The organism is Micromonospora sp. DT44 (assembly GCF_049841635.1).
Taxonomy (GTDB): Bacteria; Actinomycetota; Actinomycetes; order Mycobacteriales; family Micromonosporaceae; genus Micromonospora.
Genome location: NZ_JBNCKS010000002.1, coordinates 8,908 through 121,813, shown reverse-complemented (window position 1 = coordinate 121,813; position 112,906 = coordinate 8,908). Strand labels below are relative to the sequence as shown.

102 protein-coding genes and 4 pseudogenes (1 of these 106 cut by a window edge) are annotated in these 112,906 nt (G+C 71.7%); 60 read left to right on the top strand and 46 right to left on the bottom strand.

Going from position 1 to position 112,906, the window contains the following annotated elements; translation table 11 throughout:
• Positions 1-953: the 3' portion of a phosphomethylpyrimidine synthase ThiC gene (gene thiC / locus ACLQ25_RS01865; protein WP_425728472.1), read on the top strand. It extends 640 nt beyond the left edge of the window; the window shows 953 of its 1,593 coding nt (coding positions 641-1,593); its start codon lies off the left edge, out of view; it ends in the stop codon at positions 951-953.
• Positions 954-1,072: 119 nt separating this feature from the next.
• Here the strand turns inward: thiC and ACLQ25_RS01860 are convergent, their stop codons facing one another.
• The 4 genes from ACLQ25_RS01860 to ACLQ25_RS01845 form a co-directional block, all read right to left on the bottom strand.
• Positions 1,073-4,192, bottom strand: coding sequence for a hypothetical protein (locus ACLQ25_RS01860; RefSeq protein WP_425728470.1), 3,120 nt, complete (start codon positions 4,190-4,192; stop codon positions 1,073-1,075).
• Between the two features lie 77 nt (positions 4,193-4,269).
• Entirely contained in the window at positions 4,270-4,578 is a 309-nt protein-coding gene (locus ACLQ25_RS01855) for a cupin (RefSeq protein ID WP_355050737.1), read from the bottom strand.
• Entirely contained in the window at positions 4,575-5,525 is a 951-nt protein-coding gene (locus ACLQ25_RS01850) for an LLM class F420-dependent oxidoreductase (protein ID WP_425728637.1), read from the bottom strand. The genes ACLQ25_RS01855 and ACLQ25_RS01850 overlap by 4 nt, the downstream gene beginning before the upstream one ends.
• 2 nt (positions 5,526-5,527) lie before the next feature.
• Positions 5,528-6,313 (bottom strand): ABC transporter ATP-binding protein, encoded by a 786-nt coding sequence (locus ACLQ25_RS01845; RefSeq protein ID WP_357126451.1) that lies wholly within the window; start codon positions 6,311-6,313, stop codon positions 5,528-5,530.
• A gap of 269 nt (positions 6,314-6,582) precedes the next feature.
• Between ACLQ25_RS01845 and ACLQ25_RS01840 the strand changes: the two genes are divergently transcribed.
• On the top strand, positions 6,583-7,614 hold the full coding sequence (locus ACLQ25_RS01840; RefSeq protein WP_425728468.1) for an ABC transporter substrate-binding protein: 1,032 nt from the start codon (positions 6,583-6,585) through the stop codon (positions 7,612-7,614).
• A 249-nt stretch (positions 7,615-7,863) separates the two neighbouring features.
• A pseudogene (locus tag ACLQ25_RS01835) lies at positions 7,864-8,604 on the top strand (ABC transporter permease); the annotation flags it as partial.
• 130 nt (positions 8,605-8,734) lie between these two features.
• Here the strand turns inward: ACLQ25_RS01835 and ACLQ25_RS01830 are convergent.
• Positions 8,735-9,070 (bottom strand): hypothetical protein, encoded by a 336-nt coding sequence (locus tag ACLQ25_RS01830; RefSeq protein WP_425728466.1) that lies wholly within the window; start codon positions 9,068-9,070, stop codon positions 8,735-8,737.
• A complete protein-coding gene (locus ACLQ25_RS01825; RefSeq protein ID WP_425728464.1) occupies positions 9,067-9,228 on the bottom strand; it encodes a hypothetical protein in 162 nt (53 codons plus the stop codon). Before ACLQ25_RS01825 ends, ACLQ25_RS01830 begins: the two co-directional genes overlap by 4 nt.
• A 206-nt stretch (positions 9,229-9,434) precedes the next feature.
• Here ACLQ25_RS01825 and ACLQ25_RS01820 point away from each other — a divergent pair, with 206 nt between their 5' ends.
• Positions 9,435-10,202, top strand: coding sequence for a DUF5753 domain-containing protein (locus ACLQ25_RS01820; protein WP_425728462.1), 768 nt, complete (start codon positions 9,435-9,437; stop codon positions 10,200-10,202).
• The gene (locus tag ACLQ25_RS01815; RefSeq protein WP_425728460.1) at positions 10,199-10,393 is read left to right on the top strand and encodes a DUF397 domain-containing protein; all 195 of its coding nucleotides are present in this window, start codon (positions 10,199-10,201) and stop codon (positions 10,391-10,393) included. Before ACLQ25_RS01820 ends, ACLQ25_RS01815 begins: the two co-directional genes overlap by 4 nt.
• Before the next feature lie 283 nt (positions 10,394-10,676).
• On the opposite strand, the gene ACLQ25_RS01810 is transcribed toward ACLQ25_RS01815, so the two are convergent.
• Entirely contained in the window at positions 10,677-11,858 is a 1,182-nt protein-coding gene (locus tag ACLQ25_RS01810; protein ID WP_425728458.1) for an ABC transporter substrate-binding protein, read from the bottom strand.
• A 446-nt stretch (positions 11,859-12,304) separates the two neighbouring features.
• Here ACLQ25_RS01810 and ACLQ25_RS01805 point away from each other — a divergent pair, with 446 nt between their 5' ends.
• The 4 genes from ACLQ25_RS01805 to ACLQ25_RS01790 all read left to right on the top strand — a co-directional run bounded on the left by ACLQ25_RS01805 (position 12,305) and on the right by ACLQ25_RS01790 (position 16,956).
• Positions 12,305-15,490 carry a nitrate- and nitrite sensing domain-containing protein gene (locus tag ACLQ25_RS01805; protein WP_425728456.1) on the top strand — a complete coding sequence of 1,062 codons (3,186 nt, stop codon included), beginning with the start codon at positions 12,305-12,307 and terminating at the stop codon, positions 15,488-15,490.
• Positions 15,487-15,894, top strand: a complete 408-nt coding sequence (locus tag ACLQ25_RS01800) for a roadblock/LC7 domain-containing protein (protein WP_425728454.1) — start codon at positions 15,487-15,489, stop codon at positions 15,892-15,894. The genes ACLQ25_RS01805 and ACLQ25_RS01800 overlap by 4 nt, the downstream gene beginning before the upstream one ends.
• Before the next feature lie 89 nt (positions 15,895-15,983).
• Positions 15,984-16,349: a DUF742 domain-containing protein gene (locus ACLQ25_RS01795; RefSeq protein WP_425728452.1), complete on the top strand. Its 366-nt coding sequence runs from the start codon at positions 15,984-15,986 to the stop codon at positions 16,347-16,349.
• Positions 16,330-16,956, top strand: coding sequence for a GTP-binding protein (locus tag ACLQ25_RS01790; protein ID WP_396804657.1), 627 nt, complete (start codon positions 16,330-16,332; stop codon positions 16,954-16,956). Before ACLQ25_RS01795 ends, ACLQ25_RS01790 begins: the two co-directional genes overlap by 20 nt.
• 71 nt (positions 16,957-17,027) lie before the next feature.
• Here the strand turns inward: ACLQ25_RS01790 and ACLQ25_RS01785 are convergent, their stop codons facing one another.
• From ACLQ25_RS01785 to ACLQ25_RS01755, 7 genes are all read right to left on the bottom strand, one after another.
• Positions 17,028-18,116, bottom strand: coding sequence for a uroporphyrinogen-III synthase (locus ACLQ25_RS01785; RefSeq protein WP_425728450.1), 1,089 nt, complete (start codon positions 18,114-18,116; stop codon positions 17,028-17,030).
• A complete protein-coding gene (gene nirD, locus ACLQ25_RS01780; RefSeq protein WP_425728448.1) occupies positions 18,116-18,466 on the bottom strand; it encodes a nitrite reductase small subunit NirD in 351 nt (116 codons plus the stop codon). The genes ACLQ25_RS01785 and nirD overlap by 1 nt, the downstream gene beginning before the upstream one ends.
• The gene (nirB, locus tag ACLQ25_RS01775) at positions 18,463-20,985 is read right to left on the bottom strand and encodes a nitrite reductase large subunit NirB (RefSeq protein WP_425728446.1); all 2,523 of its coding nucleotides are present in this window, start codon (positions 20,983-20,985) and stop codon (positions 18,463-18,465) included. The genes nirD and nirB overlap by 4 nt, the downstream gene beginning before the upstream one ends.
• The gene (locus ACLQ25_RS01770; protein WP_425728445.1) at positions 20,982-22,421 is read right to left on the bottom strand and encodes an FAD-dependent oxidoreductase; all 1,440 of its coding nucleotides are present in this window, start codon (positions 22,419-22,421) and stop codon (positions 20,982-20,984) included. The genes nirB and ACLQ25_RS01770 overlap by 4 nt, the downstream gene beginning before the upstream one ends.
• On the bottom strand, positions 22,418-24,538 hold the full coding sequence (locus ACLQ25_RS01765; protein ID WP_425728444.1) for a molybdopterin oxidoreductase family protein: 2,121 nt from the start codon (positions 24,536-24,538) through the stop codon (positions 22,418-22,420). Before ACLQ25_RS01765 ends, ACLQ25_RS01770 begins: the two co-directional genes overlap by 4 nt.
• A gap of 124 nt (positions 24,539-24,662) precedes the next feature.
• Positions 24,663-24,911, bottom strand: a complete 249-nt coding sequence (locus ACLQ25_RS01760) for a hypothetical protein (RefSeq protein WP_425728442.1) — start codon at positions 24,909-24,911, stop codon at positions 24,663-24,665.
• Positions 24,912-24,937: 26 nt separating this feature from the next.
• A complete protein-coding gene (locus ACLQ25_RS01755; RefSeq protein WP_425728441.1) occupies positions 24,938-25,171 on the bottom strand; it encodes a hypothetical protein in 234 nt (77 codons plus the stop codon).
• A gap of 361 nt (positions 25,172-25,532) precedes the next feature.
• Here ACLQ25_RS01755 and ACLQ25_RS01750 point away from each other — a divergent pair, with 361 nt between their 5' ends.
• The 9 genes from ACLQ25_RS01750 to glmM all read left to right on the top strand — a co-directional run bounded on the left by ACLQ25_RS01750 (position 25,533) and on the right by glmM (position 32,084).
• Entirely contained in the window at positions 25,533-26,300 is a 768-nt protein-coding gene (locus tag ACLQ25_RS01750) for a helix-turn-helix domain-containing protein (RefSeq protein WP_425728440.1), read from the top strand.
• Complete coding sequence (locus ACLQ25_RS01745) at positions 26,291-26,488, top strand: DUF397 domain-containing protein (RefSeq protein WP_425728439.1); 198 nt, start codon at positions 26,291-26,293, stop codon at positions 26,486-26,488. Before ACLQ25_RS01750 ends, ACLQ25_RS01745 begins: the two co-directional genes overlap by 10 nt.
• A gap of 136 nt (positions 26,489-26,624) precedes the next feature.
• Complete coding sequence (locus ACLQ25_RS01740; RefSeq protein ID WP_425728438.1) at positions 26,625-27,320, top strand: class I SAM-dependent methyltransferase; 696 nt, start codon at positions 26,625-26,627, stop codon at positions 27,318-27,320.
• 83 nt (positions 27,321-27,403) lie between these two features.
• Positions 27,404-27,667 carry a DUF6364 family protein gene (locus ACLQ25_RS01735; RefSeq protein WP_357126411.1) on the top strand — a complete coding sequence of 88 codons (264 nt, stop codon included), beginning with the start codon at positions 27,404-27,406 and terminating at the stop codon, positions 27,665-27,667.
• Entirely contained in the window at positions 27,651-27,944 is a 294-nt protein-coding gene (locus tag ACLQ25_RS01730) for a hypothetical protein (protein ID WP_396832848.1), read from the top strand. Before ACLQ25_RS01735 ends, ACLQ25_RS01730 begins: the two co-directional genes overlap by 17 nt.
• 131 nt (positions 27,945-28,075) lie before the next feature.
• Positions 28,076-29,461, top strand: coding sequence for an MFS transporter (locus tag ACLQ25_RS01725; protein WP_425728437.1), 1,386 nt, complete (start codon positions 28,076-28,078; stop codon positions 29,459-29,461).
• A 209-nt stretch (positions 29,462-29,670) separates the two neighbouring features.
• Complete coding sequence (gene rplM, locus ACLQ25_RS01720; protein WP_088987625.1) at positions 29,671-30,114, top strand: 50S ribosomal protein L13; 444 nt, start codon at positions 29,671-29,673, stop codon at positions 30,112-30,114.
• Positions 30,115-30,134: 20 nt separating this feature from the next.
• A complete protein-coding gene (rpsI, locus tag ACLQ25_RS01715) occupies positions 30,135-30,608 on the top strand; it encodes a 30S ribosomal protein S9 (protein ID WP_112626216.1) in 474 nt (157 codons plus the stop codon).
• A gap of 117 nt (positions 30,609-30,725) precedes the next feature.
• Positions 30,726-32,084 (top strand): phosphoglucosamine mutase, encoded by a 1,359-nt coding sequence (gene glmM / locus ACLQ25_RS01710; protein WP_425728436.1) that lies wholly within the window; start codon positions 30,726-30,728, stop codon positions 32,082-32,084.
• Between the two features lie 48 nt (positions 32,085-32,132).
• On the opposite strand, the gene ACLQ25_RS01705 is transcribed toward glmM, so the two are convergent.
• The gene (locus ACLQ25_RS01705) at positions 32,133-33,329 is read right to left on the bottom strand and encodes a pyridoxal phosphate-dependent aminotransferase (protein WP_425728435.1); all 1,197 of its coding nucleotides are present in this window, start codon (positions 33,327-33,329) and stop codon (positions 32,133-32,135) included.
• A 40-nt stretch (positions 33,330-33,369) separates the two neighbouring features.
• On the bottom strand, positions 33,370-34,302 hold the full coding sequence (locus tag ACLQ25_RS01700; RefSeq protein ID WP_425728434.1) for an MmpS family transport accessory protein: 933 nt from the start codon (positions 34,300-34,302) through the stop codon (positions 33,370-33,372).
• Between the two features lie 239 nt (positions 34,303-34,541).
• Between ACLQ25_RS01700 and glmS the strand changes: the two genes are divergently transcribed.
• Entirely contained in the window at positions 34,542-36,455 is a 1,914-nt protein-coding gene (gene glmS, locus ACLQ25_RS01695; protein ID WP_425728433.1) for a glutamine--fructose-6-phosphate transaminase (isomerizing), read from the top strand.
• 105 nt (positions 36,456-36,560) lie between these two features.
• On the opposite strand, the gene ACLQ25_RS01690 is transcribed toward glmS, so the two are convergent.
• Together ACLQ25_RS01690 and ACLQ25_RS01685 are read right to left on the bottom strand one after the other, a co-directional pair.
• Complete coding sequence (locus tag ACLQ25_RS01690; RefSeq protein WP_425728432.1) at positions 36,561-38,144, bottom strand: alpha/beta hydrolase; 1,584 nt, start codon at positions 38,142-38,144, stop codon at positions 36,561-36,563.
• Entirely contained in the window at positions 38,141-38,437 is a 297-nt protein-coding gene (locus tag ACLQ25_RS01685) for a hypothetical protein (protein WP_425728431.1), read from the bottom strand. Before ACLQ25_RS01685 ends, ACLQ25_RS01690 begins: the two co-directional genes overlap by 4 nt.
• A gap of 174 nt (positions 38,438-38,611) precedes the next feature.
• On the opposite strand from ACLQ25_RS01685, the gene ACLQ25_RS01680 reads away from it, so the two are divergent.
• From ACLQ25_RS01680 to ung, 6 genes are all read left to right on the top strand, one after another.
• Positions 38,612-38,980, top strand: a complete 369-nt coding sequence (locus tag ACLQ25_RS01680; RefSeq protein WP_357126380.1) for a holo-ACP synthase — start codon at positions 38,612-38,614, stop codon at positions 38,978-38,980.
• A 54-nt stretch (positions 38,981-39,034) separates the two neighbouring features.
• The gene (locus ACLQ25_RS01675; protein ID WP_425728430.1) at positions 39,035-40,504 is read left to right on the top strand and encodes an NAD(P)H-hydrate dehydratase; all 1,470 of its coding nucleotides are present in this window, start codon (positions 39,035-39,037) and stop codon (positions 40,502-40,504) included.
• An 80-nt stretch (positions 40,505-40,584) separates the two neighbouring features.
• Positions 40,585-41,703 carry an alanine racemase gene (gene alr / locus ACLQ25_RS01670; protein ID WP_425728429.1) on the top strand — a complete coding sequence of 373 codons (1,119 nt, stop codon included), beginning with the start codon at positions 40,585-40,587 and terminating at the stop codon, positions 41,701-41,703.
• Entirely contained in the window at positions 41,703-42,806 is a 1,104-nt protein-coding gene (locus ACLQ25_RS01665; protein ID WP_425728428.1) for an alpha/beta fold hydrolase, read from the top strand. Before alr ends, ACLQ25_RS01665 begins: the two co-directional genes overlap by 1 nt.
• Complete coding sequence (gene tsaE, locus ACLQ25_RS01660; RefSeq protein ID WP_357126369.1) at positions 42,803-43,285, top strand: tRNA (adenosine(37)-N6)-threonylcarbamoyltransferase complex ATPase subunit type 1 TsaE; 483 nt, start codon at positions 42,803-42,805, stop codon at positions 43,283-43,285. The genes ACLQ25_RS01665 and tsaE overlap by 4 nt, the downstream gene beginning before the upstream one ends.
• Positions 43,286-43,351: 66 nt before the next feature.
• Entirely contained in the window at positions 43,352-44,053 is a 702-nt protein-coding gene (gene ung, locus ACLQ25_RS01655) for a uracil-DNA glycosylase (RefSeq protein WP_425728427.1), read from the top strand.
• A gap of 179 nt (positions 44,054-44,232) precedes the next feature.
• Here ung and ACLQ25_RS01650 read toward each other — a convergent pair whose 3' ends face one another.
• Positions 44,233-44,937, bottom strand: coding sequence for a helix-turn-helix domain-containing protein (locus tag ACLQ25_RS01650; RefSeq protein ID WP_425728425.1), 705 nt, complete (start codon positions 44,935-44,937; stop codon positions 44,233-44,235).
• A 590-nt stretch (positions 44,938-45,527) separates the two neighbouring features.
• Between ACLQ25_RS01650 and tsaB the strand changes: the two genes are divergently transcribed.
• Genes tsaB through ACLQ25_RS01630 form a run of 4 tightly spaced genes read left to right on the top strand, consistent with a single transcriptional unit; the run spans position 45,528 to position 47,992 of the window.
• Positions 45,528-46,205 carry a tRNA (adenosine(37)-N6)-threonylcarbamoyltransferase complex dimerization subunit type 1 TsaB gene (gene tsaB / locus ACLQ25_RS01645; protein WP_425728423.1) on the top strand — a complete coding sequence of 226 codons (678 nt, stop codon included), beginning with the start codon at positions 45,528-45,530 and terminating at the stop codon, positions 46,203-46,205.
• Complete coding sequence (rimI, locus tag ACLQ25_RS01640) at positions 46,202-46,684, top strand: ribosomal protein S18-alanine N-acetyltransferase (RefSeq protein ID WP_357126357.1); 483 nt, start codon at positions 46,202-46,204, stop codon at positions 46,682-46,684. The genes tsaB and rimI overlap by 4 nt, the downstream gene beginning before the upstream one ends.
• Positions 46,677-47,723 (top strand): tRNA (adenosine(37)-N6)-threonylcarbamoyltransferase complex transferase subunit TsaD, encoded by a 1,047-nt coding sequence (gene tsaD / locus ACLQ25_RS01635; RefSeq protein WP_425728421.1) that lies wholly within the window; start codon positions 46,677-46,679, stop codon positions 47,721-47,723. The genes rimI and tsaD overlap by 8 nt, the downstream gene beginning before the upstream one ends.
• Before the next feature lie 14 nt (positions 47,724-47,737).
• Positions 47,738-47,992, top strand: coding sequence for a hypothetical protein (locus ACLQ25_RS01630; protein ID WP_053660576.1), 255 nt, complete (start codon positions 47,738-47,740; stop codon positions 47,990-47,992).
• Between the two features lie 23 nt (positions 47,993-48,015).
• Here the strand turns inward: ACLQ25_RS01630 and ACLQ25_RS01625 are convergent, their stop codons facing one another.
• The 8 genes from ACLQ25_RS01625 to ACLQ25_RS01590 form a co-directional block, all read right to left on the bottom strand.
• The gene (locus ACLQ25_RS01625) at positions 48,016-48,699 is read right to left on the bottom strand and encodes a DUF4142 domain-containing protein (RefSeq protein ID WP_425728419.1); all 684 of its coding nucleotides are present in this window, start codon (positions 48,697-48,699) and stop codon (positions 48,016-48,018) included.
• A complete protein-coding gene (locus tag ACLQ25_RS01620) occupies positions 48,603-49,217 on the bottom strand; it encodes a DUF1707 SHOCT-like domain-containing protein (RefSeq protein ID WP_425728417.1) in 615 nt (204 codons plus the stop codon). The genes ACLQ25_RS01625 and ACLQ25_RS01620 overlap by 97 nt, the downstream gene beginning before the upstream one ends.
• Before the next feature lie 19 nt (positions 49,218-49,236).
• On the bottom strand, positions 49,237-50,418 hold the full coding sequence (locus ACLQ25_RS01615; RefSeq protein WP_425728415.1) for an ROK family protein: 1,182 nt from the start codon (positions 50,416-50,418) through the stop codon (positions 49,237-49,239).
• Positions 50,419-50,440: 22 nt separating this feature from the next.
• Positions 50,441-51,703 (bottom strand): sugar ABC transporter permease, encoded by a 1,263-nt coding sequence (locus ACLQ25_RS01610; protein ID WP_425728413.1) that lies wholly within the window; start codon positions 51,701-51,703, stop codon positions 50,441-50,443.
• Positions 51,700-52,518: an ATP-binding cassette domain-containing protein gene (locus ACLQ25_RS01605; protein ID WP_425728411.1), complete on the bottom strand. Its 819-nt coding sequence runs from the start codon at positions 52,516-52,518 to the stop codon at positions 51,700-51,702. Before ACLQ25_RS01605 ends, ACLQ25_RS01610 begins: the two co-directional genes overlap by 4 nt.
• 113 nt (positions 52,519-52,631) lie before the next feature.
• Positions 52,632-53,720, bottom strand: coding sequence for a substrate-binding domain-containing protein (locus ACLQ25_RS01600; protein WP_425728409.1), 1,089 nt, complete (start codon positions 53,718-53,720; stop codon positions 52,632-52,634).
• 178 nt (positions 53,721-53,898) lie between these two features.
• Positions 53,899-54,378, bottom strand: coding sequence for a Cys-tRNA(Pro) deacylase (gene ybaK / locus ACLQ25_RS01595; RefSeq protein ID WP_425728407.1), 480 nt, complete (start codon positions 54,376-54,378; stop codon positions 53,899-53,901).
• 9 nt (positions 54,379-54,387) lie between these two features.
• Entirely contained in the window at positions 54,388-55,569 is a 1,182-nt protein-coding gene (locus tag ACLQ25_RS01590) for a THUMP-like domain-containing protein (RefSeq protein WP_425728405.1), read from the bottom strand.
• Positions 55,570-55,827: 258 nt separating this feature from the next.
• On the opposite strand from ACLQ25_RS01590, the gene groES reads away from it, so the two are divergent.
• The 3 genes from groES (at position 55,828) to ACLQ25_RS01575 (ending at position 59,668) form a co-directional block, all read left to right on the top strand.
• Complete coding sequence (gene groES / locus ACLQ25_RS01585; RefSeq protein WP_030330046.1) at positions 55,828-56,142, top strand: co-chaperone GroES; 315 nt, start codon at positions 55,828-55,830, stop codon at positions 56,140-56,142.
• A gap of 70 nt (positions 56,143-56,212) precedes the next feature.
• Complete coding sequence (groL, locus tag ACLQ25_RS01580; RefSeq protein ID WP_425728403.1) at positions 56,213-57,856, top strand: chaperonin GroEL; 1,644 nt, start codon at positions 56,213-56,215, stop codon at positions 57,854-57,856.
• Positions 57,857-57,982: 126 nt separating this feature from the next.
• Positions 57,983-59,668 carry a molybdopterin-dependent oxidoreductase gene (locus tag ACLQ25_RS01575; RefSeq protein ID WP_425728401.1) on the top strand — a complete coding sequence of 562 codons (1,686 nt, stop codon included), beginning with the start codon at positions 57,983-57,985 and terminating at the stop codon, positions 59,666-59,668.
• A 234-nt stretch (positions 59,669-59,902) separates the two neighbouring features.
• Here the strand turns inward: ACLQ25_RS01575 and ACLQ25_RS01570 are convergent, their stop codons facing one another.
• On the bottom strand, positions 59,903-60,286 hold the full coding sequence (locus ACLQ25_RS01570) for a WhiB family transcriptional regulator (RefSeq protein WP_355050692.1): 384 nt from the start codon (positions 60,284-60,286) through the stop codon (positions 59,903-59,905).
• 256 nt (positions 60,287-60,542) lie between these two features.
• On the opposite strand from ACLQ25_RS01570, the pseudogene ACLQ25_RS01565 reads away from it, so the two are divergent.
• Both ACLQ25_RS01565 and ACLQ25_RS01560 read left to right on the top strand, forming a co-directional pair.
• A pseudogene (locus ACLQ25_RS01565) lies at positions 60,543-61,083 on the top strand (helix-turn-helix transcriptional regulator); the annotation flags it as partial.
• 80 nt (positions 61,084-61,163) lie between these two features.
• A pseudogene (locus ACLQ25_RS01560) lies at positions 61,164-61,361 on the top strand (response regulator transcription factor); the annotation flags it as partial.
• 140 nt (positions 61,362-61,501) lie between these two features.
• Here the strand turns inward: ACLQ25_RS01560 and ACLQ25_RS01555 are convergent.
• The gene (locus ACLQ25_RS01555) at positions 61,502-61,915 is read right to left on the bottom strand and encodes a DUF5319 domain-containing protein (RefSeq protein WP_425728399.1); all 414 of its coding nucleotides are present in this window, start codon (positions 61,913-61,915) and stop codon (positions 61,502-61,504) included.
• A gap of 186 nt (positions 61,916-62,101) precedes the next feature.
• On the opposite strand from ACLQ25_RS01555, the gene guaB reads away from it, so the two are divergent.
• The 4 genes from guaB (at position 62,102) to ACLQ25_RS01535 (ending at position 67,956) form a co-directional block, all read left to right on the top strand.
• A complete protein-coding gene (gene guaB, locus ACLQ25_RS01550) occupies positions 62,102-63,664 on the top strand; it encodes an IMP dehydrogenase (protein ID WP_425728397.1) in 1,563 nt (520 codons plus the stop codon).
• A 32-nt stretch (positions 63,665-63,696) separates the two neighbouring features.
• A complete protein-coding gene (locus ACLQ25_RS01545) occupies positions 63,697-64,815 on the top strand; it encodes a GuaB3 family IMP dehydrogenase-related protein (RefSeq protein WP_357126307.1) in 1,119 nt (372 codons plus the stop codon).
• A gap of 151 nt (positions 64,816-64,966) precedes the next feature.
• Positions 64,967-66,388 carry a M1 family metallopeptidase gene (locus tag ACLQ25_RS01540; protein WP_425728394.1) on the top strand — a complete coding sequence of 474 codons (1,422 nt, stop codon included), beginning with the start codon at positions 64,967-64,969 and terminating at the stop codon, positions 66,386-66,388.
• A 107-nt stretch (positions 66,389-66,495) separates the two neighbouring features.
• Positions 66,496-67,956, top strand: coding sequence for a M1 family metallopeptidase (locus ACLQ25_RS01535; RefSeq protein WP_425728392.1), 1,461 nt, complete (start codon positions 66,496-66,498; stop codon positions 67,954-67,956).
• A 49-nt stretch (positions 67,957-68,005) separates the two neighbouring features.
• Here the strand turns inward: ACLQ25_RS01535 and ACLQ25_RS01530 are convergent, their stop codons facing one another.
• Positions 68,006-69,124 carry an LCP family protein gene (locus ACLQ25_RS01530; protein ID WP_425728634.1) on the bottom strand — a complete coding sequence of 373 codons (1,119 nt, stop codon included), beginning with the start codon at positions 69,122-69,124 and terminating at the stop codon, positions 68,006-68,008.
• 146 nt (positions 69,125-69,270) lie between these two features.
• On the opposite strand from ACLQ25_RS01530, the gene ACLQ25_RS01525 reads away from it, so the two are divergent.
• Entirely contained in the window at positions 69,271-70,968 is a 1,698-nt protein-coding gene (locus tag ACLQ25_RS01525; protein WP_425728390.1) for an FAD-dependent oxidoreductase, read from the top strand.
• Here ACLQ25_RS01525 and ACLQ25_RS01520 read toward each other — a convergent pair.
• Positions 70,957-71,418 (bottom strand): GNAT family N-acetyltransferase, encoded by a 462-nt coding sequence (locus ACLQ25_RS01520; RefSeq protein WP_425728388.1) that lies wholly within the window; start codon positions 71,416-71,418, stop codon positions 70,957-70,959. The two genes, ACLQ25_RS01525 and ACLQ25_RS01520, sit on opposite strands and share 12 nt — an antisense overlap.
• Before the next feature lie 172 nt (positions 71,419-71,590).
• Between ACLQ25_RS01520 and guaA the strand changes: the two genes are divergently transcribed.
• Positions 71,591-73,147 carry a glutamine-hydrolyzing GMP synthase gene (guaA, locus tag ACLQ25_RS01515; protein ID WP_425728386.1) on the top strand — a complete coding sequence of 519 codons (1,557 nt, stop codon included), beginning with the start codon at positions 71,591-71,593 and terminating at the stop codon, positions 73,145-73,147.
• A gap of 7 nt (positions 73,148-73,154) precedes the next feature.
• Here guaA and ACLQ25_RS01510 read toward each other — a convergent pair whose 3' ends face one another.
• Positions 73,155-73,481 (bottom strand): PspC domain-containing protein, encoded by a 327-nt coding sequence (locus ACLQ25_RS01510; protein WP_425728384.1) that lies wholly within the window; start codon positions 73,479-73,481, stop codon positions 73,155-73,157.
• A gap of 144 nt (positions 73,482-73,625) precedes the next feature.
• Here ACLQ25_RS01510 and ACLQ25_RS01505 point away from each other — a divergent pair, with 144 nt between their 5' ends.
• From ACLQ25_RS01505 to ACLQ25_RS01495, 3 genes are all read left to right on the top strand, one after another.
• Entirely contained in the window at positions 73,626-74,576 is a 951-nt protein-coding gene (locus tag ACLQ25_RS01505; RefSeq protein WP_425728382.1) for an NUDIX hydrolase, read from the top strand.
• A 159-nt stretch (positions 74,577-74,735) separates the two neighbouring features.
• Positions 74,736-75,623, top strand: coding sequence for an NUDIX hydrolase (locus ACLQ25_RS01500; protein ID WP_425728632.1), 888 nt, complete (start codon positions 74,736-74,738; stop codon positions 75,621-75,623).
• 347 nt (positions 75,624-75,970) lie between these two features.
• The gene (locus ACLQ25_RS01495; RefSeq protein ID WP_425728630.1) at positions 75,971-76,903 is read left to right on the top strand and encodes a CDP-alcohol phosphatidyltransferase family protein; all 933 of its coding nucleotides are present in this window, start codon (positions 75,971-75,973) and stop codon (positions 76,901-76,903) included.
• A gap of 51 nt (positions 76,904-76,954) precedes the next feature.
• Here ACLQ25_RS01495 and ACLQ25_RS01490 read toward each other — a convergent pair whose 3' ends face one another.
• The 3 genes and pseudogenes from ACLQ25_RS01490 to ACLQ25_RS01480 form a co-directional block, all read right to left on the bottom strand.
• A complete protein-coding gene (locus tag ACLQ25_RS01490) occupies positions 76,955-78,208 on the bottom strand; it encodes a phosphatidylserine decarboxylase (RefSeq protein WP_425728380.1) in 1,254 nt (417 codons plus the stop codon).
• Positions 78,209-78,910: 702 nt separating this feature from the next.
• Positions 78,911-79,094 (bottom strand): annotated as a pseudogene (locus ACLQ25_RS01485) (hypothetical protein); the annotation flags it as partial.
• Positions 79,091-81,025, bottom strand: coding sequence for a PspC domain-containing protein (locus ACLQ25_RS01480; protein ID WP_425728378.1), 1,935 nt, complete (start codon positions 81,023-81,025; stop codon positions 79,091-79,093). The pseudogene ACLQ25_RS01485 and the gene ACLQ25_RS01480, both read right to left, overlap by 4 nt.
• Positions 81,026-81,184: 159 nt before the next feature.
• On the opposite strand from ACLQ25_RS01480, the gene ACLQ25_RS01475 reads away from it, so the two are divergent.
• From ACLQ25_RS01475 to ACLQ25_RS01440, 8 genes are all read left to right on the top strand, one after another.
• Positions 81,185-82,450 carry a PspC domain-containing protein gene (locus ACLQ25_RS01475; protein ID WP_396804705.1) on the top strand — a complete coding sequence of 422 codons (1,266 nt, stop codon included), beginning with the start codon at positions 81,185-81,187 and terminating at the stop codon, positions 82,448-82,450.
• A 2-nt stretch (positions 82,451-82,452) separates the two neighbouring features.
• Complete coding sequence (locus tag ACLQ25_RS01470) at positions 82,453-83,133, top strand: response regulator transcription factor (RefSeq protein ID WP_357126583.1); 681 nt, start codon at positions 82,453-82,455, stop codon at positions 83,131-83,133.
• A 191-nt stretch (positions 83,134-83,324) separates the two neighbouring features.
• Positions 83,325-84,488 (top strand): Cys-Gln thioester bond-forming surface protein, encoded by a 1,164-nt coding sequence (locus ACLQ25_RS01465; protein WP_425728376.1) that lies wholly within the window; start codon positions 83,325-83,327, stop codon positions 84,486-84,488.
• 649 nt (positions 84,489-85,137) lie between these two features.
• A complete protein-coding gene (locus ACLQ25_RS01460) occupies positions 85,138-86,778 on the top strand; it encodes a peptide ABC transporter substrate-binding protein (RefSeq protein WP_425728374.1) in 1,641 nt (546 codons plus the stop codon).
• Between the two features lie 149 nt (positions 86,779-86,927).
• Entirely contained in the window at positions 86,928-87,854 is a 927-nt protein-coding gene (locus ACLQ25_RS01455; RefSeq protein ID WP_425728372.1) for an ABC transporter permease, read from the top strand.
• Entirely contained in the window at positions 87,847-88,806 is a 960-nt protein-coding gene (locus ACLQ25_RS01450) for an ABC transporter permease (protein ID WP_425728370.1), read from the top strand. The genes ACLQ25_RS01455 and ACLQ25_RS01450 overlap by 8 nt, the downstream gene beginning before the upstream one ends.
• A gap of 25 nt (positions 88,807-88,831) precedes the next feature.
• Entirely contained in the window at positions 88,832-89,860 is a 1,029-nt protein-coding gene (locus ACLQ25_RS01445) for an ABC transporter ATP-binding protein (protein ID WP_425728628.1), read from the top strand.
• On the top strand, positions 89,853-90,866 hold the full coding sequence (locus tag ACLQ25_RS01440) for an ABC transporter ATP-binding protein (RefSeq protein ID WP_425728368.1): 1,014 nt from the start codon (positions 89,853-89,855) through the stop codon (positions 90,864-90,866). The genes ACLQ25_RS01445 and ACLQ25_RS01440 overlap by 8 nt, the downstream gene beginning before the upstream one ends.
• Positions 90,867-90,930: 64 nt before the next feature.
• Here the strand turns inward: ACLQ25_RS01440 and ACLQ25_RS01435 are convergent, their stop codons facing one another.
• The gene (locus ACLQ25_RS01435; RefSeq protein ID WP_425728366.1) at positions 90,931-91,320 is read right to left on the bottom strand and encodes a chorismate mutase; all 390 of its coding nucleotides are present in this window, start codon (positions 91,318-91,320) and stop codon (positions 90,931-90,933) included.
• Positions 91,321-91,612: 292 nt separating this feature from the next.
• Between ACLQ25_RS01435 and pcrA the strand changes: the two genes are divergently transcribed.
• On the top strand, positions 91,613-94,018 hold the full coding sequence (gene pcrA / locus ACLQ25_RS01430; protein ID WP_425728365.1) for a DNA helicase PcrA: 2,406 nt from the start codon (positions 91,613-91,615) through the stop codon (positions 94,016-94,018).
• Positions 94,019-94,115: 97 nt separating this feature from the next.
• Here pcrA and ACLQ25_RS01425 read toward each other — a convergent pair whose 3' ends face one another.
• Together ACLQ25_RS01425 and ACLQ25_RS01420 are read right to left on the bottom strand one after the other, a co-directional pair.
• Positions 94,116-94,883 (bottom strand): M23 family metallopeptidase, encoded by a 768-nt coding sequence (locus ACLQ25_RS01425; RefSeq protein ID WP_425728363.1) that lies wholly within the window; start codon positions 94,881-94,883, stop codon positions 94,116-94,118.
• A gap of 261 nt (positions 94,884-95,144) precedes the next feature.
• Positions 95,145-95,852, bottom strand: a complete 708-nt coding sequence (locus ACLQ25_RS01420) for a M23 family metallopeptidase (protein ID WP_425728361.1) — start codon at positions 95,850-95,852, stop codon at positions 95,145-95,147.
• Between the two features lie 428 nt (positions 95,853-96,280).
• Here ACLQ25_RS01420 and ACLQ25_RS01415 point away from each other — a divergent pair, with 428 nt between their 5' ends.
• The 3 genes from ACLQ25_RS01415 to sucD all read left to right on the top strand — a co-directional run bounded on the left by ACLQ25_RS01415 (position 96,281) and on the right by sucD (position 99,171).
• A complete protein-coding gene (locus ACLQ25_RS01415; protein WP_425728359.1) occupies positions 96,281-96,685 on the top strand; it encodes a cobalamin B12-binding domain-containing protein in 405 nt (134 codons plus the stop codon).
• Positions 96,686-97,102: 417 nt separating this feature from the next.
• The gene (gene sucC / locus ACLQ25_RS01410; protein ID WP_425728357.1) at positions 97,103-98,281 is read left to right on the top strand and encodes an ADP-forming succinate--CoA ligase subunit beta; all 1,179 of its coding nucleotides are present in this window, start codon (positions 97,103-97,105) and stop codon (positions 98,279-98,281) included.
• Between the two features lie 2 nt (positions 98,282-98,283).
• Positions 98,284-99,171 carry a succinate--CoA ligase subunit alpha gene (gene sucD / locus ACLQ25_RS01405; RefSeq protein ID WP_121654418.1) on the top strand — a complete coding sequence of 296 codons (888 nt, stop codon included), beginning with the start codon at positions 98,284-98,286 and terminating at the stop codon, positions 99,169-99,171.
• A 63-nt stretch (positions 99,172-99,234) separates the two neighbouring features.
• Here sucD and ACLQ25_RS01400 read toward each other — a convergent pair whose 3' ends face one another.
• Entirely contained in the window at positions 99,235-99,495 is a 261-nt protein-coding gene (locus ACLQ25_RS01400; protein WP_357174470.1) for a DUF4190 domain-containing protein, read from the bottom strand.
• Between the two features lie 201 nt (positions 99,496-99,696).
• Between ACLQ25_RS01400 and ACLQ25_RS01395 the strand changes: the two genes are divergently transcribed.
• A complete protein-coding gene (locus tag ACLQ25_RS01395) occupies positions 99,697-100,992 on the top strand; it encodes a DUF6350 family protein (protein ID WP_425728354.1) in 1,296 nt (431 codons plus the stop codon).
• Positions 100,993-101,148: 156 nt separating this feature from the next.
• On the opposite strand, the gene ACLQ25_RS01390 is transcribed toward ACLQ25_RS01395, so the two are convergent.
• Together ACLQ25_RS01390 and ACLQ25_RS01385 are read right to left on the bottom strand one after the other, a co-directional pair.
• Positions 101,149-101,709 (bottom strand): DUF4190 domain-containing protein, encoded by a 561-nt coding sequence (locus ACLQ25_RS01390; RefSeq protein ID WP_425728352.1) that lies wholly within the window; start codon positions 101,707-101,709, stop codon positions 101,149-101,151.
• Between the two features lie 26 nt (positions 101,710-101,735).
• Complete coding sequence (locus tag ACLQ25_RS01385) at positions 101,736-102,032, bottom strand: CD225/dispanin family protein (RefSeq protein ID WP_363661426.1); 297 nt, start codon at positions 102,030-102,032, stop codon at positions 101,736-101,738.
• Between the two features lie 182 nt (positions 102,033-102,214).
• Here ACLQ25_RS01385 and purN point away from each other — a divergent pair, with 182 nt between their 5' ends.
• Both purN and purH read left to right on the top strand, forming a co-directional pair.
• Positions 102,215-102,835 carry a phosphoribosylglycinamide formyltransferase gene (gene purN / locus ACLQ25_RS01380; RefSeq protein ID WP_425728350.1) on the top strand — a complete coding sequence of 207 codons (621 nt, stop codon included), beginning with the start codon at positions 102,215-102,217 and terminating at the stop codon, positions 102,833-102,835.
• Positions 102,832-104,403, top strand: coding sequence for a bifunctional phosphoribosylaminoimidazolecarboxamide formyltransferase/IMP cyclohydrolase (gene purH, locus ACLQ25_RS01375; RefSeq protein WP_425728348.1), 1,572 nt, complete (start codon positions 102,832-102,834; stop codon positions 104,401-104,403). Before purN ends, purH begins: the two co-directional genes overlap by 4 nt.
• A 118-nt stretch (positions 104,404-104,521) precedes the next feature.
• Here the strand turns inward: purH and ACLQ25_RS01370 are convergent, their stop codons facing one another.
• The 5 genes from ACLQ25_RS01370 to ACLQ25_RS01350 form a co-directional block, all read right to left on the bottom strand.
• On the bottom strand, positions 104,522-105,556 hold the full coding sequence (locus ACLQ25_RS01370) for an ABC transporter ATP-binding protein (protein ID WP_425728346.1): 1,035 nt from the start codon (positions 105,554-105,556) through the stop codon (positions 104,522-104,524).
• Positions 105,540-106,568, bottom strand: a complete 1,029-nt coding sequence (locus ACLQ25_RS01365; RefSeq protein WP_425728344.1) for an ABC transporter ATP-binding protein — start codon at positions 106,566-106,568, stop codon at positions 105,540-105,542. Before ACLQ25_RS01365 ends, ACLQ25_RS01370 begins: the two co-directional genes overlap by 17 nt.
• 7 nt (positions 106,569-106,575) lie before the next feature.
• The gene (locus ACLQ25_RS01360) at positions 106,576-107,532 is read right to left on the bottom strand and encodes an ABC transporter permease (protein WP_355050655.1); all 957 of its coding nucleotides are present in this window, start codon (positions 107,530-107,532) and stop codon (positions 106,576-106,578) included.
• Between the two features lie 18 nt (positions 107,533-107,550).
• On the bottom strand, positions 107,551-108,489 hold the full coding sequence (locus tag ACLQ25_RS01355) for an ABC transporter permease (RefSeq protein WP_425728341.1): 939 nt from the start codon (positions 108,487-108,489) through the stop codon (positions 107,551-107,553).
• Between the two features lie 197 nt (positions 108,490-108,686).
• Positions 108,687-110,288 (bottom strand): peptide ABC transporter substrate-binding protein, encoded by a 1,602-nt coding sequence (locus ACLQ25_RS01350; protein ID WP_425728339.1) that lies wholly within the window; start codon positions 110,286-110,288, stop codon positions 108,687-108,689.
• 448 nt (positions 110,289-110,736) lie between these two features.
• Between ACLQ25_RS01350 and ACLQ25_RS01345 the strand changes: the two genes are divergently transcribed.
• Positions 110,737-111,597 carry a bifunctional methylenetetrahydrofolate dehydrogenase/methenyltetrahydrofolate cyclohydrolase gene (locus ACLQ25_RS01345; protein ID WP_425728337.1) on the top strand — a complete coding sequence of 287 codons (861 nt, stop codon included), beginning with the start codon at positions 110,737-110,739 and terminating at the stop codon, positions 111,595-111,597.
• A gap of 127 nt (positions 111,598-111,724) precedes the next feature.
• Positions 111,725-112,675, top strand: coding sequence for a malate dehydrogenase (locus ACLQ25_RS01340; RefSeq protein ID WP_425728335.1), 951 nt, complete (start codon positions 111,725-111,727; stop codon positions 112,673-112,675).
• The last annotated feature ends 231 nt before the right edge of the window (positions 112,676-112,906 follow it).

The window sequence follows — 112,906 nt, the reverse complement described above, 5'->3', positions numbered from 1 at the left end:
TGAAGTTGAGCTGGGAGGTGTTCGCCGAGACCGTCATCGAGCAGGCCGAGCAGGGCGTGGACTACATGACGGTGCACGCCGGGGTGCTGCTGCCGTACGTGCCGCTGGCCGTGGACCGGGTGACCGGGATTGTGTCGCGCGGCGGTTCGATCATGGCGGCCTGGTGCCTGGCGCACCACGAGGAGAACTTCCTGTACACCAACTTCGCGGAGCTGTGCGCGATCCTCGCGCGCTACGACGTGACGTTCTCGCTCGGTGACGGGCTGCGGCCCGGTTCGATCGCGGACGCCAACGACGAGGCGCAGTTCGCCGAGCTGCGCACCCTCGGTGAGCTGACGAAGGTCGCCTGGGAGCATGACGTGCAGGTGATGATCGAGGGCCCGGGTCACGTGCCCATGCACAAGATCAAGGAGAACGTGGACCTCCAGCAGGAGTGGTGCCACGAAGCCCCGTTCTACACGCTCGGGCCGCTGACCACCGACATCGCCCCGGCGTACGACCACATCACCTCGGCGATCGGCGCGGCGATGATCGGCATGTTCGGGACCGCCATGCTCTGCTACGTCACCCCGAAGGAGCACCTGGGCCTGCCGGACCGCGACGACGTGAAGGCCGGCGTGATCGCGTACAAGATCGCCGCCCATGCTGCCGACCTCGCCAAGGGGCACCCCGGCGCGCAGGCGTGGGACGACGCGCTGTCGAAGGCGCGGTTCGAGTTCCGCTGGGAGGACCAGTTCAACCTCTCGCTGGACCCGGAGACCGCGCGCTCGTACCACGACGCGACGCTGCCGGCCGAGCCCGCGAAGACCGCCCACTTCTGCTCGATGTGCGGCCCGAAGTTCTGCTCCATGAAGATCACCCAGGAGCTGAAGGAGTACGCCGCCCGCGGCATGAAGGACAAGTCGGAGGAGTTCGTCTCCGGCGGCGGGAAGGTCTACCTGCCCCTGGCCTGACCGCCCGCCGCCGGCTCGGCCTGATCAACCCCTGGTTCCCTGAAGTCGGGGCGTCCGAGTGGCCGGAATGGCCCGGCTTCAAGGAACCCGGGGTCGATCATGCCGGCAACCCGGGTCGGTCATTCCCGGTGGTGGCGGCCGGTGGAACGCAGCGAGCGACGGCCGTTCTCCTGCTCGGGCTCGTTGTCGGTGACCGGCTTGCTGAGGCCGGCGACCCAGTCAACGAACTCCTCGTCCTGCGAGGGCAGCGGCTCCGCCGCATCGGGCGCGGGTCGGCTCTCCTCGTCGGCCCGCACCCGGTTACGCCGGAACAGGCCGCCGAGCCGCCCTCGCCGGGAGGACCGCCCGTCGTCCGTTGACGTCCGAGCGGGGTCGTTCGCCGGCTCGGCACTGCCGGCGGTGGTGGACGCGTCGCCCTGCTCCGGTACGACCGGAGTGATCGACGGCGGCACGATGGACCTCGCCAGGGCGGCCATCGCGCTGGCGTGGTCGGCCCGGCCGGTCGTACCGGGGGTCTGGTCCGGCGTGCTGGCGGCTGGTCCGGTGGTGCCGGCGGGCGATGCGCCCCCCTCGGCCGCGCCGGTGCTCAGGTCCGGCGTACCGGTGCTCTGATCCGATGCTCTGGCGCGGCGGGTGGTGTCGAAGGCGTCCCAGCTGGGCACCCGGCTCAGGTCGGGCAGGGGTGCCCGGTGCCGGAAGCGGGGCGTCCAGTCGGTCGACTCCTCGGCGCTCGCGGCCGCATCCGCGGTCGACGGTTCCGGGTCGGCCGACGCCGTGGTCCACGACGGGGTGGCCGACCAGGCCGGGGCTGCCGGCGTCCACCGGTCGGCCCCCGCGTCGCCGGCAGTGGGCTCGCCGAACAGCGAAGCGCCGGTGCCACCCTTGGGTTCGGTGCGGCGGCCCGCCCCGGGTTCCGTGACCGGCGTGGAGTCTCCGGCGGTTTCGGTGGGCAGGCCCGCACCCTCTGCGATGGCCCGGGGTTCCGCACCGGCAGTCCGTGCCGCTTCGCCGGGCTCGGCGCCTTCACCCTCCGGCGAGGGGCGCGACGCGTCCTGGCCGAGCGGCTGGTCGGCGCCTGCCACGTCGGCGCCCTTGCCGGCGCGGGTCGTCCGCTTGGCGCGTCCGCCGGTCGTCCCCTCGGTGCTCGCCTCGGTGGGCGCCGGTCCGGCGGTGGCCGTCGCGCTGGTGTTCGTCCCGGTGGCTGCTGCCGTGCCGTCCTCGGCCGCGGTCGTCGAGGTGGCGGCCGGGGTGGACTTCGGCTTGCGCGAGCGACGCGGCTTGGGAGCGGACGCGTCGGCGGCGCTGTCCGCGTCGGCCCCGCCGTCCGCGCTCGTCGTGCCGGCGGCCTCCACGATCTGCGGACCCGCGCTCGGCGTCGCGGTTACGTCCACGACCTTCGGACCCGCGCTGTGCGTGCCGGCCACGTCCACGACCTGCGGGCCGGTGCTCGGCGTGCCGGCGTTGGCCACGACCTGCGGATCCGTGCTCGGCGTGCCGGTCACGTCCACGACCTTTGGATCCGTGCTCTGCGTGCCGGCTTTGGCCGCGACCGGCTCGCCGGTGTCGCCCGCGCTCGCCGTGCCCGCGCTGCCCGTTGCCCGCGTGCCCGCCCTGCGGGCGGCCGGAGTCACGGTGGTGCCCGCGGCCGGAGTGACGGTGCTGCCCGCGACCGGAGTGACGCTCTCGCTGGAGCCGTCTGCGGCGAGCGGGGCCTCCGTGGTGAGCGGAGCACCGGTGGCGAGCGGGGCTCCGGCGATCGTGGTGCTGTCGCTGGCCAGCTCGTTGCGACCGGCCCGGTCGGTGCCCGGCTTGTCCCGGCCGGTCGTCGCGCTGTCGCCGCCCGCGTCGGGCGTCGGGCTGACGGGTGCCGTCGCGGGTGTGGGGGACGCCGCAGCGGTACGGGCCGGGTCGGCGGCACCGCCGGTCGTGTCCTCGTCGCGGCTCGACGGCTGCCGCCCGGCGGTGAACTCGCCGGTCGGGTCGGTCAGCCAGGAGGCGCGGGCCGGTGTGCGGTCGTGCCGTCCGCCGGTGGCGAACGGGTCCGGAGTCGCGCCGTCCGCTGCCGACCCGGCGGCGTCGGACCGCTGGCGGGGGCCGGCGGGTCGAGGGGTCTCGCCCGGGCGCGTCGCGTCGGCGGGGATCGGGCCGTACTGGCCGCTCGCCGTGGCCGACGGCCAGTCCCAGTGGGCGGGGACGGTGCGTACACCGGTGGTGTCGTCACCGGCACGCGGAGCCGGCGCCGTCTCGACCAGCTGTCCGCCGGCGTGCCCGGGGTGGTCCTCGGCCTGGTCCGTCGACGTCGCCGGCTCACTACCCGGCAGCGTCGGGCCGGTGGGCAGCGGACGCAGGATGTCGGTGGGCGCGATCGCCTCGGAACCGGCGGCGCGGACGCCGCCGGGCCAGCGCAGCAGGGCGGCCGCCGCGGCCCCGAGGGCACCGGCGAGGACGGCGATCAGCGCGCCGTAGTAGGGGGTCGTCTGGTAGCGGTCGACGGCGTCGCCGGGGCCGGCGGCCAGGTAGGCGAACGCCACCAGCACCGGACCCGCCACGCCGGTCGCCGCGCTGATCAGCGGGATCTGGCCGCGCCACCGGGCCAGTCCGGCCGTCGCCGCGCCCGCGAGCAGCGCTACCAGGGGCAGCACGAGCAGCGCCAGGCGCTGCGCGGCGGCGTCGTTGAGCCAGTTCGGTTCGAGTACGCCGAGTCGGACCGTGGGCAGCGGGCCGGCCGTGCCGAGCGACGGTAGAACGGAGACCAGCGCCAGCAGCCAGATCGTCCCGGCAACGGCCGCCATGTTCCAGCCCAGCTCCGGCCGGAGCAGTACGGCGATGGCCGCGCCCGCTCCGATGACCGCGCCGAGGATGGCGCAGATGCCGACCGCCCAGACCGGGTCCACCGAGATCAACTCGGCGGCTCGGGCGGGCTGCATGCAGAGCGGGGCGACGGCGGTGGCGCCGAGCGCGGCAGCGCCACCGATGGCCAGGTGCCGGCCGGTGCTGGCCGGCGGGGTGTCCCGGCGGGCCAGTCGTCCGGTCAGGACCGCGCCGGCCACGGCGGCGTTCGCGGCGAACCAGCCCACCCAGACGAGCTGGGCCGGCCACTGGTTGACCGTCGAGCCGGTGAAGGCGCCGGTGAGCCGGACGATGCCGAAGCCGTACGCGACGCCGAGTTGGCCGGCTCCGGCCAGCACACTCACCCCGAGCGCAGTGAGCAGCAGTCTGCCCCAGGTCCGATAGGCCATGTCGGGCACGTTACGCACCTGGTACACCCGATCGCCACCGGCGCGCCGCGCGACGCGCCGGGGCACGCCGGGCGGGTCTACTTGAGTTCGACCAGTCGGGCCAGGTATGTCGTGTCCCCGACATTGGTGAGCATGTGTACCGCGCCGGGGTCGCGGTACACGACACCGCCGGTGGGCTCGTCGGCGTCGATCCGGGTCCCGTCGATCGTCTGCACGACGTTCTTCGCGCCCTGGATCGCCACCACCAGGTAGGGGTGGTCGTGCCGGTGCAGGGGCTGGCGCTCACCCGGTTCGAGCCGGATGTGCCAGACCCGGACCCGGTCGTTCTCGTACACGACCTCCTGGCCCACGGGCCCGAGTTCGGTGCCGTCGATCACGTCGGTCATCGTCCACCGTCCAGTTGGGGAAGCACCTCGGCGGCGATCAGCTCGAGGTGGTCGAGGTCGTCGAGGTCGGTGAGGCGCAGGTGCACCCGGCTCGCGCCGATCTCGGCGAACTCGCCGATCCGCTGCACCAGCTGTGCCGGCGACCCGACCACCGGGTCCTCCGGTGGCAGCGCGCTCTTCTCGTGCAGGGGCGCGGCCCGTCGGGCGGCCTCCGCGTCGGTACGCCCGATGGCCACCACGATGCCGGCGGAGAGCACCAGCGGCGCTCGCCCGGTCTCGGCCCGACCGGTACGGTCGCACGCCTCCCGTACGCGGTCGTACGCCCCGGCGGTCTCGGCCACGGACTTGAACGGCATGTTGAACTCGTCGGCGTACCGGGCGGCCAGCTCGGGGGTCCGCTTGGGGCCGCGTCCGCCCACGATGATCGGTGGACCGGGTACCTGCGCCGGCTTGGGCAGCGCGGGCGCGTCCACCAGCCGGTAGTGGTCACCGGTGAAGCTGTACGTCTCGCCCACCGGGGTGGACCACAGCCCGGTGATCACCTCAAGCTGCTCGGCCAGCCGGTCGAAGCGCTCCCCGACGGCCGGGAAAGGGATGCCGTACGACGTGTGCTCGCGCTGGTACCAGCCGGCGCCGATGCCGAGGTCGACCCGGCCGCCGCTCATCTGGTCGACCTGCGCGACGAGCACGGCGAGGGGGCCGGGCAGGCGGAAGGTGGCCGACGTCACCAGGGTGCCGAGCCGGATCCGTTCGGTCTCCCGGGCCAGCGCGGCGAGGGTCAGCCAGGCGTCCGTCGGGCCGGGCAGGCCGGGGTCGTCGCCCATCGACTGGTAGTGGTCGGCCCGCAGGAATCCCTCGAAGCCACCGGCCTCGGCCAGTCGGGCGAACCGGAGCTGGATGTCGTAGTCGGCACCCCGGTGCGGCTCGGTGAACACCGACACCCGCATGGTCATCGTCCCTCCGCGCCGGCCGTGGCCGGCTGGTCGCGTTCCATCAACAGTTCGTGCAGGTCGGCGCTGACCCGGGCGACGTCGGCGAGGTGGGCGTTGCGGCCCAGGGTGCGCGGTCGGGGAATGGCCACCTCGACCACCTTGCGGATCCGGCCGGGGCGGGGGCTCAGCACGATCACCCGGTCGGCGAGCAGCACCGCCTCGTCGATCGAGTGGGTGACGAAGACGATGGTGGGCTTGTTCTCCATGTGCACGCGCTGGAGTTCGCCGGACAGCTCCTCGCGGGTGAGCGCGTCGAGCGCGGAGAACGGCTCGTCCATCAGCATCACCCGGGGTTCGCCGATGAGCGACCGGCACAGCGACACCCGCTGCTGCATGCCGCCGGAGAGTTCGTGCGGTAGCCGCTTCTCGAACCCGGCCAGGCCGGCCACGTCGAGTAGTTGCCGGGCCCGCTCGCGGTGCTTGGCGCGACTCCAGCCGAAGATCTCCACCGGCAGCAGGACGTTGTCCAGCACGCTGCGCCAGGGCAGCAGCGCCGGCTTCTGGAACAGCATGGCGATGTCGCGGCGGGGTCGGGTGATCGGCGTACCGGCCACGGTGATCTCGCCGGAGGTCAGCGGAAGCAGCCCGGCGATCAGCCGCAGCAGGGTGGACTTGCCGCAGCCCGAGCGCCCGAGGACGGCGACGAACTCGCCCTCGGCGACGTCGAGGTCGATGCCGCGTAGGGCTTCGACCTGGCCGGACCGGCCTTCGAAGGTACGCGACACCCCGGACAGTCGGATCATCTGCGGCGGACCTCCGCTGAGTGGACGGTCAGGAATCCGACAAAGGCTAGCCGCCCTGTTGACATGTCGCACCGTCCGGGGTCGTCGTCAGGTTGTTTCCGATCCGCAACCCGGTACGCCTGGCGTCGCAACTGTGGGTTTCTCGTACGCTGTGCCCGCGAAGAGTCCCCTCACGATGGCGGTGCCCGGCTTGCCCCTCCCGCCGGTACCGCCGCGACAACCCCCTCCGGTGGCCTGCGGCCCCGGTCGGAAAGGACATGGTGCTACTGATGAGAAGGCTGACCCGTACGGTCGTTACGGCCGCGCTGGCCACCGCCCTCGCCCTCGTCTCCGCCTGCAGCAGCGGGTCGGACTCGTCCGACGACGCCAAGGGTGGCAAAGACGGAGCACTGGAGAAGGTGACCTACCTCACCTCCTTCGGCAACTTCGGCCGTGACTCCTACGCCTGGGTGGCGAAGGACAAGGGCTTCTTCAAGGAGGCCGGCTTCGACGTCGAGATCAAGGCCGGCCAGGGCACCGGCGGCGTGATCCAGACGGTCGTCGGCGGCCAGGCGGACTTCGGGCCGATCGACCTCACCGGTGGTCTGCTCCAGCTCGGCAACGGTCAGGCGAAGGACTTCACCGCCGTGGCCGCGATCCAGCAGCGCACGATGGCGGGCATCGCCACCGTCGAGGGCAAGAACATCAACTCGCCCAAGGACCTGGAGGGCAAGAAGCTCGCCGACACCCCCGGTTCCGTGGTGCGCAACCTGTTCCCGACGTACGCCCGGCTCGCCGGTGTGGACGCCAGCAAGGTGACCTGGGTCAACGGTGAGGCGCAGGCGCTGATCGGCACGCTGGCCTCCGGCTCGGTGGACGGCATCGGCCAGTTCGTCGTCGGTCAGCCGACGATCGAGGCGGTCTCCAAGAAGAAGGCCGTCATGCTGCCGTACAGCAACGTGATGCAGGACCTCTACGGCAACGTGCTGATCACCTCCAGCAAGACCGCCAAGGAGAAGCCCGAGATGGTGAAGCGGTTCACCGCGGCGCTGCTCAAGGGCCTCGAGTACAGCCTGGCGAACTCCAAGGAGGCCGGCGAGATCCTGAAGAAGAACGTCGACGCCGCCAACCCGGTGGCCGCCGCCGCCGAGCTGGACCTGATGGCCGCGTACGTGCGCTCCGGCAACTCCGGCACCGCGATCGGCACGCTGGACAGCGGCCGGGTGGCGAAGAGCATCGCGATCCTGCAGGGCGCGGGCGCGCTCAAGCAGAACATCACCCCCGAGCAGATCATCGACTTCAGCCTCGCGCCGAAGGCCTGATCGTCCGGTCGTCACCAGGGGGTACGTTCCACCGGTCTCCGGTGGGGCGTACCCCCGTCGCTTGTCGGCCCTCGGGGCCGGTGAATCTTGTCGGCCCTTGCGGGGCTGGCGAACAACGAGGAGGTCAAGATGACCGACGTCCGCTCTGCCGAGCCGGCGGTGACGGTGCCCGCACCCTCGGGCGCCGACCGCCCGGCGCGTCGGGCGGGTCGGGGCGCCGGCCTGCGCGCGGGGACCGGGGCGGCGCTGCTGCCCGCGGCCGGTCTCGTGGTCGCCCTGGCCGTGTGGTGGCTGGTCGCCCGGCTGGAGCTGGTCCACCCGGCCGCCCTGCCGCCGCCGGGGGACGTGCTCAGCGCGTTCGTCGACAAGCCCGCCCAGATGCTGGAGCACACCTGGGCCACCCTGCTGGAGATCCTGATCGGGTTCGTCCTGTCGGCCGCCGCCGGTGTCCTGATCGGACTCTCCCTGGCCAGCTCCCACACGGTCGAGCGGATGTTCACGCCGCTGCTGGTCGCGGTCAACGCCGTGCCGAAGATCACTCTGGGCCCGCTGCTGGTGGTGGCGCTGGGCTGGGGGCAGAAGCCGATCCTGACCATGGTGTTCCTGCTCTGCTTCTTCCCCATCGTGCTGTCCACCGCGACGGGGTTGACCACCACGCCGGCCGACCTGGCCGAGCTGGTCCGGTCGTGGAACGCCTCCCGTTGGCAGGCGTTCCGCAAGGTGCGGTTCCCGGCGGCGCTGCCGCAGATCTTCGTCGGGCTCAAGGTGGCCATGCCGTTGGCGGCCATCGGCGCGGTGATCGGCGAGTTCCAGGCCGGGGAGAAGGGCCTGGGCTATGTGATCACCCAGTACGCGGGCGTCGGCGACACCGCCACCGCCTGGGCGGCGATCATGCTGGTGGCCCTGGTCAGCATCCTGCTCTACTCCGCGCTCGTGCTCGTCGAGCGGATCGCGCTGCCCTGGGTACGAGAAACCACCAGCAGCCGCTGACCCCGTCCGACACGCCAAAGGCAGGTGGCACGCGTAGATCTTGGACAGTTTTCGTTATCAGCTAACGGAAACTGTCCAAGATTGCCGGCAATGGCGGGTGCAGCGGCACGCCGCCGTGGTGGGAGGCGTGTCAACGCGGATCTTCGACGATCGGTCTGCGGAACGGTCCCCATCCCACGAACCGGTCGTACAGGGCGCGAGGGCTCGGCCCGTCGTGCGGGTTGAGGTGGTAGAAGTCGCGCATCGCCTCGTACAGCAGCCCGGCCAGGTAGATCGACAGGCTCGGCAGCTTGTTCTCGTACTCGGCTTTGAGCATGAGTCGCGCGGTCGCGCACGGCCACGGTTGACCGTCGGCGCGGCATGCCCAATGTGGGCGTAGCGGCGTGTGCGGTGGGGCCTGGCCGTGCCGGCGCGGGCGGTCCGCGACCGGACCGCGCTCGGGGACGGAAACCTGCGCGGAGATCATTCCTGACCCCCGTTCGCCCGGAACTCCTGGGCCAGGGTCAGGCGACCCACCCGACCGACCTCGTCAACCCGGAACGCTTCGGTGTGCGCCGTGACCCAGGCCGGAAGCCGCGGCGCAGCCTTCGGGACCGGTTTGCCGCGCCAGAACGTGAAGCGCACGATGCCTCCTTCGCGCTGTCGTCTTGGGAAGGGGCCGCCCCGTAAGTGCTCGCCGGACAGGGCGGCCCCGGTACGAACGCGTCCGCCGGGTTCGGGCCCTCCACCGGACGCGCCGTCTAGAAGGCACTTTGCCGACTGTTGCGCGACGAACACACTGCGTAGCACTATCTCCTTTAGACGTTCACGACGTTTCGGGGAGGTGGCGGATGAACCACGCCGTAATCGAGGCCATGTCTGCCACGGGCGAGACAGCAGACAGCCTCGCAGCTCAGATCGGCGTCGACCCCAAGACCGCCGCCAAGTGGGCGAACCCGGGGAGCATCCCGCAGACCCGCCACCGCGCGAAGGTTGCCGCGCTACTCGGTCGCGAAGAAACAGAGCTCTGGCCGGACGTTTTGAAACGTCGGGAACCTTCGTGGTTTCGGCCATGGGTCGACATCGAGCGGGAGGCGATCGCGCTGCGAAGCTTCGAGCTGGCATGGGTGCCCGGACTCCTGCAAACCGAGGCGTATGCGCGGGCAACGCTGGCGATGGAGTCGTTGACGGAGGAGGAGGTCGGCGAGCAGGCGGCGGCTCGGGTGCACCGGCAAACGATCCTCCATCGCTCTCGGCCGCCCCTGATCGTCGCGGTCATAGACGAGGCGGTCCTCCGGCGGCGGGTGGGGCGCGATGGTGCGCTGATGCGCGAACAGTGCGAGTACATCGCTAAGTGCGCTGAGCTGACGCATGTTCAGGTGCACGTCGTTCCGGCCGCGACACCGATGTACCTCGGGATGGGCGGCCCGTTCGTCATGGCCGAGATGCTCGACGGCACGCAGCTCGCCCACCAGGACGGTCAGGTGAGGGCACAGATAATCGAGGATACGGCGGAAATTGCTACCCTGGGCCGCAGGTGGGCGCGCATAGTTGGCTACGCCCTACCCCGGGCCCTTTCACTCGACCTGATCAGGAAAGCGGCAGCATCATGGACATGACCGGCGCGCAGTGGCGCAAGAGCACCAAGAGCGGCAGCAACGGCGGGAACTGCGTCGAGGTCGCCGACAATCTTCCCGGCGTCGTTCTCGTCCGTGACACCAAGGACCGCGACGGCGCAACTCTGACCTTCGGGCCCTCGCAGTGGCAGGGCTTCGTCGACCTGGCGAAGGCTATCGGCCCCGTCTCCTGACTCAGCACCACACGAAGGCCCTCGATTCGTGGGCTTTCGGCATGCCCTGGTCACGAATGCTCGTGCGGGAACGGGATCACCCTCGCCGTCGGCTACGCGGCGCTCGCCGACCCGGCCCAACTCGTACTCCTTTTGAATTGCGAGAGCCGGCCTCCCGAGGAGGCCGGCTCTTTCGCTGACGGTGACACGAAAGGGGTGGTGGCCTACCGTGCCCGGCGCAGGGATCAAGCCTGACCGCCCGGAGCCGGGCACGGTAGGCCACCACCCCCAACCTGGAGACGAGCTATCCCGCCAACCGCCAGCGGCCGTTGCGCGCGACGAGCGTGGTGAGCGCCTGCGGCATGAGCCCCGAGTGGTTGTCGGGCGTCATGCGGATCGGGCCGGAGAGGCCGTCGATCTGGGACGTCTCCAACACGTCCCGGATGCCGTCCCGGTCGACCTTCCCCGCCGGGCCGCCGGCCCGCAGTTCGGCGTCGGCGATCAACTGGATCGCGTCGGCGGCGAAGGAGGAGGAGCCGTTGTAGCCGCCGAAGCGGGCCGTGTAGTCCTGGAACCACTGCCGCCGGGCCGCCTTCGCCGGCGTGGTGGCGATCACGTCGTCGATGACCATGGTCTGGGTGAAGACCATCGTGGCCTTCTCGGTGGCCCGGGCCGCCGCGCCGAGGAAGAGGTCACCGGCCGCTCCCGCGTCGAAGAAGAGCGACCCACGGAACGAGGCCTGCTGGGCGCTGGTCGCGGCGAGCGCGGCCTGCTCCGGCGGGGTCCAGACGACCAGCGCGTCGGGCTTGAGCTTGACGAGCTTGCCGACCTGCTGGCCGACCTCGGTGTCGGTGTTCTTCACCGATTCCTCGCCGGCCACCTTGATGGTGGTCTTGCCCAGTTCGCGGCGCAGCGCGAGGACACCCTCGCGGCCGTAGTCGTCGTTACTGGCGAGCAGGGCGACCTTGCGGACGTTCTTGCGACGCAGTTCGGTGGTGAGCGCGGAGGCGCTGTCGGCCGCGTTCGGGCCCAGCTTGAACACGTAGCGCCGGTCGGCGACCGGGCTCGAGATCGCCCCCGAAGCGGCCAGCGCAATGGTGGGAATCCGCTTCTCGTTGATGACGCCGACCGCGCCGACCGCGCATTCGCTACAACCGCCCATGACGATCGCGCTGACCCGGGAATCGCTGCTGAAGTCCGCGATGTTCCGCAGTGACTCGGCAGCGTCGGAACGGTTGTCCTTGATCCTAAGGTCGATCTTCCGGCCGTTCAGTGCTCCGGAGGAGTTCACCTGGTCTCTCTTGAGTTCCAGTGCGCGCTGGTATGCCCGGCCCATTGGTGCCGCGGCACCGGAGAGCTCGAGGTCGGCGGCGATCACGATCGGACTCGTGTCCTGCTCCGCTTCGCCGAACTGGCAGCCGGTGAGCGTGGTGGCCACGAGGGCCGATGCGAGCGCCGCGATGGTCGCGGAGCGGATGGGGCTCAACTCAGTCCTCCAGGTGCGGGCGCGGGCGCTGCCCGGTCACCGCCGCTAATCCGTCCTCAGTGGAGGACGGGATCTCCTCTGCCGTACGGTGTGTGCGCGAAGCCTGCAAAACCTTGCCAATGGCCGGCGCTGTGGTCAAGCGCGGACCCCGGTTGCATTTTCGGGACGGTCATCCCACATGCTGGGGTAACGCAATGTTTGCAAAACCTCACTTTGCATGCACGCGTGACCACTCTGGAGTTACATGCCCTGATCAGGGGCTTGCGGAAATGAAGGTATCAGTTGACCGGATCAAGGGTTCCGCGCCGTCCGACCGTTTCCTACCTCACTGCGGCTTCCCAAACACGATCTTCTCTGATGAAATCGCGGCCGTGCCGCGCGTGGTCCCCTCCGCTCCCGGCACGGCTCGGCGGGTCAGGCGGGGAAGAAACGACGGAGGCGATGTCGTGAGCACCGGACCGACGACCCTGCCCGCGATTGGCGGCGATACCGGGCGTACGCGCCGGCGCATGCCGAGGCTGCGGGACGCCCGGATCCGGTCCAAACTGGCGCTGATCCTGGTCGTTCCGGTGGCTGCGGTGATCGCGCTCGCCACCGTCCGGCTCATCTCGATCGGCGAGGGCGCCTACGACGCCACCCGGGCCCGGTCGCTCACCGCGCTCGCTATCGACGTCAGCGCGCTGACCCAGGATCTGCAGGCCGAGCGGATGGCGGCGGCGGCCTACCTGGCCACTCCGCAGCAGCCGGCCGACGCGTACAACCTGCGGGTACGCCAGACGCAGCAGCGGGTGGACGAGTACCGCGCCGAGCGGAACCGGATCGGCGAGGTGCCGGCGGCGGTGCGGGACCGGCTGGCAGCGATCGACGACCACCTGGCCACCCTGGACGGCACCCGCCAGGAGGTGCTGGACCGCCGGCAGATGGCGGTCGCCGAGGCGGTTCTGCGCTACGGCGTCATCCTCACCGACCTGATCAGCTACGGCGACGGGCTGGCCCAGCTACCCGGCGACGAGAGCCTGGCGGACAGCCGCCGCGCGGTCGCCGCCTTCGCCCGCGCCAAGGCGTCCGTCGCCGAGGAGGAGGCGGTCGCCTTCACCGCGCTGACCGCCGGCCAGCTCGACCCGGAGCAGTTCTCGTCCTTCGTGGCCACGCTGACCAGCCAGCAGGAGGCGCTGGTCTCCTTCTCGCTCGCCGCCGACCCCGTGCAGCGGGCCCTGGTCGACAGCACCGTCTCCGGTGACGCCGTCGGCCTCTCCGACCGGGTCGCCACCGACATCACCCGCTCCGTCGGGCAGCGCGCCCTGGTGAGCGCGCAGGACGCCACCGCGGCCATCGGCGCGGTCAACGACCTGATGCGTTGGGCCGAGATCCAACTGCAGGACCGGCTGCTCGCCCAGGCCGACGAGGCACGCTCGGACGTCATCCGGCAGGCCGTGGTCGAGTCGATCCTGGTGCTGCTCACCCTGATCATCGCCGTGTCGCTGGCCGTGGTGCTGGCCCGGTCGCTGAACCACTCGCTGCGCCGCCTGCGCGAGGGCGCGCTCTCGGTGGCCAACCACGACCTGCCGGACGCCGTGCAGCGACTGCAGAACATGGGCAGCGTCGGCGACGGCGGTGTGGACGAGATCGTCCGGCAGGTCCGGGACCCGATCCAGCTCAACAGCCGCGACGAGGTCGGCCAGGTGGCGTCGGCCTTCAACGTCGTCCACCGGGAGGCGGTACGGGTCGCGGCCGAACAGGCCGCGCTGCGCACCAGCGTCTCGGCGATGTTCCTCAACCTGGCCCGCCGTAGTCAGACCCTGGTCGACCGGATGATCGGCGAGCTGGACGCGATCGAGCGTGGCGAGGAGGACCCGAAGCGGCTGGCCCAGCTCTTCGAGTTGGACCACCTGGCTACCCGAATGCGCCGCAACGACGAGAACCTGCTGGTCCTGGCCGGCGCGGACTCGGTCGTACCGCGCCGCGAGGACGCGCTCGTCGTCGACGTGCTGCGCGCCGCCCAGTCCGAGGTCGAGCTGTACAACCGCATCGAGTTCGGCACCGTCGACACCGACATCTCGGTGGCCGCGCACGCGGTCAACGACGTCGTACGCCTCGTCGCCGAACTGCTCGACAACGCCACCCGGTTCTCGCCGCCGAACACGACGGTCGTCGCCGACGGTCGCCGCATCCGCGACTATGTGCTGATCCAGATCGAGGATCGTGGGCTCGGCCTCACCGACGAGCAGCTCGACTCGCTCAACCGTCGGCTGGCCGCCCCGCCGAGCGTGGACGTCGCAGCCTTCCGGCTGATGGGTCTGGCCGTGGTGAGCCGCCTCGCGTCCCGCTACGGCATCCGGGTGGAGCTGCGCCGCAACGTCGAGGGCGGCACGGTCGCCCAGGTGACGCTGCCCGCCGCCACCGTGATCCTGCCCAGCAGCCGGGGACGCGAGCAGGCGCTCCCCCGTCCGCGTCAGCCGATGGCCGTCGAGCAGACGCCGCTCACCCCGGTCGGCCACGCCGAGTCGTACGCCGGCGCGACCACCTCGGCGGCCACGCTGCCGGACCAGTGGCGGAGCAACGCCCCGGCACCCGCGCAGTGGCAGTCCCCACTCGACACGCGGGACACCACCCCGGCCGTGCAGGCCGGCGGATACACCGGTGCGCGTCCGACGGTGCCGCCCGCCGCCGCGCCGGCCGCTCCGGCGCCGCCCGCGCGACCGTCGTACGGCAACGGCAACGGCACCTCGGCGGGCAGCCCCACCGTGGCGTACCCGACCATCGACGCGCTGCCCCGGCGGGGCTCGGCGGCCGACACCACGGACGCCCGGAGCGCGCCGGTGCTGCCGGTCGGTCCGGTCGCCGGGCCGGGCGCGGTCGCACCGCCGGCGCCGCCCGCGGTGCCGCTCCCGCCCGTGCAGCCCGCCGCTCCGGTCGCGCCGCCGACGCCGCCCGCGCCGGTCAGCACCCGGCCGGAGTTTCCCGCCGAAGCGCCGATCTTCCGGGAGATGGAGGCGGTCTGGTTCCGGTCGCACGGTGACGACGCCACCGCGATCTTCACCCGGCCGCAGTTCGACACGCCGCCTCCGCCCGCCGACACCGGCCAGCGGGTGACCAACCGTGGCCCGTCGAGCACCGCGACCGCGCCGGCCCGACCGCCGCTGCCCACCCGGACCCCGGGCAGTTCCGAGGGCACCGGAGCGCAGAGCATGGGAAGCATGGACGGATTCGGCACCGCGAAGACCAGCGGTCGTACCGCCTCGACGCCGACGCCACCGCCGTCCTACGCCCCGCCGCCGGCCGCCCCGGCCGCCCCGGCCGCCCCAGCGGCCCCCGTCGCGGCTCCCGCGCCCGCCGCCGCGCCGCCGGCTCCGGACCCGGACGCCTGGCGGACGGCTGCCGACGAGGGGTGGACGCTGGCCAGCCGGGCCGCCGAGCCGGCCCCTGCCGGCACCACCCGCTCGGGTCTGCCGAAGCGGGTGCCGCAGGCGCAGCTCGTGCCGGGCGGTATCGAACCGAAGGCTGGTCGGGACCGCAGCCGGCGGACGCCCGACGAAGTACGCGGCCTGTTGTCGGCCTACCACCGTGGCGTGCAGCGCGGTAGGACGGCTGGTACGGACCTGAACAGCACCTCGACCAAGGAGAGCCGATGAACAGGCCAGCTGCCATGCAGGACATGGGTTGGCTGCTCACCAACTTCGCCGACAGCGTGGCCGGTATCGCCCACGTGGTGGCGGTGTCCGCCGACGGGCGGCTGCTCGCGTCCTCCCGGGACCTGCCGGGGGACCGGGCCGACCAGCTCGCCGCGATCACCTCCGGCGTGGTGAGCCTGACCGAGGGCGCGGCCCGGATGTTCAGCGCGGGCGGTGTGTTGCAGACCGTCATCGAGATGGACAGCGGTTACCTGTTCCTCATGTCGATCAGCGACGGTTCGTCGATGGCCGTGCTGGCCGCGCGGAGCTGCGACGTGGGCCAGGTGGGCTACGAGATGGCGCTGCTGGTGGAACGGGTGGGCGCCGCTCTGGTGCCGCTGCCCCGCGACGCGGTGCGTTCGTAGCGCCACAGTCCGGCGCGCGGACCGCGCGCCGGAGCAGGGAGGGGAGGCGGTCTGTACCGGCTCCGCGGGAGACGAGGAGGTGATCGGGGATGGACCAACGACGCGTTGACCCGCGTGGCGCGTTGGTACGTCCGTACGCGGTCACCCGTGGTCGTACCGAGCCCCGGCAGGACATCGCCCTCGAGGCGGTCCTCACCTCCTCTCCCACCCAGGTTGCCGAGTCCCGTTTCGCGGGGCACGACAAGCACCGAATCGCCACGGTCTGCGAGGGCCGTGCACAGTCGCTGGCGGAGATCGCCGCGTACACCCGGATGCCGCTGGGCGTCGCCCGGGTGCTGGTCGCCGACATGGTGGCCGAGAGCCTGCTGACGTTACACGCTGCTGCTCCCGCCGAGGGGTTCGAGGAGCGGATGGAACTGCTTGGAAGGGTGCTAAGTGGACTTCGCAGGCTATGACCCCGCTGGGGGGCGGCAGCCGAGCCGGGGAATCGTCTCCGCGAAGATCGTCGTCGCGGGCGGTTTCGGCGTCGGTAAGACGACCCTGGTCGGCTCGATCTCCGAGATCACGCCGTTGACGACCGAGGCGGTGATGACCGCGGCCGGCGTCGGCATCGACGACCCGTCGAAGGTGCCCGGCAAGGAGACCACTACGGTCGCCATGGACTTCGGCCGTATCACCATGGCCCAGGACCTGATCCTGTACCTGTTCGGTACGCCGGGTCAGACCCGCTTCTGGTTCATGTGGGACGAGATCATCCGAGGGGCGGTGGGCGCCGCCGTCCTGGTGGACACCCGCCGGATCACGGACGCGTTCGCCCCGCTGGACTACTTCGAGAACCGGAACCTGCCGTACGTGGTGGCGCTGAACAACTTCGACGGTTCTCCCCAGTACGAGCTGGAGGAGATCCGCGAGGCGCTGGCCATCTCGCCGCAGGTGCCGCTGGTCATGACCGACGCCCGGCAGCGGGACTCGGTCAAGCAGGTGCTGGTGACGGTGGTCGAGCACGCCATGCTCCGCCTCCAGGCGGAGCACGGCCGGGGCTTCCCCACGCCGGTCGGCTGAACCGTACGGTCACGGCCGGCTGCACAACCGGCGGGTCACGGCCGGCTGGCGACAGCCGGCCGTGGCGCGTTTCAGTCGACCCGGAGCCGGTAGCCGCGCTTCACCACGGTCTGCACCACCCGGGGCGCGCGAAGACCGGCACGCAGCCGGGCCACCGCCATCTCCACGGCGTGCTCGTCCGCGCCCCGGGGCAGGGTCCGCAGCAGGGCGGTACGCGACAACACCCGGCCCGGGGACTGCGCCAGCGCCCGCAGCACCGCCATCGGCGCGGGGGCGAGGGGCCGCAGGTCGCCGTCGATCACCGCGGCGTGCCCGCGCAACGTGAGCAGGTGGCCGCCGGCCTTGAACGTCACGGTCCGGCGGGGCAGCTCGTCGACGATGGTGCGGACCAGGGCACCCAGCCGGGCGCGGCCGGGCGCGCTCACCGGCACACCGAGCCGGAGCAACGGCTCGGCGGTCACCGCGCCGACGCAACAGGCCAGCACATCGGCGCGGAACGCGGACACCACCGCGTCGGTACGGTCGCCGGCCGCCCGCAGCAGCGCCTCGACCGCCGGCGCGGAGGTGAACGTCACCGCGTCCACCAGCCGGCCGGCGATCAGGTCGATCAGCCGGTGCAGCGGAGCAGGATCCGTCGGTGGCGCCCAGCGGTAGACCGGCACCTCGATCACCGTGGCACCGGCCGCTTCTAGCGCGAGGGTGCACTCGGGCTGCCGCTCACCGTGTAGCTGCATGGCGATCACCTGCCCGGCCACCCCGCGCCGACGCAGGTGGTCGACCACCTCGTCGCAGCTCTCCGAAGCCGGTGACCACTGGTCGTGCAGGCCGGCCGCACGGATCGCGCCGCGCGCCTTGGGACCCCGGGCGACGACGTACGAGCTGGCGAGTACCGAACGCAGCGGCTCGGCCAGCCCCCAGCCCTCGGCCGCCTCCAGCCACCCGCGCATTCCGATGCCGGTGTTGGCCATCAGGATGTCGGGTGGCTGGTCGAGGCACGCGCGGGTCGCTTCGCGCAGTTCGCTGTCGTCGGACAGCGGCACGATCCGCAGCGCCGGGGCGAGCACCACGCGTGCGCCCCGGCGTTCGAGCAGCGCGGCCAATTCGTCGCGCCGCCGGTCGGCGGTCACCCCGATGGTGAAGCCGGCCAGTTCTTCCCGCATCAGTCCTCCTGTCGCAACCGCACTTCGACGATCCCGTCGTGGCAGCGCGTTTCGTGCCGGGCCACGGTCACCCCGGGCAGGTCGAGGCATTCGCCGGTGCGCAGGTCGTACACCTGCTTGTGCAGCGGCGACGCGACCGTCGGCACGCCGCCACGGCTGCCGACGATGCCCCGGGACAGCACGTACGCGCCGGTGACCGGGTCGCGGTTGTCGATCGCGAACAGCCCGTCCGCGGTGTGGAAGAGAGCCACCTGCACACCGTCGACCAGGGCGGCGACGCCGCGCTCCGGTTCCAGCCGGTCGAGGCGGCAGACCGCCGTCCAGGCGTGTGTGGTCATCGTGATGCTCATCGCCGTACCTCCGGAAGGCCGAGCGTGACGGGACGGCGGCCGTGGCCGTCGGATGGGGTGCCGCCGCGAGCCGGCACCGGCTGGCCACGCTCCACGGCGAAGGTGATCGACGGGTCGGGCACGTCGGGGGCGTTGACGAAGGAGGTGTAGCGGCGCAACCGCTCCGGATCGTCCAGCACGTCGCGCCACTCGTCCGAGTACGACGTCACGTGCCGTGCCATGGCCGCGTCGAGGTCGGCGCAGATGCCGAGCGAGTCGTCCACGATCACGGCCCGCAGGTGGTCCAGGCCGCCGTCCATGGCCTCGATCCAGCCGGCCGTGCGTTGCAGCCGGTCGGCGGTGCGGATGTAATAGATGAGGAAGCGGTCGATGAGCGTGACCAGTTCGTCTGTTGACAGATCAGTGGCGAACAGGTCGGCGTGCCGGGGCCGGAAGCCGCCGTTGCCGCCGACGTAGAGGTTCCAGCCGGTCTCGGTGGCAATGATGCCGAAGTCCTTGCTACGCGCCTCGGCGCACTCGCGGGCGCAGCCGGAGACCGCCGACTTGAGCTTGTGCGGGGCGCGCAGCCCGCGATAGCGCAGCTCCAGCGCCACGGCCAACCCCACCGAGTCCTGTACGCCGTACCGGCACCAGGTCTCGCCGACGCAGGACTTCACCGTGCGCAGCGCCTTGCCGTACGCGTGGCCGGACTCGAAGCCGGCGTCGACCAGGCGTCGCCAGATCTGCGGTAGCTGTTCCACCCGCGCCCCGAACAGGTCGATCCGCTGCCCACCGGTGATCTTCGTGTAGAGCTGGAAGTCCCGGGCCACCTCGCCGATCACGATCAGCTTCTCCGGGGTGATCTCGCCGCCGGGGATGCGGGGCACCACCGAGTAACTGCCGTCGCGCTGCAGGTTGGCCAGGAAGTGATCGTTGGTGTCCTGCAACGACGCCTGCTCGCCGTCGAGCACGTGCCCGTTGCCCAGCGAGGCGAGGATCGAGGCCACCACCGGCTTGCAGATGTCGCAGCCGCGTCCCCGGCCGTGCTCGGCGACCAGCCGGGAGAAGGTGCGGATGCCGCGTACGCGCACGATCTCGAACAGCTCGCGGCGGCTCACGTCGAAGTGCTCGCACAGCGCCGTGGACTGTGCCACCCCGGCCGCGTCGAGGAGCTGCTTGAGCATCGGCACGCAGGAGCCGCAGCTCGTGCCCGCCCTGGTGCACGCCTTCAGCGCCGGTACGTCCGAACAGCCACCGGCGATCGCGGCGTCCACGTCGCCCCGGGTCACCGCGTTGCAGGAGCAGACCTGCGCGGTGGCGGGCAGCGTCCCGGCGTCCGCGCCGCCGCCGTCGGGAGCGAGCAGGGCCAGCGGCGCGGCCGGCAGCGGGCCACCCACGCTGGCCCGCAGCGTCGGGTACGCGCTGGCGTCGCCCACCAGCACCCCACCGAGCAGGGTGTGCGCGTCGTCGGAGAGGACCAGCTTGGCGTACACGCGGGTGGCCGGGTCGGTGAACGTGACATCCAGGCAGCCCTCAGTGGTGCCGTGGGCGTCGCCGAACGACGCCACGTCCACCCCGAGCAGCTTCAGCTTCGTGGCGGTGTCCGCACCCGGGAACGTCGCCGCGCCGCCGACCAGCCGGTCGGCGACCACCTCGGCCGTCGCGTACCCCGGTGCCACCAGGCCGTGACAGGTGCCGTCGACCGCCGCGCACTCGCCGACGGCCCAGACCCGCTCGTCGGCCGTGCGGCAGGTCTCGTCGACCAGCACCCCACCGCGCGGACCCAACGGCAGGCCGGCGGCCCGCGCCAGCTCGTCGCGGGGCCGGATGCCGGCGGCCACCACGACCAGTTCGGCGTCGACCACCCGGCCGTCGGACAGCTCCAACGCGGCCACCGCGCCGTCGGCCCCCGCGCGGATCGCCGTGGTGGCGACCCCGAGGTGGGTACGCACACCCAGGTCCTGGACGTAGCGGCGCAGCATCGCGCCGCCGGCCTGGTCCACCTGCACCGGCATCAGCCGGGGCGCGAACTCGACCACGTCGGTGCTGAGGCCGAGCAGGCGCAGGGCGTTCGCCGCCTCCAGCCCGAGCAGCCCGCCGCCGATCACCGCGCCGACCCGCCGACCGGCGGCGTACGTCCGGATCGCCGCCAGGTCGTCGAGCGTCCGGTAGACGAAGACGCCGGGCAGGTCGGCCCCGGGCACCGGCGGCACGAACGGGTACGACCCGGTGGCCAGCACCAGCGCGTCGTAGTGGTAGTTGCCCTCAGCGGTGCTCACCACCTGCCGTTCCCGGTCGATGGCGGTGGCCGGCTCACCGAGGCGCAGCCGCACCCCGTCGTCCGGGGTGTGCACGTTCAGTTCCTCTTCGCTCACCCCGTCGAAGTACGCCGAGAGCCGCACCCGGTCGTACGCCGGACGCCTCTCCTCGGCCAGTACCGTGACCCGCCAGTGGCCCTGCGGGTCACGGGCGCGCAGTGCGTCGACGAAGCGTTGCCCCACCATGCCGTTGCCGACGACGACCAGGTCCGCGCCGCTCATCGCGTCACCTCCACCGATTCCGCTTCGGACAGCCAGTCGACGATGCCGCCGACCGCGTCGCGGCATCCGCCGCATCCCGTGCCGGCCCGGGTGCCCGCCACCACCGCGTCGACCGTCCGCGCGCCGGAGCGCCAGCAGCGCACCAGCGCGCCTTTGGTCACGGTGTTGCACTGGCAGACGACGGCCGCGTCCGGCATCAGCGCCGGTGACGCGCTCGGCGTCGAGACGGCCCCGCCGAGCGCCCGGCCGAGCAGGAGGGCCCGCCGGTCGGCCGGTACCGGGTGACCCCGGTCGAAGAGTTGGATCACCGTGCCGATCGCCGGGTTGTCGCCGAGCAGGATCGCGCCGATCAACCGCTCGTCACGGATGCGCAGCCGGGCGTACGTGCCCCGGGTCGGGTCGGTGAACGTCAGCTCCTCGCCCGGCGCGCCGCCGACCGCCTCGCCCATCGCGGCCAGGTCGATCCCGGCCGCCTTGAGCCGGGTCACCACCGGGCGGGGCCGGTACCGGGCGAGCGGGTCCGTGCCGGTCAACACGTCGGCGAGCACCCGTGCCTGGGCCCACGCGGGGGCGACCAGTCCGGTGAGCGTCCCGTCGTGTTGGGCGCAGTCGCCGAGCGCCGAGATGGACCGGTCGTTGGTGCGCAGCCGGTCGTCCACCACCACGCCGCGCCGCACGGTCAGCCCGGCGGCCTGCGCGAGGGCGGTGTCCGGGCGTACCCCGCAGGAGAGCACCAGCAGGTCGGCGGGCAGCGACCGGCCGTCGGCCAGGTCGAGTCGGACGCCGCTGTCGTCCGCCGCGACCCCGGTGGCGGGCACTCCGAGCTGGATGGTGACGCCGAGCCCGGCGAGCGTACCGGCCAGCACCGTGCCGGCCGCCGGATCGAGCTGCCGTTCCATGAGGTGGTTGGTCGGGTGCACCACGGTGGTGGCCAGCCCTCGCGTGGCCAGGCCCCGGGCGGCCTCCAACCCGAGCAGCCCGCCGCCGAGCACGATCGCGGAGCGTGCGTCGCGCGCCACGGCCAGGATGCGGCGGCAGTCGTCCAGGGTGCGGAAGGGGACGACCCGCCGGGGCAGGTCGGCCGGGTCGAGGCCGGGCAGGGGCGGCACCACCGCCCGCGCGCCGGTGGCCAGCACCAGGTGGTCGTAGGCGATCCGTTCGCCGTCAGCTGTGCGGACCTCACGGGCCGACCGGTCCACGGCGGCGACCGTCACGCCCGAGCGCAGGTCGATGCCGTGCCCGGCGGCCTCGGTCAGCTCCACGTCCGGTTCGTCGATGCGGCCAGCCAGCAGCGTGGACAGCATGATCCGGTTGTACGCGCGGTGCGGTTCCGCCCCGAGGACGGTGACCTTGCGCTCGTCCCCGCGGGCGTGCAGCTCGGTCGCGAGCCGGGCGCCGGCCATGCCGTTGCCGACGATCACCACCCGGGCGGTCATGCCTTCTCCACCCGGACCGCGCAGATCTTGAACTCGGGCATCCCGGAGATCGGGTCCACCGCGTCGTTGGTCACCGAGTTGGCCCGCCCGGCGCCCGGCCAGTGGAACGGCGCGAAGACCGTGTCCGGCCGGATACCCGGGCTGAGCCGGGCCGGGGCGCGCAGCTCGCCCCGGCGGGACGTGACCCGCACCGGGTCGCCGTCGTCGATGCCCAACCGGGCGGCCAGGTCGGGGTGCAGCTCGACGAACGCCTCGGCCGCGGCGCGACGCAGCGCCGGTACGCGGCGGGTCTGCGTGCCGGACTGGTACTGGGCCAGCACCCGGCCGGTGGTGAAGTGCAGCGGATACGTGGCGCACACCTCCTCGGCGGCCGGCCGGTGGTCGACGGGGTGGAACCGGGCCCGGCCGTCCGGGGTGGCGAACCTGTCGGCGAAGAGTCGTGGCGTGTCCCGCCCGTCCGCGCTGGGACACGGCCAGTGGACGCCGTCGGCTTCGTCGATGCGCTCCCAGGTGATGCCGGCGTAGTCGGCGATGCCGCCCGCGGAGGCGCGGCGCAGCTCGCCGAAGACGGTGGCCGGGTCGGTCGGGAACCGCGCCGCCGCCGTCTCGGCGTCGCCCAACCGTCCCGCCAGGTCGGCGAGGATGGCCAGGTCGGTGCGGACGTCCGGCGGCGGGGGGCGCAGCGCGCGCCGACGCAGCACCCGACCCTCCAGGTTGGTCATCGTGCCGTCCTCCTCGGCCCACTGCGCGGTGGGCAGCACCACGTCCGCCAGCGCCGCCGTCTCGGAGAGCAGCAGGTCGGCGACGACCAGCAGGTCGAGGTCGCGTAGCCGGCCCTCGATCCGGGCGGCCCGGGGAGCCGAGACCACCGGGTTGGAGCCGAACACCAGCAGCGCCCGGGGACCGTCGTCGGTGCCGAGCGAGTCGAGTAGTTGGTACGCCGGCACGCCGGGACCGGGCAGCTCGTCGGCCGGTACGCCCCAGACGCCCGCGACGTGTTCCCGGGCCGCCGGATCGTCGATCCTGCGGTAGCCGGGGAGCTGGTCGGCCTTCTGCCCGTGCTCCCGCCCGCCCTGACCGTTGCCCTGACCGGTGAGGCAGCCGTACCCGGAGCCCGGTCGGCCCGGCAGGCCCAGGGCGAGGGCCAGGTTGACGTACGCGGTGACGGTGTCGACGCCCTTGGCGTGCTGCTCGGCCCCGCGCGCGGTCAGAATGATCACCCGGCCGCCGGTGCCCAGCGCGCGGGCGGTCGCCTCGAGATCGGCCACCGGCACCCCGGAGAGCTGTTCCGCGCGGGCCGGCCACCAGGCGGCGACGCTGCGGCGGACCGCGTCGAAGCCGGTGGTGCGCTCGGCCACGTACGCATGGTCGACCCGGCCCTCGGTGAGCGCGATGTGCAGCAGCGCGTTGGCCACGGCGAGGTCGGTGCCGGGCAGCGGTTGCAGGTGCAGGTCGGCCTGGCGGGCGGTGGCGGTGACGCGCGGGTCGACGACGATGAGCTTCCCGCCGCGTTGGCGCTGCTCGGTGAGCCAGCGCACCAGCGGCGGCATGGTCTCCGCCGGATTGGCGCCGACCAGCAGCAGCGTGTCGGCCCGGCCCAGGTCGGACAGGGGGAACGGCAGTCCCCGGTCGATGCCGAAGGCGCGCATCCCGGCGGCGGCCGCCGAGGACATGCAGAACCGCCCGTTGTAGTCGATGTTGCGGGTACGCAGTGCGACCCGGGCGAACTTCCCCAGCGCGTACGCCTTCTCGTTGGTCAGCCCGCCGCCGCCGAAGACGGCGACCGCGTCCCGCCCGGAGCTGGCCTGGATGGCGCGTACGCCGGTGGCGACCCGGTCCAGCGCGACGTCCCAGGTCGTCGGGCGCAGCTCGCCGCTGACGGTGTCACGCACGAGCGGGCTGGTCAGCCGGTCCGGGTGGTCGAGCAGCTCGGCGGAGGTCCAGCCCTTCTGGCACAGCCCACCCCGGTTGGTCGGGAACTGGCGGGGGAGCACGCTCACCCCGGTGTCGTCCTCGCGCAGGGTCATGCCGCACTGGAGAGCGCAGTACGGGCAGTGCGTCGCCACCTCCCGGGGCGTACGCCCCGATCGAGTTGCCGGCCGCGCACCGTCTGTCATGTCGGCAAAGCGTGCCGCCGGGCAGTTTCCAGTCCGGGTCCCTTCTGTTTCGGTCCTGTCAAGTGGGCCTCACACCGCACGGGAGCAACGGGCGTGACGGGTAGGTGACGGCGGCGACCGACAGTCACCCCTCCAGGTCGGCGCGGTTCGGTCGGCGGGACAGCGACAGCCAGCCCAGGAACCGGGCGTGAAGTGCCCGCAGGTCAGGATCAAGGCCCAGGGCGTACAGGTCGTCAACCGCGTCCTGCATGTTCGCTGCCAGGTAGAACGCCAGGGCGATCGAGTGACCGTAGAACTCGGTCGCGAGGTGAAGCTGTGCCGGCGGGCACGGCCAGGCAGCGGCACAGTTGCGGCAGAGCCATGCCGGGCGCATCGGATGGTGCGGGCGAGGACGGCGGGTCATCGAACACGCACCGGACCGCGCCTGACGGGAGTGCGGGTGGTCGAGCGACGGGCCGCCGGGGCGGACGTGTCCGCCCAGATCAGGCCCACGGGCATCACGAACAGGGACCGGCGCGCGATCGCGTCGCCATTCGGGGCCAGCTCGTAGGCGTCAATCCACAGCCACCCGTCGTAGGTCGGCCAGTCGAGCACGCGAATCACGCGGACGAAGATCGGGCGCAGGAACTGCACACTCGCGGCACGCGTCAGGTGCAGGACGTCAGCCGCGTGTGGCTTCCGGGGCGTGGGCTTCGGTGCGGGTCTCCGATCCGGCGGCTTGTCCGGCACGGTGCTCTCCCCTTGGTCGTCACTCTGGAAAGGGGCCGCCCCGCGATGCCCACCCATGGAGATCTTGGAAAGTTTTCGTTAGCTCAGAACGGAAACTGTCCAAGATCTGCTGGACGGGCCAGGGGCGGCCCCGATACGAACGCGTCCGCCGGGTCCGGGTCCCTACCGGCCGCGCCGTCTGGTCTCACCTTGCGGTCAGTGATGGGACAAGAACAGCCCGTAACGATATGGTCGCGAGACATTCCGTGCATCCGATGGGGGAGTCGTGAACGATGCGCTACGCGCCGCGCTAGCAGAGACGGGGCATTCGATTGAGTCCCTGGCAGGGCTGGTTGGAGTCGATCGCAAGACGGTCGCGCGCTGGCTGAACCACGACCACATTCCCCATCCCCGCCACCGGGAGGCAGCGGCGAGTGCGCTCCGACGGCCCATAGGGGACATCTGGCCGGACACTTCAAGACGCCGCGAGCCAATTTGGTTCCGACCATGGCAAGAGATTGAGCGCGAGGCGATCTCGCTACGGTCGTTTCAGTCGACCGTCCTCCCCGGCCTCCTTCAGACCGAGGCATATGCCCGCGCCGTGCTCGCCGGAGCCGACGTCATCGCCCGTAGTGACGTCGAGCGACACCTGGCCTCACGGCTCGCCCGGCAAAGCATCCTGACCCGTGAAGACCCGCCACACTTCACCGCCGTTGTCGACGAAGCGGTTTTACGGCGGCCAGTCGGTGGACGCGCCACCATGCGTGAGCAGGTACAGGCCCTCGTCACCGCGTGCGGGGCCCCGCACGTCCGCGTGCACATCGTGCCCTCTACCGTCGGCGCGTACGCTGGCCTGAACGGTCCCTTCGTGATCGCCGTGGGGTCCGAGCAGCGGATTGCGGGCTACCTCGACAATCAGCTTCAGGGGCAGGTCGTTACCGGTGCCGAGGACATCGCGGCGATGCTGGCAACGTGGGAGAACGTGCGCGGTGAGGCGTTGTCCCACTGGCAATCCGTCGATCTACTTAAGGAGATGGCGAAGACATGGAACTGACCGGCGCGCAGTGGCGTAAGAGCACCCGCAGCAGCGGCAATGGCGGCGACTGCGTCGAGGTTGCGGACAACCTGCCTGGCATCGTCGGTGTCCGGGACTCGAAGGACCCGGCAGGCCCGGCATTGGTCTTCGGGCCAGCGGCTTGGCGGGCGTTCGTCGGAATGGCGAAGGCGCACGACCCGGCCTGAACAGTTTGACGCAGCAGGCCCCCGGCTCCTGAAACCCAAGGAGGGCGCCGGGGGCTTCTGCGTGTCCGGGGTCGGCGGCATTGACCCAACGACGCTTATAATGTGGGAAAGTTGTCTCGTATGATGGGAGAGCGTCATGGGTGTGGTGGACGTTTTCGACGCGGTGGCCGGCACCTACGACGAGGCACGACGGCGGCTGGTGCCCTGCTTCGACGCCTTCTACGGCACGGCCGTCGAGGTGGCCACGCCACCGCTGCGTGCCGCGCTGGCGGCTGGGCGTACCCCCGAGGTGTTGGACCTGGGTGCGGGCACCGGGCTGCTCTCGCTCCTGCTGGCCGCGGCGGTGCCCGGAGTCCGGCTGACCCTTGTGGACGCCGCGCCGGCGATGCTGGCCCGCGCCACCGACGAGCTGTCAGCGCGTTCGGTGCCGCACCGGACCGTCCGGGCGGACCTGTCCGACGAGCTGCCCCCCGGCCGGTACGACGCGGTGGTCAGCGCGCTCGCGATCCACCACCTGGACGACGACGGCAAGCGGGCGCTCTACCGGCGGGCCGCCGCCGCCCTGACACCCGGTGGGGTGTTCGTCAACGCCGAACAGGTCGCAGGCCCGACTCCCGCGCTCGACCAGCGCTACGACGAGGTGTGGATGGCGCGGATCACCGAGTTGGGGTCGTCGCCGGAGGAGATCGCCGCCTCCCGGGGCCGCATGCGCTACGACCTTCCGGCGACCGTCGCCGACCAGTGCCGGTGGCTCGACGAGGCCGGCCTGGTCGACGTCGACTGCTACTTCAAGGAGTGGCGTTTCGCGGTGTTCGGCGGACGTGCCCGCTGACGATATGCACGTTTCGACACCCGGGAGCGAGCCGGCCACCGCGTGGATGACTGGCAGTCATACCGATGGGTAGTCTCACCGGCATGACTGCCAAGGTGACGCTGTCGTTCACGGACGAGACGATCGAGGAGGCCCGGCGCTTCGCCAAGCGCGAAGGGCTGTCCCTCTCGGCGTGGATGGACCAGGCCGCCCGGGAGAAGGCGCTGCGCGAGGTCTTCACCGCGCACGCCGCCGCCGTGGGACGCGCCGGCCTCGACCTGGAGTCCGCCGCCCTCGCCGACGCCCGAGAGGTGGGCATGGTCAACGACCTCTTCTCCGGTGAACCGCCGCGTGCTGCGCAGGGGTGAGGTCTGGCGCATCGAGGGCGCCCGGGAACGCCTCGGTCTGGTGATCAGCTCAGACGTCTACAACTCCACCGACGTGCCCATCGTGATCGTCGTCGAGGTGGTCGAGGAGTCGCTGCTGCGCGACTCGCCCCTGGCCGTGCCGATGGGCGCCTACGTGGTGATGCCCGACCGGATCTCCTCGCCCATGAAGAAGTGGTTCACCGAGTGCGTGGACGTCGCCGACACCGACACGATGCTCCGGGTCGGCCGCGCGCTGCGCATCCTCCAACAGCTCTGACTCGAGGGACCTCACCAACGCCTCCGGCCCGTGGTGCGGCAGGCGTTTCCGGGCCGACCCACGACAGGCACTGCCAGGTAACTCCGCCTTCCTAGCGTTTTTCCTCGTCAGATCGACGAGGAGGAGCCGCCGTGAGCACGCTCACCAGCACCGCAGTCACCGCCGACCCACCTGCCGTCCGCGGGCGTCGACGCCCGTTGGACGACTGGCGGCCCGAGGACCCCGACTTCTGGCGTACGACGGGCGCGCCGATCGCCCGCCGCAACCTCTGGGTGTCGATCTTCGCCGAGCACGTCGGCTTCTCCGTGTGGAGTCTCTGGTCGGTGACCGTGCTCTTCCTCGGTCCCGCGTACGGCATCGACCCGGCCGGAAAGTTCCTGCTCACCGCCGTGCCGGCCGCGCTGGGCGCGGTGCTGCGGCTGCCGTACACCCTGGCGGTGGCCCGCTTCGGCGGGCGGCGCTGGACGATGATCAGCGCGCTTCTGCTGCTGCTCCCGACGGTGCCGATGACGATCCTGCTGGAACCGGGGGTGTCCTACTCCACCCTCATGGTGCTCGCCTGCCTCACCGGCGTCGGCGGGGGCAACTTCGCCTCCTCGATGGCGAACATCAACCTGTTCTACCCGCAGCACCTCAAGGGACGCGCCCTGGGGCTCAACGCCGGTGGCGGCAACCTGGGCGTACCGGCCGTGCAGCTTGTCGGGCTGGCGGTGCTGGCCACCGCCGGCGCCGCGTACCCCCGGCTCGTTCCTGCGGTCTACCTGCCGCTGATCGTGCTGGCCGCGCTGGCGGCGGCCCGCTGGCTGGACACCGTGCCCGGGGCGCGCAACGAGCCGGGAGCGCTGCGCGAGGCGGCCCGGGACCCGCACACCTGGGTCATGTCGTTGCTCTACATCGGCACCTTCGGGTCGTTCATCGGATTCGGCTTCGCCTTCGGCCAGGTGCTCCAGCTCCAGTTCGCCGACCGGTTCCCCACCCCCGTCGACGCCGCCTGGCTGACCTTCCTCGGCCCGCTGATCGGCTCGCTGATCCGGCCGGTGGGCGGGCACTTCGCCGACCGGCTCGGCGGGGCACGGGTGACCTTCTGGAACTTCGTGGCGATGGCGCTCGGCGCCGGCACGGTCCTGTACGCGGCCCGCGAACGCTCGTTCGGGCTCTACCTGGCCGGGTTCCTGGCCCTCTTCGTCTTCTCCGGGATCGGTAACGGCTCCACGTACAAGATGATCCCGGCGATCTTCCGGGCCCGGGCGGCGGAGGCGGTCGCCAACGGCACGCGCGACCCGGAGGCCGCCGCCCGGTGGGCGCGACGGATGACCGGCGCGTTGATCGGGATCGCCGGCGCGATCGGGGCATCCGGCGGGGTGTTGGTCAACATCGCCTTCCGCCAGTCGTTCCTCAGCTCCGGCAACGCGGACGCCGCCTACCTGGCGTTCATCGGCTGGTACGCGCTGTGCTTCGCGGTGACCTGGGTCGCCTACCGTCGTCCGGGGTCGTCCCAGCGGCTCGCCGGCGTGTGAGCCGGGTCACGGCCGCCGCGCCCGAGCGCGGCGGCCCACCCCCGTTTTGACCTGCCGATGGGACGCCGGGTATCGTTGCCTGCTGTTGTACGACATCCAGAGGCGTGCCCTATCAGGTACGCTTGGTCGTTCGTGCGCGCTGGTCCGGCCTGCTAGCTCTGGTCACCTCGGCGCGCGACCCCAGACCGACGACGAGACAAGGTAGACCTGTGCGTACGTACAGCCCGAAGCCGGGTGAGATCGAGCGTCAGTGGCACGTCATCGACGCCTCTGATGTCGTGCTGGGCCGCCTGGCCACCCACGCCGCCACGTTGCTGCGTGGTAAGCACAAGCCGACTTTCGCGCCGCACGTCGACACGGGCGACTTTGTCGTCATCGTGAACGCGGGCAAGGTCGCGCTGACCGGCAACAAGCGCCACACCAAGGTCGCTTACCGCCACTCGGGTTACCCGGGTGGTCTGAAGCAGGTTGGCTACGACGAGCTGCTGACCAAGCGCCCCGAGCGGGCCATCGAGCTGGCGGTGAAGGGGATGCTCCCGCACAACAAGCTCGGCCGTCAGCTGATCAAGAAGCTGAAGGTCTACGCCGGTGCTGAGCACCCGCACCTCGCGCAGCAGCCGGTGCCGTTCGAGATCAAGCAGATCGCGCAGTGAGCGCGGGCGAAGGAAGCAGCATGACCGACATCATCGAGACCGAGGTCGCCCCGGAAGCCCCCGAGGCCACCGAGGCGCCGGCGCCCGTCGCCCGCGCGCCCCGTGGTGACCGGCCGATCCAGACCGTAGGCCGCCGCAAGGAGGCCATCGTCCGGGTCCGCATCGTCCCGGGCACCGGCAAGATCACCTGTAACGGCCAGGACCTCGAGGCCTACTTCCCGAGCAAGGTGCACCAGCAGCTCATCAAGGACCCGCTGGTCACCGCCGAGAAGCTCGAGCAGTTCGACGTGATCGCCAACCTGCGTGGCGGCGGCACCACCGGCCAGGCCGGTGCGCTCCGGCTGGGCATCGCCCGCGCGTTGATCATCAACGAGCCGGACGACCGCCCGGCCCTCAAGAAGGCCGGCTTCCTCACCCGTGACGCCCGCGTCAAGGAGAGCAAGAAGTACGGCCTCAAGAAGGCCCGTAAGGCTCCCCAGTACTCGAAGCGCTGATCTTCTCCAGCGCGTTGTACTTCTGACGGACGGCCGGTCCGCCTCCCCCGACCGGGGAGGTGGGCCGGCCGTTCCGCTTTCTCCTCATCGGCAGTTGCTCATCGGAGGTTGGCCGGTATGGGTCGGTTGTTCGGCACGGACGGCGTACGCGGGCGCGCGAACGCGGATCTCACGCCCGAGTTGGCGCTGGCGCTGGCCGTGGCCGCGGCGCACACACTCGCCGAGACGGACCGCAGTCACCCGCCGCTCGCCGTGGTCGGCCGGGACACCCGGGCCAGCGGCGAGATGCTGGAGGCCGCCGTCGTGGCCGGGCTGACCAGTGCCGGGGCGAACGTCGTACGCGTCGGTGTGCTGCCGACCCCGGCCGTGGCCTTCCTCACCGCCGAGGCCAAGGCCGACCTCGGCGTGGTGCTCTCCGCGTCACACAACCCCATGCCGGACAACGGCATCAAGCTCTTCGCCGCCGGTGGTCACAAGCTGCCCGACGAGATCGAGATGAAGATCGAGGCCGCGGTGGAGGCGAACGCCACCACCGCCTGGGACCGCCCGATCGGTGCCGGCGTCGGCCGGGTGCACGACCTGCTCGACGGCGCGGACCACTACGTGCAGCACCTGGTCGGCGCACTGCCGCACCGGCTCGAAGGGATCAGGGTCGTTGTCGACTGCGCCAACGGCGCGGCGAGTGAGGTGGCTCCGGTCGCCTACCGGGAGGCCGGCGCCGAGGTCGTCGCGATCCACGCCGAGCCCGACGGCCTGAACATCAACGACGACTGCGGCTCCAACCACATCGAGGCCCTGCGTGAGGCCGTGGTGCAGCACGGCGCCCACCTGGGCATCGCCCACGACGGCGACGCCGACCGGATCGTGGCGGTCAGCGCCGACGGCGACGAGGTCGACGGCGACCAGGTCATGGCGATCCTGGCGCTGGCCATGCGGGAGGCCGGGACCCTCACCCAGGACACCCTGGTGGCGACCGTGATGAGCAACCTCGGTCTGCGGCTGGCGATGTCCGCGCAGGGCATCCGGCTGATCGAGACCAAGGTCGGAGACCGGTACGTCCTGGAGGAGCTGCGCGCGTCCGGCCTCGCGCTCGGCGGCGAGCAGAGCGGTCACATCGTCATGCCGGCCCACGCGACCACCGGCGACGGGGTCCTCACCGGTCTGCACCTGATGGCCCGGATGGCCGCCACCGGCCGGTCAATCGCCGAGCTGGCCTCGGTGGTCACCAAGCTGCCACAGGTGCTGATCAACGTGCCGGTCGGCGACCGTACCGTCGGTGCCAACGCGCCGGCCGTCCGCGCCGAGGTCGAGCGGGCCGAGGCGGAACTGGGGGAGACCGGTCGGGTGCTGCTGCGCCCATCGGGCACCGAGCCCCTGGTCCGGGTGATGGTCGAGGCCGCCACCGAGGCGATCGCCCGCGACGTCGCCGAGCGGATCGCCGCCCTGGTGCGTACGGCCAGCCCGGCCGCCGCGTAACCGGCCGCACACCGGGCCGTTGGGCTTCCGCCCGGCGACCCGGCCCGGTCAGTGGCTCGGGGTCAGAGCGCGCAGCCGGGTGACCGCCTCGGCCAGCACCTCCGGGCGCTTGCAGAACGCGAACCGGACCAGCCGCCGTCCGGCCTCGACGTCGTCGTAGAAGACCTGGGTGGGCACCGCCACGACGCCGCAGCGCTCCGGCAGCGACCGGCAGAACTCCATCCCGTCGGTGCCGCCGAGCGCGGTGACGTCGGCGGTCACGAAGTACGTGCCCTCGGGCGTCAGCACGTCGAACCCGGCGTCGGTGAGGCCGCCGATGAGCTGGTCGCGCTGCTGCTGGAGCCCGTCGCGGAAGCCCGTGTAGTAGTCGTCGGGCAGGGCCAGCGCCACGGCGACCGCCGGTTGCAGCGGCGCGGCGTTGACATAGGTGAGGAACTGCTTCACCCGCAGCACCGCCGAGACCAGCGCCGCCGGGCCGCTCACCCAGCCGATCTTCCAGCCCGTGCAGGAGAACGTCTTGCCGGCCGACGAGATCCGCAGCGTCCGCTCCCACATCCCGGGCAGCGACGCCAGTGGCACGTGCGCGCTGGACGCGTCCGTGAACACCAGGTGCTCGTACACCTCGTCGGTGACCGCGTACGCGTCGAACTCCTGGCACAACTCGGCCACCAGCGCCAGCTCGGCCGGCGTGAACACCTTGCCGGTCGGGTTGTGCGGGGAGTTGAGCAGCACCAGCCGGGTGCGCGGCCCGAACGCCGCCCGCAGCGCCGCCGGATCGAAGGCGTACCGGCCGTCCGCACCGGGACGCAGCGTGACCGGCCGCCGGACCGCGCCGGCCAGGGCGATCGAAGCGGCGTACGAGTCGTAGTACGGCTCGAAGCAGACCACCTCGTCGCCCGGTTCGCAGAGAGCGAGGATGCTGGCCGCCACCGCCTCGGTCGCGCCCGCCGTGATCACGATCTCGCCGTCCGGGTCGTACGCCAGGTCGTAGAACCGGCGCTGGTGCTCCGCGACGGCCGCGCGCAGGGCGGGGATCCCCGGACCGGGCGGGTACTGGTTCTGCCCGCCGCGCAGCGCCTCGGCGGCGGCGGCCAGCATCTCCGGCGGGCCGTCCGTGTCCGGGAAGCCCTGGCCGAGGTTGACGGCCCCGGTCCGTACGGCGAGGGCGGACATCTCGGCGAAGATCGTCGTGCCGAACGGCCGCATCCGGGCCACCAGCGGGTCGACATCGGTGCTCGTCGTCACCTGCGCCAGCCTACGGTTACCCGCCGACCCGACTCCAGCCTCACTCGGGCTCACAACTGGTGGCCCAGGTCCCCTGGGTCTTGTTCGTCACGGGCTTTCCGGCGCCGGTGACCGTGACGGTGCAGTCGATCGGCCTTTCCTCGTAGTCGGACCACCTGGCCTCCACCATGACCCGACTCTGGCCGTTGGTACGGATGGTCGTGCGCCAGGGCAGTTTCGCCCCGTCGACGTGGATGAGATCGCTCTCAGCGTCGAAGTACGCGATGTCCGCCGTGCCCACTCCGGTGACCTCGTAGACCACCGTCACGGGGGCCGGCCCCGAGGTCGGGCGGGTGATCGGCTTCTTGGTGGGCCCCGCCGTGGGGGTGTCGGGCACGGTGGGCGGCTCGGGCGCGATGCTCGGCGGCCAGGTGTCGTCGCCGAAGGGGTCGCCGTCGTACGGGTCCTCGGCGACCGTGTCCGGAGCAAGCCGGCTGAGCAGTGACCCGGACACGCAGAAGCATCCGCACCCGAGGAGGGCGAGCGCCGCGACGACCGCGACGACGATCCCGATCACCCGACCGGCGCTGGCGGCCGGGCGGGCGGGCGGCGGATAGCCGGGATAGAGGTACGGCGGTGGGTAGCCGGGCGGTGGGTAGCCGGGTGCCGGGTAACCCGGCGGGTAGCCGGCCGACGGATGTCCCGGTGGTGGTGGGGGTGGCGGCCAGGCGCCCGTTCCGGCGGGGTCCGGCATAACCGGTACGCCGCCGGTGGGATCGGGCGTCCACGGCGCGGACGGGGGCGGCGGGGTCCAGGCCGGTGGGGGTGCCCAGGGCTGGCCCGGCGCCAACGGATCCGCCGTCGGGAAGGCGTCCGGCGCGGACCAACCGGACGGAGGGTTCGTCGGCGGCGGCGCAGCCGTCGGGTCCGGCGACGGGGCGGCGGGGTCCGGAGGTGGCGTCGGGGAGGACTCGGGGGGCGGCGCGTCGGACATGGCTGCTCCGGGCGGGAGTGGGTAAGGGGTCGAGGAGTCAGCGGAGCGTGCGCCGAACCCGCCGGAAGACTGTCGTACGCGTCGGCCGTCCCGCAACCCCGTCCGGTCCCGCGCACGCCGGCCCGGCTCGTGACGCTCGTCCCATTGCGGCCCACCAACGACCGATCGCTCAAATTCGGTGCTTGTTTAGCCGTCTTTCGAGCACCCATGATGAGCGAAACTGGGTTAGGCTGCGGGCCATGTGTGGAATCGTGGGATACGCCGGCGCGCGTCCGGCGCTGAGCATCGTGCTCGACGGGCTGCGGCGGCTGGAATATCGGGGCTACGACTCGGCGGGCGTCGCCATCGTCTGCGACGACCAGCTCCTGACCGAGAAGAAGGCCGGCAAGCTCGCCAACCTCGAGAAGGTGCTCTCCGAGCGTGCCGCCGACGACCCGACCTCCTGCGCGGCCAGTCCGATCGGCATCGGTGACGGCACCACCGGCATCGGGCACACCCGGTGGGCCACCCACGGCGGGCCGACCGACCGCAACGCCCACCCGCACGTCGCGCCCGACGGCCGCGTCGCGGTGATCCACAACGGCATCATCGAGAACTTCGCCCGGCTCCGCGCCGAGCTGGAGGCCGACGGCGTCCAGTTCACCAGCGACACCGACACCGAGTGCGCCGCGCACCTGCTCTCCGCCGCGCTGGCCGACCTGCGCGCCGCCGGCCAGCCCGACGGCCCGCAGCTGCTCGCCGCCGGCATGCGTGTCGTGTGCCAGCGGCTGGAGGGCGCGTTCACCCTGCTCGCGGTCGACGCCTCCGTGCCCGGTGCCGTCGTCGGCGCCCGGCGCAACTCGCCGCTGGTCGTCGGGCGCGGCAACGGCGAGAACTACCTGGCCAGCGATGTGGCCGCGTTCATCGAGCACACCCGCGAGGCGGTGGAGCTGGGTCAGGACCAGATCGTCCTGATCACCGGCGACAGCATCGAGATCACCGACTTCGACGGTCAGCCCGCCAGCGGCAAGGACTTCCACATCGACTGGGACTCGTCGGCCGCCGAGAAGGGCGGTTACGACTGGTTCATGCTCAAGGAGATCGAGGAGCAGCCGCAGGCCATCGCCGACACCCTGCTCGGCCGACTCACCGAGAGCGGCGAGATCGCCCTGGACGAGGTCCGCCTCAGCGACCAGGATCTGCGCGACGTCGACAAGATCTTCATCGTGGCCTGCGGCACCGCGTACCACGCCGGCCTGGTCGCCAAGTACGCCATCGAGCACTGGACCCGGATCCCGTGCGAGGTGGAGCTTGCCAGCGAGTTCCGCTACCGCGACCCGGTGCTCGACCGGTCCACGCTCATCGTGGTGATCTCGCAGTCCGGCGAGACGATGGACACCCTGATGGCCCTGCGCCACGCCAAGGAGCAGAAGGCCCGGGTTCTGGCCATCTGCAACACCAACGGCTCCACCATCCCCCGCGAGTCCGACGCCGTGCTCTACACCCACGGTGGGCCGGAGATCGCCGTCGCCTCCACCAAGGCGTTCCTCACCCAGGTCGTCGCCTGTTACCTGATCGGCCTGCACCTGGCCCAGGTACGCGGCATCAAGTTCGCCGACGAGGTCGGCGCGGTCGTCGCCCAGCTCCAGGAGATGCCGGGCAAGCTGCGCGAGCTGCTGGACCGCATCGAGCCGGTCCGCGAGCTGGCCCGCGAGCTGAAGTCCGAGCCGACGGTGCTGTTCATCGGCCGGCACGTCGGCTACCCGGTGGCCCTCGAAGGCGCGCTCAAGCTCAAGGAGCTGGCGTACATGCACGCCGAGGGCTTCGCGGCCGGCGAGCTGAAGCACGGCCCCATCGCCCTGATCGACAAGGGCACCCCGGTGATCTGCGTGGTGCCCTCCCCGGTGGGGCGCGGCATGCTGCACGACAAGGTCGTCTCCAACATCCAGGAGGTCCGGGCGCGTGGCGCGCGGACCATCGTGATCGCGGAGGAGGGCGACGAGGCCGTCGTCCGGTACGCCGACCACCTGATCTACGTGCCGCGTACGCCCACCCTGCTGGCCCCGCTCGTCACCACCGTGCCGCTCCAGGTGTTCGCCGCCGAGATCGCCAACGCCCGGGGGCACGACGTGGACCAGCCCCGCAACCTGGCCAAGTCGGTCACCGTCGAGTAGTCGCCAGCCACGCCCCGGAGCCCCGGCCGCGCCGCACCCGCGGTGGCCGGGGCTCCGTCGTCGTCCGCGCGGACAGCAGGGCTCAGCGTCCCGTGGCCGGTCCCGCTACCGGCCCAGTACGACGCGGGCCATCCCGTCCAGAGCCGGGTTGTCCGGCTCCCAGTAGCCGGCGTGCCCACCGCGGCCGCTGCGGAACACCCGGCCGCCGAAGCCTGCGTCCGCCGGGTCGTGACCGAACCACAGCTCGTGGCCGGTGCGATCCGGCCAGCCCAGCACCGCGGCGAGCGGAGCGGCGCCCAACAGCGCCGGCCGGGCCAGCTCGTCCACCGGCCGGGCCAGGCGGATCACGTCGTCGGGTGCCCTGCTGGCCCACACCTGCCCGGCCGGGACGCCCAGTTCGTCGGCGTGCGCCACGCCCACCCCGGGCGAACCGACGAACATCAGCGCGTCGGCCGCCAGCCCGTGCTCCCGGGCGGCCACCCCCACCACCAGCGACCCGTAGCTGTGCCCGAGCACCGTCTGCCGGGCCGGCGGCCCCTCGTGGGTGGCGCGCAGCCCCTCCTGGAAACGGTGCAGCGCCGGCGCGGCGTCCCGGGCCTGGCCGGCGGACGCCGCCTCGGTCAGGAAGTCCGGAGCGTCGTAGTCCAGCCACAGCACGGCCGCGCTGCGCTCACCCGGCGCGAGCGCCGCGCAGCGCTCCAGCACCCGGGCGGCCCGACCCAGCTCACCGGGGGCGTCGTCCAGCCCGGCGGTCATCCCCGGCACGTACGTCAGCACCCGATCGGCGTGGTCCGGGTCGTCGAGCGCCACCACCACCCGTCCCTCACCGGTCGGGTCCAGCCCCAGCAGGTACGCCCGCGGCGCCCCGCCGGCCAGCCGCTCGGTGAGCGCGTCCAGGCCGGCAAACCGCGCCGCCAGCGCGCGCAGTCGCACCGACGCTAGCGGCCCCGGCGGCACTCGGGCCAACAACCGCCGCCGCTCGGCCAGCAACTCGTCGCGCCGCCCGCCGAGCAGCAGGCGGTTGGCCTGGTCGCGGGCCGCCACCGGCACCCCGTCCAGGGCGCCGACCAGCGCCGGTTCGTGCCCGACCAGCCAGCGCCGCTGGGCCGGCGTCAATCCGGACCACCAGGCGCGTACGACCGTTGGCGACGCCCCGGTGGCCGGCCGGCCGGGCGGTGCCGGGGACGCCCAGCCGGTGCCGGCCGCACGGGCCAGCTCGGCCAACCGGTCGGCGGCGGCCCGATCCGCCGCGTCGGCGCGCCCCATCGCCGCGCGCAGGGCCACCGCCGCTCCCGCCACCGCGATCGCGGCTGTTGAGGCGGGTTGCGCCGGGCCGGCCCGTACACCGCCGGCCCGGTCCACGGTCAGGCCGGCCGCCTCGGCCCGGGCGACCGCCTCGGCGAGCTGGGCCTTCGCCACGGCGATCTGCCGGGCCAACTCGGCCAGCGTCTGGTCGGCCTCGATCAGCGCCGGCGCCATCGACGTCAGCTCGTCGCGGAGACCGGCGAGCCGGGCGTCGGCTGCCGTGGCCGCCGCACCGGACCAGCCGCTGCGCAGCCGTCCGGCCGTCCCGGCCAGCTCGTCGGCGTGCCGGTGGACCGGGCCGGTCAACCCGGCCCAGGCCGATCCGGCCGACCGCCAGCCGGCCGGATCGGCGGCCCAGAGCTGCCGGTAGCCGACCCCGCTCACCGGGGCACGGAGGCGAACCGGCCGGCGGCCCGGTCGTCCACCGTCTCGTACGCCTCGGCCGCCCCACGGATGTCATCGGCGGTCGCCGCCACGGCCGTGCCCAGCCGGCAGAACCAGGCGTGCCCGGCCGCCTCCAGCCCCGCCAACGCCGTGGCCGTCCGCCAGCCCGGGGCCGGCACCAGCAGCCCCGGCACCCGCGCCAGACCCCACGCCAACCGGTACGCCTCGTCGTCGAGCGCGCCGGCCTCCGTGCGCAGCTCCTGCGGCCGGACGGCGAACGGCTCCTCGGTCATGACCCCACCCCCGTGTTGGATCGGCATCGACGCGCTGAACGCTAGGCAGAGCCGGGCCGCGCCGAGGTGCCCTGTGGACGCCGGGCTGCGGTCGTACCCCGGTCTGTCCACAGGCGTTGCCCACCGCGGGCCCGACGGCTAATCTGCCGCCCCCGCCGCCGGTAGGGTGGTCTGGTGATCGTCGCTGTCGGCCTCGACGTCGTCCTGGTGGACCGGTTCACCCGGTCCCTGGCGCGGACGCCGCTGCTCGCCGACCGGCTCTTCACCGGGCCGGAACGGGTCACCCGATCCGGCGGTCCCCGCTCGCCGGAGTCGTTGGCCGCCCGCTTCGCCGCGAAGGAGGCCGTCGCCAAGGCCCTCGGGGCCCCCGCCGGCCTGCGGTGGCACGACTGCGAGATCGTGCCCGACACCGATGGCCGGCCGTGGCTGAGCGTCTCGGGAACCGTCGCGGCGGTGGCCGCCGAGCGTGGAATCAACCACTGGCATCTGTCGCTCTCGCACGACGGTGGGATCGCATCGGCGATGGTGGTCGCGGAACGGTGACGTCGGCCGGGTGGGCCATGCCGGCCAGCCCGCGAACGGATGGGACACGGTGACATGAGACCGGTGTGGCGGGTGGCCGACGTACGGGCCGCCGAGGCGGGGTTGTTGGGCACGCTGCCGGAGGGCACGCTGATGCAGCGCGCCGCCGCCGGGCTGGCCCGCCGGGCGGCCCTGCTGCTCGCCGAGCGTGGCGGCGTGTACGGCGGCCGGGTGCTGCTGCTCGTGGGCTCGGGCGACAACGGCGGCGACGCGCTCTACGCCGGTGAGCGGCTGGCCCGCCGGGGCGTCGAGGTCTCCGCCCTGCTGCTCACTCCGGGCCGGGCGCACGTCGCCGGGTTGGCCGCGCTGCGGGCCGCCGGTGGCCGGATGGTCGATCGCCCCGCCGGCCCCGTCGACCTGGTCCTGGACGGCATCGTCGGGATCGGCGGCACGGGTGGGTTGCGGGCGAACGCGGACGAGGTCGTCCAGGGGCTGGGCGATCTGCGTGGGCGCGACGGCCAGCGGGCCACCGTCCTGGCCGTGGACGTGCCGAGCGGGGTCGCCGTGGACACCGGGCACGTGCCGCTGTCCGCGTCCGGCCGGCCCACCGCCGTCCGCGCCGACGTGACCGTCGCCTTCGGCGCGCTCAAGCCCGCCCTGGTGGTCGGGCCGGCCGCCGCCCTGGCCGGGCAGGTCGAGCTGGTCGACATCGGGTTGGAGCCCTGGCTGCGGGGGAGCCCCGCGCTGAACGTCACCGACTGGTCCGACCTTCAGCGGTGGTGGCCGGGGCTAAGCGCCGGCTCGGAGAAGTACACCCGGGGTGTGGTGGGGGTGGCGACCGGATCGGCGACGTACCCGGGCGCGGCGGTGCTCTCCGTCGGCGGTGCGCTCGCCGGGCCGACCGGCCTGGTCCGGTACGCCGGTGGGGCCCGCGACGAGGTGCTGCGCCAGCATCCCTCGGTGATCGCCACTCCCCGGGTGGCCGATGCCGGCCGCGTGCAGGCGTGGGTGTGCGGCTCGGGGTTGGGCACCGGAGACGAGGCGGCGGCCGAGCTGCGGGCCGTCCTGGCGACACCGGTGCCGGTGGTGCTCGACGCGGACGCGTTGACCCTGCTGGTCGACGGTTCACTCGCCGACCGGCTGCGCGGCCGGGACGCGCCGATCGTCGTCACCCCGCACGACCGGGAGTTCACCCGGCTGTGCGGGGAGGAGCCGGGCGCCGACCGCGTCGGGTCCGCGCTGCGACTGGCCGCCTGGATGAACGCGGTGGTGCTGCTCAAGGGGGACCGCACGGTGATCGGCACGCCGGACGGCCGGGCGTACGTCAACCCGACCGGCACCCCGGCGCTGGCCACCGGCGGCACCGGCGACGTGCTGGCCGGGCTGCTCGGCTCGCTGCTGGCGGCCGGGGTGCCGGCGGACCGGGCGGCGGCCGGGGCCGCGTACCTGCACGGGCTGGCCGGCCGGGAGGCGGCCCGCGGCGGCCCGGTGACCGCGCCCGACGTGGTGACCGCGCTGCGTCCGGTCGTCGCCCGGCTGGGCTGATCGTCCCGTCCCGACCCGACCGGCGCGTTGGGCCGAGCGTCGCCGCCCACGGTGATCAGGCTGGAAAGTAGGCTGGGCGCATGTGGCAGGCCGAGGTACGTGTCGATCTTGACGCGATCCGCGAGAACGTGAGCCGGCTCCGCTCCGGCACCACCGCCGAGATGATGGCGGTGGTGAAGGCCGACGGGTACGGCCACGGCATGCTTCCGGCCGCCCGCGCGGCACTGGACGGGGGAGCGGACTGGCTCGGCGTCTGCACCCTCGACGAGGCGCTCACGCTGCGCCGGAACGGGATCACCGCGCCCGTGCTGGCGTGGCTGCTCGCGCCCGGGCTGCCGCTGCACGAGGGCGTCAGCGCCGGGGTCGATCTCGGTGCCGCCAGCCTGCCGCAGCTCGACGAGATGATCGAGGCGAGTCGGCGTGCCGAGCGCCCCGCCCGCCTGCACCTGAAGATCGACACCGGGTTGTCGCGGGGCGGCGCCACCGTCGCCGACTGGCCGGCCCTGCTCGACGCCGCCGCGAAGGCCCAGGCCGACGGCCTGGTCGAGGTGGTCGGTGTGTGGAGCCACTTCGTGTACGCCGACATGCCCGGTCACCCGACCACCGACCGGCAGCTCGCCGTCTTCCACGAGGGACTGGCCATGGTCGAGCGGGCCGGGCTGCGCCCCCGGTGGCGGCACCTGGCCAACTCGGCGGCCACCCTGACCCGTCCCGACACGCACTTCGACCTGGTCCGTCCCGGGCTGGCCATCTACGGACTGTCCCCGGTGGCCGGCGAGACGTACGGGCTGCGACCGGCGATGACCGCCCGGGCCCGGGTGATGCTCACCAAACGGGTACCCGCCGGCACCGGCGTCTCCTACGGGCACACCTACACCACACAGTCCGACGCCAATCTCGCCGTGGTGCCGCTCGGGTACGCCGACGGTGTGCCCCGACACGCCTCCAACACCGGCCCGGTGCAGCTCGCCGGCGCGCGGCGCACGATCGCCGGACGCGTCTGCATGGACCAGTTCGTGCTCGACTGCGGCGACGACCCGGTGGCCGACGGCGACGTGGCGACCCTGTTCGGCAGCGGCGCCGACGGCGAGCCGACGGCCGACGACTGGGCCGAGGCGGTCGGCACGATCAACTACGAGATCGTCACCCGGTTCGGTGGCACGCGGGTGCCGCGCGTCTACGACGGTGAGCGCCCCTGATGGCGTACCGCATCCCGCGCCCGCGGACCGCGGCCGGCCGCGTCGCCGGCCTGGTCGGTGCCGCGGTCGGGGTGGCGGCGGCCGGTCTGGCCGCCGGCGTCGCGACCGAACGCACCCTGGTCCGCCGGCTCAAGACCGACCCCACCGACCGCTACGCCCAGGAGACGTTCGGCGAACAGAGGTACGACGAGGCGTTCCGGCTGGAGCTGCCGGACGGCACCGACATCCACGTCGAGGTGGTCGAGCCGACCCGTCCGGTGCCGGGTCACCCGACGGTGGTGCTGGTGCACGGGTTCTGCCTGGACATGGGCACCTTCCACTTCCAGCGCGAGATGCTCGCCGCGCGTGGCGACTACCGGATCGTGGCGTACGACCAGCCCGGTCACGGTCGCTCCGGCCGGTTGGAGACCGGCGAGTACGACCTGGCCGTGCTCGGCCGGACCCTGCGCCGGGTGATCGACCGGGTCGCCCCGGAAGGGCCACTGGTGCTGGTCGGCCACTCGATGGGCGGCATGACCATCATGGCGTTCGCCGAGCTGTTCCCGGAACTGTTCGGTGACCGGGTGGTGGGCACGGTGCTGATGGCCACGTCGGGCGGTCTCGTCGCGGAGACCAAGCTGGTCGCCCCGGCGCTGCTGGGCCGGGTCGGTGGCCCGGTGCTCTACATGGTCAGCAACGCCACGCGGTACGGCGGCCCGGTCATCGACAGGGCCCGTAAGTCGACGTCGAACGTGGCCTGGCTGCTGACCCGCAAGTACGGCTTCGGCACCCGCAAGCCCAGCCCTCGGCTGGTGTCCTACGTGGAGACCATGAACTCCCGGACCTCGGCCGACACGGTGACCCGCTACCTGCGGACCCTCGCCACGCACTCGCGCTTCCCGGCGCTGGCGGCGTTGGCGAACGCGCCGGTGCTGGTGGTCGTCGGCGACAAGGACATGATCACGCCGGTGACCCACTCCGAGGAGATCGTCCGGCGGCTGCCGCACGCCGAGTTCATCAAGATCAAAGACAGTGGTCACGTGGTGATGCTGGAGCACGCCGACGAGGTCAACGCCGCGCTGGAGCGGTTCCTCGAATCACTGGAGAGCATGGAGGACCGGTGAGTTTCGTCGTCAAACTGCCGACCGTCGAGGACACTCGGGAGTTCGGCCGCCGGCTGGCCGGGCTGCTGCGAGCCGGTGACCTGGTGCTGTTGACCGGCCCGCTGGGCGCCGGCAAGACCGCGCTCACCCAGGGCATCGGCGCCGGGCTCAACGTCCTCGGGGACGTGACCTCGCCGACGTTCGTGATCGCCCGGGTCCACCGGCCCGATCCGGCCCGCGGCGGTCGGGTGGCCCTCGTCCACGCCGACGCGTACCGGCTGGGCGCCGCCAGCGACCCGCGCGCCGAGATCGACGACCTGGACCTGGACGCCTCGGTGGACGCGTCGGTGACCGTCGTGGAGTGGGGCGAGGGCCTGGTGGAGCAGTTGGTCGACGCGCACCTGCGGGTCCGTATCGACCGCCGCGACGATGACACCCGGGTTGTCGAGCTGGATCCGGTCGGTGGTGACTGGGCTCGGCGGTTGGCCGAGCTGGGTTAGGGCGCGGCGTTGTCGGACGTGATGCCTAGAGTGCGGGGGACCGACCCGCGCTGGAAGAGGTTTCTGATGCCCGACGATGCCCCCGCCCTGGACCTGCTGGCGCTGCTGCCGGAGCAGTGGCGTGCCGTGCTCACCCCGCACCTCGACCCGGCCCGCACGGCCGCGCTGGCCGAGTTCGTCGCCCGGGAGTACGCGACGCAGACCGTCTTCCCGCCGCTGGAGGACCTCTTCTCGGCGTACCGGCTCTGCCCGCCGGAGGCCACCCGGGTGCTGATCCTCGGGCAGGACCCCTACCACCGGGTCGGGCAGGCGCACGGGCTGAGCTTCAGCGTCCGCGAGGGCGTGTCGGTGCCGCCCTCGCTGCGCAACGTCTTCAAGGAGCTGGGCGAGGACGTGGGCGTTCCCAAGCCGCGCAGCGGCAACCTCGACGGTTGGGCGGCGCAGGGCGTGCTGCTGCTCAACGCGGTGCTGACCGTCCGTCAGGCCACCCCCGGCTCGCATGCGAACGCCGGCTGGGAGGAGTTCACCGACGCCACGATCCGGGCGCTGGACGCGTTGCCGGACCGGGTGGTCTTCCTGCTCTGGGGCGGCTACGCCCGCAAGAAGGCCGGCCTGGTCACCAACTCTCGGCACGTCGTGCTGGAGGCCGGCCACCCGAGCCCGATGAACCCGCGCGGCTTCCTGGGCAGCCGCCCGTTCAGCGCCGCCAACAAGGCCCTCGCCGACGCCGGCCGTCCCACCATCGACTGGGAGCGCACCGCCGACTAACCTCAGCCGTGTGGCTGGCCGGGTCCGCCTCCGGCGCCGGCTGGCCTGGCCCGCGTCGCGAGCTGACCCGGCGCGTCCGCTCCGTCGGGTCGGCCTCACGCGCCGGGCCTGCCACCGGTCGGCCATCGGGGGCGCGGTGCCTGGTTCTGGCCCAGGTCCGGGTCCGGGTCCGGGTCCGGTCAGCTTTCCGGGGCGCGGCGCCGGGCCCGGTAGCGGCGCAGCAGGTCGGCGGCCTGCGGCTCGGTCAACTCCAGCTCGACCAGCGGCACCACCTGATAATCGCGGCCATCGTGGCGTACCTCGATCGTCTCGGGCAACTCGTCGCACATGGTCGCCCTGATCTCGCCATACCGGGTCGACCAACGGTGTTCGCCCGGCTCCTCCGGCTCCAACCACAGCCCGCCGAACTCGCCCCACCGGGCGTTCCACCGCTGGCCGTAGTTTGCCTCCAGCCAGCCGGTGAACCGTTTCGAGTCCTGCCAGCGGAGGGCGATCTCGACGGCGTCCACCGGCACCGGCGCGCCCTGCAACAGCGCCGCCGTGCTGCCGGTGAGCACCTGCGGAAAGTCGGTCAGTCGGTCCAGCGTCTCGTTGAGGCCCAGCTCGTCGATGCGTTCGCCGATCGGGCGGGCAGCCAGTTCGTCGATGCGAGCGTCGAGGTGCGCGTCCAGCGGCTCGACCCCGACCACCAACTGCACGTCCATCGCGGTGAACAACCGCTCCAACACGGGGACGCTCGGCGCTCGTTCGCCGCGTTCGATCCGGGCCACGGCCGCTTGGCTGACCTCGGCGAGCCCGGCGAGCTGGCGCTGGCTCAGCTCGCGTCGCTGGCGTTGCTGCCGCAGCACGGCGCCGAGGAGGGTGACGAGGCGAGTCGATGGCATCCCGGCATGCTGGCCCAGCATCAGACGCTCGCGGTAGCTCTGCGGCGGATTCACGACTCGCGGTCTTGCAGGCCGCGATCAGCACGGTCGGGGCCGCGTCGCAGAGCGGCGGCAATGATGCTGATGAGCGTGATGCCTGTGAGTCATCTTGATGACTCACAGGCATCACGCTCATCAGGGTCTTGTCGCCGTCGCCGTCGCCGTCGCCGTCGCCGTCGCCGTCGCCGTCGCCGCGCGGCGACGGGTGGCGTGGCGTGGCGGTCGCGAAGACGCACGATGTGGCGTGGCGTGGCGTGGCGTCGCGTGGCGTCGCGTCGCCTGGCACGGCGTGGCGGTCGCGAAGACGCACGATGTGGCGTGGCGTGGCGTGGCGTCGCCTGGCACGGCCTGGCGGTCGCGAAGACGCACGGCATTGCGTGGCGTGGCGTCGCGTCGCCTGGCACGGCGTGGCGGTCGGGAAGACGCACGGCGTCGGGTGGCGTGGCGACGGGCGGAGTCGCGGCGCTGCTCGTCCACCGGTAGGCCCGGGTGGTGGCCGAGGGGCGGGGCGTCACGGGCGGGCGGTGGCGGGGCCGCTAGGCTGGCTAACCGTGCTCGTACTCGTGGTGGACAGCTCGACCCCCGCGGTGACCGCAGCGTTGGTGGAGATCTCGGCGGACGGCGTCACGTCCCGGGCGCACCGGTGCACGGTCGATGCCCGCGCGCACGGTGAACTGCTCGCGCCTCAGGTCGACGGGGTCCTCGCCGACGCCGGCGCGCGCCCGCGTGACCTGGGCGCGATAGTCGCCGGGCTCGGCCCCGGGCCGTTCACCGGGCTGCGGGTCGGCCTGGTCACCGCCGCCACGATGGGGCAGGTGCTCGGCGTTCCGACGTACGGCGTCTGTTCCCTGGACGCCATCGGCCACCCGGCGGCTGCCGGCGAGCCGGTGCTGGCCGCCAGCGACGCCCGCCGCAAGGAGCTGTACTGGGCGGTCTACGACGGGGCCGGCCAGCGGGTCGTCGGGCCCGAGGTGTCCTCGCCGGAGGTGGCCGCCGCCCGCGCCCGTGAGCTGGGCGCGACGGTCGCGGTCGGCGATGGGGCACACCGGTACGCCGAGGCTCTGGACCTGCCGGTCCGGGTCGAACCGCGCTACCCGGAGGCCACCGTGCTGGCGCTGCTCGCCGCCGAGCGGATCCGGGCCGGCGCGCCCGGCGAGCGACTCACTCCGCTCTACCTGCGCCGTCCCGACGCGGTGGCGGCCACCGGCCGCAAACCGGTCCTCCCGTGACGTCGGTACGGCTGGAACGGTTCCGCTGGTGGCACGTCGACGAGGCGATGCCGATCGAGGCGGACCTGTTCGGCGCCGGGCAGTGGTCGCCCTCCATGTTCTGGAACGAGCTGGCCAACGGGCACCACTACCGGGTCGCGACCGACAGCGACGGGGCGGTGCTCGGCTACGCCGGGCTCGCCGGCGCCCCACCGGACGAGGTGTGGGTGCAGGTCATCGCGGTCCGGCGGGACGTCCAGCGGCGTGGCGTCGGCCGTGTCCTGTTGGAGGAACTGCTCGCCGAGGCGAACCGTCGGGGCGCCCGCAGCACCCTGCTGGAGGTGGCCGTGGACAACGCCCCCGCCCAGCGCCTCTACGCGACGTACGGGTTCGAGCCGATCGGGGTGCGTCGCGGCTACTACCAACCGAGCAACACCGACGCGCTGGTCATGCGGCGCGACGCCGAGCCGACCGGGGACGGACCACACGACCATGGCTGACGAACCGCTGATCCTGGGCATCGAGACCTCGTGCGACGAGACCGGCGTCGGCATCGTACGCGGGCACACCCTGCTGGCTGACGCGCTCGCGTCCAGCGTCGAGGAGCACGCCCGTTTCGGGGGCGTGGTGCCGGAGGTGGCCAGCCGGGCCCACCTCGAAGCCATCGTGCCGACCATGCAGCGGGCGCTCACCGACGCCGGCGTCACCCTCGCCGACATCGACGCCATCGCGGTCACCTCCGGACCGGGTCTGGCCGGCGCGCTGCTCGTCGGCGTCGCCGCCGCCAAGGGGTACGCCCTCGCCGCCGAGAAGCCGGTGTACGGCGTCAACCACCTCGCCGCGCACGTGGCGGTGGACACCCTGGAACACGGCCCACTGCCCGAACCGGCCATCGCCCTGCTGGTCTCCGGCGGGCACTCGTCCCTGTTGCTGGTCGACGACCTGGCCCGGGGCGTCACCCCGCTCGGCGCCACCATCGACGACGCGGCCGGTGAGGCGTTCGACAAGGTGGCCCGGCTGCTCGGGTTGCCGTTCCCGGGCGGTCCGCCCATCGACCGCGAGGCCCGGTCGGGTGACGCCGCCTCCATCGCCTTCCCGCGTGGCCTGACCGCCGCGAAGGACCTGGCGGCCCACCGGTACGACTTCTCGTTCTCCGGTCTGAAGACGGCCGTGGCCCGCTGGGTGGAGGCACGGCAACGCGCCGGTGAGCCGGTGCCGGTCGCCGACGTGGCCGCGTCCTTTCAGGAAGCGGTCTGTGACGTGCTGACCAACAAGGCGATCGCCGCCTGCCGTGCGCAGGGCATCGACACGTTGGTGATCGGCGGGGGAGTGGCGGCGAACTCCCGACTGCGGGCGTTGGCCGAGGAGCGCGCCGAGAAGCACGGCATCCGGGTCCGGGTGCCGAGGCCGAAGCTGTGCACCGACAACGGGGCGATGGTGGCGGCGCTCGGATCGCACCTGGTCGCCGCCGGGGTCGCGCCGAGCCGGCTGGATCTGCCGGCCGACTCGGCGCTGCCGCTGACCACGGTCAGCGTGTGACGGGGACGCCGGAGATGATCGTGCGGATGTGGGAGGCGCGCGCCGAGGCGTACGGCGTCGCCGACCTGATCACCTGGGTGTGCGACACCGCCCTGCCCGAGCTGGAACACGACCCGCTGCACGTGTCCAGCGAGGTCTTCTCGTCCACCGACCACCGTGTCGTGGTCATCTCCAAGTGGCGCAGCAACCCGCGTCCGCTGCCCGATCCGCCCGCCCTGCTGGTGGCCCGCGCCCCGCACTCCTGGGACTTCACCCAGGTCGACCGCTGACTCCGGGCCACCTCGACCGTCGGTCAGCTACGGCGCAGCATCCGGTAGGTGGCGATCCCGCCGGTACCGAGCGCGGCGAGGAAGACCAACCAGACGACGGTGCTGCTCACCCCGACCTGTGGGCCGGCGTTCGCGCCGGCGGCGGCGAGCAGGCCGTCCTTGCCGGGCGCGGGCAGCGCGGCCGGCGGCAGTTCGGGCCACCGGACCAGTCCGGTGGACTCCAGCATCTGCATGTGGTGCTGCACGAAGGCGTTGGCGTCCTCGCAGAGCTTGCGGACGGTGGCGTCGCGGGTGCTGGCCCGTACCGCGCCGATCACCGGGAAGATCTTGCCGTGGGCCACGCGGAGGCGGGTCACGAAGATCTGGTCGAACCGGGCGCCGGAGGCGTTCTGCATCTCCGACAGCCAGCCCTTCTGTTCGGCCGTCGGCTCGGTGGGGATGGACGCGCCGAGCTTGTTGGCGGCGTCCACGACGAGCTGGTCGAGCTTCTGGTGCTCGCCGGCGATGTTCGCGCCGATCTCGCGTACCTTCGGCGACTGTCCCTTCTCGGCGGCCATCTGACCGGCGGGCATCTCCCACAGCCCGGCCAGGCGCACACCGTTGAGCAGTGTCATGTCGGCGGCGTTGAGCTGCTGCCCACCAGCGGGGGCGGCGATGGCCACGCCCGGCAGGACACCGACCCCCGCGATGATCGCGATGAGCAACATCGCCGCGCGGTGCATCCGGGTTCCCGGCCGACGACGGGCGGTTCTGAGCGGTGCCATCTCTGTGGTGCCTCCTCGGTCCGGACCGAAACGCGTCTGGACCGGGCAGTCGCACCCTGCCGACCGCCCGTCCGCCCACTGGTACGGACTGATCGTCCGATCAGTTCATCCGCTCGTGCCGTCGAAATGCGGAGTCCGTCGGCGTGCGACGCGGATCGGCGGGTGACGGCCAGGAAGCCACCGAGCAGCAGCAGGGTGAGCGCGGCGACGGCGAAGAGCACCAGCAGCTCCCGGCGCCCGTGCCCGATCCCGCCGTCGCTCGTCGCTGCGGCTGCGGGATCGGGCAGGGCCGGCAGGTCCCGGGTCAGCGCGGCGAGGTCGCCGAGGGTGCGGGAGGTCCACACCGCGCCGACCCGTTCGGAGAACTCGTCCAGCGTGAGTCGGCCCACCGTGGTGTGCCGGTGCAGCTCGGCGACCACCCGGTGACGGTCGTCGTCGGAGGCGCGCAGCTCGACGTCCACGCCGGACAGCGTACGCGGATCAGCCCACGTCGAGGGGGTCGGCGAGCAGTCGTTCGAAGGCCAGCTCGGCGGCCCCGATCAGGGGTGCGTCCTCGCCCAGCGTCGGCGTACGCAGCCGGACGTGTTCCAGGCACGCGCCGAGTGCGTTCGAGTTGAGCCGGCTGCGGATCTGGGCCGCCGCCGCGAGGTAGAGGTCGCGCATGGTGCCACCGAAGATGACCATCTCGGGGTTGAAGACGTTGACCAGGTTGGCGACCCCGAAGCCGAGCCAGTCACCCGCCTGGCGTACCGCCGTCTGGGCGCGGGCGTCCCCCCGGTCGGCGGCGTCGAAGACGGCCAGCAGGGCGTCGCGTCCCCGCGCGTCGGAGCGTCCGGCCGCGCGTAGCAGGCCGTGCTCGCCGATCTCGGTCTCCCAGCAGCCGCGGGCGCCACACTCGCAGGGCCTGCCGTCGCGGACCACCTTCATGTGGCCGACCTCGCCGCCGTACCCGCCGTGTCCGGTGAGCCGACGCCCGCCCGCGATGATCCCGGCGCCGACACCGACGTCGCCGTACAGATAGATGACGTTGTCACAGTCGGCCGCGACGCCCCTGATGTGCTCGGCGAACGCCGCCACGTCCGCCACGTTGCCGACCGTGACCGGTACGTCGAGGCCCATCTCGGCGACGAGGGCCGCGCCGATCGGCTCGTCCACCCAGCCGGTGGTGGGGCCGAGCCGGACCAGGCCGTCCTCCCGACGGACCATGCCGCAGACGGCGACGCCGGTGCCGACGCAGATCGCGTCGCCGGGCACCGTCTGCTGCATCTCCTTGACCGCGCCGGCCAGCAGCGGCGCGGCCTCCGCGGCGACCAGACCGCGAGGTCGGTCCAGTTCGCGGCGGTCGAGCACCGCGCCGCCCAGGCCGACGCGGGCGGCGCGTAGCCGGTCCACCTCGACGGAGTACGCGTACGCGTACACCCGGGTCGATTCGGGCCGGACGACAAGTGACGGCCGTCCGGCCCGGCCGGTCTCCTTCGGTGTTCCCTCGCTTACCAGTCCGACGCCGGCCAGGTCGGCGGTGAGCGCGCCGATGGTGCTCCGGTTCAACCCCAGGGTGGTGGTGAGTTCAGCGCGGGTGGTCGCGCCGTGGACGTGCACGTGCCGCAGCAGGGCCCCGAGGTTCTGCCGCCGGACCTCCTCCTGGCTGGGTGCCGGGCGCATGCTCGTGCTACCTCCCGCGCGGTCAGCGGGTGCCGGTGGCTGCCGCGCGGCGGCGGGAGAGGGCGTCGACGCTGGCGGCGAGCAGCAGCACGACGCCGGTCACCACGTACTTGACTCCCGCGCTGTACCCCATCAGGCCCATTCCGTTTTCGATGACCGCGACCACCGCGCCTCCCAGCACGGCATCGAAGACCCGGCCCTTGCCGCCGAAGAGGCTGGTGCCGCCGATCACCGCCGCGCCGACCGCGTATAGCAGTACGTTACTGCCCCCCGTGTTCGGGTCGACCGAGTTGGCCCGGCTGGCGGCCACGATGCCACCGACGGCGGCCATGGACGAGCAGATCACGAAGACGGAGATCCGGATCCGGTCGACTCCGATGCCGGCCCGGCGGGCCGCTTCCCGGTTGCCGCCCACGGCGTAGATGTGCCGGCCGTAGCTGGTGCGTTGGAGTACGAAGGTCCAGATGACAAGCAGCACCGCGATGATCGGCACCACGATCGGCACACCCTTGAGCGAGACGATCAGGACGTTGCGGCTGCGCTCCAGGTTGAGCACGTACACGGCGGTACCGAGGATGACGGCGAGCCCGCCGATCCGCAGCGCCACCACCGCGATCGGGTCGGTGATCAGACCACGGGCCGCCCGGTTGCGGTGGCGTAGCAGTTGCACCGCCGCGTAGCCGACGACGGCGACGGCGGTCAGCGCCCAGCCCAGCGCGGGGGCGAGGTTGCGGTTGGCGATGGCGACCAGCACCTCGTCGCGGACGGAGATGTTGGTGCCCTCCTGCACGAGCAGCAACACGACGCCCTGGAAGGCGAGGAAGCCGGCGAGAGTGACCACGAAGGACGGAATGCCGATCTTCGCGACCAGCATCCCGAGCGTGGTGCCGATGACCACGCCGGTGGCGACCGCGGCGAGGACGGCGACCCACCAGGGGTAGCCGAGCACGGTGACCACGTTGGCCAGTACCGCCGCGCAGACGCCGCTGGCGAAGCCGGCGGAGAGGTCGATCTCGCCGAGCAGCAGCACGAAGACCAGGCCCATCGCGATCAGCGTGACCGCCGCGCCCTGGGTGAAGAGGTTCGCGAAGTTGCCTGCCGACAGGAACGACGACGGCCGCATGATCGCGAAGACGGTGCAGAGCACGATCAGGCCGAGCACGGCCGGTAGCGCGCCGACGTCGCCACCGCGTACCCGGCTCACGTAGTTGCGGACGTGGCTCCCGACGGTCGGCGGCGGTGTGACGGCCGCGGGGCCGTCCTTCCGCACGGCGGTGGTGGTCATCGGACGCCTCCTGAGATCGAGTCGGCCGACTGCGGGCCGTCGCCGTTGCTGCCCGGGTCGGTGGCGAGACCGAGCCCGCCCGAGCGCCCGGCGGTGATCAGCTCAACCAACTGGGCGTGGGTGATGTCGGTGGTCTTCACCTGGGCGACCATCTGGCCGAGGTACAGCGCGGCGATCCGGTCGGAGACGGCGAAGACGTCGTTCATGTTGTGCGAGATGAGCACCACGGCCAGGCCGTTGTCGGCGAGGCGGCGGACGAGTTCGAGAACCTGGGCGGTCTGTGCCACGCCCAGGGCGGCGGTCGGCTCGTCCAGGATGACGAGCTTGCTGTTCCAGAGCACGGCCTTGGCGATGGCCACGGTCTGGCGCTGACCGCCGGAGAGGCTGGAGACGTGCTGGCGAAGCGAGGTGACGGTGCGGATGGAGAGCCCCGCCAGGGTCTCGGCGGCGAGCTGTTCCATTGTCGGCTCGTCCAGGACGATGCCGCTGTGCTTCTCCCGGCCCAGGAACATGTTCTGCACGATGTCCAGGTTGTCGCAGAGCGCGAGGTCCTGATAGACGACCTCGATGCCGAGCGTCGCGGCGTCGCGGGGACTGCCGATGTGCACCTGTTCGCCGTTGAACAGGACCTCACCGGCGTCGGTGGGGTAGATGCCGCTGATGCACTTCACCAGGGTCGACTTGCCGGCGCCGTTGTCGCCGACAAGTGCGGTCACTTCGCCCGGGTGGACGCTCAGGGCGACGTCGCGGAGCACCTGGACGGGACCGAAGCTCTTGTCGATCCCGCGGAGTTCCAGCAGGGGAGTCGCGGACACGGGGTCTCCTTCTCAAGGGAGGGTCGGGGCCCGTCCGGCGGGCGCCGCCCGGCACGGGAGGGTGCTCCCGTGCCGGGCGGCGGTGGTCGTTCCGGCGGGTACTGCGGCGTCGGTCAGCTGATGCCGGCTTCGGCGCAGAACTTGGCGTACGCCGCGGTGCAGACCTGCTCCTTGGTCGCGTAGCCGTCGGCGATGACGTCCTTGACGTTGTCCTTGTAGATGGCCTTCGGGGTGAGCAGCACCGAGGGGACGTCGCGGTCACCGTCCTTCACCGACTGGCCGGTTTCCTTCTTCTCGCCCTTGGCCACCGCGATGGCCAGGTCGGACGCGGCCTTGGCCTCTTCCCGGACGGCCTTGTAGACGGTCATGCACTGGTCACCGGCGAGGATGTTCTGCAGGCCCTCCACGCTGGCGTCCTGCCCGGTCACCGGCACCTTGCCGTTGATCTTGTTCTTCTTCAGGATCGAGATGGCGGCGTTGCCGAGAGTGTCGTTGGCGGCCAGCACGCCGTCGATCTTGCCCTTGGTCGCGGTGAGCTGCTGCTCGAAGATGGTCGCGGCGGTGGGGCCGTCCCAGCCGGGCACGGCGTCGTCCGGGCCCTTGGTGTACTCCTTGGAGTCGAACTTCGGCTTGAGCACCGAGTCGTAGCCAGCCTTGAACAGGGTGGCGTTGTTGTCGGTGGGGGAGCCGTTCAGGTACGCCACGACGGGGTTCTTGGCGCCCTTGTCAGTCAGGCACTTCGACAGACCCTCGCCCTGGAGCTTGCCGACGACCTCGTTGTCGAAGCTCACGTAGTACTGGGCCGAGCCGCCGAGGGTGAGCCGGTCGTAGTCGATGGTGGCGACGCCCTGCGACTTGGCCTTGTCGAGCACGGCCTTGCCGGTGCCGGAGTCCAGGTTGACGATCATGAGGGCGGTGACGCCGCCGGTGATCATCTGGTCGGCGATGGTCTGGAAGGCGGCCTTGTCGTTCTGGGCGTTCTGGATGTCGTACTTGACGCCGGCGGCCTTGAACGCCTCCTCCAGGAAGCGACGGTCCGCCGTCTCCCAGCGGGGGGAGGACTTGCTGTCCGGAAGGATCACGCCGATCTTGGGAGTCTTTTTGGAGTCGGTCGAGCCGGTGCCGGAGTCGTCGCCGCAGGCGGTCAAGCCGCCGGTCGCGAGCAGGCCCACGGCGGCGATGGTGAGGATCCCCTTACGCATGTGCAGGGTCCTTTCGGAGGTGGGTGAGGTGTTGTTTTGTTGTGTCCGGCAACGTATTTCGCGTCACACTGGTCCCACAAGACCGCGCAGGTGCCTAGTTTGTTGGAAGCGATAACAATTCAGCAACGCGACTGTTACTCCCCGGGTATCCCATGGGGGAGTAGACGTAACGAGGGCGTCAGCGGGCCTGCAACGGCGCCGTACGGGCCTCGGTGAGCGCCACCAGATCCGCCGCTGCCAGCTCCAGTTGCAGCCCGCGCCGACCAGCGGAGACATAGATCGTCGGCAGGTCCAGTGCGGACTCGTCCAGCACTGTGGGCAGCCGTCGACGCTGCCCGAGTGGGCTGATCCCGCCCCGCACGTAGCCGGTGGCCCGCTCGGCGACCGTCCGCTCGGCGAGCGCCGCCCGCTTGCCGCCGACCGCCGCCGCGAGCGCCTTGAGGTCCAGCTCGCCGGTCACCGGTACGACCGCCACCGTGAGAGCGCCGTCCACTTCGGTCACCAGCGACTTGAACACCCGCTCCGGGGCCACGCCGAGCGCGGCCGCGACCAGGGCGCCGTAGTTCGGGGCGTCGGGTGCCACCCGGTACGGGTGGGTGCGGTGCGCGATCCCGCGCTTGGCCAGCAGTGCCGTTGCCGGAGTGCCCTGTCCCGCCACGCACCGAACCTAAACGACAGGCCGGCCGATCAGCACGGTCGGCGCTCCGGCGACCCGGGTCAGCACCAGGCTCGCCGCCTGGTCGCCGGCCAGGCGCAGGTCCCGCCGCAACTGCTCCGGTGTCAGCGCCGAACCCCGCTTGAGAATCTCCACGCGGCCCACCCGACGCTCGCGCAGCAATGCCCGCAGGCGCTTGAGCGAGAACGGCAGCACGTCGGTGATCTCCAGGCAGCGCGCGTACGGGGTGCGGGTCGGCTGGTCGGCGTAGAGGTACGCGATGCTCGGGTCGGCCAGGGTGGCGTCCAGCTCGGCGGCCAGTTCGGCGACGAGGTGCGCGCGGACCACCGCCGGGTCCGGGTCGTACAGGTAGCGGCGCGGGGGTCCGACCGGCGCCTCCGTGTCGCCCGAGCCGGTGAGCTGGTGGATCTCCCTCCGGTACACGCTGGCGCGGCGGGGCACCTCGGCCAGCTCGCCGCACCAGAGCGCCGCCTCGACCAGGTCGCCGTTCACGCCGACCCACTCCGCCTCCGCGCCGGCCGGGATGAGCGCGTGATCCAGGCCCGGCGCCACCTTCACCACCGTGCGCGGCACCCGGTCGGCCAGGCCGGTGACGAAGTCCCAGGGCGGCGAGTAGGCACGTGGGTCGAAGATCCGTCGTCCGGTGCCGGTGGCCCGTCGGGCCGGGTCGCAGAAGACGCCGTCCACCCGCGACACGTCGAACGCGGTCGCGTCGCCGCACTCGACCGTGAACAGGTCGGCCAGCCCGGCCGCGGCGGCGTTGGCGGCGGCCATCGCCGCGGTCACCGGGTCGGCCTCCACCCCGTACACCCGGATGCCGGCACGGGCGGCGGCCAGCGCGTCCGCGCCGAGGCCGCACCCGAGATCGGCGAGAGTGCGCACGCCGGCCGCGTGCAGCCGGGCGGCCCGCCGGTCGGCGACCACCCGGCGGGTGGCCTGTTCCAGGCCGGGGCGGGTGAGGAACATCCCGGCGGCGGCGGGGCCGAACTTGCCCACCGCCCGGTGGCGCAGTTCGGCCTGGGTGAGGGCCGCCGCCGCCAGCGTGGGGGGCACCCCGGTCGCGCGGAGCGCCGACGCCGCGGTCAGTGGATCGCCGCCGGCCAGCTCGGCCGCCGCCGTGAGGGCGGCCGACCCCTCGGGGGTACGCAGTGCCGCCAACTGATCGAGATCCACCTGCCCATTGTCCCGACCGAGGGGAAAATACCGCTGGCGGGGCGCGACGCGCTGGCACTCTCCTTGACGGAGTGCTAGCCACGGAATAACCTGCGATTAGCACTCTCACCCTGAGGGTGCCAGCTTCCGGGTCTCGCGACCCGGGTGCGCACGCCAGGCGGACCGGCACCCGCGACGACGGCCCCGCCCGGTGGCATGAGGCAGATTGACGCTGGTCAGCCCCGCTGGCCGGCAACGAAACCAGTACCCCAGGAGGGTATGCCCGTGACTACCGCGACCAAGGTTGCGATCAAGCCGCTCGAGGACCGCATCGTGGTCCAGGCGAACGAGGCTGAGACCACCACGGCGTCGGGCATCGTGATCCCCGACACCGCCAAGGAGAAGCCGCAGGAGGGCACCGTCCTCGCTGTCGGTCCGGGGCGCGTCGACGACAACGGCAACCGGGTTCCGGTTGACGTGCAGGTCGGCGACACCGTCCTCTACTCGAAGTACGGCGGCACCGAGGTCAAGTACGCCGGCGAGGAGTACCTGGTGCTCTCCGCCCGCGACGTCCTCGCGGTCATCGAGAAGTAAGCAACCGATCAGTGTCGCTGCCCCGGTCCGGCTCGCCGGGCCGGGGCAGCGGCGCTTCGAAGGGACATTCATGGCGAAGATCCTCAGCTTCTCGGACGACGCCCGACACCTGCTGGAGCACGGTGTCAACGCCCTCGCTGACGCGGTCAAGGTCACCCTCGGCCCGCGCGGGCGCAACGTCGTCCTGGACAAGAAGTTCGGTGCGCCGACGATCACCAACGATGGCGTGACCATCGCGAAGGAGATCGAGCTCACCAACCCCTACGAGAACCTCGGCGCGCAGCTGGTCAAGGAGGTGGCGACCAAGACCAACGACGTCGCCGGCGACGGGACCACCACCGCGACCGTGCTGGCGCAGGCGATGGTCCGTGAGGGCCTGCGCAACGTGACCGCCGGAACCAACCCGGCCGGCCTCAAGCGGGGCATCGACGCGGCGGCCGCCAAGGTCTCCGAGGCGCTGCTCGGCAGGGCCGTCGAGGTCTCCGGCAAGGAGTCGATCGCGAACGTGGCGACGATCTCCGCGCAGGACGCCACCATCGGCGAGCTGATCGCCGAGGCGATGGAGCGGGTCGGCCGCGACGGTGTCATCACCGTCGAGGAGGGCTCGATGCTCACCACCGAACTGGACGTGACCGAGGGTCTCCAGTTCGACAAGGGCTTCATCTCGCCGAACTTCGTCACCGACCTGGAGGGTCAGGAGTCCGTCCTCGAGGACGCGTACATCCTGGTCACCACCCAGAAGATCTCGGCGATCGAGGAGCTGCTGCCGCTGCTGGAGAAGGTCCTGCAGAACAGCAAGCCCCTGCTGATCATCGCCGAGGACGTGGACGGCCAGGCGCTCTCCACCCTGGTGGTCAACTCGCTGCGTAAGACCCTCAAGGTCTGCGCGGTCAAGGCCCCGGGCTTCGGCGACCGGCGCAAGGCCATGCTCCAGGACATCGCGATCTCCACGGGCGCCGAGCTGGTCGCTCCGGAGCTGGGCTACAAGCTCGACCAGGTCGGCCTGGAGGTGCTCGGCACCGCCCGGCGCGTCGTGGTCGACAAGGAGAACACCACGATCGTCGACGGCGGCGGCCAGAAGACCGAGGTCGACGACCGGGTGGCCCAGATCCGCAAGGAGATCGAGGCCTCCGACTCCGACTGGGACCGGGAGAAGCTGGCCGAGCGGCTGGCGAAGCTCTCCGGTGGCATCGCCGTGATCAAGGTGGGTGCGGCGACCGAGGTCGAGATGAAGGAGCGCAAGCACCGCATCGAGGACGCCATCGCGGCGACCAAGGCCGCGGTCGAGGAGGGCACCGTGCCCGGCGGCGGCGCCGCCCTGGTGCAGATCCTCCCCGTGCTCGACGACGACCTGGGCTTCACCGGCGAGGAGAAGGTCGGCGTCTCGATCGTGCGCAAGGCGCTGGTCGAGCCGCTGCGCTGGATCGCGCAGAACGCCGGTCACGACGGCTACGTCGTGACCCAGAAGGTCGCCGGCATGCAGTGGGGCAACGGCCTCGACGCCGCCACCGGCGAGTACGGCGACCTGGTCAAGGCCGGCATCATCGACCCGGTGAAGGTGACCCGTAACGCCGTCACCAACGCCGCGTCGATCGCCGGCCTGCTGCTCACCACGGAGAGCCTCGTGGTGGAGAAGCCGGAGCAGTCCGAGCCGGCCGCCGCCGGTGGTGGGCACGGCCACGGCCACGGCCACCAGCACGGTCCGGGCTTCTGACCCGTAGCGACACCCGTTCCGGGGCACACCGCCGTACGGCGGTGTGCCCCGGTTTCGTCCGCGCGACCCATTACCAAGCGATGACGTCGTTGGCGATCGGCCGAGATGATCGCGCACACTGGGCCGATGAGCACGACGTCACGGCGGTACGCCGCGCTGGCCGGAGTCACCGCCGCCGCCGTCGCGATCGGCATCGCGGAGCCGGTGGCGGTGCTGACCGGCCCCCGGTCGGCGCCACTGGTCGCGGTCGGCGGGGTGGTCGTCGACGCCGTTCCCGAGCCGCTCAAGCAGTTCGCCATCGACGTCTTCGGCACCGCCGACAAGATCGCCCTGCTGACCGGAACGGCCCTGCTGCTGGGTGGGTTCGCGGCCCTGTTCGGAATGCTGGCGATCCGGCGGCTGGCCCTGGGCCTGGCCGGTATCGCGGCGTTCGGCGCCGTCGGTGTGGCCGCCGCGCTGACCCGCCCCGGCGCGGACGTCTTCGACGCGCTGCCATCGCTGGTCGGCGGCGGGCTCGGCGCACTGGTGCTCTGGCTGTTCATCGCCGGCCCGTTCGAGCTGGACCCCTGGCCGTGGGCCTCACCCGCGCCGCTGTCCCCGGCTGGGTCTGGTGGCTCGTCGGCCGGGCTCGGTGGCTTGTCGGCTGGGCCTGGTGGTCCGTCGACCGGTGTTGTCGACTCGCCGGTGTCGCCGGCTGGACCGCCGCTGCCGGTGACGCCGGCCGCGCCGGTCGAGGGTGTCGACCCGGAGTCGCGCCGACGGTTCCTCACCGGCACCGGAGTGCTGCTCGGTACGGCGGCCGTGGCCGGTCTCGGCGGGCGTTGGCTGGCCGGACGGCGGGGCGTCTCGGCCGCCCGGGACGCGATCCGGCTGCCCGCCCCGGCCGTCCCCGCACCGGCCGTGCCGGCAGGAGCCGACCTGTCCCTGGCTCAGCTCGCGCCGTACGTCACCCCGAACTCCGGGTTCTACCGGATCGACACCGCCCTGGTGGTGCCCCAGGTGAACCCGGACACCTGGCGGCTGCGTATTCACGGCCGGGTGGGTACCGAACGCACCTACACCTACGCGGACCTGCTGGCCCGGCCGCTGGTCGAGCGGTACGTCACGCTGGCCTGCGTATCCAACGAGGTCGGCGGGGACCTGATCGGCAACGCGCGCTGGCTCGGCGTACCGCTGCGGGAACTGCTGGACGAGGCGCAGCCGGACGAGGACGCCGATCAGGTCGTCGGCCGGTCGGTCGACGGCTGGACCTGCGGCACCCCCACCGCCGCCCTGCGCGACGGGCGGGACGCGCTGCTGGCGATCGGCATGAACGGCGAGCCGCTACCGGTCCAGCACGGCTTCCCGGTGCGGATGGTGGTGCCCGGCCTCTACGGCTACGTGTCGGCCTGCAAGTGGGTGACCGAGCTGGAGCTGACACGCTTCGCGGACTTCGACGCGTACTGGGTGCCGCGTGGCTGGTCCGCCCAGGGGCCGATCAAGACCCAGTCGCGGATCGACGCGCCACGACGGCGCAACCGGCTGACCGCCGGCCCGGTGACGGTGGCCGGTGTGGCCTGGGCGCAGCACCGGGGCATCAGCCGGGTCGAGGTACGCGTCGACGACGGCCCCTGGCAGGAGGCGGCGCTGGCCCCGACGGTGTCGGTGGACACCTGGGTCCAGTGGTCCTGGCGCTGGGACGCCACGCCGGGCGAACACCGTCTCCAGGTCCGGGCAACGGACACGACCGGCGAGACCCAGACCGAGCGCACCCAGAGCGTCGCCCCCGACGGCGCCACCGGCTGGCACACGGTCCCGGTAAACGTCCACTAACCGCCCACCCACCACCCCCGGGCCTCCACCCCTTCAACCCCGTGATCATGAAGTTATTGCCACGCCGACGGCGTGTCGCGGGCAATAACTTCATGATCACCGGGGCCGGGGCCGGGGCCGGGGCCGGGGCCGGGGCCGGTGTTGGGGTTGGGGTTGGGGTTGGGTACGCGGGAACCGCGCTCCCGCTGGGCGGGGGCGCGGTTCGCGGTGTCGCGGTGTCGGGGTGCTGTCGGGTCAGGCGACGTTGCGCTGGGCGGGGACCGTCGACTTGTGCGGGCGACCCAGGCGGGCCTCCAGGCGGGCCACGTCGACCCGGATCTGCCGGCGGTCCGCCAGGTCCTCCCAGCCGACGGCGAGCAGGCGCAGCCGCTCCGACTCGCTGAAGCCGCCCCACACGCCGTACGGCTCGCGGACCGACAGCGCGTGTGCGGCGCACTCGGCGCGGACCGGGCAGGCGCGGCAGACCGACTTGGCCTGGGACTCCCGCCGCAGCCGCGAGGATCCGCGCTCCCCGTCCGGGTGGAAGAACTGCGCGCTGTCCCGGCCTCGGCAGGCACCGAGCCGCTGCCAGTCCCAGAGGTCGACGATGGGTCCGGGCAGTCTACGTACGTTCGACATCAGCACCCCTCCTCCCGCGCGGCACCGCGAGAATGCTTGTGGCCGGCTTCCGGGCGGCGGGCCGCGCAGGCGCACCGTTCCCGGCCTGGACCCCCCGGTACCCGGGTCGTTGCCGGCTCACACTTCTGTGATCCAGAACGCCTGGCAACTTGCGGCTTTTGCCCCATCTGTCGGAAAAGTTCAGATGATTGCCGGGAACCTCCTCCCCAGCCGACGCCGTCATGGTCTGCTCGTGTGCGGAGAGGAGACCATCACAGTGCGTACCGTTCTTGTGTGCGTCCGGACACCGCTCGCGGCTCAGCACCTCACTTCTGCTGCCGCGCGGCTGGGTTTGTCCGCGATCGTTCGTACCGCCGTCTCCGATCCCGAGGTGATGCTGCGACTGGCCGAACGACCGGCCGACGTGGTTCTGGCCGACACGGCCCTCACCCGGCCGGACAGCGCGGGCTTCGTCCGCCGGGTGCTGGCCCGCGCGCCGCAGGCCGCCGTCGTGCTGCTCGGCGCCGAGGAATCCGAGGCCGCGGCCGCCACCATCAGCGCCGGCGCCCGTGGGTTGATCCAGAACGCCGACCACGACCTCACCAGCGCGGTGGCGAAGGCCCTGCTCCTGCTGACCGCGCCCGGCCGGGCCTCCCGGCAGCGGGTCACCGACCCGGCGCGGGATGCGGCGGCGGTCGGTGGCTCGGCCCGCTCCACTCCGTCGGTACGCGGCGCCGCGGAGCCCGGCTGGACCGCCGCGACCGGCGACGGGCCGGCGGGCGTCGCCTCGGTACCCGTGCAGCGGGGCGACGACGAGGTCGAGTCGGGGACCGACGGGACCGCCGCCGGGCAGTCCGACGCCATCCGGCCCGGCGCGGGCGTTCGTGGCGGCCGGTCGTCGATCGGGCTCACCGAACGGGAACTCCAGGTGCTGCTGGGCATGGCCGAGGGTAAGAGCAACGCGGAGATCGGCCGGGAGTTGTTCGTCTCGGAGGACACCGTCAAGACACACGCGCGACGGCTGTTCCGCAAGCTCGGCGCCCGGGACCGCGCCCACGCGGTCGCCGCCGGCTTCCGGGCCGGCCTGGTCTCCTGACGCCGCACCGCACCGCGCCGCGACCCAACCTGATCGTGCTCGAACCGGAAAGTAGTGGCCTCCCGACGCAGCGGGGCCACTACTTCCTTGTTCCAGCACGATCTTGAACGGTCCGGGAGCGGCCCAGGGCCGGCGGAACCTCAGTCGGTGGTGGCGCCCGGTTCGTCCTCGGTGCCCTCGGTCAGGGTGTCGTGCACCCCGTCGGCGTATCCACGCGCGTAGTCCCAGGTCACGTAGTGGTCCGGATCCGGGTCGTACGCCGGCTCGTGCACCCGGGGCCGCCCCGAGTTCAGCAGGTGCCGCAGGTTGCCGCGGAGCAGGTCCCAGTCGAAGTAGTGCGGTTCCCGGCAGTCCTCGCATTCGATGACCAGCCCGCGCACCCCGATGGGCGCCAGCAGGGCCTGGTAGATCTCCAGGTCGGCGAGGTCCTCCAGCACATCCTGCCGCTCGACGTCGGTCAGCGGATCCGGCGTCGTGTCGTCGCCCGGATCGTCCAGCCCCGCGGTCGGGTCGGCCGGGTCGCCGTTGAACGGGTCGATGGGCTCGTCGTGCACCCCCTCACCGTAGACCCAACGCGGCGGGAACGTCCGCCCCCAGGCACCGCGCCCAGACAACCGCCGCCGATCCAGGTCGCCCAGGTCACTGGGTACGATGAGACGACGTGCCGGCACCGTGGCGTGTTCCGGTGCCCGCCCGCGCCACCTCGCTGAAGCCCATCCGAGCAGCTCAGGGGAGCAATCGTGGAAAATTCGCCCAGCACCGATCTTCCGGCCGGCGTCGAGCACGCCGACCTGGGCGGCCACCTGCCCGAGCTGCCCGCCGGCTCGGCCCGGGTCGTTCCGCTCGGGCTCACCTTCGACGACGTGCTGCTCCAGCCGGGCGAGTCGGACGTGGTGCCCAGCCGGGTCAACACCCGGACGAAGCTCACCCGCAACGTCGAACTGACCGTCCCGCTGCTGTCCAGCGCCATGGACACGGTCACCGAGGCGCGGATGGCGATCGCCATGGCCCGCCAGGGTGGCATCGGCGTGCTGCACCGCAACCTGTCCCTGGAGGGCCAGGCGCTCCAGGTCGACCTGGTGAAGCGCTCCGAGTCCGGCATGATCACCAACCCGGTGACCGCCAGCCCGGACGACACGCTGCGCGAGGTCGACGAGCTGTGCGGGCGGTACCGCATCTCCGGCGTTCCGGTGGTGGACGGCAACGGCCAGTTGGTCGGCATCGTCACCAACCGCGACATGCGCTTCGTCACCGAGCCGGACACCCCGGTCCGCGAGATCATGACCCGGACTCCGCTGGTCACCGCCCCGGTCGGGGTGAGCAAGGACGACGCGCTCGCGCTGCTGCGCGAGCACAAGGTCGAGAAGCTGCCGATCGTGGACGACTCCGGCCGGCTGCGCGGGCTGATCACGGTGAAGGACTTCACCAAGAGCGAGCAGTACCCGAACGCCACCAAGGACGACGCCGGCCGGCTGCGGGTGGCCGCCGCCGTGGGTGTGGGCGAGGACGCGTACAAGCGGGCGCGCACGCTGGTCGACGCCGGTGTCGACGTGCTGATCGTGGACACGGCGCACGGGCACCAGCGGGCCGTGCTGGACATGGTCCGCCGGCTCAAGAAGGACGTGACGATCGAGATCGTGGGCGGCAACGTGGCCACGTACGCCGGCGCGAGGGCGCTGGTCGAGGCCGGCGCCGACGGCATCAAGGTGGGTGTGGGCCCGGGCGCGATCTGCACCACCCGGATCGTCGCCGGTGTGGGCGTCCCGCAGATCACCGCGATCATGGAGGCGGCCCGTGCCGCCCGCCCGGCCGGCGTGCCGGTGATCGGTGACGGTGGCATCCAGTACTCGGGCGACATCGCCAAGGCCCTGGTCGCCGGCGCGGACACCGTGATGCTCGGCAGCCTGCTGGCCGGCTGCGAGGAGAGCCCCGGCGAGCTGATCTTCATCAACGGCAAGCAGTACAAGGCGTACCGCGGGATGGGCTCGCTCGGCGCGATGCAGTCCCGGGGGCAGGCCAAGTCGTACTCCAAGGACCGGTACTTCCAGCAGGACGTTCTCGCCGAGGACAAGCTGGTCCCCGAGGGCGTCGAGGGCCAGGTGCCCTACCGGGGCCCGCTGTCCGCGGTCGCCCACCAGCTCATCGGCGGGCTGCGGGCCGCCATGGGGTACGTCGGCGCGGAGAGCATCCCCGAGCTGCACCGGCGTGGTCAGCTGATCCGGATCACCGCGGCCGGGCTCAAGGAGAGCCACCCGCACGACATCCAGATGACCGTCGAGGCGCCCAACTACCACTCCCGCTGACCCCACCACCCCCAAACCACCTGGAGTCCCCCATGCGTGACGTGGTCGAGATCGGGCTGGGCAAGACCGCGCAGCGCGGCTACCACCTGGACGACATCGCCATCGTGCCGAGCCGCCGGACCCGGGACGTCGACGACGTCTCGACCGCGTGGCAGCTCGACGCGTACCCGTTCGGTATCCCCTGTGTCGGGCACCCCTCGGACGCCACGATGAGTCCGTCGTCGGCGGTCCGGTTGGGCCAGCTCGGCGGTCTCGGTGTGCTCAACGTCGAGGGTCTGTGGACCCGCTACGAGAACCCGACGAAGGTGCTGGACGAGCTGGCCGGCCTCGATGAGGACGCCCGTGCCACCAAGCGACTCCAGGAGGTCTACGCGGAGCCGATCCGTCCCGACCTGATCGCCGAGCGGGTGCGCGAGCTGCGTGCCGGCGGCGGCACGGTGGCGGTGCGGGTTTCCCCGCAGCACACCCTCGCGCTGGCGCCGGTGATCCTGGACGCCGGGGTGGACATCCTGGTCATCCAGGGCACCATCGTCTCGGCCGAGCACGTGTCGACGACCGACGAGCCGCTGAACCTCAAGGAGTTCATCGCCGACCTCGACCTGCCGGTGATCGTCGGTGGCTGCACGGACTACAAGACGGCGCTGCACCTGATGCGGACCGGCGCGGCCGGCGTGATCGTGGGTATCGGCGGCGACGAGTGGTCGACGACCGAGTCGGTGCTGGGCATCCGGGTGCCGATGGCCACCGCCATCGCGGACGCCGCGGCGGCCCGCCGTGACTACCTGGACGAGACCGGTGGCCGGTACGTGCACCTGATCGCCGATGGTGACATCCAGACCTCCGGTGACATCGCCAAGGCGCTCGGCTGCGGCGCGGACGCGGTGATGCTCGGTGAGCCGCTGTCGCTCTGCGACGAGGCCCCCGCCGGTGGCGCCTGGTGGCACTCGGCGGCGAGCCACCCGTCGCTGCCCCGGGGCGCCTTCGAGGTGTCCGGTGACCCGATCGGCTCGATGGAGCAGTTGCTCTTCGGGCCGGCGGACGAGGCGGACGGCCAGCTCAACCTGTTCGGTGGGCTGCGTCGGGCCATGGCCAAGTGCGGCTACCGCGACCTCAAGGAGTTCCAGAAGGTCGGCCTGGTCCTCGACCGCTGATCGCTCGCGTCGCCGAAGGGCCGGCTCCGCCACCGTGCGGGGTCGGCCCTTCGCCGTCACCGTCGACGCCCTCGCCGTCGATTCGGGCATCCGCCGGGGTGTCGGTGGCTACGCTCGGTCCTGACCCCGGGTGGCGCGGAAGGAGTGGTGCATGGTCCTGCGCGGACTGACGCCGCCGCGCCGTCGGCTGGTCGCCACTCTCACGGCTCTGAGCTGCGCCGTCGTGCTGACCACGGCCGGCTGCACGGGCGACGACGACGGCTTCCGGCCCGGTGCGGCGGACGCCGGTGACCCGTACGTGCCGGGCCGGGGCAACGGGGGCTACGACGTCACGCACTATGGGCTGGACGTCCGCTACGACCCGGGGACGGACCGGCTCACCGGTCGGGCCACCATCACGGCGACCGCCACCCAGGAGCTGTCCCGGTTCAACCTGGACCTGGTCGGCCTGAACGTCGACCGGGTCACCGTCGCGGGCAAGCGCGCCCAGCACCGACGCGACGACGGCGAGCTGGTGGTGACCCCACGCGCCGGGCTCGCGCGCGGTCGGGCGTTCACGGTGACCGTCGACTACGCGGGCGTGCCCACCCCCCTCGACGACGGCGTGCTGGGCAGCGGCGGTTTCCTGCACACCGACGACGGGGCCGTCGCTCTCGGCCAGCCCGAATCGGCGGCCACCTGGTTCCCGGTCAACGACCACCCGTCGGACAAGGCCAGCTACGACATCGCGGTGACCGTCCCGGACGGACTGTCCGCGTTGAGCAACGGGGTGCCCGGCCCCCGGAGCAGCGCCGACGGGTGGACGACCTGGCGCTGGTCGGAGCGCACCCCGATGGCCAGCTACCTGAGCACCCTCGTGATCGGGAACTACCGGGTGGTCACCGGCACCCACGCCGGAAGGCCGATGGTCACCGCGGTCGCGGCGAGCCTGCCGGCGAACGGTGGCGCGGCCGGCTCGGTGGCCCGCACCGGGGAGATCGTCGACCTCCTGGCGAGCCGCTTCGGTCCGTACCCCTTCGACTCGTACGGCGGGATCGTGGTCGCCGACGAGCGGATCGGGTACGCGTTGGAGACGCAGTCCCGGCCGGTCTACGGGCCTGCCTTCTTCACCGGAGACCGCCCGAACCCCGGGGTGGTGGCGCACGAGCTGGCCCACCAGTGGTTCGGCGACAGCGTGTCCCTGAGCAGGTGGAGCGACATCTGGCTCAACGAGGGCTTCGCCAGTTACGCCGAGTGGCTGTGGGAGGAGCACGACGGCGGCCGGACCGCGCAGCGCAACTTCGAGCTGCAGTACGCGTCGACCGACTGGTCCGAGCCGTCGGTCGAGCCGGGCCGGGAGCGGATGTTCGGCACCGCCGTCTACAAGCGCGGCGCGCTCGCCGTGCACGCGCTGCGCCGGACGGTCGGTGACGACACCTTCTTCCGCATCCTGCGCACCTGGACGTCGGAGCGGGCGTCCGGCACCGCCACCACCTCGGACTTCGTGGCGCTGGCCGAGCGGGTGGCCGACCGGCCGCTCCGGCCGCTCTTCGACGCCTGGCTGGTGGGCGGCGCGGCACCGACCCTGCCGTGACGACCTCGTGATCATCTATCGATAGGCTGCCGCCTGCGATCGGGCAGGAGCGCCGGTCGCGCGGGGTGGCGCCGCCCTCCCGCACCGGGTGTGCGGGGAGGTTCGTGATGCGGGGTACGCGGCACAGGCTGCGGGCGGGGGTCGGTCTGCTGGTGACCGGGGCGCTCGTGTTGTCCGGTTGCGACTCGTCTACTCCGGAGGCGGCACCGCCGTCGCCGAGCGCGTCCCCGACGCCGTCGCGGACCTTCACCCCCGGTGCGGACGGAGTCGGCGACGCGTACTTCCCCAGCTACGGCAACGGCGGGTACGACGTCGGGAAGTACACCGTCAAGGTGCGCTACGACCCGGCGAAGGACCTGTTGACGGGTACGACCACCGTGCAGGCCACGGCGACCGCGGACCTGTCGACCTTCAACCTCGACCTGGCGGGCCTGACCGTCAAGACGGTCACCGTGGACGCCGCGCCGGCCACCCACACCCGGAACAAGAACGAACTGGTCATCACGCCGGCGGTCGGCCTCATCACGGGCAACGGATTCGTGGTGGAGATCGCGTACGAGGGTGTGCCGAAGCCGCTGAAGAACGAACTGCTCGGCGAGGGCGGTTTCCTGCACACCACCGACGGCGCCATCGCCCTGGGCCAGCCCGAGTCGGCGAGCACCTGGTTCCCGGTCAACGACCACCCGTCGGACAAGGCGGCGTACGAGTTCGAGATCACCGTCCCGAAGGGCATCACCGCGGTCAGCAACGGCGTGCCGGGCGGTAGCACCACCACGGGCGGCTGGACCACCTGGAAGTGGTCGGAGAAGTCGCCGATGGCCAGCTACCTGAGCAACGTGGTGATCGGTAAGTTCCGGATCACCACGGGCCAGCACAAGGGCAAGCCGGTGTACAGCGCGGTCACCACCAAGGTGGCCAAGGGCGCCTCCGACGCGTCGATCGCGAAGACCGTCAAGGTGGCCGACTACCTGGAGACCGTCTTCGGGCCGTACCCGTTCGACGCGTACGGCGGTGTGGTGGTCTCGGACAGCCGGATCGGGTACGCGCTGGAGACGCAGAGCCGCCCGGTCTACTCGGCCGGCTTCTTCCGGCGGGGCGAGAACACCGAGGTGGTCGCCCACGAGCTGGCCCACCAGTGGTTCGGCGACAGCGTGGCGCTGGCCAAGTGGGAGGACATCTGGCTCAACGAGGGCTTCGCGACGTACGCGGAGTGGCTGTGGGCGGAGCACACCAAGGAGTACACCGCCAAGCAGGCCTTCGACATCCGGTACCAGCGGGTGCCCGCCACGGTGTGGAAGACCCCGCCGGGCAAGCCGGGCGTGAAGAACCTGTTCAGCGAGTCGGTCTACCAGCGCGGCGGAATGACCCTGCACGCGCTGCGGGTGGCCGTCGGTGACAAGGCGTTCTTCGAGATCGTCAAGACCTGGGCGGCGGAGAAGCGCAACGGTGTCGCCACCACCGCCGAGTTCGTGGCCCTCGCCGAGCGGATCTCCGGCAAGCAGCTCGACGCGCTCTTCGACGCGTGGTTGTACGGCGCCAAGAAGCCCGCCCAGCCCAAGAAGCTCTGACCCCACCCACGCCCCCGCCCGCCCGACCGAAAAGGGCGGGGGCCGGGGCTCAGTTCTTGACCACCAGTTTCGGGTGGGCCTTCAGGTACGCGTCGGCGCGACCGGCCCGGAGTTCGGTGATGAACGTCCGCCCCTCACTGGTGAGCTGTTCGCCCCGGTAGGCGCTGCCCTTGCCGACGCCGGAACCGGGCAGCCCGACCAGGGTGAACTGGTTCTCCGGCACCCCGCTGAGCGCGTACGCCAGGTCGACGATGCGGTCGCCGCCCACGTACACCAGGGTGTCGCCCAGGGCGGCGACCACCTGGTCGACCCGCTCGGGCTGCCGGGCCAGGCCCTCGTTGAGGATCTTGCGGGTCAGGGCTTTGACGAGTTGCTGCTGGTGACGCTGGCGGGCGTAGTCGCCGCCGGTGATGTAGCGCTGCCGGGCGTAGTCCAGCGCCTGCCAGCCGTTGAGGTGCTGTTCGCCCTTTTCGTAGACCTTCTGCGGGCCGGTGTAGCCGCCGGGCGCGCTGTCCCGGTACTTGCCGTCCGGCTTGCGGTGCAGGGACGCGACCCGCTGGTCGATGTAGATGTCGACCCCGCCGAGGGCGTTCACCAGCTTGTCGAACCCGCCGAAGGTGAGCACGGCGCCCGCGTCGATCCGCAGCCCGGTGTAGCCGCTCACCGTGCTGCGCAGCAGCTCGTACCCCTGGGCCGTGCTCGGCTGCTTGGGCTTGCCCGGCACCCGGCTGCCGAAGCTCATCGAGTGGGTGAGCTTGGTCTTGCCACCCTTGTAGCCGGCCTTGGGGAACGGCGGGATGTCCACCAGCAGGTCGCGGGGGAGCGAGAAGAGGTACGCCCGGTTGAGGCCCTTGGGCACGTGCAGCACCAGGACGGCGTCGGAGTGCGGCTCCCAGCCCGGCACGCTGACCCGGGTGTCCACGCCGACCAGCAGCAGCGTCAACGGACCGCTGATGTTCGCGCCCGGCGGCGGGCCGGCCGGGCTCGGGGTGGGTGGGGCGGCCGGCGACGGGCTCGGCGAGCCGGCCAGCGGGGTGCCGGCGGGCTTGTCGTCGCCGTTCAGCCGCTTGATCACCGTCGCTCCGCCGACAACCAACGCGACGACGGCGAGCGCCGCCAGCCCGAGCAGCAGCCAGCGTCGGCGCGGCTCCATCGACCCCAGGATCATCATGTACTTCCTTCCACCCGTATCCGGAACAACGCTCCGACGGGTGCTCCGGGTTGCGGCCGGGAGGCGACGGGTCGGTCGGCCGGTGCATGATCGCGCGAAAACGGGCGCTGGCGCGAGCGCTACTCGCGAGTAATGATGCGTCCATGGGGTACGACGTGGTCGTCATCGGGTCCGGCTTCGGCGGCGGCGTCACCGCCCTGCGGCTGGCCGAGAAGGGCTATTCGGTCGGTGTCGTCGAGGCGGGGCGCCGCTTCGCCGACGACGAGTTCCCGCAGACGTCGTGGCGCCTGCGTCGGTTCCTCTGGGCGCCGAAGCTGGGCTGCTACGGCATCCAGCGGCTCACCCTGCTCCGCTCGGTCGCCGGCCGGTCCGGCGGCGGCGTGCTGGTGCTCTCCGGAGCGGGCGTGGGCGGCGGGTCACTGGTCTACGCGAACACCCTCTACGAGCCGCTGGACGCCTTCTACAGCGATCCACAGTGGCGCGACGTCACGGACTGGCGTGACGAGCTGGCCCGCCACTACGACCAGGCGAAGCGGATGCTCGGCGTCACCACGTACCCCGTCCACACGGGCGCGGACCGCGCCATGCGGGCGGTGGCCGACCGGATGGGGGTGGGGCACACCTTCCACGCCACCCCGGTCGGCGTGCACATCGGCCGTCCGGGTGAGCGCGTCGCCGACCCCTACTTCGGTGGCGTCGGCCCGGAGCGCACCGGCTGCCTGCACTGCGGCTCGTGCATGACCGGCTGCCGGCACGGCGCCAAGAACACGCTGGCCAAGAACTACCTCTGGCTCGCCGAGCGGCTGGGTGCCACCGTGCACCCGCTGACCACGGTGACGGCCGTCCGGCCGGCGGCCGGCGGCGGGTACGACGTGCACACCGAGCGCACCGGGGCGTGGTTGCGCCGACGGCGCCAGGTCATCCACGCCGACCAGGTGGTCTTCGCGGCCGGGGCGCTCGGCACGCAGCGGCTGCTGCACGAGATGAAGGCCACCGGGGCGTTGCCGCGCCTGTCGGACCGGCTGGGCGCGTTGACCCGTACCAACTCCGAGGCGATCCTCGGCGCGTCGATCCCCCGGCGACGGGCCCGGCAGGAGCGGACCGACTTCACCGAGGGGGTGGCGATCACCAGTTCGTTCCACCCCGATCCGCAGACCCACATCGAGCCGGTCCGCTACGGCCGCGGATCGAATGCCATGGGCCTGCTCCAGTCGCTGCTGGTCGACGGCGGGCCGCACCGGGTCCGGCGCTGGCTGGGCAGCATCGTCCGGCAGCCGGGCCTGGCCGCGCGGATGCTGACCGTGCGCGGCTGGTCGGAGCGGACGGTGATCGCCCTGGTGATGCAGTCGGTGGACAACTCGTTGACCACCCGCTGGCGGCGCGGTCCGTGGGGCCGCCGCCTGGTCGCGGGGCCGGGTCACGGCACCCCGAGCCCGACGTGGATCCCGGCCGGCAACACCGCCACCCGACTGCTCGCCGAGGAGATCGGCGGTACGCCGGGCGGCTCGCTCACCGAGCCGTTCGACATCCCGGTCACCGCGCACATCCTGGGCGGGGCGGTGATCGGCGCCACCCCGGACGACGGCGTGGTCGACCCCTGGCACCGGGTGTACGGCCATCCGGGCCTGCACGTGGTCGACGGCGCGGCGGTCTCCGCCAACCTCGGGGTCAACCCGTCGCTGACGATCACCGCGCAGGCGGAACGGGCGATGTCCTTCTGGCCGAACAGGGGCGACGAGGACCCCCGGCCTCCGCTCGGAGAGCCGTACCGACGGCTGCCGGCCGTACCCCCGCGCACGCCGGCGGTGCCCGCGGACGCCCCGGCCGCCCTACGCCCCTGACAGGGGCCGGCGCAGGATGTGGTTGACGCCGAACACGGTGTCGCTGACGCGGACGTCGGTGTAGCCGATCCGCTGGTAGAAGCCGTGCCCGGTGAGGCTGGCGCCGGTCTCCATGAACGTGTGCCCCTCGGCCCGGGCCAGCTCCTCGATGTGCCGCATCAACCGGCGGCCGATGCCGCGGCCGTGCGCGTCCGGATCGACGAACATGGTGTAGACCTTGTTGCCGTCGCGGGACACCGTGCCGACCGGGCGTCCGTCCTGCTCGGCGACGTAGATCCGCCGCTCGGCGCTGAGTTCGCGGAACCGGTCGGCGGTGAAGTGGTCGCACATCCGGTCGATCAGCTCGGCCGGGTAGTCGCGGCTGTTCACCTCCCGCAGGCAGCGGGCGACCAGGACCGCCAGCGCGTCGCCGTCCTCGGGGCGGAACGCTCGGATGGTCAGCTCGGTCATCGGCACGCCTCCGTCCGATCCGCGTGGGGATCGTCGCGCACCGTATCGGGATGCGAAACGCCGTCGCCGCCCGGCCGGACATCCCAGGACATACTGCCAGCAGTGCGGCCGCCGCGCCGAGTGCGTGGGGCGCGGGTCGGGCCGGGGGTGACTGTCGGTAGGCTTTGTGCACATGAGCCTGCCTCGCCCCGTCCTCGTGGTGGACTTCGGAGCCCAGTACGCCCAGCTCATCGCGCGCCGGGTCCGCGAGGCGAAGGTCTACTCCGAGATCGTGCCGCACTCCATGCCGGTCGCCGAGATGCTGGCGAAGAACCCGGCCGCGATCATCCTCTCCGGCGGTCCGGCCAGCGTGTACGCGCCGGACGCCCCGCAGATCGACGCCGGCCTGTTCACGGCCGACGTGCCGGTCTTCGGCATCTGCTACGGCTTCCAGGCGATGGCCCAGGCGCTCGGCGGCACCGTCGCGCACACGGGCAGCCGTGAGTACGGCGGTACCCCGCTGCGTCCCCGCCTCACCGAGCCGGGCGTGCTGCTGCGTGACCTGCCGGCTGATCTGCCGGTCTGGATGAGCCACGGCGACTGCGTCACGGAGGCCCCCGAGGGCTTCACGGTGACGGCCGAGTCGGCGGGCGCGCCCGTGGCGGCCTTCGAGGACATCGTCGGCCGCCGGGCCGGCGTGCAGTTCCACCCGGAGGTCGGGCACACCGCGCACGGCCAGGAGATGCTGACCCGCTTCCTGTACGACATCGCCGGCATCGAGCCGACCTGGACGCCCGAGAACATCATCGACGAGCAGGTCGCCCGCATCCGGGAGCAGGTCGGCGACAAGGAGGTCATCTGCGGCCTCTCCGGCGGGGTGGACTCGGCGGTCGCCGCCGCGCTGGTGCACCGGGCGGTCGGTGACCAGCTCACCTGCGTCTTCGTCGACCACGGCCTGCTGCGCGCCGGCGAGGCCGAGCAGGTCGAGAAGGACTACGTCGCCGCCACCGGCATCAAGCTGAAGGTGGTCGACGCGGCGGAGAGGTTCCTCGGCGCGCTGGCCGGGGTGACCGACCCCGAGCAGAAGCGCAAGATCATCGGCCGGGAGTTCATCCGGGTCTTCGAGGCCGCCGCCCGGGAGATCGCCTCGCGCGGTGACGTGGAGTTCCTCGTCCAGGGCACCCTCTACCCGGACGTGGTCGAGTCCGGCGGCGGCACCGGCACCGCCAACATCAAGAGTCACCACAACGTCGGCGGCCTGCCGGAGGACCTGAAGTTCGCGCTCGTCGAGCCGCTGCGCACGCTCTTCAAGGACGAGGTACGGGCGCTCGGCCTCCAGCTCGGCCTGCCCGAGGCGATGGTCTGGCGGCACCCGTTCCCCGGCCCGGGTCTGGCCATCCGGATCATCGGCGCCGTCGATCGGGAGCGCCTCGACCTGCTTCGTCAGGCCGACCTGATCGCCCGCGAGGAGCTGACCGCCGCCGGCCTGGACCGGGGCGTCTGGCAGTTCCCCGTGGTGCTGCTCGCCGACGTGCGCAGCGTCGGGGTGCAGGGTGACGGGCGCAGCTACGGGCATCCCGTGGTGCTGCGCCCGGTCTCCAGCGAGGACGCGATGACCGCCGACTGGTCCCGGCTGCCCTACGAGGTCGTCGCCCGGATCTCCACCCGGATCACCAACGAGGTCGCCGAGGTCAACCGGGTGGTGCTGGACGTGACCAGCAAGCCGCCGGGCACCATCGAGTGGGAGTGAGCGGGCCTCACGCGGCCGGCGGGTAGGGCGGCGTCGGGGCGTACCCCGGCGGTGGACCGCCCGGCGCGGACCCGGCGGTCGGCGCGACGCCCGCCGGGTGCGGCCAGGCGGGCGCGCCGGTGGGCTCCTCGGGCATCAGGAACCACATGATCGGGTACGCGAGCAGTGCGACCCCGCCGGTGAGCAGGCCGGTGACCGCGAAGGCCACGCGGATCAGGGTGGGGTCGACGTCGAAGTAGCGGCCGAGGCCACTGGCGACCCCCGCCACCATGCGGTCGGTGGTGGGTCGCCGGAGCTGCTTGTACGGGGCCTGGGGAGCGACGGTAGGTGTCATGTCTCCACGGTCCGCGCCGACGCGAGGTCTGCCCTCGGTGACCGCCCGGATGCCTACCCTGATCGATCCCTGAGCGGGAAGCCAGGAGTCAGGAATCCGACTCTTTTCCGTCCCGGTAACGCGGCCCGGGGAGAATTTGGACCCGTGACCACCATGCTGGAGCCGCTCCGCAGGATCGCGGCATACGCAGTTTGTGCTGATTCAGACGGCCGAGTGTTGCTGGTCCGCGCATCGGAGCGCTCCGGCACACCCGGCACCTGGTCCCTGCCCGGTGGGGCGGTCGACCACGGCGAGGACCCCCACCACACGGTGGTCCGCGAGACCGCCGCCGAGACGGGCCTCTCGGTCGCCGTCTCCGGCCTGGCCGACGTGCTCGCCGACATGCGGGCGCTGCCCGAGCGCGGCATCACTATCCACACCGATCGCCTGATCTACCGGGTGGCGGTGCGCGGCGGCACGCTGGCCGACCGGGCCGGCGAGCGCCCCACCGACCTGGCCCGGTGGTACACGCTGGACGAGGCGCGTCAGTTGCCGCTGCGCTCCTTCACCGCCCGCACTCTCGGCCTCCCCGCCTCCTCGGCCGACGTGGTGCCCGAGGAAGCCCCCGAGTTCCCCTCCTTCTACGCGGTCCCCGGCCCGGACGGGCTGCACCGTGCGCAGCGCTTCGCCGCGTACGCGGTGTGCACCGACCCGGCCGGACGGGTGCTGCTCACCCGCATCTCCGACGGGTACCCGGGCGCCGGCTGCTGGCACCTGCCCGGCGGCGGCACCGACTACGGCGAGCAGCCCGGCGCGGCGCTCATCCGGGAACTGGTCGAGGAGACCGGCCAGGCCGGCCGCCTCGTCGAGCTGCTCGGTGTGGCGAGCCACCGCGACGCCGCCTCGCTCGGTCCGGAGGGTTACCCCATCGACTGGCACGGCGTACGCGCCTTCTACCGCGTGGTGGTCGACCAGCCCAACCCGCTGATCATCGGCGACGTCGGTGGCTCCACCTGCGAGGCCCGTTGGTTCGCCCGCGAGGAACTGGGCGCCCTAGGAGCCGACCGCCTAACCGAGGTAACAGCCGAAGCAGTCCAAGCAGCCCAACTAACCTGACCCCCCCCGGACCCCCCTCCCCCGGACCCCCCGGCCCCCCACCCACCCGCCTCGCGGTGATCATGAAGTTATTGTCAGGACACGCCGAGATGGACGGCGATAACTTCATGATCACCGGGTGCTGCGGGGGACGGGGGCAGGGGAGTGGGCGTGGGTCGGGTGGAACTGGTGCGGCGGGTTGGTTCCTATGGTCTGTTGGGGGATCTGGGGCGGTTTCTGGTTGTCTGGGATCGTGGGGCGCGGGCCTGGTCGCTGCCGGGAGGGCTTGTCGCGCACGCTGAGCACCCGGAGCGGGCCGTGCTGCGCGCGTTCACCGAGCAGACCGGTTCGACCGCGTCGGTGGGTCGGTTGCGGGCCGTCGTCGCGGACGTGAACGACGGCGCGGGTGGCGGTACGTCGGTGCACACCGACCGCCTGCTGTTCGACATCGCCGTACGCGACGGTGTGTCGGAGGTCACCGGCGGTGGTGTGGAGACCCGTTGGGTCGACCCCGAGGCGGTGGCCGAGCTGCCGTTGACGCCGTTCAGCGCCGAACTGCTCGGCCTGCCCGCCGTTCCGCTTCCGGCCGATGCGTACCCGTCCGCCGAGCCGTCCGCGCCGTCGCATCCGGATCGCCGGCTGCGCTTCGGGGCGTACGGGCTGGTCACCGACCCGGCGGGGCGGATCCTGCTGACCCAGATCGCCGACGGCTACCCCGGGGCCGGCAAGTGGCACCTGCCCGGTGGCGGCACCGATCACGGCGAGCAGCCGACCACCGGGCTGCTCCGGGAACTGGTGGAAGAGGGCGGCCAGGTGGGCCGCGTGGTGGAGCTGCTCGGCGTGGACAACCTGCACAACCCGGCCGCGCTCGGCCCGGAGGGCCGTCCGTTGGACTGGCACGGCGTCCGGGTGGTCTACCGGGTGCTGGTGGACGCGCCCACCGACGCCGTGGTGACCGAGTCCGCCGGTGGCTCGACCGCGCGAGCGGGCTGGTTCACCGTCGCGCAGACCGCTGAGCTGCCGCTGACTGGTATCGCTGCCTCGGCAATCGGACAGCTGGGCGCATAGCACTCGGCTCAGCGAGCCGAGTTGGCTACCCTCCGGTAGAGTCAGAGGCGGGAATGGTGGAGGAAACGGGCGATGAAGCCCGGGATGGGGAATAACAAGCGGTTCGCGTGGTTTGTACCAGATGAGTACCGCCGGCAGCTATCGCCAAGCCCCGTTCCCCTGTGCGATGGTGTACTCCGCCAAAACGGCTGCCGGGCCACGCAAGGTCCGGCACGAGACAGCCGGACACCCGCCCCCCGAGGGCGGCCAGCAGATCCGGTGATGGAGGAAACGTGCCGAGAGCCCTTTGGCGCCGGCGTCGTACGACTGACAGTCCGCGCCCCGCAGGGCGTCGCTGGGCGGGCCAGTTGCGCCGCAGCAGCACGTTCGCCCGCCAGGTGTTGCTGGTCCGGGTGGGCCGCCGTGACGGTCACCTGCGGACCACCGACCTGACACTCCCCGAGCACCGGTACGCCGACCGCCAGCGCCGTCGCTACGGCCTGGACCGGCTCAGCCGGCCGGCCGGGGTCAGCCGCGCCGGCATCGAAGCGGTCATGCCGGTCAGCCCGGCGCTGCCGATGGCGCCCACCGACGAGGCCACCGCCGGATCGATCCCCCTGCTCCCCGGCGAGCGCACGATGGCCCGCCGGATGAAGTTCGCCCTGGTCAACGCCTGCACCCTGGCCAGCCTGATGCTCGGCATGCTGGCGATCTTCCTGGCCATGCAGGGTCAGGTGCGCATCGCCGCCCTCTGCCTGATCGCCTGCGTCATCTTCGACGGCCTGGACGGTGCGTTGGCGCGTCGGCTCGGCGTCGCCAGCCCGTTCGGCGCTCAGATGGACTCGCTCGCCGACATGTGCTCGTTCGGCCTCGCCGCGCCCGTGGTGGTCTACGCCTCGCTCGCCGGCTCCGTGTCGACGGCCGCGGCTGCGGTCGCCTGTGCGCTGGTCGCGGCGTGCGCGGCGATCCGGCTGGCCCGCTTCAACGTCTCACCGAAGGACGGCCGCTTCTTCTGCGGTGTCCCCACCACCATGGCCGCCGCCGTGCTCGCCGTGACCGTGGCGATCGGTCTGCCGGTGCCCGGCTTCGTGCTCGTGGCCGGCGTGGCGCTGCTCGCCTTCGCGATGGTGTCCAGCTTCCCGTACGCCAAGCTCGCGCGCCTGGTGAAGCTGCCGCCATGGCTCTGGCTCGCCCCGGTGCTCGGCGCGCTCGTCGACATCCGGCTCACGTTCGCCCTGATCGTGGTCGGCTACCTGATCAGCGGGCCGGTGCTCTGGCTGCGCCAGCGTCGTACCGCCTGACCCGACGTACGAGAACGGGGCGCCGCGAACAGCGGCGCCCCGTTCTTCGTCTCAGCGCCAGCGGGCGATGACCGTGGCGCCGCCGATTACCTTGTCGCCCGGCCCCACCAGCGGTTCCGCGGCGTCGGCCGGCAGGTAGACGTCGGTCCGCGAGCCGAACCGGATGAGCCCGAACCGCTCGCCCTTGGCCAGCAGCGCGCCGATCGGTGCGCGCTGCACGATGCGGCGGGCGATCAGACCGGTCCGCTGCGCGACCACCACCGTGCCGCGGCTGGTGTCCAGCACCGTGTACGCGGCGACGTTGTGCTCGGCGTCCGGCTTCATCGCGTTGACGAAACCACCGTCGGCGACGAAGTAGTCCACCACCTTGCCGGCGACCGGGGCACGGTTGACGTGCACGTCCAGCACGGACAGAAAGACCGCGACCCGCAGCCACTCGCCGTCACCGAACCGCTCGTCGTACAGCCGCTGCACCGACAGGACCTTGCCGTCCGCGCTGGCGACCACGGCGTTCGGGTCCTCCGGCACGTCCCGCTGCGGATCCCGGAAGAACGCGGCGACCGGGCCGGCCGCCAGCGCCGGCAGCAGCCACAGCTTGGACGACGGACGCGCCACCCGGGCCAGCGCCGCCAGACCCAGCGTGATGCCCGCCGCCGCCACCCCGTTGGAGTCGATGTGCATGCCCCTGGTCAGCGGCACGCTCGACGGCCGGTACGCCGGGGCCAGCCGGTCGGCCGCCGCCGGAGTGGCCGGCGTGAACCGCAGTCGGTGGACCCGCACCGGCGGCGAGTTGCGCAGCACCAGGTCGCTGCCGACGCCGTACAGGGCGTCCTGGCGGCCCAGCTCGCCGGCCGCGCCGGTGGTCCGGCCCGGTGTCGCGGTGGTGGCGACGCTCAACACCGCGCCGTCGATGAGGTACTTCGACAACGCCTGGATGTCGTGACGGGCCTCCTCGGCGGTGCCGACGAACGCCTCACCGGCGACGACCACCGCCGCGGGCTCGGCGTCGGTGAGCGCGTCGACCACGCGTACCCGGTCGGCGACCCAGCGGCCCTGGGCGGTGACGTGCTCACGGAACGCGACGGCGGTGGACGACTCGGCGGGCACCACGGTGAGCCGGTCGCCGGGGAGCAACGCCTCGATCGCCGCGGCCAGCACCGCGGACTCCGGGCTCGCGCCGACCAGCAGGGCGACCTTCGGGTCGTTCATCCGGGCCAGCTCGGAGACGAGCGTACGGGCGGCTCGCTCGCCGATGCGGACCGAACCGGACCGGCCGGTGGTACGCACGGCGGGGGACTGCGTCATGTCGGGCGGGCTCCTGACGGGGTAGAGACGGGAATCGCGGCGGGGGCGCCATGGCGGGACGGGCCGGCCGGCGGAGGCGAGATCTCCACCGGCCAGCATATGCGCCTGTCCGCCCCGGCCGCACCGGCGAGCCCTCCGGCCCGGGCCGACAGCCCGGGGGTCAGGAATCCTCTCGCCGTCCCGTCCGCTCGCCAGCGCCCGCCGGATCGTCGCCGGTGGCGTGGCCGTCGCTGGCCGCCGGACCCTTGTCGCTGGCCGCCGTCTCGGCCGCCGTCTCGGCCGCCGTCTCGGCTGGCGGATCGGCCGCCCGGTTCTCGTCGGCCGGGGTGAGCGGGTGGTCGACCCGGGTCGGTTCGGCGCTCTGCGCCGTGGCCGGCGAGGTCTCCGGCTCGGCCGGGGCGTGAGCCAGCCAGGCGGGATGGACCATGCCGGCCGTCGACGCGTCCGGCGTGCGCAGCTCGGCGGTGAGCGGCTCCGGCGTGCGCAGCTCGGCCGTGGGCGGCTCCGGCGTGCGCAGCTCGGCCGTGGGCGCAGGGTCGGGCGTGGACTCGAACATGGTCGGCGCGGGCGGCTCGTACACCGGCGCCTCGAACGAGGCGGTCCGCGGCGTGCCCTGCTCGGCTGCGACGGACTCGGGCGCGACCGTGGCAGCGGAGGCCGTCGCACCCGGCCCGGTGGTCTCGACCGGATCCGGGCGGCCGGACCGGCCGGAGCGCAGCGCGCCGACCAGACCGAAGACTCCGATCAGGATCAGCGCGCCGGCCAGGAACCAGCCGACCGGCGGCAGCGCGAGCCCGAGCAGTTGGGCGAGCAGCCACCAGGCCGACAGCGCCAGGAACAACAGCCCGAAGGCGAACGAGAGCAGGTCCGTACGGTGAGCCTTCACCGGGTCACCTCCAGGTTGCCGGCATTGACGTGGATGTACAGCCGCAGCTTCCCGCCGCCGGGGCCGTCCGCGCCCAGGTCGGTGGACTCCCGCAGCCGGCCGTCGATCCCGCCGGATCGGTTGCCGAAGACGGTGGCGTCGCCGGCGTTGACGTCGGCCACCGTGGTGACGTCCACGTTGGGCGGTACGACCACGGTCGCCTGACCGAAGTTGATCGCCACGGTCACCTGGCTGTCCCGCTTCGTGAAGTCGATGCCGCGCAGGTCGAGGACGGCGTCACCGAAACTGTTCTCGTACCGGTCGGCGAGGTCGCGGTAGTCGGTGGGCGCCCAGGTGACCGCGCCGTCCACACCCCGGATCCGGTCGTACGACTCGGCGACGGTCGCGGTGCCCAACGCGGCGGCCGTCACCAGCCCCAGCGCGACCAACCAGCGCGCCCGGCCGAACCAGGTGCCGACCAGCAGTCCCAGCCCGATGGTGGCCAACGCCGCCGCGAAGTACGCCGAAGCGCCGACGTCGAAGACGTCCAACAGGTCGAGCAGGGCGACCACGCCGAGCGCCAGGAAGATCAGCGAGAAGGTCACCGGACCGAGCGGCGAACGCTCCCGGGGCCGCTTGGGTGGCTTCGGTGGCTTGGGCGGGGGGTACGCGGCCGGAGCCGGTGCGGCGTACGGGCCGTGTGGAGCGAACGGAGGGCGGTATCCGCCCGGCGTCGTCGCCCCGGGATGGGTGGACGGGCCGGCGGCGGGTACGGCGGTCACCGGCGCGGACGGCCAGCCGCTGGTGGGCGTGTCGCTGCCCGGCCAACCGGGATCGGGGGCCGGCCAGCCGGTGCCCTGCGAGGCGGCCGGCTGCGCGGACACCGGACCTGCCCCGGACACCATCGCCGCCGGGTACGCCGGCTGCGCGCCGACGGTCGGCTGCGCCGTCGCGGGCGGCTGACCACCCTGGACAGGCGGGTACGCGCTCTGCGGCGCGGCGGCGTAAGACAGGGTGTCGCCCGCCAGCGGCGCGGTCGCCAGCGGACCGCTGGGCGGCACCGTGCCGTATGCGGGAGCGGGCCAGGCGACCGGCGGGACCGGCCCGGGTGGCGTGCCGGCCGGGGAGGGCGGCACCGGTCCACCCGAGGGCTGTGGCCCGCGGTTGTCCCGGTTGAGGAGCAACGCGCCGCCGATCAGGATGGCCGCGCCGAGCAGGACGGCGCGGAAGGCGTCGGTGACGATGTAGCCGAAGCTCGCGGCCACCAGGATGCCCAGGATGATCACGGTTACCGGCGACATGCTGGAACGGCCCCGCCCCAGCATGGACTCCACCGGAGAGGCCGTGTCGCCCTCGTTGGGGATGATCAGCCAGGCTGCGACGTACACCAGGATGCCGATGCCGCCGAAGAACCCGAGCACCGCGAGGAGTACCCGCCACAGCACCGGGTCGGTGTTGGTGGCCCGTCCGATCGCCGCGCAGACCCCGGCGAGGTAACGGCCGTCGCGGGGCCGGACCAGCCCGTACCGCGAGGTGAAGCCGGCCCCGCCCAGCGGGCTCCCGGACGGTCCGGCCGCGCCGGGCCCCCCAGGCGTACCCGCGCCACCGCCGGGCCCATAGCCCGTGCCGGTCGTACCCCCGCCGGGCCCATAGCCCGTGCCGGTCGTACCCCCGCCGGGCCCGTGGCCCGTGCCGGTCGTACCCCCGCCGGGCCCGTGGCCCGTGCCGGTCGTACCCCCGCCGGGGCCGTAGCCCGTGCCCGGCGCGTAGCCGGCGCCAGGCGCGTAGCCGGCGCTCGGCGGCTCGTACTGGCCGTCGGCCGGCGGTGCGGTGGGTGGGCCGAACGTGGTCGGCTCGGCCCAGCCAGCGGGTGTCGTGGGCGGTGCGGGCGGTACTGAACCGCCCGGCTGTGCCGACCCGGAGCGGGGCGGCGGGGCAGCTTCCTCGGTCATGCCTCGATCCTGCTGCCCACCTCGCCCGAACGACCTCAGGACCCGACCCTGACGCCACCCTGAGATCCGGGGGGCCGGAATGTCGGGGGCGTCCCCGTGGTCCTGGGACGCCGCAGCGTGTGACGATCGAACTCACCGACCCGCACCCAGCCCACCACCGTGACCAGGGAGCCTGCGATCAGCACCGTGACCCCGCCTCCGCGCCTGTACCGGGCCCCCGAGCATCGGATGGCCGCTGGCGTCGCCGCCGGTATCGCCGACCACCTCGGCATCTCGGTGCTGCGCGTGCGCGTCGCGTTCATGGTGCTGCTCGGGCTCAGTGGGCTCGGCCTGCTGCTGTACGCGGCGTTCTGGGCGGTGGTGCCGCTGCGACCCGGTGACACCGCCGTGCCGCCCCGGCGGGACGTGGCCCAGCTCCTGCCGTTCGTCGCGATCGGGCTCGGCGTCCTGTTGATCCAGGTGATGGTCTTCGACTCGGTCGGCGCGGCGGGCACCGCCGGCTGGCTGGTGGCCATCATCGCGGTCGGCGCGGGCGTGATCTGGCACCAGTCGGCGCCCGAGCGGCGGCGGCGCTGGGGCGAGACGATGCCGGTCCCGTGGCTCGGGGCGGTCGTCGAGGAGAGCGACCGGCGGGCCTTCGTGCTCCGGTTCATCGGCGGCGGGGTGCTGGTCGCGGTCGGCATCATCGGTGTCGCGGCGGTCTACTCGCCGGCCCAGAACTTCGACGCGGTGATCAACGGGGTGATCTTCGCGCTGGTCGGGTTGGCCGGGGTCGGCGTGGTCGCCGCACCGGTGCTCTGGCGGACGTACAACCAGCTCCGCGCGGAGCGTGAGGGTCGCATCCGGGAGCAGGAACGGGCGGAGCTGGCCGCGATGGTGCACGACCAGGTGCTGCACACCCTGGCGTTGATCCAGCGCAACGCGGGCGACGTCAAGACGGTGCAGCGGTTGGCGCGGGGGCAGGAGCGCTCGCTGCGCAACTGGCTCTACAAGCCCACGGCCTCGCCGAACGAGCGCTTCGCGGCCGCCCTGGAGCAGGCTGCCGCCGAGGTCGAGGACACGTTCGCGATCACCGTGGAGGCGGTGGTGGTGGGTGACCGCGAGACCGACGAGAAGGTCGGCGCGCTGGTCGCCGCCGCCCGGGAGGCGCTGGTGAACGCGGCACGGCACGCCGGCGTGCAGACCGTGTCGCTCTACGCCGAGGTGGAACCGGAACAGGTGAGTGTCTTCGTCCGGGATCGGGGCAAGGGCTTCGATCCGGATACGGTGGAGGACCACCGGCACGGCGTACGCGGTTCGATCATCGGACGGATGAAGCGGCACGGCGGACGGGCCGAGATCCGGTCCGGTCCGGGGGAGGGGACCGAGGTCCGGTTGATCCTGCCGATCTCCCGGGACTCGTCCGCGGCGGAGAGGAACAAATGACCATGGCCGAGCAGCCGACGGAGCACCCGGTTCAGAGCCGCCCGGAACGCCTGCGGGTCTTCCTGGTGGACGACCACGCGATGTTCCGCGCCGGGGTACGTGCCGAGCTGGGCGCCCACGTCGAGGTGGTGGGCGAGGCGAGCACGGTGGCCGAGGCGGTCGCCCGGATCGCCGTCACGGTGCCCGACGTGGTGCTGCTCGACGTGCACATGCCCGACGGCGGTGGCCGCGCGGTGCTGGAGGCGATGCGGCGCAGTCACCCGCAGGTCAAGTTCCTGGCCCTGAGCGTCTCCGACGCGGCCGAGGACGTGATCGGGCTGATCCGGGCCGGCGCGCGGGGGTACGTCACCAAGACCATCTCGCCGGACGAGTTGGCCGCCGCGATCCGCCGCGTGGCCGACGGCGATGCCGTGTTCAGCCCTCGGCTGGCCGGGTTCGTGCTGGACGCGTTCGCGGCCCGGCCGGACGCGCCGGTGGCCGACCCGGAGTTGGACCAGCTCACCAACCGTGAGCGGGAGGTGCTGCGCCTGCTCGCCCGGGGGTACGCGTACAAGGAGATCGCGAAGGAGTTGTTCATCTCCATCAAGACGGTGGAGACGCATGTGTCGAACGTGCTGCGCAAGCTCCAGATGTCCAACCGGTACGAGCTCTCCCGTTGGGCGGCGGACCGCCGGCTCGTGTGATTAATTCCTCCGCCCCGGCAATTCGGACACATGCCACGGATGCCGCTGGGCGGGGCTGACAAAAGATCAACCGTGGTTCCATACTGCCCCGGTCCCGTTTCCGCGCGTGGGTCTCGCATCCCGTGGAAACGACGGCTCACGTGCGTGCCCGCGAATCGCGGGTCACCCCTGGGGGAGAGGTACCACTTCTGATGTTCGGACAACGAGGACAACGCTGGGCGCGCGTCGCCCTGGCCGCTGTCGCCGGCAGCGCCCTGGCGCTCGGCGTGGCAGGCGCCGCCGCAGCCGCTCCGGCCACCGGTGTGGCCAAGGCGGTCGACGGCAGCGAGGTCACCCTCAAGCTCGACGGCAAGACGCGCACCACGTCCGCGCTCGCCCTGAAGATCGACGGCAAGCTGGTGCCGGCGTTCTGCATCGACTACCGCACCAGCGTGAAGCTCGACGGCAAGTACGAGGAGGGCACCTGGGACGAGTCCGAGGTGAAGAACCTCGGCAAGGTGCAGTGGGTGCTCACCCACGGTTACCCGAACGCCGACTCTGCCAAGCTCCTCGCCGCCGCCGGCGTGGACACCAAGATCGGCAAGAAGCAGCTCGACAACCTGCTCTACTTCGGTACCCAGACCGCCATCTGGCACTTCAGCGACGGCATCGAGCTGGGCGCCTGGGAGAAGGACCTGCAGCCGCGCAACCAGTACGAGGTGATCACGAAGGTCCGTGACTACCTCATCAAGAACGCGACCGACCAGCCGGAGCCGCGTGCCGAGCTGTCCGTCGACCCGGCCAGCGCCACCGCGACGGTCGGCGGCAAGGCCGGTCCGTTCACGGTGAAGGGCCCGGCGGGCGCCATCACCGTCGCGGCCACCGGCGGCACCGCCGTCGACGCCGAGGGCAAGCCGGTCACCACGACCACCAACGGCGGGCAGTTCTGGCTGGCCGCCGAGGCCGCCGGCACGGTCAACGTGACCCTGACCGCGCAGGACTCGGTCTCCTTCGGCCGGGTGTTCCTGTTCACCGGTGCCAAGAAGGCGCAGAAGCTGATCCTCGGTGGCAGCACCGGCGCCACCGTCACCACCCGGGTTTCGGCCAGCTTCACCGCCGTCCCCACGACGCCGCCGGCCACTCCGTCGGCGACCCCGAGCGCGTCGGCCTCGCCGACCACCCCGTCGGCCACGCCGTCGGAGTCGGCGCAGCCGGCCAGCCCGGCCCCGTCCACCTCGCCGGCGAGCAACGGTGGCGGCCTGCCGCTGACCGGTTCGCCGATCGCGGCGGCGGCGACCGCGGGTCTGCTGCTGCTCGCCGCGGGCGCGGTGGCCGTCCTGGTGGTGCGTCGCCGTAAGGTCCGCTTCACCGCCTGATCCAGTTCGATCCACCATCGGCCCCGGAACCGCGCGAGCGGTGCCGGGGCCGATGTCATCTCGGCCGTAGGTGGTTGGCAGAAGTCCGTCCGCGGCGCCCTCGTCCACCCAGTCGGTGCTGGTGCCCGTCTAGCGGACGAGGACATCACCCGGACGGGTAAAGAACACTGAGTGCGCGAGCGGTCACCGATCGACGGTCCCGGGTGCGGGGTGACTCACAAAGACCGGATCTGAGCGCCGTCCGGGTCTCCTGGCAGGTCGGAGCGTTGTAGCCGGGGAGCTGCACACCGACCGTTTTATGATTATTTTTCAAGTATCGGCTACGTGGCGGGCAACTAACGGCTTGATAACGGCACCTTCACGGAAGAGGCCGGTGGGTGTCACAGTGGCAGCACCTCACCCTCGGTGTGTGGCACTCCGTACGGCCAACGACCATGAACTCCGCTGCTTCCCGGCGGGTTCGTGGTCGCGACGCCTGCGTAGGGTCGTGCCCCGTCGGGTGGGGAGCCCGGCGGATCGGAACATCAGGGGTGTCTCCCAACTTCCCTGTGGTCCCGGCGACCTCCGCCCCGAGGTAGCCGGGCGGTGTCACCCCCAAACGTGCGTGAAACCCACGACGGACCAGGTTAGAAAGAGGAGGCCCCTCGGAATGAGAGTCTCGAAGCGGGCGACGAGCGCGATCGCGCTCAGCGCGGCCGCCGCGCTTGTCGCGAGCGGTTGCTCGAGCGGTGACGGCGACGGCGACGCCGCCGCCAGCAAGGACGGCGCCATCGTCATCCACGGCGTCCAGCCGGAGAACCCGCTGGTTCCGTCGAACACCACGGAGACCGGCGGTGGCAAGGTCATCGACTGGCTGTTCACCGGCCTGGTTGAGTACCCGAACGACGGTGGGGCCCCGCGCAACGCGCTGGCCGAGTCCATCGACACCAAGGACTCCAAGGTCTTCACGATCAAGATCAAGAAGGGTACCAAGTTCCACGACGGTACCGAGGTGAAGGCCAAGAACTTCGTCGACGCCTGGAACTGGGCCGCGTACTCGCCAAACGGCGCGCAGAACGGCTCCTTCTTCTCGGACATCGCGGGCTTCGACAAGACCTACACCGAGGACCCGGACGGCGCGGAGGGCCCGCAGAAGGCCCCGACCCCGTCGGCCAAGGAGCTCTCCGGCCTGAAAGTCATCGACGACCAGACCTTCGAGGTCACCCTCGCCGCGCCGACCGCGGTCTTCCCGACCAAGCTCGGCTACAGCGCCTTCATGCCGCTGCCGGACGCGTTCTTCACCATGAAGCCCGAGGACTTCGGTAAGAACCCGATCGGCAACGGCCCGGTGAAGTTCGTCTCGTGGCAGGACAACGTCGTCATCAAGCTCACGCGCTTCGACGACTACAACCTGCGTGACAAGATGAAGATCAAGGACGTCGACGTCAAGCTCTACCAGGACGAGACGGCCGCGTACGCCGACCTGCTGAGCAACAACCTCGACTTCATGGAGGTTGTCCCCACCTCGGCGCTCGCCGGCGACAAGTGGAAGGCCGACCTCGGTGAGCGGGGCCTGAACACGGTCACCCCGTCGACCGCGTTCATCGCGTTCCCGATCTACGACAAGCGCTTCCAGAACGCGAAGCTGCGTCGCGCGGTGTCGCTGTCGATCAACCGGCAGGAGATCTCGGACAAGATCTTCTTCGGTACCCGCAAGCCGGCCGACAGCTGGGCGAACCCGCTGACCCCGGGCGCCAAGCCGGGCAACTGCACCGCCTGCAAGTTCGACCCGACCACGGCCAAGCAGCTGCTGACCGAGGCCGGCGGCTTCACCGGTGAGATGGTGTTCTACTACAACGCCGACTCCAGCCACAAGGACTGGATGGACGCCGTTGCGCAGCAGGTCAAGACCAACCTCGGCATCGACGCCCGCGCCGAGGGTGTTCCGACCTTCGCGGTCTTCCGGCAGAACATCAACGCCCACAAGATGACCGGCCCGTACCGTGCCGCCTGGCAGCAGGACTACCCGGACGTGGAGAACTGGGTCAACCCGCTCTACGTCAAGGGTGGCTCCTCCAACGACGGTCTGTACAGCAACCCGCAGGTCGACACCCTGGCCAAGCAGGCCAGCGCCGCGCCGAGCCTGGAGGCCTCGCACGAGGCGTTCGCCAAGGCCGTCGAGGTTGTCGACCAGGACGTCCCGAGCATCCCGATCTACTTCTACGGCCAGCAGTCCGGCCACTCGGAGAAGATCAAGAAGCTCGAGCTGAACAACGTCGGCGAACTCGACATCACCTCGGTCGAGCTCTGATCCGTACGGTCTGACCCCGGGTCGGGCTCGCCACATCCGGTGAGCCCGACCCGGGGCCGTTCCGCGAGTGGGTGCTACAACATGCCACTCGCCACGTTGTCACCACCGTGTCGGCCGTCCGACGCGCCCCCTGTCTGGAGGACCACCCCATGGGCCGTTATCTGTTGAGACGGCTGCTCCAACTCGTGCCGGTCTTCATCGGCTCGACTTTCCTGATCTACTGGCTCGTCTGGTCGGTCCCGGGCGACCCGTTCGCCGGCAAGTGCGGCGAGCGCCGCTGCCCGGATCAGTACATCGCGTACATGACCGAGAAGTACCACCTGGACCAGAACGTCTTCGTGCAGTACGGCAACTACATGAAGAACCTCCTTCAGGGCGACTTCGGGCAGACGTTCTCGCAGCGCGAGATCGGCGACATCATCGCCACGGCGTACCCGAACACGCTGAAGCTGGCCCTGGTCGCGCTCGCCATCGAGGCCATCATCGGCCTCGGCGCCGGCATTCTGACCGGCCTGCGCCGCAACGGCTTCATGGACAACCTGGTCCTGGTCTCGACCCTCTTCCTGCTCGCGCTGCCGGTGTTCGTCGTCGGCTTCGTGCTGCAGTGGCTGCTGGGCGTGCAGTGGAAGATCGTCCACCCGACGGTCTCGTCCGAGATGCGCTTCTCCGAACTGCTCGTCCCGGGCTTCGTGCTCGGCAGCGCGTCGGTGGCGTACATCGCCCGGGTGGCCCGCACGAGCATCGCGGAGAACCGCCGCGCGGACTACGTGCGCACCGCCATCGCCAAGGGCCTGCCGATGCGCCGGGTCGTCGGTGTGCACCTGCTGCGCAACTCGCTCATTCCGGTGGTCACCCTGCTCGGCACCGACCTTGGCGCGCTGATGGGCGGCGCGATCGTCACCGAGGGCATCTTCGGCATCAACGGAATCGGCCGCGAGGTCTACCGCGCGATCATCACCAAGGAAAGCGCTACGGTGGTCGGCATCGTGGTCGTACTGGTGGTCGTCTATCTGTTGATGAACCTGTTGGTCGACCTGCTCTACGCCGCCCTGGACCCGAGGATCCGTTATGAGTGACCCAAGCACCGCATCGATCGTCAGCACCCCAACCCCGCAGGCGACCGACACCCCGGCCGCTCCGGGGCCCCAGAGCAACGAGAAGCCGCGCGGTCTGCTCGGCGACGCCTGGCGCGACCTGCGCCGAAAGCCGCTGTTCTGGATCTCGGCGACGGTCATCGTCATCTTCCTGTTGATGGCGGCCTTCCCGTCGCTGTTCGCCCCGGGCGACGCGGTCAACGGCTCCCTGTCGCGCAGCCTCAACAAGGCGTCCGGGGACGCCTGGTTCGGGTACGACCTGCAGGGCCGGGACGTCTACGCCCGCGTCATCTACGGCGCGCGCGCCTCCGTCGTGGTCGCCGTGCTCTCCGTGATCGGCACCCTGCTGGTCGGCGGCACCATGGGCATCATCTCCGGCTACCTCGGTGGTTGGGTCGACACGCTGCTCAGCCGGATCGCCGACGTGTTCTTCGGTATTCCGTTCGTGCTCGGCGCGATCGTCATCCTGACCACGTTCAACGGTTCGGGCGCCACCAACAGCAAGGCCGAGATCATGGGCCTGGTGACCATCTCGCTGATCGTGCTGAGCTGGCCGGTCGTGATGCGGCTGATGCGCTCCTCGGTGCTCGCCACCAAGGAGGCCGACTACATCGTCGCGGCCCGCGCTCTCGGTGCCGGTAGCGGTCGGATCATCCTCAAGCACCTGCTGCCGAACTGCCTGGCTCCGCTGCTGGTCTACGGCACGATCATGGTCGGCTCGTTCATCGGCGCCGAGGCCACCCTGTCGTTCCTGGGTGTCGGCCTGAAGTCGCCGGTGGTGTCCTGGGGCATCATGATCAGCGACGGCAAGGATTTTATCCGGGTCGCGCCGGGGCTGGTGTTCTTCCCCGCCGCCTTCCTCGTCGCCGCAGTGCTGAGCTTCGTGATGCTCGGTGAGGCGGTCCGCGAGGCCCTCGATCCGAAACTCCGCTAGGGGAGATCCAGTGTCCGACATTCTCGTGTCCGAGCAGTCCGCGCCGGGATCCGGCGGGTCCGGACGTCCCTCCGGCCGGCTGCTCGAGGTCGACGACCTGCGGGTGGAGTTCCGTACCCGGGACGGCGTCGCAAAGGTCATCAACGGGGTCACGTACCACGTCGACGCGGGGGAGACCCTCGCCGTGCTCGGCGAGTCCGGCTCCGGCAAGAGCGTCACGGCGCAGACCATCATGGGCATCCTCGACATGCCCCCCGGCTTCGTCACCGGTGGGCAGGTCCGCTTCCACGGCAAGGACATGCTCCGCATGGCCGGCGAGGAGCGCCGCCGCATCCGCGGCGAGGGCATCGCGATGATCTTCCAGGACGCGCTCTCCGCCCTGAACCCGGTCTTCACCGTCGGGTTCCAGATCGCCGAGCAGTTCCGGGTCCGGCGGGGCATGGGTCGCGCCGACGCCAAGAAGCGCGCGATCGAAATGCTCGACCAGGTCAAGATCCCGAACGCCAAGGGCCGGTTCAACAACTATCCGCACCAGTTCTCCGGTGGTATGCGGCAGCGCGCGATGATCGCGATGTCGCTGGCGCTCGACCCCGAGGTGCTGATCGCCGACGAGCCGACCACCGCGCTCGACGTGACCGTCCAGGCCCAGATCATGGACCTGCTCGCGGAGCTTCAGCGTGAGCGGCAGATGGGCATGATCCTGATCACCCACGACCTCGGCGTGGTCGCCGACGTCGCGGACCGGATCGCCGTCATGTACGCGGGCCGCATCGTCGAGGAAGCCGACGTGTACGACCTGTACGCCAAGCCGGCGCACCCGTACACGATGGGTCTGATCGACTCGATCCCGCGGCTCGACGAGAAGGGGCAGCAGCTCCGGACGATCAAGGGTCTCCCGCCGAACCTGATGAACATCCCGCCGGGCTGCCCGTTCAACCCGCGCTGCCCCATGGCTCAGCCGGTGTGCCGGGAGAAGGTCCCCCCGCTGCTTCAGGTGGGCCACGCCCGGGCCAGCGCCTGCCACTTCGCCGAGGAGCTGGTGAACCGTGTCTGAGAACATCCTCGAGGTCCGTGACCTGGTCAAGCACTACCCCGTCACCCAGGGTGTGGTGTTCAAGAAGACCGTCGGTCAGGTCAAGGCCGTCGACGGGGTCTCGTTCGGTCTGCGGGCCGGCGAGACGCTCGGTGTCGTCGGTGAGTCCGGCTGCGGCAAGTCGACCCTCGCCCGGGTTCTGATGAACCTGGAGAAGCCGACCGCCGGCAGCGTGGTCTACAAGGGCCAGGACATCTCCAAGCTCTCCGGTGGGGCGCTGCGCCGGCTGCGTCGGCAGATCCAGCTGGTCATGCAGGACCCGTACACGTCGTTGAACCCGCGGATGACGGTCGGCGACCTGATCGGTGAGCCGTTCGAGATCCACCCGGAGGTGGCGCCCCGGGGCAGCCGTCGGGCCAAGGTCCGCGAGCTGCTCGACCTGGTCGGCCTGAACCCGGAGCACATCAACCGGTACCCGCACCAATTCTCCGGCGGTCAGCGGCAGCGCATCGGCATCGCCCGGGCGCTCGCGCTGCGGCCCGAGGTGATCGTCTGCGACGAGCCGGTCTCGGCGCTGGACGTCTCCATCCAGGCCCAGGTGATGAACCTGCTGGAGAAGCTGCAGGTTGAGCTGGGCCTGTCGTACATCTTCATCGCCCACGACCTGTCGGTGGTCCGCCACCTGTCGAACCGCGTGGCGGTGATGTACCTCGGCAAGATCGTCGAGATCGGCACCGAGGACGAGATCTACGAGCGGCCGACCCACCCGTACACCCAGGCGCTGCTCTCGGCGGTGCCGGTGCCGGACCCGACCCAGCGGAACAACAAGACGATCATCCGGCTCACGGGTGACGTGCCGTCGCCGATCAGCCCGCCCTCGGGCTGCCGGTTCCGGACCCGCTGCTGGAAGGCGCAGGATGTCTGCGCCGAGCAGGTCCCGCTGCTGGAGATCCGTCGCGACTCGGACCACCCGAGCGCCTGCCACTTCGCGGAGCGGCGCGAGATCGTCGCCACCCACGAGGCGTGATTTCACCGGAACCGCCTGCCGACGTCACCATGACGACGGCAGGCGGTTTCGTCTGTCCATGCCCTCAGAGCGGCCCGCGGCCCGCTCGCAGCAGCAACAGCGCCAGTTGCGTACCGTCGGCGCCGAGCGCGAGCCGGAAGCGTTCCAGGATGTCCCGTTCCCGGGAGAGCACCAGCCGCGTGCCGCCGGAGGCCATCCGGGTCGCGCCGACCTCCCGCGACAGCGCGGCCCGCTCCTGCCAGAGCGTGATCAAGGCGTGGTCGATCTCGTCGATCCGCTCCCTGATCTGCACGATCCGCGCGGCGGCGGTCGGCTCCACCGTGCCGGTCTGCGCGTCGGCCGGTTCGCCGGACTCCATCGGGGGGCCCGCCTCCGGCACGCTCCCGTCGACCGGGGCCTGTGCCGGGTCCGGCCGTGCCGGGCCGTCGTTCTGCTCCACCACGTCTGTCATCATCGGGTACCTCTCGCGCTCCGGTGCCCCGTGCCCGCAACCCGGGACGAAAAAGCCCCGGACTCCAGGAGCCCGGGGCTTTTCGCAGGTCTGATCGATCAGGCGCGACCTACGGCAGCCGGACTCCCGGTGCCGTAGTAAAAGTAGTAGCGCGCTCCGATCACGCCGTCGAGTATGCCCACGAGGATGGCCGGCGCGCAAGGATTCGACGCGGTTCGTGACGCCGTGCCCGGCTGGCGGACGGGCCCCGCACCGGTCGGGAAGTGTCCGGCTGTCGGCATAGACTTGTCGCGCGATGCATCCTCTCTTCGACATCCCCGCGTCCCCGCCCGCGCCGGAGTCCGCGCCGGCCCGTCCGCACCGGCCCGGGTCGGCCTCCGCCCACCTCGATCCGCGGCAACTGCTCGACGGGTTGAACGGGCCGCAGCGCGACGCGGTCAGCCACGCCGGTTCCCCGTTGCTGATCGTGGCCGGCGCCGGTTCCGGCAAGACCCGGGTGCTCACCCACCGGATCGCCTACCTGCTCGCCGCACGGGACGTCCACCCCGGCGAGATCATCGCCATCACGTTCACCAACAAGGCGGCGGGCGAGATGAAGGAGCGCGTCGCCGCGCTGGTCGGTCCGCGGGCCCGGCTGATGTGGGTGTCGACGTTCCACTCCGCGTGCGTCCGCATCCTGCGCGCCGAGCACGAGCACGCCGGCCTCAAGTCGACGTTCTCGATCTACGACGCGGACGACTCCCGGCGCCTGATGCAGTTGGTCGCCCGGGAGTTGGATCTCGACCCGAAGCGCTACCCGGCGCGTGGGCTGGCCGCCCAGGTCTCCAACCTCAAGAACGAACTGGTCGACCCGGAACAGTTCGCCACGCGGGCCAGCGGGCCCAACGAGCGGGCGCTCGCCGAGGCGTACACGCTCTACCAGCGCCGGCTGCGCGAGGCGCACGCGCTGGACTTCGACGACCTGATCATGACGACGGTGCACCTGCTCCAGTCCCACCCGCACGTGGCCGAGAGCTACCGGCGGCGGTTCCGGCACGTGCTCGTCGACGAATACCAGGACACCAACCATGCCCAGTACACCCTGATCAAGGAGCTGGTCTCCGGCACCGACGGGTTGGCGCCGGCCGAGCTGTGCGTGGTCGGTGACGCCGACCAGTCGATCTACGCGTTCCGGGGCGCGACGATCCGCAACATCCTGGAGTTCGAGCGGGACTTCACCGACGCGCGGACGATCCTGCTGGAACAGAACTACCGCTCGACGCAGACCATTCTCAACGCGGCCAACGCGGTGATCGACCGGAACACCTCCCGTAAGCCGAAGCGGCTGTGGAGCGAGGCCGGCGACGGCGAGCGGATCGTCGGGTACGTGGCGGACACCGAGCACGCCGAGGCTGACTGGGTGGGTCGGGAGATCGACCGCCTCGTCGACGCCGACGAGACCCGCCCCGGTGACGTCGCCGTCTTCTACCGCACCAACGCCCAGTCCCGCGTCTTCGAGGAGGTGTTCATCCGCGCCGGCCTGCCGTACAAGGTGGTCGGCGGGGTGCGCTTCTACGAGCGCAAGGAGGTGCGCGACGCGCTGGCGTACCTGCGCTCGGTGGTCAACGACGACGACACCGTGAGCCTGCGGCGGGTGCTGAACACCCCACGCCGGGGCATCGGCGACCGTGCGGAGGCGTGCGTCGAGGCGCTGTCCAGCCGCGACCGGATCTCCTTCGGCGCGGCGCTGCGCCGGGCCCGTGAGGCGCCCGGCATCTCCACCCGGGCGGCCAACGGCATCGCCGACTTCGTGGCGCTGCTCGACGGCGCACGTGAGCTGGCCGAGACCGGCACCCCGGAGGAGGTGCTGGAGGCCCTGCTGACCCGCTCGGGCTACCTCACCGAGCTGGAGGAGAGCCTCGACCCGCAGGACGCCGGTCGGGTGGACAACCTCCAGGAGCTGGTCAGCGTCGCCCGGGAGTACACCGAGCGGATCGAGGCCCTGGGCGAGGACGGGGAGCGGGCCACCCTGGCCGGGTTCCTGGAGCAGGTCGCGCTGGTGGCCGACGCCGACCAGATCCCCTCCGACGACCCCGACCACCAGGGCGTCGTCACCCTGATGACGTTGCACACCGCCAAGGGCCTCGAGTTTCCGGTGGTCTTCCTGACCGGCCTGGAGGACGGCGTCTTCCCGCACCTGCGCTCGCTGGGCGACACCCGCGAGTTGGAGGAGGAGCGCCGACTGGCGTACGTGGGGATCACCCGTGCCCGACAGCGGCTCTACCTGTCCCGTGCGGTCACCCGCTCCGCGTGGGGGCAGCCGTCCTACAACCCCCCGTCACGCTTCCTGGAGGAGCTGCCGCCGGAGCTGGTGCGCTGGGAGCGCACCGAGGGGTCGTACACCTCGTGGGCTGGCGGAGGCGGCGGCGTCGGTGGCCGCGCGGACCGCGCGCCCGGCGGGCGCGGCACCTTCACCGGGGGTACGCCCAAGGCGGCTCAGCTCGCCCAGCGGCTCGGCGTGGACGGCAGTCGCCTGACCACGGCCAGCGAGCTGCCGCAGGGGCCGAAGGTGGCGGCCGGCGACCGGGTCAACCACCAGCGCTACGGCCTGGGCCGGGTGCTCGCCGTGGAGGGGCACGGCCCCGGCGCCCGCGCGCAGATCGACTTCGGCGACCAGACCATGTGGCTGGTCCTGCGCCACGCCCCGGTCGACAAGCTCTGACCACCCTGCGCCGATCTTGCACTTCCGATTGGCGACATGAGGGCTTGTGCCCTTTATGTCGCCGCAGAAAGTGCAAGATCGGCGCAGGTGCGGGGCGTCAGCAGCCCAGGTCCACGCCTCGCGCGCGCATGAACGGGGCGGGGTCGATCTGGTTCCACATGCCCTGGTGCACCTCGAAGTGCAGGTGCGGGCCGGTGGCATCGCCCGTGGCGCCCTCGTAGCCGATCACCTGGCCCGCTTTGACCTTCTGGCCGACGGTGACCGCGATGCGGCTCTGGTGGGCGTAGTGGGTCAGATAGCCGTTGCCGTGGTCGATGAAGACCGAGTTGCCGTACCCGTCGGCGGCGTCACCGGCCTGGGTGACGGTTCCGGCCGCCGCGGCACGGATGGGGGTGCCCGAGGGCAGCGCCAGGTCGATCCCGGCGTGCAGGGTGCCCCAGCGCTGGCCGAAGCAGGAGGTGACCTCGGCCCCGGGCATCGGATTGACCCAGGCGGCCGTCGGCTTGGTGGTCTTCTTCGGCTTCGGCTTCGGCTTCGCGAGGGCCGTCTTCGTGGGCGACGGGCTGGCGGCGACGGCCGAGGGGCTCGCGGTCGGGCTGGCCGACGGGGAGGCGGGCGCGCTCGACTCACGGGCCGAACGGTCGGCCCGGCTGGCGGCCTCGGCCCGGGACTGCGCGTCGAGGGAGACGGCGGTGGGCGCGGGCCGGTCGGGTCTGGTGGTGGCGACGGCGACCCCGCCCAGGCCGAGGGCGACCAGGCCGGCCGCGCCGAGCACGATGAGGCGGTTCCGCCGGCGGGCACGCCGAGGCTGCGCACCGGTGGTGTCGGGGGTGTTCTCGTTCTGGACGGGGCTGTCTTCCGGCACGGCGGACCTTCACAGTCGAGGGGCACTTGACCTCGAAATACTGGTGCCGGGCCGAGTGGGATGACCGCGTGGTCCGGCCGCCCGGCGCGCGGATGGCCGGCGAGCCGGCCCGTTATGAGGTGCTCTTTAGCCCTACGTCCGGAAAAATGATTATGTGCGGCGTGTGCTGGGACACAATCGCCGCTGTGACCCAGGAAACATCAGCACACGCAGAACCGCCCGGATCGGCAGATCCGGGCGGTCAACGGTCAGTACGCAGCGTCAGGACGCGGCTGCATCGCTGTAGATTGCCTCGACTTGCAGCTTGATGTCCACTCCGCGCTCCTGCAGGTACGGAACGGGGTCGATCGGTTCGCCCTTGACATGGAGTTCGAGGTGCAGGTGGGTGCCGTAGGCGTGACCGGTCTGGCCCACCAGGCCGAGCTGGTCGCCCGCCTTGACCTGCTGGCCCTCCTTGACGCTGAGCGCGGAGGAGTGGCCGTAGATGGCCTCGCTGCCGTCGGCGTGCTGCACGATCACGGCGTAGCCGTAGCCGCCGAACCAGCCGGCCTTGGTGACCAGCCCGTCGTGGACGGCCACGTAGGGCGTGCCCTCGGGGACGACCAGGTCGACACCGGTGTGCAGCTTGCCCCACCGCATCCCGTACGGCGAGTTGAAGTCGTAGCCCTGCAGCGGCAGCATCCAGACGTCGGGCTCGGCCGCTTCCTTGCCGCGGCTGTCCCGGGAGGCCCGGTCGGCGTTGTCCGCGCGGGCTGCGGCGTCCTGACTGGTGACCGACGCCTGCTTGAGCTCGTCGAGCACCGACGGGCTGACGTCCTTGGCGTCCGGCATGGCCGACGCGCCCAGCGCGACGATGCCCGCACCGACGAACGCGGTGGTGACGACCGCCGCGTAACGGCTACGCGGGGGGGTGGGTACGCGGCGGCGACCGCGATATCGATCGGGCTCAGACGACAGGCGCTGGCGCACGCACACCCTCCGTTGTCGGGGTTCCGAGGCGACCGGTTGGACGTCCGTGAAGCTCAGGTGAACGTCTGCCGACCGCGTCGTCACCCGTCCATGGACCTGATGACAACCGTGGACACGTTAGCCAACCACCAGGCGAGTCACAAGCCAGACCGCCGAATTGGCGTGTCGACTTGTCCGTTTGCGTCCGTGATTGTCACGCATCGTGCCGTCGAACGGTGCCCCCGTAACCACCCGTTCGTCGCCGAGCGTGACCGATCCGGCGGAGTAGTCCGGCTTGACGCCACGGCCGGGCGAGGACGCTTGCCTCCGGCCGTGTCCGAGGTCGCCGGGATGACGGACGTGTTTCCGGCCCGGATTTCCCGGCCCCGGCCGGGCGGGTTACCGTTCGTTCAGGTGAAGGCCGTGGAGCCGGTGAAAGGTGTGCGCTGATGAGCTCTCGAATTCGGGTCGTCGTCGCCAAGCCAGGTCTGGACGGCCACGACCGCGGTGCGAAGGTCGTCGCCCGGGCCCTGCGGGACGCCGGGATGGAGGTCGTCTACACCGGCCTGCACCAGACGCCCGAGCAGATCGTGGAGACGGCCATCCAGGAGGACGCCGACGCGGTCGGACTCTCCGTGCTCTCCGGCGCGCACATGACGCTGTTCCGTCGGGTGCTGGAGTTGCTCACCGAGCGCGACGCGCGGGACATCGTCGTCTTCGGTGGCGGCATCATCCCGAACGGCGACATCCCGGAGTTGGAGAAGCTGGGCGTCGCGAAGATCTTCACGCCGGGCGCCACCACCCAGGCGATCGTCGAGTGGGTCCGCGAGAACGTGGCGCAGCCGGTCTCCTGAGCGGAGGCGCTGTATCCGCGCACGGGGGAGGGGCCGGACGCACCCCTCACACGTCCGGCCCCTCTATGCACGATGCCCCGCCGCCACCCCTCGACCGACAGGGCATCGGCCGTCTCCCGTCATCGCGCTGTGCAGCGCTCCGACACCTGACTCAACGACGACCCCACGGCCGGGTTACGCACCCCCGCCAACATCGCCCGGACGGCTGACACCCACCCTGGCCTGGTCGGAACCGATCGTGTCCCGACCGCCTCTGTGCATTACCGCACACCGCGCACCCGCTCGGTTGCCGGCCGTGCCCACCTCGCTAGGCTGCCGCCAATGGCCTGTTTCAACTGATGACAGGCGTCAAACTGTTTTCTGAACGCTGGTGGCGGCGCGACGGCGCGCCGCGGAGACGGGACGGGACGCGCAATCGTGGACCTGTACGAGTACCAGGGGCGGGACCTGTTCGAGCGGCACGGCTTGCCCGTGCTGGCCGGCGGCGTCGCCACTACCCCGGAAGAGGCCCGTGCGATCGCCGACCGCCTCGGCGGTCGCGTGGTCGTCAAGGCGCAGGTGAAGGTCGGCGGCCGAGGTAAGGCCGGTGGCGTCAAGCTGGCCGAGGGCGCCGAGGAGACGGTGGCCCGCGCCACCGACATCCTGGGCATGGACATCAAGGGTCACACCGTCCACAAGGTCATGATCACCGTGACGGCGGACGTGGCCGAGGAGTACTACTTCTCGTACCTGCTCGACCGGGCGAACCGCACCTTCCTCTGCATCGCCAGCGTGGCCGGCGGTATGGACATCGAGCAGGTCGCCGCCGAGACCCCGGACCGCGTGGTGAAGGCGCCGATCGACGCCAACACCGGCGTCGACGAGGCCAAGGCGCGGGAGATCGTCACCGCGGCCGGTTTCCCGGCCGAGGTCGCCGACCAGGTCGTCGAGGTGGCCGTCGGCCTGTGGCAGGCGTTCGTCGCCGAGGACGCCACCCTGGTCGAGGTGAACCCTCTCGCCAAGAACGGCGACGGGCGGCTGCTGCTGCTCGACGCCAAGATCACTCTGGACGAGAACGCCGCGTTCCGGCACCCGGACCACGAGGCCCTGGTCGACCAGGCCAGCGTGGACCCGCTGGAGCAGGCCGCCAAGGCCAAGGACCTCAACTACGTCAAGCTCGACGGCGAGGTCGGCATCATCGGCAACGGCGCGGGTCTGGTCATGTCGACCCTCGACGTGGTCGCGTACGCGGGTGAGCGGCACGGCAACGTCAAGCCGGCCAACTTCCTCGACATCGGCGGCGGCGCGAGCGCCGCGGTGATGGCGAACGGGCTGGAGATCGTGCTCTCCGACCCGGCCGTGAAGAGCGTCTTCGTCAACGTCTTCGGCGGCATCACCGCCTGCGACGAGGTCGCCAACGGCATCATCCAGGCGCTGGCCCTGCTCGAGCAGCGTGGCGAGCAGGTCACCAAGCCGCTCGTCGTGCGTCTCGACGGCAACAACGCCGAGGCTGGCCGGGCGATCCTGGACGGCGCGAACAACCCACTCGTGCAGCGGGTGGACACCATGGACGGTGCGGCCGAGCGGGCCGCTGAGCTGGCAGCTGCGGGGGTCTGATCATGGCTATCTGGCTGACCAAGGACTCGAAGGTCATCGTCCAGGGGATGACCGGCTCCGAGGGCTCCAAGCACACCCGGCGGATGCTCGCCGCCGGCACCAACGTGGTGGGCGGCGTCAACCCGCGCAAGGCGGGCCAGAAGGTCGACTTCGACGGCACCGAGCTGCCGGTCTTCGCGTCCGTGGCGGACGCCATGGCCGAGACCGGTGCCGACGTCACCGTCATCTTCGTGCCGCCGCAGTTCACCAAGGCCGCCGTGGTCGAGGCGATCGACGCCGCGATCCCGCTGGCCGTGGTGATCACCGAGGGCGTGCCGGTGCACGACACCGCCGCGTTCTGGGCGTACAACCTCGCGCAGGGCGAGCGCACCCGCATCATCGGGCCGAACTGCCCGGGCATCGCCTCCCCGGGCGCGTCCAACGCCGGCATCATCCCGGCCGACATCACCGGCTCCGGCCGGATCGGCCTGGTCAGCAAGAGCGGCACGCTGACCTACCAGATGATGTACGAGCTGCGCGACATCGGCTTCTCCACCTGCGTCGGCATCGGTGGCGACCCGATCATCGGCACCACGCACATCGACGCCCTCAAGGCGTTCGAGGCCGACCCGGAGACCGACGCCATCGTGATGATCGGTGAGATCGGCGGCGACGCCGAGGAGCGGGCCGCCGAGTTCATCAAGGCCAACGTCACCAAGCCGGTGGTGGGCTACATCGCCGGATTCACCGCGCCCCCCGGCAAGACCATGGGCCACGCCGGTGCGATCATCTCCGGCTCGGCCGGCACCGCCGAGGCGAAGCAGGCGGCGCTCGAGGCCGTCGGGGTGAAGGTCGGCAAGACGCCGACCGAGACCGCGAAGCTGATGCGGGAGATCATGTCCGGCAACTGAGCCGGCAGGGCAACAGCGAAGGGGTCGACCGGAACCGGTCGGCCCCTTCGTCGTACCGCCGGCTCAGTCGTTGTTCCAGAACGGGTAGTTGCCGGTGAGACGCAGGATCGACCCGCCGATGATGTTGATCACGCCGAACGCGATGGCGAGGTAGCCGAGCACCGGTGACTGGCCGTTACGCCGCGCGTCGCGCAGTGACAGGTAACCGAAGATGATGCCGAGGATGCCGCAACAGATCAGGCCGAGGACGATGCCCAGCACGCCCCAGAGCGTGGTGCGGTCCCGGCCCCTGGCCGGCGGTGGCGGCGGGTATGCGGTCGTCACGACTACCTCCGGTGGGTCGTGGGCGGCCGACCGACCCGGGTCGCGACCGGCGGGTGGGACCCGATGGCGGCGACGGCCACCCCCCTCAGGGCCGAGGCTAGACCCGTCCGGGACGCCCGGACCCCGGTTCGCCCAACTCGCCGCCTTCCGGGGCGGGTTATCGGACTGCCACAGCCCGCGCGACGTGCCAGAGTAGAGCGGATGTCCCCCGTCACCCCTGACCGTCCCAGCCGTGCCGGCGGTGTACGCGCCGACGACCGGCCGGTCGACCGCGCCGCGCCGCGCCGACGGGTGCCCGCGCCCCGCGCCGGTGGGTCGCCGCGCGGTCGGGCGCCGCTGCCCGTCGCCGCCGGGGTGGCCGCCGGCGGGGCCGCCGTCACCTCGTACCTGCCGGTGGCCATCGTGCTCGGCCTGGTCCAGCTCGGCGCGGACTCCACCACGCTGGGCGGCACCCTGCGCACCGCGCTGGCCGGTTGGCTGGCCGGGCACGGCGTGCCGCTGCACACCGAGGCAGGCCCCTTCAGGCTCGCCCCGCTGGCGCTGACCGTGCTCGCGCTGTGGCGACTCAGCCGGGCCGGCGTGCACGTGAGCCGCGCGATCGGCGCCCGCGACAGCCGCTCACCGCGCCGGGCGCTGATCGCGGCCGGAACGGTCGGCCTGGCGTACGCGCTGCTCGGCGCCCTCGCCGCGCTGCTCATCGGCGCGCACGGGCCGCAGGTGTCCCCGGTGCGGGCGGCGGTCACGTTCGCGGTGGTCGGCACGCTCGGCGCGCTTGTCGGCGCGATCCGGATCACCGCCGTGACCCGGCTGCTCGTCACCCGGATACCCGGCCCGCTGCGCGACGGTGTCCGCACCGGCCTGGTGGCCGCGCTCCTGCTCCTCGGGGCGGGGGCCGGCGCGGCCGGCCTGGCCGTGGCCACCGGTGGCGGCGACGCGGCGGACATGATCGGCGCGTACCGGACCGGAGTGGCCGGGCAGGCCGGGATCACGTTGGTCAGCATGGCGTACGCGCCGAACGCGGCGGTCTGGTCGACGAGCTATCTGCTCGGGCCCGGCTTCGCGGTCGGCGTCGACACGGCCGTGCGCACCAGCGAGGTGTCCGTCGGCGCGCTGCCGGCCGTACCCCTGCTCGCCGGCCTGCCGCGCGGCCCGGTGGACGGTCTCGGCGCCCTGCTGCTCGCGGTGCCGCTGCTGGCCGGGATGGTCGCCGGCTGGCTGCTCGCCCGCCGGCTGGCCCGCGTCGCCGGGCCGGAGCGCACCCCGCGACGGTGGGCGGAGTTGCTGGCGCCGGCGGCGTTGGCCGGCCCGGTGGCCGGCGTGCTGCTCGGCGTCGCCGCCGCGGCCTCGGCTGGACCACTCGGATCGGGGCGGCTGGCGCAGCTCGGGCCGGTGGCCTGGCAGGTCGGTGCCGTGGCGGCCGGCGTCGTCGCGGTAGGCGCGCTCCTCGGCGCCGCCGCCACCCGCGTACTGGCCCGAACCCCCCGCCCCACCCCCTGACCACCCCTGCCTTCCTTCGTTGATCATGAAGTTGTTGTCACGACACGCCGAGGCGAGGGACGATAACTTCATGATCAACGCGTGGGGGGATCGAGGGCGGGAACGCCGCGGGGCGCCCCGGACAAATCCGGAGCGCCCCGACGAGAGGGTTGCCGATCAGGGCTCGGTCGGCAGGTTCACGTTCCCGATGATGCCCACGATGAACAGCAGGATGCCGATGCCGACGCCGACCGCGCCGCAGATCAGACCGGCCTTGGCCTGACCGGCGTTGCTGGCCTGGCCCTGGGCGACCTTCTGCTTGGCGAGGTAACCGGTCACGATGCCCGCGATGCCCACCGGGATACCCAGGTAGACGCAGCAGACCAGCGGGATCGACGCGATGCCGAGGATCAGCGACACCAGACCGAGGGTGTTGTTCTGCCCCTGGGCCTGCGGGTACCCGGCGTTCGGGTAGGTCGGGGCGCCGTAGGGCTGCTGCTGGCCGTACGGGTCCTGCGGCGGCTGCCCGTACGGGGCCTGCGGCGCGCCGTACGGGTCCTGCGGCTGCTGGCCGTAGGGCTGCCCCGGAGCGGGCTGGCCGTACGGCTGGCCCGAGGTGGGCTGCTGGCCGTACGGGGCGGCCGGCGGCGGGGCGTACGGGTCGTGCGGCGGCTGGGGTGCGGTCGGGTCGTTCGGCTGCTGGCCGTACGGGTCCTGACCGGGATTACCGGGCTGCATTCGAGAGAACTCCTTGGTTGGTTCCGTCAGTTGGTGCTGCTGTTCCCACTCATGATCGCGCCCAGACCACCCAACGCACAGCACAGCAACACGATGACAAGCCACGCGATGCCCACGATGAGGGCCCACTTCGACCACTTCCGCGACTCCGCGGCGGCGGCCTGGGCACCGGCGTAGTCACCCTGCTGCAGCAGCGGGTTGACCTTCGACGCGTTGATGATCGCGGGGATGGCCAGGGGCCAGAACAGGAAGATGGCGACGATCGACATCGTCATGTTGTTGTTGATCGGCGGCTGCTGCTGGGGGTGGGCGCCGGGATGCATGGGGGTGCTCCTCATTCGATCGGCACGCTCGCCGTGCCGGTTCACTGACAGGGGTGCGGGCCGGCGCGGTGTCCAGCCCGAGCGACCGGCAGCGTACCGGTTCGATGCTCGTCCGCACTGTCACAGATTCGGCGCGCCGCCCGGTCGAAGGGCGTTCGTGACCTGCCCGATAGGGTGTTGCGGTGACCGAGCCCGCGTCCGTCGCCCGCATCGTCGTCCTCATCTCCGGCTCCGGGAGCAACCTCCAGGCCCTGCTGGACGCCGCAGTCGACCCCGCGTACGGCGCCCAGGTGGTGGCGGTCGGCGCGGACCGCGACGGCATCGCGGGCCTGGACCGGGCCGAGGCCGCCGGGGTGCCGACGTTCGTCGAGCGGGTCCCGGATCACGACAGCCGCGAAGACTGGGACCGGGCGCTCACCGCGCACGTCGCCAAGCACCAACCGGACCTGGTCATCTCCGCCGGGTTCCTCAAGCTGGTCGGCCCGCACTTCCTCGCCGCCTTCGGCGACCGCTACCTGAACACCCACAACACCCTGCTGCCGGCGTTTCCCGGCATCCACGGCCCGCGCGACGCTCTCGCCTACGGCGTGAAGCTGACCGGGGCCACGCTGTTCTTCGTCGACGCCGGCATGGACACCGGGCCGATCGTGGCGCAGGTCGCGGTGCCGGTGCTCGACGACGACGACGTGGACACCCTCACCGAACGCATCAAGGAAGCCGAGCGCCGCCAGCTCGTCGAGCAGGTTGGTCGGCTGGTCCGCGAAGGCTGGACCATCACCGGAAGGAAGGTCACGGTTCCGTGAGTCCCACTCAGGACGGGCGTCGCCCGATTCGGCGGGCGCTGGTCAGCGTCTACGACAAGACCGGTCTGGTCGAGCTGGCCCAGGCCCTGCACGCGGCCGGCGTCGAGATCGTGTCCACCGGCAGCACGGCGGGCACCATCGCCGCCGCCGGCGTGCCGGTGACGCCGGTGGAGACGGTGACCGGCTTTCCCGAGGTGCTCGACGGCCGGGTGAAGACCCTGCACCCGAAGGTGCACGCGGGCCTGCTCGCCGACCTGCGCAAGGACACCCACGTGGCGCAGCTCGACGAGCTGGGGGTGGCCGCGTTCGACCTGCTGGTCTCCAACCTCTATCCGTTCCAGGCGACCGTCGCCTCCGGGGCCGGCGTCGAGGAGTGCGTGGAGCAGATCGACATCGGCGGCCCGGCCATGGTGCGCGCCGCCGCCAAGAACCACGCCTCGGTCGCCGTGCTCACCGACCCGGCCGGCTACCCGGCGCTGCTCGGCGCGCTCGACGAGGGCGGCTTCACGCTGGCCCAGCGCCGCGCGCTCGCGGCCCGCGCGTTCGCCGACATCGCCGAGTACGACGTGGCGGTCGCCCAGTGGTGCGCCCGTGAGCTGGCCCCCGCCGACGACACCTGGCCGGCGTTCGCCGGTTCCGCGCTGCGCAAGTCGACGGTGCTGCGGTACGGCGAGAACCCGCACCAGCCGGCCGCGCTCTACACCGACCCGGACGCCCCGGCGGGGCTGGCCCAGGCCGAGCAGTTGCACGGCAAGGAGATGTCGTACAACAACTACGTCGACGCGGACGCCGCCTGGCGGGCCGCTAACGACTTCGCCGACCAGCCGGCCGTGGCGATCATCAAGCACGCCAACCCGTGCGGCATCGCGGTGGGCGTGGACGTGGCCGAGGCGCACCGCCGGGCGCACGCCTGCGACCCGGTGTCGGCGTACGGCGGTGTGATCGCGGTCAACCGGCCGGTCTCGGTCGAGATGGCCCGGCAGGTCGCGGACATCTTCACCGAGGTGGTGGTCGCCCCCGGCTTCGACGAGGGCGCGATCGAGGTGTTGCAGGGCAAGAAGAACGTCCGGCTGCTGCGCGCGCCCGCGTGGACTCCGGCGAAGATGGAGTGGCGGCCGGTGACCGGTGGGGTGCTGACCCAGGTCGCCGACCGGGTGGACGCCCCCGGCGACGACCCCGCGAGCTGGCAGTTGGCGACCGGCGAGGCCGCCGACGAGGAGCTGCTGCGCGACCTGGCGTTCGCCTGGCGGGCGGTGCGCGCCGTGAAGAGCAACGCGATCCTGCTCGCCAAGGACGGCGCGACCGTCGGGGTGGGCATGGGTCAGGTCAACCGCGTCGACTCGGCGCAGCTCGCGGTCAGCCGCGCCGGCGCCGACCGGGCCCGTGGCTCGGTGGCCGCCTCCGACGCGTTCTTCCCGTTCGCCGACGGCCCGCAGATCCTCATCGACGCCGGCGTCCGCGCCATCGTGCAGCCCGGCGGCTCCATCCGCGACGAAGAGGTAATCGAAGCGGCAAAGAAAGCCAACGTAACGATGTACCTAACCAAAACCCGCCACTTCTTCCACTGACCCCTGACCCCCCGGGCCCACGCGCGGAACCTCGTTGATCATGAAGTTATTGCCCTGACACGCCGATGTGCAGGGCAATAACTTCATGATCAACGGGGTGGGCGGGAGGGCCGGCGGGTCAGGCTGTGGTGGGGGAGCGGAGTTCGGCGAAGTGGCAGGCGGAAGGGTGGGGGTCTGCCGCTCTCGGGACCGTTTGCGGGTCCTCAATGGCGCAGATCTCCTGGGCCTTCCAGCAGCGGGTCCGGAAATGGCAGCCGCTCGGCGGGTCGGCCGGGCTCGGCACGTCACCGACCAGCCGGATCATGTTGCGCTGGTCGCGTACCTCCGGGTCCGGCACCGGCACGGCCGAGAGCAGGGCCTGGGTGTACGGGTGGGTGGCGCGCTCGTAGATCTCGTCCTCGGTGCCGATCTCGACGATCCGCCCGAGGTACATGACCGCGACCCGGTCGGCGATGTGCCGCACCACGGACAGGTCGTGGGCGATGAAGATGTACGAGAGCCCGAACTCGTCCTGGAGCTGCTCCAGCAAATTGATCACCTGGGCCTGGATGGAGACGTCCAGCGCCGAGACAGGCTCGTCGCAGACGATCACCTCGGGCCGCAGCGCGAGCGCCCGGGCGATGCCGATGCGCTGCCGCTGACCGCCGGAGAACTGGTGCGGGTACCGGTTGATGTGCTCGGGGTTCAGCCCGACGACGTCCAGTAGCTCCTGGACCCGCTTGGCCTTGCTGCCCTTGGGCGCGGCGTCCGGGTGGATCTCGAACGGCTCGCCGATGATGTCGCCGACCGTCATCCGCGGGTTCAACGACGTGTACGGGTCCTGCATGACCATCTGCATGTTCCGGCGCAGCCGGCGCAGTTCGGACCCGGACGCCTTGAACAGGTCCCTACCCTCGAGGGTGGCGCTTCCGGAGGTGGGCGTCTCCAGCCGCATGAGCAGTCGGGCGAGAGTGGACTTGCCGCACCCGGACTCGCCGACCACGCCCAGCGTCTCGCCCCGGCGCAGCTCGAAGCTCAGGCCGTCGACGGCCTTGACCGCGCCGATCTGCCGCTGGAACAGCACACCCTGACTGATCGGGAAGTGCTTCACCAGGTTGTCGACGGAGAGGATCGTCTCGCCCCGGACCTTGGCGGAGCTAGCGGGCGCTGTCATCACGGACCTCCTGCGCGAAGTGGCAAGCGCTGGTCCGGCCGTCGCCGAGGACCAGGTCGTGCGGCACCACGTCCACGCAGACCTGCTGCGCGTACGGGCACCGGGGGTGGAAGGGGCATCCGGAGGGGATGCGCATGAGGTTCGGGGGCAACCCCTTGATCGTCGACAGTTCCTGGCCGCGGACGTCCAGGCGGGGGATCGATTCCAACAACCCCTTGGTGTACGGGTGGGCCGGCGCCCGGTAGAGCGAGCGAACGTCGGCGTGCTCGACGATCCGGCCCGCGTACATGACCGCGATCCGGTCCGCGACGCCGGCGACCACGCCCAGGTCGTGGGTGATCAGGATCATCGCCATGTTGAGGTCCCGGCGCAGGTCGGCGAGCAGGTCCATGATCTGGGCCTGCACGGTGACGTCGAGCGCGGTGGTGGGCTCGTCGGCGATGAGCACCTTCGGGTCCAGCGCCAACGCCATCGCGATCATGACGCGCTGCCGCATGCCGCCGGAGAACTGGTGCGGGTAATCACCGATCCGCTTGGCGGCGCCGGGGATCTTGACCAGGTCCATCAGCTCGACCGCGCGACGGCGGGCGTCACCTCGGGACATCCCGGCGCGCTGGCGCAGTGTCTCACCGATCTGCCAACCGACCGGGAACACCGGGTTCAGGGCGGACAGCGCGTCCTGGAAGATCATCGCGATCTCCTTGCCGCGTACCTGCCGACGCTGCTCCTCGGAGCGGGTGAGCAGGTCCTGACCCTGGTAGAGGATCTGGCCGGAGCGGACGAACGCGGGCGGTGTGTCCAGGATGCCCATGATCGCCTGCGCGGTGACCGACTTGCCGGAGCCGGACTCGCCGAGCACGGCGAGCGTCTCGCCGGCGTCCAGGTGGTACGACACCCCATTGATCACCCGGGCCACACCCTCGTTGGTGCGGAACTCAACGTGCAGGTCCCGCAACTCCAGCAGGTGGCCGCCCTCAGGTGTGGCGGAGGCGGGCGTGGGTTCGACGGTCATGAGTGAATCACCGCAGCTTCGGGTCGAAGGCGTCACGGATCGCGTCGCCGAGCATGATGAACGCCAGGACGGTGAGCGCGAGGAAGGCCGACGGAACGAGAAGCGGGGTGGCCGCCTCGCGCATGTGGATCCGGCCGGTGTCGATGTCCTGGCCCCACGAGATGGTCGGCGCCTTGAGGCCGATGCCGAGGAAGGACAGCGTCGCCTCGGCGGCGATGAACGAGCCGAGCGCGATGGTCAGCACCACGATGGCCGGGGCCAGCGAGTTCGGCAGGATGTGCCGCCACATGATCCGGCTGTTGCCGGCGCCGAGCATCCGGGCCGCCGCGACGTAGTCCTGTTCCTTGGCGGTGATCACCGAGGAACGGACCACGCGGGCGGCGGTGGTCCATCCGAGGAGCGCCAGCACGAAGACGACAGCGCCGATCCGGGCCCACTGGCTGTCGCTGGACACCCGCTTGAGCAGCACGATCGCGGCCAGCAGCAGCGGGATACCGAGCACCACGTCGATCACCCGGGAGAGCACGGCGTCGACCCAGCGGCCGAAGTAACCGGCGAGCATGCCGACCACGAGCGCGATGATCCCGGTGCCGAGGGTGGCGAGCGCACCGACCAGCAGTGAGGCCCGGGTGCCGTAGACCGCCCGGGAGTACGTGTCGCAGCCCTGGAAGTCGTACCCGAAGATGGCCCCGCCGGACGGCCCGGCGTGCTGTCGGGAGAGCAGGCAGTCGTTCGGGTTGTTCGCGGTGAAGACCCCGGGGAGCAGTGCCATCAGGGTGAAGATGGTGACCAGCGCCAACGAGATCCAGAAGATCGGGTTGCGGCGCAGGTCCCGCCAGGCGTCTCCGGCCAGGCTGCGGGGCTTCTGCGGAGCGCCTACCTGGTTGGGTGCGCCCGGTTCGCCCGAAGGGCCCCGTCGCGCGGCCTGGTTCTCGCTGGCCGCGACAGTTTCAAAGTCACTCATGCCGGCACCTCGCTGCGCTCACTCATAGCGGATCCTCGGGTCGAGTACGGCGTACAGGACGTCCACCACCAGGTTCGAGACCAGGTAGACCACGACCAGCACGCTGACGATGCCCACCACCAGGGGGCCGTCCTCGGTGCGGATGCCGCGGAAGAGGTTGAAGCCGACGCCGGGGATGTTGAAGACGCCCTCGGTGATGATCGCGCCGCTCATCAGGTTGCCCAGTTCCACACCGAGGAAGGTGACCACCGGGATCAGTGAGTTGCGCAGCACGTGGACGACGACGATGCGCCGCTTGACCAGACCCTTGGACCGGGCGGTCCGGACGTAGTCCGCGCGCAGGTTCTCCGCCACCGAGGCCCGGGTGAGTCGCAGGGCGGTGGCCAGCGAGAGGGAGCCGAGCACGATGCCCGGCAGCAGCAGCGCGTAGAACGTCGGGTCGGAGCCGGCGGTGGGTGGGAAGAGCTGCCACTTGACGCCCAGGATGTACTGCGCCAGGGGCGCCAGCACGATCGTCGGGATGCCGAGCACCAGGAGGGTCAGCACGAGCGTCGAGTTGTCGAAGATGCTGGCCCGGCGGATGCCGGCGAGCACCCCGGCGGTGACGCCGAAGATGATCGCCACGGCGAGGGCGATGAGCGCGAGCCGCACGGTGACCGGCCAGGCCGACTGGAGGATGTCACCGATGTTCCGACCGGTCAGTGACTCGCCCAGGTTGCCCTGGAGCAGGTTCTTCACGTAGTCGAAGTAGCGGTAGAAGAACCCGCCGACGCCGGTGGCGTCGAGGTGGTACTTCTCGGTCAGGTAGGCCCGTTGCGCTGGCGTCACCGGCCGTTCGCCGGCGAGCGCCTGGATCGGGTCGCCCTGCCCGGCGAATGTCAGCGCGTAGACGATCAGGGTGGTCCCGAAGAACGCCAGGACCATCTGCAGTAGGCGCCGCAAGATGTAGCGGAACATGCTTAGCAGTCTCTCCGGAAATGTGCGAAAGGGTCGCAGGACGGCATCTCTGGTCGTACCCGAAATATCCGGGATGGGCCGTCCGGCCCGGGGGAGCCGACGCCACCGACGCCGGGTCCGCTGCTGCGGCCCGGCCCCGGTGGTGCAGACCGGGCCACCCGGGCTTCGTCGCCCGGGTGGCCCGCAGCATGCTCAGCTCAGCTGGCTGCTTCGATCTTGACGAGGTTGACCCGCTGGAACAGGTCCATCTGCACGTTCTTGACCTTGGACGAGTAGCCGAACACGTTCTGGCCGAAGCGCAGCGGGATCACCGGCATGTCCTTGGCCAGGATGTCCTCCGCCTGCTGGTACTTGGCGATCGCCTCGTCCTGCGTCTTGGCGGCGGAACCCTCCTTGACCAGCCTGTCGAAGTCCTTGTTGCTGTAGCCGTAGTAGTTCGACGAGCCGTTCGTGCTGTACAGCGGGCCGAGGTAGTCCTCCATGGTCGGGTAGTCCATGACCCAACCCATCCGGAAGGCACCCACCGGCGTCTTCTTCTCGACCTTGGTCAGCAGGTCGGCGAACTTCGGCTCGGCCGAGCCGACCGCGTCCACACCCAGGTTGGCCTTGAGCTGGTTGACCGTGGCGTCGACCCAGTCCTTGTGGCCGCCGTCGCCGTTGTACGAGATGACGATCTTCGACGGGCCGCCGGCGGCCTGGTAGAGCTTCTTGGCCTCGGTCGGGTTGAACTCGCCGGCCTTGCCCGCGGTGTTCTCCCGGTAGCCGGGCAGCACCGGCGAGACGAAGGAGCGCGCCGACGTCTGCGAGCCCTTGAAGACCGACTTGGTGATCTCGTCACGGTCGATCGCCATCGAGATGGCCTTGCGCACGTCCGGGTTGCTGTAGTCCTTGTCGAACGTCGGGAACGCCAGGAACTGGAACGACGACATCGGGCTGGTCTGGTACCGGTCGCCCAGGTCGGTCGGCGCGGTGCTCAGGCTCTCGGTCGGGATCGTCGGCAGCACGTCCAGGTTGTCCGCCAGGACGTCCGCGTACGCTGCGGTTAGCTGCTGGTAGATCCGGAACTCGATGTCCTTGACCTTGGGCTTCTCGCCCGGGAACGCGTCGTAGCGCTCGACGTCGATCTTGCTGTCGTGCTGCCAGGTGCCCTTCATCTTGAAGGGGCCCTGCCCGATCGGCGCCTGCTCGTAGGAGTCCTTGAGCACGCCCGGAGCCGAGAACGCGGCGTCCGGCATCGGGAAGAACGCGTTGTAGCCCAGCGTCGTGCGGAAGTCGATGTACGGGTCGGAGAGCGTCACGGTGAAGGTGAGGTCGTCGACCTTCTTCAGACCGGACATCTCCTTGGCCTTCGGCGCCTTGCCCTGCAGGTCGGCGTAGCCAGCGATCTTCTCGAAGAAGTAGTTGCTGTCCTGGCCGTTCGGGGCGTACGCGCCGTAGTTCCACGCGTTGATGTAGTTCTGGGACGTGACCTTCTCACCGTTGTGGAAGGTGTAGCCGTCCTTGAGCTTGATCGTCCAGACCTTGTTGTCGGACGAGGTGATCGACTGGGCAGCCACCTCGTACGGCTTGTTCTGGGCGTCGTAGTCGACGAGCGGGCTGAACAGGCCGGCGATGACCTGAGAGCCGGACGTCTCCGTGGTGTTGGTGGGAACCAGGTGCTTCGGCTCGCCGATCTGGATGCTGACGGCCGAACTGCCGTTGCCACCGGATCCGCCGTCTCCGCCGCTGCCGCAGGCCGCGAGGCCCAGCGTCACCGCGAGCGGGAGGGCGGTCCAGGCAGCGAGTCTACGAACTCGCATTGAGCCTCCTCATCTCCTCACGCTGCGCAGTCATGCCCGACGCTGGGTTTACGCTGCGCAACAGGCGGTAACGGTAGGTCGGCCTACCGCCTCTCGACAACGGCTGGGTCGCGGGCGGGTAACGGTTCCGGTCGTACCTGCTTGCGTGCGGCCCTGACGCGTGCTACCCCAGACCGGACAGGCGGCGCTGAACTGGGAATTCGCCGGTGATATCGGAGATCTTCCGTGCTCTGGTGAACCGGATTCGGCGCTCCGTGGCGAGTCGTCCGGTGTCAGCCACGCGCGCCGCCGCCGCCGGTTTCGGTGGTGACCAGTTCCACAGATGGTCACTGATAGTGATGAAGGGCACGTAACTCTTCGTTACCGATGGGTGTGTGATCGGGGCCTCGACAGTCGGCCGGAGCGAGGTCCCGGGAACGGCAGGTGCCGGACATGAGACGATCTGGTCGTGACGGCGACGGTTCTGGACGGCAAGGCGACCGCAGCGGAAATCAAGGACGAGCTGCGTACGCGGGTGAAGGCGCTCGCGGAGCGCGGCATCATCCCCGGGCTGGGCACGGTCCTGGTCGGGGCCGATCCGGGAAGCCAGGCGTACGTCAACGGCAAGCACCGCGACTGCGCCGAGGTGGGCATCGCCTCGATCCGCCGGGAGCTGCCGGCCGACGCCACCCAGCAGCAGGTCGACGACGTGATCGCCGAGCTGAACGCCGACCCGGCATGCCACGGCTACATCGTCCAGCTGCCGCTGCCCGCCCACCTGGACACCCAGCGGGTGCTGGAGCTGATCGACTCGGACAAGGACGCCGACGGCCTGCACCCGGTCAACCTGGGTCGCCTGGTCCTCGGCTACGACGGTCCGCTGCCCTGTACGCCGCGCGGCATCGTCGAGCTGCTCCGCCGCCACGACGTGGCGCTGCGGGGCGCCACCGTGGCGGTCGTCGGCCGGGGCAACACCGTCGGCCGCCCGCTCGGCCTGCTGCTCACCCGCCGTAGCGAGAACGCAACGGTGACCCTCTGCCACACCGGCACCCTCGACCTCGCCTCGCACACCCGCGCCGCCGACATCGTCATCGTCGCGGCCGGCGTACCCGGACTGCTGACCGTCGACATGATCAACCCCGGCGCGGTGGTCGTGGACGTCGGCATCACCCGGGTGATCGGCCCGGACGGCAAGGGCCGCTACACCGGCGATGTCGACCCGGAGGTGGCCGAGACGGCCGGCGCTGTCGTCCCGATGCCCGGCGGTGTCGGCCCAATGACCCGCGCCATGTTGCTGACCAACGTGGTGGAGCGCGCCGAACGCGGCTGACCCGCGCACCGGGGGACGCTGGTGACGTTCGCCCCATCCCGGGGAAGGCCGCCGCCCCTGGCCCGATCGGTGCCAGGATGGCTGATACGGTCCGGAAAACCGACTGGTATCAGGGAGTGGGACGACCATGGGTAAGAAGGTCACTGTCGTCGGGGCTGGTTTCTACGGCTCCACCACCGCACAGCGCCTGGCCGAGTACGACGTCTTCGACACCGTAGTGATCACCGACATCGTGGAGGGCAAGCCCGCGGGCCTCGCGCTCGACCTCAACCAGTCGCGGGCCATCGAGGGCTTCGAGACCAAGGTCGTCGGCGTGACCACCGGCCCGAACGGTGAGGGCTACGAGGCCATCGAGGGCTCCGACGTCGTCGTCATCACCGCCGGTCTGCCCCGCAAGCCGGGCATGAGCCGGATGGACCTCCTGGAGACCAACGCCAAGATCGTCCGCCAGGTCGCCGAGAACGTCGCCAAGTACGCCCCGAGCGCCGTCGTCATCGTCGTCTCCAACCCGCTGGACGAGATGACCGCCTTGGCGCAGCTCGCCACCCAGTTCCCCAAGAACCGGGTCCTCGGCCAGGCCGGCATGCTCGACACCGCGCGGTTCAGCAACTTCGTCGCCGAGGCGCTGAACGTGCCCGTGGCGTCCGTGCGCACCCTGACCCTCGGCTCGCACGGCGACACCATGGTTCCGGTGCCGTCGAAGAGCACCGTCAACGGCAAGCCGCTGCGCGACGCCATGCCGGCCGAGCAGATCGAGGAACTGGTCGTCAAGACCCGCAACGGTGGCGCCGAGGTCGTCGCGCTGCTCAAGACCGGTTCGGCGTACTACGCCCCGTCCGCCGCCGCCGCCCGCATGGCGAAGGCCGTGGCCGAGGACTCCGGCGACGTCATGCCGGTCTGCGCCTGGGTCGACGGCGAGTACGGCATCTCCGGCGTCTACCTGGGCGTCGAGGCCGAGATCGGCGCCGAGGGTGTCCGTCGGGTCGTCGAGACCGACCTGGACGCCGACGAGCGCGCGAGCCTCCTCGAGGCGGCCGAGGCCGTCCGCGCGAAGCAGGGCGACATCTCCAGCATGTGATCCACCAGCAACGCGACGAAGGGCGCGCCGGCCAAGCCGGCGCGCCCTTCGTCGTACTCCCTCCCACCCCACCCCACCCCAACCCCCGCACCGCACCACCCCCGACCCCGCCCCGGCCTCGCCGTCCCGGTCCGGCCCTACCGTCCCCGGTCTGGCCTCGCCGTCCCGGTCCGGCCCTACCGTCCCCGGTCTGGCCTCGCCGTCCCGGTCCGGCCCTACCGTCCCCGGTCA

What these genes read in the sequence shown, in the direction of transcription:
- ACLQ25_RS01570 (WP_355050692.1), bottom strand. Translation starts at nt 60,286, where the DNA reads ATGTCGAACGTACGTAGACTGCCCGGACCCATCGTCGACCTCTGGGAC.
- glmS (WP_425728433.1), top strand. Translation starts at nt 34,542, where the DNA reads ATGTGTGGAATCGTGGGATACGCCGGCGCGCGTCCGGCGCTGAGCATC.
- ACLQ25_RS01460 (WP_425728374.1), top strand. Translation starts at nt 85,138, where the DNA reads ATGAGAGTCTCGAAGCGGGCGACGAGCGCGATCGCGCTCAGCGCGGCC.
- ACLQ25_RS01770 (WP_425728445.1), bottom strand. Translation starts at nt 22,421, where the DNA reads ATGACCGCCCGGGTGGTGATCGTCGGCAACGGCATGGCCGGCGCCCGG.
- ACLQ25_RS01675 (WP_425728430.1), top strand. Translation starts at nt 39,035, where the DNA reads ATGAGACCGGTGTGGCGGGTGGCCGACGTACGGGCCGCCGAGGCGGGG.
- ACLQ25_RS01600 (WP_425728409.1), bottom strand. Translation starts at nt 53,720, where the DNA reads ATGCGTAAGGGGATCCTCACCATCGCCGCCGTGGGCCTGCTCGCGACC.
- nirD (WP_425728448.1), bottom strand. Translation starts at nt 18,466, where the DNA reads ATGAGCATCACGATGACCACACACGCCTGGACGGCGGTCTGCCGCCTC.
- ACLQ25_RS01480 (WP_425728378.1), bottom strand. Translation starts at nt 81,025, where the DNA reads ATGACCGAGGAAGCTGCCCCGCCGCCCCGCTCCGGGTCGGCACAGCCG.
- ACLQ25_RS01520 (WP_425728388.1), bottom strand. Translation starts at nt 71,418, where the DNA reads ATGACCGAGCTGACCATCCGAGCGTTCCGCCCCGAGGACGGCGACGCG.
- ACLQ25_RS01800 (WP_425728454.1), top strand. Translation starts at nt 15,487, where the DNA reads ATGAACAGGCCAGCTGCCATGCAGGACATGGGTTGGCTGCTCACCAAC.
- ACLQ25_RS01390 (WP_425728352.1), bottom strand. Translation starts at nt 101,709, where the DNA reads ATGCAGCCCGGTAATCCCGGTCAGGACCCGTACGGCCAGCAGCCGAAC.
- ACLQ25_RS01740 (WP_425728438.1), top strand. Translation starts at nt 26,625, where the DNA reads ATGGGTGTGGTGGACGTTTTCGACGCGGTGGCCGGCACCTACGACGAG.
- ACLQ25_RS01610 (WP_425728413.1), bottom strand. Translation starts at nt 51,703, where the DNA reads ATGACCACCACCGCCGTGCGGAAGGACGGCCCCGCGGCCGTCACACCG.
- ACLQ25_RS01630 (WP_053660576.1), top strand. Translation starts at nt 47,738, where the DNA reads ATGATCGTGCGGATGTGGGAGGCGCGCGCCGAGGCGTACGGCGTCGCC.
- ACLQ25_RS01745 (WP_425728439.1), top strand. Translation starts at nt 26,291, where the DNA reads ATGGAACTGACCGGCGCGCAGTGGCGTAAGAGCACCCGCAGCAGCGGC.
- glmM (WP_425728436.1), top strand. Translation starts at nt 30,726, where the DNA reads ATGGGTCGGTTGTTCGGCACGGACGGCGTACGCGGGCGCGCGAACGCG.
- ACLQ25_RS01850 (WP_425728637.1), bottom strand. Translation starts at nt 5,525, where the DNA reads ATGCGGGTGTCGGTGTTCACCGAGCCGCACCGGGGTGCCGACTACGAC.
- ACLQ25_RS01465 (WP_425728376.1), top strand. Translation starts at nt 83,325, where the DNA reads ATGTTCGGACAACGAGGACAACGCTGGGCGCGCGTCGCCCTGGCCGCT.
- ACLQ25_RS01575 (WP_425728401.1), top strand. Translation starts at nt 57,983, where the DNA reads ATGAGCACGACGTCACGGCGGTACGCCGCGCTGGCCGGAGTCACCGCC.
- ACLQ25_RS01385 (WP_363661426.1), bottom strand. Translation starts at nt 102,032, where the DNA reads ATGCATCCCGGCGCCCACCCCCAGCAGCAGCCGCCGATCAACAACAAC.
- ACLQ25_RS01355 (WP_425728341.1), bottom strand. Translation starts at nt 108,489, where the DNA reads ATGTTCCGCTACATCTTGCGGCGCCTACTGCAGATGGTCCTGGCGTTC.
- ung (WP_425728427.1), top strand. Translation starts at nt 43,352, where the DNA reads ATGCCCGACGATGCCCCCGCCCTGGACCTGCTGGCGCTGCTGCCGGAG.
- ACLQ25_RS01845 (WP_357126451.1), bottom strand. Translation starts at nt 6,313, where the DNA reads ATGATCCGACTGTCCGGGGTGTCGCGTACCTTCGAAGGCCGGTCCGGC.
- ACLQ25_RS01470 (WP_357126583.1), top strand. Translation starts at nt 82,453, where the DNA reads ATGGCCGAGCAGCCGACGGAGCACCCGGTTCAGAGCCGCCCGGAACGC.
- ACLQ25_RS01350 (WP_425728339.1), bottom strand. Translation starts at nt 110,288, where the DNA reads ATGCGAGTTCGTAGACTCGCTGCCTGGACCGCCCTCCCGCTCGCGGTG.
- ACLQ25_RS01700 (WP_425728434.1), bottom strand. Translation starts at nt 34,302, where the DNA reads ATGTCCGACGCGCCGCCCCCCGAGTCCTCCCCGACGCCACCTCCGGAC.
- ACLQ25_RS01395 (WP_425728354.1), top strand. Translation starts at nt 99,697, where the DNA reads ATGTCCCCCGTCACCCCTGACCGTCCCAGCCGTGCCGGCGGTGTACGC.
- groL (WP_425728403.1), top strand. Translation starts at nt 56,213, where the DNA reads ATGGCGAAGATCCTCAGCTTCTCGGACGACGCCCGACACCTGCTGGAG.
- tsaD (WP_425728421.1), top strand. Translation starts at nt 46,677, where the DNA reads ATGGCTGACGAACCGCTGATCCTGGGCATCGAGACCTCGTGCGACGAG.
- sucD (WP_121654418.1), top strand. Translation starts at nt 98,284, where the DNA reads ATGGCTATCTGGCTGACCAAGGACTCGAAGGTCATCGTCCAGGGGATG.
- ACLQ25_RS01855 (WP_355050737.1), bottom strand. Translation starts at nt 4,578, where the DNA reads ATGACCGACGTGATCGACGGCACCGAACTCGGGCCCGTGGGCCAGGAG.
- ACLQ25_RS01685 (WP_425728431.1), bottom strand. Translation starts at nt 38,437, where the DNA reads ATGACCGAGGAGCCGTTCGCCGTCCGGCCGCAGGAGCTGCGCACGGAG.
- ACLQ25_RS01815 (WP_425728460.1), top strand. Translation starts at nt 10,199, where the DNA reads ATGACCGGCGCGCAGTGGCGCAAGAGCACCAAGAGCGGCAGCAACGGC.
- ACLQ25_RS01530 (WP_425728634.1), bottom strand. Translation starts at nt 69,124, where the DNA reads ATGATCCTGGGGTCGATGGAGCCGCGCCGACGCTGGCTGCTGCTCGGG.
- ACLQ25_RS01665 (WP_425728428.1), top strand. Translation starts at nt 41,703, where the DNA reads ATGGCGTACCGCATCCCGCGCCCGCGGACCGCGGCCGGCCGCGTCGCC.
- ACLQ25_RS01760 (WP_425728442.1), bottom strand. Translation starts at nt 24,911, where the DNA reads ATGCGCCCGGCATGGCTCTGCCGCAACTGTGCCGCTGCCTGGCCGTGC.
- ACLQ25_RS01365 (WP_425728344.1), bottom strand. Translation starts at nt 106,568, where the DNA reads ATGACCGTCGAACCCACGCCCGCCTCCGCCACACCTGAGGGCGGCCAC.
- nirB (WP_425728446.1), bottom strand. Translation starts at nt 20,985, where the DNA reads ATGAGCGGCGCGGACCTGGTCGTCGTCGGCAACGGCATGGTGGGGCAA.
- ACLQ25_RS01435 (WP_425728366.1), bottom strand. Translation starts at nt 91,320, where the DNA reads ATGATGACAGACGTGGTGGAGCAGAACGACGGCCCGGCACGGCCGGAC.
- ACLQ25_RS01860 (WP_425728470.1), bottom strand. Translation starts at nt 4,192, where the DNA reads ATGGCCTATCGGACCTGGGGCAGACTGCTGCTCACTGCGCTCGGGGTG.
- groES (WP_030330046.1), top strand. Translation starts at nt 55,828, where the DNA reads ATGCCCGTGACTACCGCGACCAAGGTTGCGATCAAGCCGCTCGAGGAC.
- ACLQ25_RS01625 (WP_425728419.1), bottom strand. Translation starts at nt 48,699, where the DNA reads ATGTTGCTCATCGCGATCATCGCGGGGGTCGGTGTCCTGCCGGGCGTG.
- ACLQ25_RS01615 (WP_425728415.1), bottom strand. Translation starts at nt 50,418, where the DNA reads ATGCGCCCGGCACCCAGCCAGGAGGAGGTCCGGCGGCAGAACCTCGGG.
- ACLQ25_RS01525 (WP_425728390.1), top strand. Translation starts at nt 69,271, where the DNA reads ATGGGGTACGACGTGGTCGTCATCGGGTCCGGCTTCGGCGGCGGCGTC.
- ACLQ25_RS01340 (WP_425728335.1), top strand. Translation starts at nt 111,725, where the DNA reads ATGGGTAAGAAGGTCACTGTCGTCGGGGCTGGTTTCTACGGCTCCACC.
- ACLQ25_RS01830 (WP_425728466.1), bottom strand. Translation starts at nt 9,070, where the DNA reads ATGATCTCCGCGCAGGTTTCCGTCCCCGAGCGCGGTCCGGTCGCGGAC.
- ACLQ25_RS01765 (WP_425728444.1), bottom strand. Translation starts at nt 24,538, where the DNA reads ATGACAGACGGTGCGCGGCCGGCAACTCGATCGGGGCGTACGCCCCGG.
- ACLQ25_RS01510 (WP_425728384.1), bottom strand. Translation starts at nt 73,481, where the DNA reads ATGACACCTACCGTCGCTCCCCAGGCCCCGTACAAGCAGCTCCGGCGA.
- ACLQ25_RS01455 (WP_425728372.1), top strand. Translation starts at nt 86,928, where the DNA reads ATGGGCCGTTATCTGTTGAGACGGCTGCTCCAACTCGTGCCGGTCTTC.
- ACLQ25_RS01540 (WP_425728394.1), top strand. Translation starts at nt 64,967, where the DNA reads ATGGTCCTGCGCGGACTGACGCCGCCGCGCCGTCGGCTGGTCGCCACT.
- pcrA (WP_425728365.1), top strand. Translation starts at nt 91,613, where the DNA reads ATGCATCCTCTCTTCGACATCCCCGCGTCCCCGCCCGCGCCGGAGTCC.
- ACLQ25_RS01360 (WP_355050655.1), bottom strand. Translation starts at nt 107,532, where the DNA reads ATGAGTGACTTTGAAACTGTCGCGGCCAGCGAGAACCAGGCCGCGCGA.
- ACLQ25_RS01370 (WP_425728346.1), bottom strand. Translation starts at nt 105,556, where the DNA reads ATGACAGCGCCCGCTAGCTCCGCCAAGGTCCGGGGCGAGACGATCCTC.
- alr (WP_425728429.1), top strand. Translation starts at nt 40,585, where the DNA reads ATGTGGCAGGCCGAGGTACGTGTCGATCTTGACGCGATCCGCGAGAAC.
- ACLQ25_RS01820 (WP_425728462.1), top strand. Translation starts at nt 9,435, where the DNA reads ATGAACCACGCCGTAATCGAGGCCATGTCTGCCACGGGCGAGACAGCA.
- ACLQ25_RS01490 (WP_425728380.1), bottom strand. Translation starts at nt 78,208, where the DNA reads ATGACGCAGTCCCCCGCCGTGCGTACCACCGGCCGGTCCGGTTCGGTC.
- ACLQ25_RS01840 (WP_425728468.1), top strand. Translation starts at nt 6,583, where the DNA reads ATGAGAAGGCTGACCCGTACGGTCGTTACGGCCGCGCTGGCCACCGCC.
- ACLQ25_RS01650 (WP_425728425.1), bottom strand. Translation starts at nt 44,937, where the DNA reads ATGCCATCGACTCGCCTCGTCACCCTCCTCGGCGCCGTGCTGCGGCAG.
- ACLQ25_RS01535 (WP_425728392.1), top strand. Translation starts at nt 66,496, where the DNA reads ATGCGGGGTACGCGGCACAGGCTGCGGGCGGGGGTCGGTCTGCTGGTG.
- ACLQ25_RS01415 (WP_425728359.1), top strand. Translation starts at nt 96,281, where the DNA reads ATGAGCTCTCGAATTCGGGTCGTCGTCGCCAAGCCAGGTCTGGACGGC.
- ACLQ25_RS01785 (WP_425728450.1), bottom strand. Translation starts at nt 18,116, where the DNA reads ATGCGGGAAGAACTGGCCGGCTTCACCATCGGGGTGACCGCCGACCGG.
- rpsI (WP_112626216.1), top strand. Translation starts at nt 30,135, where the DNA reads ATGACCGACATCATCGAGACCGAGGTCGCCCCGGAAGCCCCCGAGGCC.
- ACLQ25_RS01795 (WP_425728452.1), top strand. Translation starts at nt 15,984, where the DNA reads ATGGACCAACGACGCGTTGACCCGCGTGGCGCGTTGGTACGTCCGTAC.
- guaA (WP_425728386.1), top strand. Translation starts at nt 71,591, where the DNA reads ATGAGCCTGCCTCGCCCCGTCCTCGTGGTGGACTTCGGAGCCCAGTAC.
- ACLQ25_RS01735 (WP_357126411.1), top strand. Translation starts at nt 27,404, where the DNA reads ATGACTGCCAAGGTGACGCTGTCGTTCACGGACGAGACGATCGAGGAG.
- ACLQ25_RS01450 (WP_425728370.1), top strand. Translation starts at nt 87,847, where the DNA reads ATGAGTGACCCAAGCACCGCATCGATCGTCAGCACCCCAACCCCGCAG.
- ACLQ25_RS01545 (WP_357126307.1), top strand. Translation starts at nt 63,697, where the DNA reads ATGCGTGACGTGGTCGAGATCGGGCTGGGCAAGACCGCGCAGCGCGGC.